Source organism: Bacillus sp. EB106-04-04-XG123, assembly GCF_058791855.1.
Genome location: NZ_JBYTDZ010000003.1, coordinates 113,689 through 229,031 on the forward strand (window position 1 = coordinate 113,689; position 115,343 = coordinate 229,031).

Sequence of the window (115,343 nt, forward strand, 5' to 3'; positions counted from 1 at the left end):
TGAATATCTCATCCCGATATGACCCATGGCAATTCCATCATCGACGCCAATCGTATTGAATTCAAATGGAACGCCGCCAGCTTCACGAATGGCTTCTTTCACAATCTTCCCGAATTCCTGAAGATGGACATGTCCTGGGACAATATCAATATAGGAATTACATACGGCAATAAATGGCTTGCCGAAATCCTCATCCTTTACCCCCGCTGCTCTTAGTAAGCTTCGGTGAGGTGCTCTGTCGATTCCTTGTTTAATCATATTACTGCGTAGTTCTGCCATCTGTTTAAAAAGCCTCCTATACTACAAGTCTTGTTGACTGCATGATTTTGAGTTAATTTTATTTTACAAATTTTCTGTTTATTTAGCCACCTATGAATGACTGATGACTAACATGGCTGCTGAAGCAAGCGCTCAGCAAGGTTCGTGTCATAAAATCTGACCTCCAATATTCTATATTGGTACTACTATATAGAGTTTTTTCGCATATTTCAACAATATTCAAAATAATTTTTCTAAAAAAATTTTTCTGTCTATCTTTTTTAGAAAAACAAGCTGCTTTTCATTGGCAGCTTGTTCATTTTTCTCCTCATTCTGATGCATTCTTTCTACTTTCTGTCATTTGCTTCCACACAGAGCCTTTCGCTTCTTCCCCATGCTCAATGCGCTCAATCGCCATTTTGACTTGAAGACTGACTTCAAACTCAGGGTCTTGCTCTGCTTCTTTTAATGCTTCTAGTGCCGTTTCGTCCCCTTCTTCATAAAGGAACATAGCTGCACGCCAGCGGACGAGCTTACTCGGGTCCTTTAATGCTGCGATCATGGCTTCGATAGCGCTAGGGTCACCAAGGTCAGAAATACAGTCGCCCGCCGTTCTGCGGACCGTCACTGTTTTGTCCTCGAGCCCCTTATATAAAATAGGCAAAATGGCAGGATCTTCAATCATGCCAGCATTCACAACGGCTTGTCTGCGAATAGACGTTTTTGGATCCTCCATTGCTTTCATTAAAACAGGTATATCCTTTTGCTCTGGCTGCATTTGCTCTAAATGGGCAAAACGTTTTTTCCAATCTTCCTCTTGCAGCATGTCTTCTGTTACATCATATGCTTTTCGGTTCACCTGTCTATCTACAGCTTCCTGCCCTTCTTTAACTGCCTCTGTTAATCGGGCTAAACGCTCATCATCATAGGCTGCTTGCAGCTCCTCTGTGACTTCCTGACCGATATCAGCAAATTCGCCAAAACGAACGCCGTGTTCTTTCCACACACGTTCAAACACGACATTGTCTGAGCTGCTTCTAAGCTTTAAAATGGCTGCTTGAAAACGTTCAGGCATGCCAAACCGCTCTTCTCTTTCACCGTCTGACAGTTTGACCTGCATCGGAATCCCATTAAACATTTGGACAAATACTTTCACTTCACCAAATGTGTCATCGCCTGACTGCGAACCTTCCTGAAGGCCTTCTGTTTCTTGTCCAAAGGCTTCTCTGACCTGCTGTAAAATACCCTGCCAGTCAAACTTTGCATTTCGCTCGACCGCTAAGAAATCTGCGACATGATAAACGCCTTTTACACCTTCAATGCTTAAAATACGCTTGATCATTTCTGGGGCTTCGTCTTTTTGATCCTTTTTGTAGTTGTTGCTTTTACCGCCGGCAAGTGCTTCTGTCAAAATAACCTTCATGGTATTCGGACTTGGCGTCGGTTCTATGGCTGTTATTTTCATTGATATATCCTCCTTACACACATAAAGACCCTACTCATCTGTAAGGCCGCATTCTTCTTTCCATTTCTTGATAAATAAACTCATCAATTCATGCCGCTCATCAGCAAGCTGCTTCCCTGCACGAGTGTTCATCAAGTCTTTTAATTTGAGCAGTTTTTCTTCCATATGATTTAGCACAGAACCCTGCTGCGTGTCCTTTGTATAATGGGGCTCACCTGTTGCGCCAGCATACGTAAACACTCTAGCGATACCGCTTGCTCCTATCGCATCCAGCCTATCAGCATCTTGAACAATAGCCCCTTCTAACGTCATCGGCCTAAACTGCTTATGCCGGTGACGAAAAGACATCGTTGTAATGATGTCCATGATATAGCGGATATCCCGCATGTCCAATTCCCACAAAAGAAGCTGGTACTCAAGCTGCTCCTTAGTGATCTTCCATTCACTTGACAGCTTTTCATCAATGACATCATGTACAATTGCCGCCATTTCGATGATAAAGAAAGAGCCGCCTTCCTGATGTGCAATACGGACGGCAAGCTGGCGAACACGAGCAACATGAGCCGCATCGTGTCCAGTTGGTTCATCCTTCAGCCTGTCTGAAACAAAGGAGGCAGCTGCCTCCAATTGTTTTCGCTGCATGACTGTCAGCATCTTATTTGTCCAACAGAGCGATGATTGAGCTTTCTAATTCTTTTGGTGGCGTTTTTGGAGAGAACCGTTCAGTGACTTCTCCGTTTTGGTCCACGATAAATTTGGTGAAATTCCATTTCACTGTTTTTGTCCCAAGCACACCTTTCGCTTCACTTGTTAAATGCTTGAACAGCGGGTGCGCCTCTTCGCCATTAACATCTACTTTCGCAAACATAGGGAAGGTCACTCCATAATTCAAAGAACAGAATTCTTGAATGGCTTCTTCTCCTTCTGGCTCTTGGTTCATAAATTGGTTACACGGAAATCCTAAAATTTCAAGGCCCTTTTCATGATATTGATCATATAGCTCTTGTAATTGTTTAAATTGAGGAGTCAGTCCACATTTGCTTGCTGTGTTTACAATAATGAGCACTTTTCCTTTGTAATCTGCCATCGATTTTTCCTGACCGTTAATGGTCTTGACCTGAATATCATAAATTGACATCTCATAGCCTCCTAGGATTCACTTTTTCCTATCGTAACATGCTTCTTTTAGAAAATCGCTTTTTATGCTCCCATTTAAAAGAGTCCTGTCACACTGCCGTCTTCTAATAAATCCATTTCGAGAGCCGCAGGTTTTTTAGGTAATCCAGGCATTGTCAAAATGCTTCCGGTTAAGGCCACAATAAATCCTGCTCCTACAGATGGTTTTAACTCGCGAATCGTAATGGTAAAGCCTTTAGGTCTGCCGATTAAAGCTGGATCATCCGAAAGAGAATATTGTGTTTTTGCCATACAAACCGGCAAATGAGCCCAGCCGTTTTCCTCAATGGCAGCCAGCTGCTTTCTTGCTTTGGATGTGAGCGTGACCCCATCTGCCCCGTAAACCACTTTGGCCACTTTAGATAACTTTTCTTCTATGGAATCGTTCTCTTCATACAAATAGGTAAAGTTGTTCTTTTTCTTTTCAATGAGTTCCGCTAGTTCCTCGGCAAGAGCTGTCCCGCCTTCGCCTCCTTCTTCCCATACATTCACGGCTTTAACTGGATGGCCATGTTTGCCGCACCAATCTTCTATCGCTTGAATTTCTTCTTTTGTATCCGTAATAAAACGGTTTACCGCGACAATATATGGAAGACCAAAAGCTTGAACGGTTTCAATATGCTTTTCTAAATTATGTATACCTTCTAATACGGCGTGTGCATTCTCTTCTTTGAGTTCGGTTTTCTTCATTCCGCCATGCATCTTTAATGCTCTCACTGTCGCCACAATGACAACTGCACCAGGTTTGAAATCACCAGCTCTTGTTTTAATGTGAAGGAACTTTTCTGCTCCAAGATCTGCTCCAAATCCAGCTTCTGTTACGACATAATCAGCTAATTTTGCTGCCATTTTGGTTGCAATTAAACTATTGCATCCATGTGCAATATTGGCAAAAGGACCGCCATGGACAAGTGCTGGGGTTCCTTCAATCGTTTGAACCAGGTTCGGCTTGAGTGCGTCTTTTAAAAGTAACGTCAGGACACCTTCATATCCAAGTGCTCCCACTGTGACTGGCTCGCCTTCTTGATTATAGGCAACAACAATAGAAGAAAGACGTTTTTTTAAGTCAGATAAGTCTTCTGCTAAACAGAGGATCGCCATCATTTCGGAAGCAACTGTAATGTCAAATCCGTCTTCTCTAGGATACCCATTTAACTGACCGCCAAGTCCGACAACAACTTGTCTTAATGCACGATCGTTTAAATCAAGCACCCGCTTCCATACAATGCGGCGCGTGTCGATGCCGAGTTCATTTCCGTGATGGATATGGTTATCAATAAAAGCAGATAAGGCGTTATGTGCAGATGTAATGGCATGAAAATCTCCTGTGAAATGAAGATTGATTTCTTCCATTGGCAGCACCTGTGAATATCCTCCGCCCGCTGCCCCGCCTTTAATCCCCATTGTAGGACCTAATGATGGCTCACGCATCGCAATGATCGCTTTTTTGCCAATTTTTTCGAAGGCTTGACCTAGGCCGACTGTTACCGTGGATTTCCCCTCACCTGCTGGCGTTGGGTTGATGGAAGTGACAAGAATCACGTGTCCTTCTTTTTGTTCCTTTAAACGGTCAAAAATAGTCAAAGATATTTTCGCTTTTGTGAAACCATAGCATTCTAATTCTTCGTCATGTAGTTGGAGCTTTGCTGCGATGTCTTGAATTGGTCTTAGCTTAGCCTTTTGGGCAATGTCAATATCTGATAAATGCTTTGTGATCATAACAAAACGGCCTCCTTTTTTTACAGAAACAGCATTCTTTTTTGCTCTATTTTTCATTGTAACATAATTGAAACATTGAAATATCGCCAGAAAGTTCCTATAATGAAGTGAAATTAGCTTTGGTTCAGGGGGTGGCGAGTTGCCTATTAACATACCAGTTCATCTGCCGGCAAAACAAATACTAGAGAGCGAAAATATTTTCGTCATGGATGAGACAAGGGCATTCAAGCAAGATATCCGTCCTTTGAATATCGTGATCTTAAATTTAATGCCAAAAAAAATACAAACTGAAACGCAGCTGCTGAGAATGCTCGGAAATTCTCCTTTACAAGTGTACTTTACGTTTTTGATTCCAAGTACACATACACCGAAGAATACGTCGAGAGAGCATCTAGATGAATTTTATACGACCTTTGAAATGATTCGCCATAAAAAATTTGATGGAATGATCATCACTGGCGCACCAATTGAGCACTTACCTTTTGAAGAAGTTTCTTATTGGAAAGAGCTGCAGGACATTTTGGACTGGAGTAAAACCAATGTGACGTCTACCCTTCATATTTGCTGGGGTGCACAGGCAGGTTTATATCACCATTACGGGATTGAAAAGATCAAGCTTCCCGAGAAAAAATTTGGTGTATTTGAGCATATTGTGAAAGAGAAAAAAGAAAGATTAGTCAGAGGTTTTGATGAAGTATACTATGTCCCACATTCTAGGCATACAGATATTAATACAGAACAATTAAAAAACACGCCGAATTTGAAAGTCTTGAGTATGTCTGAAGAAGCAGGTGTTTGTTTAATTGTTTCAGATGATGATAAACAAGTATTTTTAACTGGACATCCTGAGTATGATACAGATACATTGATGCAGGAATATGAAAGAGATTTGTTGAAACATGATACAGTCCAAAAACCTGTCCACTATTTTATAGAAGATGGTGACACATTAATCCCAGTAAATCGTTGGAAAGCCCATGCAACCTTATTGTTTATGAATTGGCTTAATTATTATGTTTATCAAGAAACACCATACGTTTGGGAATAAAATAGACTGTGGTCTGATGATAAATCGTCAAAATGTGTTAAAATACAAATGGCTCTGTCTTCCATTATCAATTGAATCTGTTTGTTTTTTAAAATTAGTTTAATTCTTTCGTAACGAATGATATGCTCTAACTGTTTATATGTTATCTTTATGTATATGTAGACCTATGAGATTAATAGTTTCGTACGAAGTTTTGTTGTTGTTGATTACATTTGAGGTGAATATTCTTGAATACCAATAAAAAAATATTAATCTTGACCGCAAATTATGGAAATGGACATATGCAGGTAGCAAAAACACTGTATGATGAATGCAAATCCCAAGGATTTGAACATGTTGTAGTTTCTAATTTGTATCAAGAATCGAATCCCATTGTGTCAGAAGTGACTCAATATTTATACTTGAAGAGCTTTTCCATTGGGAAACAATTTTATCGCTTGTTTTATTACGGTGTTGATAAAATTTACAATAAACGCAAATTTAACATTTATTTAAAGATGGGAAATAAGCGTCTCGATGAATTAATTCAGTTACACAATCCAGATATCATCATTATTACATTCCCGATGATTGTTGTACCAGAATATCGAAACAAAACAGGTAAAGTGATTCCGACTTTTAATGTCATGACCGATTTTTGTCTCCATAAGATTTGGGTACATGAAAACATCGACCGATACTATGTTGCAACCGATTATGTGAAACAAAAATTAGTGGAAATCGGCACACATCCAAGCGATGTCAAAGTGACAGGTATTCCTATTAGACCACAGTTTGAAGCCGACGTGCCAAAATCGATGATCTATAAAAAATATGGATTATCATCCGACAAAAAAGTACTTCTTATCATGGCTGGTGCTCACGGTGTACTAAAAAATGTGAAGGAATTATGTGAGGCGCTGCTTCTCGACAGTGAAGTACAAATTGTTGTTGTATGCGGAAAGAACGCCGCACTGAAACAATCGCTTAGCGTTCTTGAGCAGGCACACCCAGATCAATTGAAGGCGCTTGGATATGTGGAACAAATTGATGAATTGTTCAGAGTAACAGATTGTATGATTACAAAACCAGGCGGCATTACTTTAACAGAAGCAACTGCAATCGGTGTCCCAGTCATTCTTTACAAGCCTGTCCCTGGCCAAGAAAAAGAAAATGCTCTTTTCTTTGAGGATTATGGCGCTGCTATTGTCATTAACAGACATGAAGACATTTTAGAATCTGTGACCAACTTGCTGCAGGACGAAGAAAAATTAGAAACAATGAAACAAAACATGAAAAAACTGCACTTAAAACAATCTTCTCAAACCATTTTGGAAGATATCGTCGAGCAGTCAGATCTCATCATGAATAACAAAACATATGCTCGCGCATTATCATAAAAAGGTGTCCGTCATTGACGGACACCTTTTTCTTTACCCTTGATTTCCATTTGTTGTGTATACTTCTTCAAACGGCTGAACGACAACAAAGCCGCTTCCGCTAAACTTCATTTGAATGGACTCTCCGCTTCCCCTGCCAATAAAGGTTTTAAAGGAAACATCTGTCACAAATTCAGTTTTTAAATCACCTGACCACGCAACAGTCGCATTCGGATCTGTATAAACAGAGTCACCCGGCTGAACAATGAGCGTCAGCGGCTCATAATGACTTGTGATTGCTACTAAGCCCGGCCCTTCTAATTTGACATTAAATAATCCGCCTGCAAGCATGCCTGATACCTTTTTCATCAATTTGATATCCCAGCGGACAGATGGTTCAAATGCGAGCAGGTCGTTTCCATTCACAAAAATAGATTCCCCTTGGGCCAAACGGAGAATTGAGATTTTTTTGCCTTGATCTGCCACATATAATTTCCCATCACCTGTCGCCTTCATTAGTGAGGTGCCTTCTCCCGAGAGCATTTTTTTGAACATCTTTGAGACGCCGTGCTCAAAAACACCCTCACGTTCAAATTTGATTTTCCCTCGATAGGAAACCATGGAACCTGTTTTTGCCCAAATGGTGTCAGTCAAATTAATTTCTAGAAGCCTTGATGTTTCAAGTTCAAAGACCCCTTCTCCTTTATCTTCTTGCTGCGTATTCTGAATAAATTCTTCAAGTGTATAACGATTCATGATTGCACCTCTTTCTGTATTTTTTTTATATACGGACAAGCTGCACGTTAGGTTCCGAAAAGGACGTTTTATTTTTCATTGTTATTCACCAAAAAAACAAAAAAATCAAACATTCTGCTCAAAATTTGGCTCGCCTGCTTGACGCGTTACTTTTGATGGTGTATAGTGGAACCATCATTTAACAACTGTAAAGTCGTTAGGTGATGAAAATTTTTTTTAGTATGCCCAAAAGGTGTGCTACAGTACTAGGAGGAAAAAGCAATATGCAAAACGGTAAAGTAAAATGGTTCAATAATGAAAAAGGTTTCGGCTTCATTGAAGTTGAAGGCGGAGACGATGTATTCGTTCACTTCACAGCTATCGAAGGTGACGGCTACAAGTCTTTAGAAGAAGGACAAGAAGTTTCTTTTGAAATCGTTGAAGGTAATCGTGGACCTCAAGCTGCAAACGTAACAAAACTTTAATCAACTAAATCAATGATGAAACGACAAAATAAAGAGAGGCATATGCCTCTCTTATTTGATTTTCAGCTGAATTTCAATGGCTAAAATATTTTGCTTCAGTCGTTGTTCAATTTCAGAAATATCTTTTTCGAGAAAAGGTCTTCCCTTCTTTGCTACATCTACTAGCTGCTCTAGATCGCTGTATACCTCTTGAAATGTTCGATGTAATACCGTTTCGAAATCCTTATTATTCATGCCGGCCTTCCCCTTTTCCTCTATTATCCGTCACTTAGTCAAAAAGTAACTCAACCAAAACTTTCTATAGTTATATCGGCTCATTTTTCAGAATATGTTCTTTTTTAACACATTCTATCCGTTTTTTTTCACGAGCGGATGTTTGAGTAAGGAAAACCGGGGCAGCCGCTTACTTTTTAAGCAGCGTCTGTCCGTATTCTTTTATTTTCTCTCCTACTGTGCATTGCTGAATACAAAAGGAGTGGGCGTATTTTTTGCCATATTCTTTTCGAAAGTGCTTCTTAATCAAGCAATCTGAACAATACGTGTCTTGGAGATCCGTCAATTCTTGTACTGCTGTTTTTTTATCCACATTATTCAGCTCCGTCTGCTTCTAATTTCAATTTACTTTCAATTGGGACGTCTGCAAGTATCTGCCTTGCAAGCTGATCCGCTTCTGCATTTTGTTTACGATCGATGACTTCATATGTTGGCGTAAGCCTCAGCTCCTTTAAAGCCGCTTCAATCCGGTCGAGCCATTTGTTATGTATATCATCATAACAAGGCCATTCTCCTTTTAATTGATTCATGACAACTAATGAATCGCCTCTAATCGTGACAGAATTTCTGCTTGCCCCAAGGTCTTTCAAAGCTTTTACTGCCTCAAATAAAGCTGCATACTCCGCTTCATTATTGGTGATTCCTTGGAAGGGCTGATTTTTTCTCAAACGATAAGCATCTTCTCCGAGCTTATAGTAGACGACAACCCCAAGGCCAGAGTCGCCTGTTTCTTTGTGAAAACTTGCATCAAAATAGACCTGAAGCTGATCAGGTTCAAGCTTTAGTTCTTCATTTAGCTTTTCAAGTTCTTTAATAGACCACATCGCCCCTTTTTCATCTTCAAATGATAGGAGTGACTGTGGTTCTTTTTTATCGATATGTTTTGCTAAAAGCAAGGCCTCTTTTAGCTCCATCCAATCTTCTTGGAAAAAAGCAATGGACCCAATCGATTTCACTTTCATTGTATAGTGCGCTCTTAATTTCATTGATCACATCGCCTTCCCGTGCTTTTAAGGTAAACGTTCGTTATGCTATAATCAAAAAGTTACATTTTACAATGAGAAAGGAAGTTCATGTCACTTGTTTAATGAAGGTATTTGGATCTTATTTGCGATCATTAATTTTATCATTGTTCTTCTATTTTATAAAGGATTTGGCAAGATGGGCCTTTTCGTCTGGATTGGCTTTGCGACGGTTGCAGCAAATTTACAAGTGGTCAAAACCGTTGAATTGTTTGGCTTAACGGCAACACTTGGGAACATTTTATATGGCAGTGTGTTCTTTGCAACGGACGTATTGAATGAAAAATATGGACAAAATGAAGCGAGGAAAGCTGTCTGGATTGGCTTTGCCACCCTTTTAACACTAACCGTTGTCATGCAGGAGGCTTTGCTTTTCCATCCCGCTCCATCTGACATTTCTCAAACATCGCTCGAAACGATATTTGGCTTTATGCCAAGGGTCGCACTTGGCAGTCTTGCTGCTTATATCATCAGTCAAATGTTAGATGTTTATGTATATTCGTTTATTCGGCGGATATTTCCTTCCGATGGTGCGCTTTGGGTGCGCAACGCTGGAAGTACGATGATCAGCCAGCTGCTTGATACACTGATCTTCACAACCATTGCCTTTCTTGGCACCTATCCATTTCATGTATGGATCGAAATCTTCATCACGACTTATGTGATTAAATTTATCGTGGCCGCGATTGGGACACCATATGCGTATGCAGCGAAAAGAATGGTTCCGCTTGATGAAAGGGTGAAATAAATTGCCAGCTGAAATATACATTGATGGTGCTAGCGCAGGTAATCCAGGTCCTTCTGGCATCGGCATTTTCATTAAATATGATGGAAAGGCAGAATCTTTCTCGATTCCTCTCGGATCAATGAGCAATCACGAAGCAGAATTTTCCTCTCTCATTGAAGGGATGAAAATCTGCGTAGAAAAAGGACTGCGTTCCGTTTCATTTCGAACAGATTCACAGGTAGTTGACCGTGCGGCCAATGCAGGATTTGCTAAAAATCCAGCCTTTCAGCCTTTTATAAAAGAGATGATCGAGCTTCAACGGCAGTTTGATTTATTTTTCATTAAGTGGATTCCAAGCAAGGAAAATCAAGTAGCTGATCAGCTCGCTAGAAAAGCGATTCACCTTTCTAAAGGATGAATCGCTTTTTTTCGGTTATGCTAATGTATGAGGTGATACTGATTGGATAAAGAGAATAAAGGTCGTGTCACAAATGGGACAACCCCTCAAGGTGATGCGCAAACAAAAGATAAGCAGCCACTATCTCAGCTCGAAAATAGAGCGAAGAAAAGCAATACAAAAAGATGACCTTAGAGATCAGCTTAGCTGATCTCTAACAAAGGGCTAAAATGATTTTTATCTTTGTCTTCTTTTCAGCGTGATAGAAAACCTTTGCAGTCTAGGAAGGGCGAGTACCGGAGCGGAGCGAATTTGACATTCGTGAGCACCGGAGCGCAGACCTGACAACGAATGCGAGGGTTTGTCTATACGCTGAGAGATCGGCTTAGCTGATCTCTATTTTACTTAATCGATTCACCATCGGTTCAATTCCTTTGATTTGATGGTATCGCAGCATGGCAGCAGCCCGTTCTTGATTGATGTTCATCTTCGTCTCATCAATTGGACAGCTCAGCGGGACATCACATTTGATCTCTGCCAATAGACGGGAGAGTTTCAAATCTTCTAACCCTGCTTGCATTTTCTTTTGCTGTGCGGCCGTTAGTTCATGAACATTTTCTAATAATCCATCAATGGTTTGATATGTTTGAATAAATTTTAATGCTGTTTTTTCTCCGATTCCTTTCACGCCTGGGTAATTGTCACTTGAATCCCCCATAAGTGCTTTCATATCGATCAGCGCCTTTGGAGAGATGCCCATTTCCTCTTCAAATAAGGCTTTTGTATAATGTTTATAGTTCCCGATCCCTTTTTGCATCAAAGCAACAGTCACTTGTTCATTCAATATCTGCAGCAAATCTCTGTCGCCGGTTAGAACCGTCACACGTGCTTCATTCTGATAGACTGCTGCCAGCGTACCGATACAATCATCTGCCTCAAAGCCTTTTAAACCAACGTTTACAATTCCTAGTTCTTCTGTCGCTTCTTTTGCTAAATCGAATTGCGGAATGAGCTCGACAGGCGCCTCTCCTCGATTTGCTTTATAATCTTGAAACAATTCATTTCGGTATGTTTGGCTTCCCATATCCCAGCAGCACACAATATGAGTTGGCTCAAATGTCTGAACAGCGGTTAATAAATGCTTCAAATAGCCATTTACTCCATTCGTCGGGACGCCGTGATCATTTATCATAAAATTCCGATGGACAGCTGTTGCATAGAACGATCTGAACAGAAGCGCCATGCCATCAACAAGCAGTACGTGTTTATTCATTCTTATAAACTCCCTTTTTCAAAACAATACTCCTATTCTATCACAGAACATAGAATTCGACATAAAAAAGGCGCCCTCTTCTTTTGGAAAAGAAGTGGCACCTTTGGATTATTTTTGACCGTATTGCATTTTTTTCGATTCTGCTTCTGCGTAGGACGGCATCTCTTTTTGTTTCGGGTTACGCTCATCCTGCTTTTTTGCATGCTGCTTTTTTTCCATCATCATTCCCCTTTCTCGGTTCACTTGTTAAGATGACCAAAAAAGAGAAAGTTACTCTTTACTTCTGTTTTCGTTCGACATACTCCTTAACCATATCAATCGTGACATGCTTACGCAGCGGAACAATTCCGCCTCGTGCAAGCTCATTCATCTTCGAAGTAATCGCATTGATATCGTCAGTTGTAAATGGTTCGTTTTGTTCACACTTGAAAACAGCAGTCTCTATTGCCTGCTCTCTTTTTTGCTCAAGCGCAAGAAACGACTTGATATGAGCATTCTGTTTTTGTGAATGTGCGGAAATCTCTTCGTGTACGCTCGTCATTTTTTATCAACTGCTTTCTTTTTTCTATAGTCTATCATGAATCAAATGGTTTTCAACTGCTTCTTCCATTCATTTGTCTGCTTGTATACTTGTTCTATCATCGCCTGCTCTTTCGCATCTGTCGTCAAGCTCATGATAAATGTTTGTTTTTGTTCATTCAGCTGCTTGAGCGCTTCTGTCTCATATCTTTCAGTAAAGGTCTTCACCATCATTTCGTATCTGCTCTGTAATTCTTCTTTTTCTTTATCTGCCCATTTCGTCGTTAACTGGAAAAGAACATCTCGAATCGCTTCAATAAACGCTGCCTTCCCGTTCTGTTCAAAGAAAGCTTTCGATGATTTTTGCTTCTTTAAGAGCGGCTCAAACGGCGTTAGGTCCGCTTCCACTTCAATTTGTTTCAGCTCTGCATTTTTCTCATCTGGAGGCGACAGCCGGAGAGAAAAGTAAGGATCTTCTGCACACGCAGCCTGTAATCCTTTCTCCCACTCCTCTTTGAAATATTGAGTGATAAACGATTCCATTCGAATATCAAGCGCCTTAAGCTCCTGTACAAATTCAAATTCATAATCCTTTAGCGCCTGTTCAAGCGCTTTTTTCAGCTCCTGCCTGAAGTCCCCTTGAGATATTCCAGGATAAAAGGCTGTCTTTAACAGATCATTTGCATAAAGTGACAAGCGCTGAACAATGTGGTAAAGCTGTTCGTGCAAGTCCTTTTTCACACTTTCTGTCACTAGCTTAGATCGTTTAATATGGCTCATTTGATCAACGATCGCTTCATAGGATGTGTCTATCTTTTTCTTTTCTGCTTGCTTTTCATCTTCTGACTGATGCAGCGTCTCATGCAGCTTGTCGACTGTTCTACATAATGTACTCGCTTCAAAATACAGCAGCTCAATCGCATCTTTCGTTAATTCTTCCTCAATAAAATAGTCGAGCTGTGTTCTTAGCTGTGCATACTGGTTATAAGGCGACTGTCCCTTTCCTTCGATCTCTTCCTTGCTGGATACGTGATGAAGGTTTGGATGCCGGATGCCTTCTTTTGTGAGCTCATTTTTCACATAGTCAAAGACGGTTTCAAGCTCTGTTTGATCCTTTGCGAGGTCAGCTGCATTGATAATAAAAAACATTTTATCCATGCTAAATGAATCTTTTACAAGCCCGAGTTTTCGTAAAAATGACCGGTCTGCTTTTGAGAAAGAATGCTGGTAGTAAGTTAAATAAAGAAGGGCATCAGCATCCTTCATATATTGAAAGGCAATCTCTGTATGACGTTTATTCATACTGCTGGCGCCTGGTGTATCAACAATCGTCAGTCCTTTATCTGTTAAAGGTGTACTTAAATACACCGTCACTTCCTTCACCACACAAGAAACAGCCTCTTCTGCCACATATGGCTTTAATTCTTGAAGGGTGACATTGAGCGGCGTTTGTTTTTGAATGGAATCACGGAACTTTTCATGAGCGTTTAAAAAATGTTCAACAATGATGCGGTGATCCTGTTCAAGCTCTCTTTTTTTCAGCGTTCGTTCGAGTTTGGCTTGAAATGTATCTCCCTTTTCTTCTGTTATAGAAAAACCGAGAATTTGATCGAGCTCTTCTAATATTTCTTGCTCGGTTTTGAACACCACTTTCACACTTTCATGCGGATGGTCTTCTGTCGGCCGCGTCAGCTTATTGATCGAGGCTGTCGTTGGTGTAGGAGATGATGGCAGCACCTTTCTCCCAACTAGGGCATTGGCAAACGACGATTTCCCCGAACTAAAAGCACCGAATAAGGCGAGTGTAAATTCCTTCGCTTGCAGCCGCTTTGTTCGTTGTTCAAAGGACTTTCTTTGAGACTGCAGCGCATTTAATGGCATTAAAATTTGAGAAAGCTGCTCGAACTGGTCAATTGACTGCGCTGTCGTAATATGCTGTGATTGACGCATTTGATCAAGCTCTGTCTGCTGCTTATTTTCTTTCTCGCTTTCTTCCGCATGAATGGACGTATGATTCTGATTTAGCTCGTCATGCTGCATCCGATGTTTTTTCACATAAAACCAATCATCTGTGATCTGCTCATTTATTCCGTTTTGCCATATATCCCATACATGCTCAATATCTCTTCTGATTTGATCATTTTTTGCCATGCATTGCTCCAGCGCTTGGAGCTCCTGTGCTGCCTGGGCCCAATTATCTTGCTGCTTTCCTTTTTCATTCATGAGCTGGGTTTTCAGCGTCTCGGTCATTTGTTCAATCAATGGTATTGCTTTCTGTTTGGTCTGTCTTTTCAGTGCTTCACCAGCATCTTTTGCATATTGCAAAACGTATTCATTTGAAAATGTCGCACCATGATGAATGACGTTCTCAAGCAGTGATTCTTCCACAGGTGTTTCAAATGCCATCACTTGATTTAATAGCGCTTCACCAAGCTGATGTTTCTTGACTTCTTTTTTGAGCAGCTCAGCAATATGCCAGTCCACTTCAGCTTTCATTCTTGCTTTGACATCTGCTAAGAAATCGTTCGCCCGCTTTTCTTTTTCCTGCTCAGTTTTATTTTTAGCGAATAGCAGTCCTACCTTAAAGCCAGGTGCTTTCGATTCAATATAGTCACTTGCAAGCTCTCTCATTTTAAATGGGGTTAGGTTTGCATTTTTTAAAATATTCTCGACTTCAGAAGACACTTCGTCTTCTAACTGTTTTGCTCCATTTTCAATAAAGCTGCTTTTCGCTTCAAGTTCCTTGACTTCTCTTCTTTTTTCTTGAAGCAGTGAATCAAGATCCTCTTCTTGCAGCTCTTCTTTTAATGAGTCAATATGTTCTTTTAAAACATTCTCTATTTTCTGCTCGGTATAGGCGCGAAGTGATGCTTTCGGCAATGTTTGTAATTCTTGCAGTTTCTCGATTAAACGAATCATTTCGTTTCTTGGATGCGACTCATCGGTTACAGATGTAAAGTATAGATGTTCTTCTTCAATGCCCTCTTTAAGAAGCATATCAACTACTTGATTTTTGTAGTCTTCAAACGCTGTCTCATGCTCATCATGTCGATCGACTTGATTTACGATGAAATAAAGATTTGGCACTTTCTCTTTAATGGAGCGAATGAAACGAATGTTTTCTTCTGAATGAACATGGTTGTAGTGCACGACATAAAAAAGAGCATCTGCTTGATGAAGAATAGACGCGGCAGATAAAAAATGGGTATGATCCGTTGAATCAATTCCAGGCGTATCAATCAGTGCCACCTTTTCTTCCAATCCTCTATAGTCCCCGCTAATTTCCACCATTTCAATCTGTTCCCCGTCCTTACAAAAACGCTGAACTGCTTCTTTATCATAAGAACCGCTCATTTTTGCAAAACGGCCATCTGAGGTGTGAAGCTTTACTTCACTCTCCCCTTTCCTCACGACGACCAAGTTTGCACTTGTTGGAATCGGACTCGTTGGCAGGATGTGATCATGAAGCAGATGATTGACAAGTGATGACTTTCCAGCTGAATAGTGGCCGGTAAATGCGATATACACTTCTTCTTCTGCTTCCTTTTTGATAATCGATGCAAGTTTGGCTGCGCGTTCATGATCATCCCTTTTGAGAAGGCTTTGATATAAAGCACCTGTAGTTTGAACGAGCGAATCTCGAATAGACAAGTCTTCCATGACGATAAACCCCTTTGTTTTTAGAAAAGTCAGTTATGTATGTGATACCATTTTACACAAAATCAAGAGATTTTTCTTCTGATCTGAGGAAATAAAAAAAAGCTGCTGCCCGATCAGTCGCAATTGACTGCGATCAGGAAGCAGATTTTTTAGAAACACCTTTTAATACGAAGCCAATTAATAGGCTGTATACACAGACCGTACCGAGTAAGAAAACCATTGTCATGTGATCACCGTCCATCCTTCGTGATTGAGAATGCTTATCATTAATGAAAGTGTATCACAATTGATAATGATTTTCAATATTAATTTAACAAATACTGATTGAGCGCTTTCTCTTCTGTTTGAATTCTCACAGCCATCATCCATGCATTTAAACATGTGAACAAAATGGCGGTAAAATAGGCATTAAATAAAAGCGGGATCAGCATAAGCTCAATCGCCACCACGACATAGTTAGGATGCTTTAACCAGCGATAAGGTCCTTTTTTCACCATCATCGCATTTGGTACAACTAAAATCTTCGTATTCCAATACGTTCCAAGAGAGCATAATGCCCAATATCGAATAACCTGTGTCGCCAGCAGGAAAACGAGCAGCACAAGAAAATAGCGCGACGGCGGCCTGTTTAACCCCCATACCTCAACCATGAGTGAGAGAAAAAAGCCCGCATGCATAGCGACCATATAAGGATAATGACTTGCACCAAATTCAATGGCACCGATCGCTTTCACTTTCTTTTCATTTCTTTTAGCCACAAGCATTTCAATAAGCCGCTGACACACGAAGAAACCAATGACGAGCCAAATGATCATGATCAGACCTCCTCCCATTTCATGAGCAGCAACTCTGAGGAAAATCCCGGACCAAGCGCTCCGCAAAGACCCATATCTCCCGCTTCAGCGGATTGATGTTCAAGATAATGCTTGATCACATACAAAACTGTGGCAGAGGACATATTTCCGTGTTGTCTGAGTACTTCTTTTGATGAAAAAAGCTGATCTTCTTGTAAGGATAGACTTTTAATATAGGCATCGATCACTTTTTTCCCTCCAGGATGGGCAAGAAAAACCGATAGGTCTTCTGCCGAATACCCTTGCTGCTCTAAAAATTGATCGACTTGCTCTTTTAACCAGCCGGAAATAATGGAAGGAATGTCACGGGAGAATATAACCCGAAAGCCGTCACTTGTAAATTCCCAGCCCATCACATCCTCAGACTCTTTCATTGTGACGGATTGTGTACCAATCACTTTAGGAACTGTTTTTAGATGGGTATATTCAGATACGCCTTTTTCTCCAGTTAATAATAGAGCTGCTGTCCCGTCTCCAAACAAAGATGTACCGATTAAATTGCTTTTTGATTGATCTTGCGGCTGAAAGGTTAAACTGCACAGTTCACAGGCGACAACCAGTACCTTCGCTTCTGGAAATGCTCTTATGTATTCGTAAGCCCGGGACAACCCCGCCGCTCCGCCCCCGCATCCTAAGCCCCAAATCGGCACCCGTTTCGTATAAGGCGAAAAAGGGAGAACGTTCATCAGTTTTGCATCAAGGCTTGGTGTAGAAAGTCCGGTGCTTGAAATAAAAAACAATGCATCGATCTCTTCAAACGGAATCGGTTTTTTCAGGAATGCCTTTTCATGAAGACAGTGTATGACCGCTTCTTTTGCATGAGCCAATGCTTTTTCCAAATAGAGGTTGTTTTTCTCCTCAAAAGAGTGGTGCGTCTGATACCATTCAATTGGCTGCACAAACTGTCTGCTCTCGATTTCTCCATTTTGAAAAGCTCTGAGCAGCCGGTCGATATCTTTAAACGATCGTTTAAATTGGGATCTAGCAAAATCAGCCGCCTTTTTCTGATCCACATGATGTTGTGGCAGACTCGTTCCAACAGAAAGAATGTACGCCATCGGCTTCACCTCTTTTTTCGATTAATATCCCCTATCGAAAAAAGGATATACATGCCAAAACGTCACAATTCAGTCAAAATATTTTCCTCCGGCTAACTTTTTGTCTTGACGACAATTGATAAATATTGGATAATATAGGTGAAAACATGATGTAGTTTTCCTCCTTCACAGGTTCGTTCTAAGCCAAGCGAACCTGCTTTTTTTATGCAAAAAAACACTTCTAAAAGAGAAGTGTTCAGACCGTAGAAACTCCCCCTTTACTTTAAATAAAAGTGGGGTTTTCACTATAATTATAAAGGGTTTACGCTGGACATAGTGTTTTTCATGTCTAGTTAGCTAATTTTTTAAGATTCATGGCAGCGAGAGTAAGCATCGCTTGCATTGAAATTTTTTTAGTACACGAAGTTTCGCCCAACGCATACTATGCTTTTCTTTTGCATCCGCAAAGACGCGTTCTTTATTTCTCTCCGCTTTGCATAGTTGCTTTTATTTATTTCAGTGAGTCTTAGGTAGTTTGCTTCATCTAGTCTTGCCAAATATGCGATGAATTTGCTTGGTATGATTTTGACTTTGTGTACAGTTATCTAGAAAAGAACAAGTTTTACAAACCTCTGAACCGGACACATATTGTTTAAATCCTTCGTTGTACGGTAAGAGAGAATTTGCCGATATCTTCTTTATTTTGTAGTGGTACGAGCTTTTCTCTATGTTTTTTGAGATTAATCGCCTCTGTCTCCACTTTCCACATAAGCACCTTTTTTCAATGAAATCGTCATTATACAACACTTTCATAAGGAATCTCCCTTTCGCTTCGAATTAATGGTCACATCTGCTGCTAATTTATTTGAATTTTCTGTATAAAAAGGATTTTTTCCACTATATATAATCAATATGAGTACCAAGAAAAACAGTGAAAAAAGAAAGAATCTACAACATGGTTCGGCTCAAAATTTAATTGACTGGAGTGATTGTAATGAAAAAGGTTTCCAAAAAAAAGACACCCTACAACACGATACTTCTCTCAAAGATAATTGGTTTAGGGCTTCTTACACTGTTTCTCTTTTTTATCTGGGATATGTCTAAACCCCATTTGCAGGCGACAAATGGGCAAGCAAAAAATGTTGCCAGCAGTGACTTCCGTGACACAAGCATCAGTCTGAAAGCAAAAGATCAGTCTACAAGAACATTGGATACACATTTTAAGACCAATCCAAACCAACAGGCAACGAATAAAACGGTCTTTTTAACATTTGATGATGGTCCTTCTGCTACATCAAATCAGCTGTTAAATGTATTAAAAGCACATCACGTGAAGGCGACGTTCTTCATGCTTGGACCGCAAATCCAAGCACACCAATCAGCTGTGAAAAGACTTTATCAAGAAGGACATCAATTAGGTCTTCATGGCATGACGCATGATATAAACCTCTTTTATCAGAACAGCGAGTCTCCCGCAAATGAAATGAGAGAAGCTCAGCATATTCTTGCCTCTGTTACAGGCGTCTACAGCCGTCTTGTAAGAACCCCCTATGGCAGTGTTCCAAATTTAACATATCATCAAAAAGTACGTTTAAACCAAAATGGCTTTATTTACTGGGACTGGACGATTGATAGCCTTGACTGGAGATATAAAAACTCACAATATGTTCCAGAGGTATTGAATCAATTGCAAATGTTTGAGAAAAATAAACCATGGGAACCAAAAGTTATATTAATGCATGATCAACCCTCTACCACAAACTATTTAGACAGCCTGATTATACAGCTAAAAGCAAGGGGCTATACATTTGCAGTCATTAACGAAACAATGCCACCGGTACAACATTAATAGTGCTAATCACAAAAAGCCCGTATCCAAAAGATGCGGGCTTTCAGCTTGTAGACAAACCCTCACACGCTCCTTCCTAGGATCAAAGGTTTTTTATCAAGCTAAAAAGAAGACAAAGAGCTAAAATAAAAGGTCATTTTAGCTCTTTGTCCATAATCTGCACCCCTCTCCAAGAGAGATGTTTACATAACAGATTGCTTAGGCTCTTCCATAAGCTCCTGCTCTATTTCTTTTTTAAATGGAATCATGTGATAAATAATATGAAGCAAAATTGCGGTAAAGCTTCCGGCCACAATGCCGTTACTTGTTAATAATTTCATCGAATCTGGCAGATGCTCAAACATTTGCGGCACGACGGTAACACCTAAGCCGATTCCCACGGAGCAAGCAACGATCAATAAGTTCTCCTGCTTTGCAAAATCCACGCGCGAGAGCATTTTAATACCGTATGCAATGACCATGCCAAACATGGCAACCATTGCACCGCCAAGAACCGATTTTGGAATAATCGTTGTAAAGGCAGCGATTTTAGGAAAAAGACCAAATAACATGAGCAATGCACCTGTTACGACAATGACTTGGTTTTTCTTGACTCCTGTTAGCTGGATCAATCCAACGTTTTGCGAGTAGGCTGTGTACGGAAAAGCATTGAAGATTCCACCTAATAACACAGCAATCCCCTCTGCCCGATAGCCTTTAGCCAAATCTTTTTCTTTTAATGAACGGTTTGTTAAATCACCTAGTGCGAAATAAACGCCTGTTGATTCAACCAATGACACAATCGCTACTAACGTCATGGTCATGATCGGTGCAAATTCAAAGGTCGGCATGCCAAAATAAAATGGCTCAATCATGCGGAAAACCTGGGCGTTTGCCACCTCAGCTGTTTCCACTTTCCCCATAAACGCAGCAACTGCTGTCCCAAGGAGAATACCGATTAAAATGGCGATCGCCTTCATAAACCCTTTCGTGAATCGATAGAGCAGTACAATGATAAATAGTACAAGGAAAGCGAGCTCTAGATTTTCAAAAGAACCATAGTCCGCACTTCCTTCTCCTCCTGCCATATTGTTCATTGCTACAGGAATGAGGGTGATCCCAATAATGGTGACGACAGAGCCTGTGACAACAGGCGGGAAAAATTTCACAAGCTTCCCAAAGAAAAAAGAAAGAAGAATGACAATACACCCAGCAGCGATAATACTGCCATAGATAGACGAAATTCCATACTTAGAGCCAATCGCAATCATCGGCGAAACCGCAGTAAATGTACAGCCTAATACAACAGGCAGACCGATCCCAAAGAAGCGGTTTTTCCATACTTGAAGCAATGTAGCAGCCCCGCACATGAAAATATCCGCAGAGATGAGGTAAGTCAGCTGTGCAGGCGTGAGCCCAAGCGCATCTCCAACAATGAGCGGTACAAGAACAGCACCTGCATACATTGCAAGTACATGCTGAATGCCCAGCGAGAGCGTTTTGACTTTTTTAGCGGTACTCATGATTGTACCTCCCGTACAAACGTGACTTTCCCTTCCTCAAGTGATTCAATACGTGCGAGGGACTCGACGCGGTAGCCCATTTGCACAAGCGCATTTCTTCCAGGCTGGAATGATTTTTCAATGACAATGCCAAATCCGGCTACTTTCGCCTTTGCCTGCTTTGCAATCGCAGCAAGCCCTTTCGCAGCTTCACCATTTGCTAAAAAGTCATCGATGATTAACACACAATCGTTTTCACTCAGATGCGTATTTGAGACAGCAATCGTGCTTTCTACTTTTTTTGTAAAAGAGTACACACTGGCTGTTAACAGGTTATCCGTTAATGTGAGTGATTGACGTTTTCTTGCAAACACAACAGGGACTTGAAGAGCAAGCCCAGCCATCACAGCAGGTGCGATGCCTGAAGATTCGATTGTGATGATTTTTGTAATGCCATCATGCTTAAATAATCTAGCAAACTCTTGCCCAATCTCATGCATTAACACAGGATCAATTTGATGATTTAAAAAAGCATCTACCTTTAACACTTGATTTGACAGAACGATCCCTTCGTTCTCAATTTTTTGACGTAACAATTCCATCATTTTTCCCCCTAGCATATTGGCAAACATTCGATTTTTTGCATAAAAAAAGCATTGCTGCCCATGAGGAGCAAGCAATGCGAAAACGATCCACGGATCTTCAGCTCAAACAAGAGCTGTTTCATTTTGCTCACTCATAGTCGGACCGTATCGGTGTCCGGTAGAAACTTGCGTGCCATCATCACGCGATTATATGAGTGTTATAGTGTTCAAATTATAACAAGATTTCAGACGCTTGGAAAGCACTTTTCTAGAAAAATACCGAACTTAAATAATAGATCAGAACAAAATGTTCGTTTTTAGAATATTCAAGCATCAAAAAAGCACCCTTCTCATGAAAGGGTGCCCTTCTTTTATGATAAATACAGTTTCGTATATTTATCCGTTAAGTAGTCGATTAAATATTGAACATTTAATTCTTCACCTGTTGCATCTTGAATGATTTCAGATGGCTTTTTCCGTTTTCCATGCTGATGAACATGTTCCGTCAGCCATTCTTTTATCGGTGCAAAAGACCCATTTTGAATTAGCTCATCAAAATTTGGTAAGTCTTTGATCATTTGTTGTTTTAATTGGGCCGCATACATATAACCAAGGGCATATGAAGGGAAATAGCCAAAGCTTCCATCAGACCAGTGAACATCCTGCAAGATACCGAGTGCATCATTAGGAGGCGTAATGCCAAGATACGCTTGATATTTTTCATTCCAAAGTGCAGGTAGATCTTCCACCGCTACTTCTTCATTGAAAATCGCTTTCTCAATTTCATAGCGGATGATAATGTGAAGCGGATACGTCAGTTCATCGGCTTCAATTCGAATGTAAGTCGGCTTCGATTCATTCACTGCATGCACAAAGTCTTCTAAAGAAACATCTTTAAACTGCTCAGGAGATGCTTCTTGCAGCTTTTGATAATACGTTTTCCAGAAATCTTCGTGTCTGCCGATAAAGTTCTCAAAGAAAAGAGACTGTGATTCATGGATACCCATTGAAGTGCCATCACATAAAAGCGTTCCGCTCAGTGCTTCATCAATGTTTTGCTCATAAATCGCATGACCACATTCATGAATCGTGCCAAAGATCGCCATTCGAAAATCATGCTCATCATAACGGGTCGTCACACGCACGTCACCTCTGCTTAATGTCACTGCAAATGGATGGACGGTTGTATCAAGGCGGCCTGCGTCAAAGTCATATCCTAATTCTTTTAAGAAAAAGAGGCTCAATTCCTTTTGTTTATCGATTGGAAAGCTTTTCGATAAAAATGAAGTATCCGGCTTATTTGGTGAAGCTTCGATTTTTTTCACAAGAGGAACAATGGCGTCACGAAGTGCACCAAATTTTTGATCAAGCTGTTCAACCGTCATATCTGGCTCATAGTTATTGAGCAGCACATCATAAGGCGTTTTTTTCACGCCCCAATATTGGATGAAACGCTTGTTGAAGTTAATAAGCTGTTTTAAGTATGGTGCAAAGAGTGAAAAGTCTGATTTCTCCCTTGCTTCAACCCAAATATGCTCTGCTTTTGATTGCAAAATCGAGTATTCTTTAAATTCTTCTTTCGGAATTTTACTGTTTTCATCATACTCTTTTTGTGATAATTCGAGCGCCTTCTGTGTATCTTTTGACAGCTCATCTCGATGTTTGTTTAATTCGTGAAGAAGATCTCTCATTTCGTCAGAAGTCTTCATATTAAAAATATCACTTGATAATTGACCGATCGTTTCCGCTCTAAAATCCGCACTTTTTTTAGGCGCTTGTGTTCTAGAGTCCCAATAAAGTAAATGGAGCGCCTCTGTATAATGGGCGATTTTCCCTAGTAATTGATAAAACGCTTTCTCAGTTGCTTCAAGACTCATGCGTTTGTTCCCCCAATCAATAATATGTATGTACGTTTCAAGGCTACTTCAATGAATGTTCTTTTGTCAATGAAAAAGGAGGATACACAGCGGTATCCTCCTCCTTTACAAGTTTTCAGCTATTTAAGATGTAATGATGGGCTTCACTGGCAGAACGGATTCAATTTTACTTTGAAGCGCTGTATCTTCCTTACGATCAAAATAAATATGAATGCTTCCTGCGTCTTGGCTTGTCCGGATCAGTCTTCCAATCCCTTGGCGTAAGCGAAGCAGCATATACGGAAGGTCAACTTCAGCATGTGCATCCTTTGCTTCATTTCGTTTCGCTTCAAATACCGGATCATGCGGCGGATAAGGAAGTCCCCAGATGATCACATTCGTTAATGATTCACCTGGAATATCAAGCCCTTCCCACAGATGAACAGAGCATAACACAGACGTCTCATCAGCTTGGAACTTTTGAACAATTGTGCTGATTTCCTCGTCTCCCTCAAAATATACGTCAAACGGCAGTGATTCATTTGCTGCTTCAAGCTGTTTTCTAAAGAAATGGAGTTCATCAAATGAAGGGAATAGAATCAGAGATCGTCCTCCATTTTCTTTCAGCTGAGTGATCACTTGCTGTGCTTTTGCCTCTTGCTCAGCGATCTGCTGAATTCCATGGAAATAAATCTTCATTTGTTCATCGTAATCATACGGCGAAGCGACACTCATTGATAAGTAATCTTTAATCCCAAGACTTTCAGCTAAATAATCAAAGGATTGATTCTCAGACAATGTAGCGGAAGAGAAAATATAAGGTCTTTTTTGCGAGAAAACTTTTTCGCCAAGTACCTCTGCAACCGTCTTCGGCATCACAACAAATGTTGTATCTAATTCCTGTTTTTCCAGCCAGCTAATGGCATTTTTTTGATAAAGCGATAGAGAATACGCCATTTGTTCAATGTATTCTTCCACAACAGATAATTCGTATTGATCGATCGTATACATTTCAGATTCAAACACGAGCGCTTCTCCGATTTTTTCAAGCAAGTCACACAATTCGCTTGCAGAACGCTTCACCTCATCGACACGCCCAATTTCAAGCCGGTGCGAGCCTTTGACTTCTTTGGCATGTGTTTTTAAGAGATAAAAGAACTCATCGTTTGTTGCAAGTGCATCTTCAACAAGCTCTGCAAATTCTTCGCGTATGTCGTTTTGCAAAAGACGCTCCAAAAATGTTTCAAGCGTTGATTGCTTCACTCGGTACGTTAACGCTTTTTGAGCGGCAAACTCGAGAAGATGTCCTTCATCAAATACGACGGAGCTATGCTCAGGAAGCAGCGGAAGCTGTCCCTCACGTTTTCGGGATTCCTTCGTCCACACATGCTCCATGTAAAAATCATGTGAACAGATGATGAGGTCTGTCGCTTTTCGGTAATGATCTCTTGATAAATTCAGACCGCAGCGATGGCGCATATCGCACGTCAGGCAGTCCTGAAATGAGTCATAGCCAATTCGTGACCATTCATCATTTGATAACTCTGGATACTCTTTTCGATCGCCATATGGATAAAAGGTTTGCATACCATGTGATTCATGAACAAATGAAGGTAGTAATTCATAAATATCGAGCCACTTTTCATCATCTTCACGCTGCATCGTTTTCTCTAGCTTCTTTAAGCATAAATATTGATCATGCGATTTACTTAATCTCGCATCTATTTGAATATCAAGGTGATTGGCAATTTTATAGATATCACCTTCTTGTTTAACGAGCTGTTCAATTAACGTTTCGTCTGCACATGCAATAATCGCAGGCTTCCCTGTATACCTTGCATATGTGACGGCAAATAATAGATAGACGATGGTTTTGCCTGTGCCTACCCCAGCTTCGGCAAACATCACACTTTTTTCTTTAAAGGCTCTTTCTAGCTGAAAAGCCATGAATATTTGTTCATCTCGAAGATCAAAGCCCTTTTCTGGCAAAATGTCATAAAACACATCACCAATCCAGTTGCCCAGTTCTTCGTAAAAATTGTGTTCTTTTGATAATGAAAAAGGCAAACGAGATGCTGTCACCTGCTTCAACCCCCAACTTTTGAATCATTCAGACATTCAATAGTACCATTTACGCTGGGGAAAAACAATCTTTTTTTATGAGCGCAGGCGATGTTGATAGCTTTCCTTCATTAAAAATGCATGCTCAGAACGTTCTATGTATGCCTGAGCCAGTGCCAAATCTTCGATGGCTGCCGTAAGCTGAGCAGATTGTCCACCTTCATGCCCTTCTATTTCTTGAGCAGTCGAAGCGAGTGCTTTTTGGATTAACTGAATTTGATCATAATGAATCATGAAGACACCTCTTTTTTTAAAATCAAGTTCAGTTTATTCCGTCTCGCTTAGAGTTATACCTTTTCTGCACAAAAAAGCCGCACCTTCTTTCGGTGCGGCCATTTATTACGATTCGGTTGTTTGTTTTCTAGGCGGGCGTTTTCCCCAATATTGATAATAGTCTGTTTTGATAAAACCGTTAAACAGCTTTCTCTTTTTCGTCGCTTTTCTTCCGAAGCATTCTTCGAATTTTTCGTGTGACGTTAAGATGTATATGGACCAGGTATCTAGGTTCTTAAATGCTTCACCCATTCCTTGATACATTTTTTCAACTGCTGGTTTATCACTCAGTCGTTCACCGTAAGGAGGATTTCCGACAATCACACCATACTCGTCTTTTGTTTGAAAGTCTTTTACTTGCATTTGTTTAAACTCAATCAGTTCACTTAGTCCTGCTTCTTCTGCATTCATTTTTGCAATGTCTACCATACGATGGTCGATATCACTTGCAATAATGCGGAGCGGCTGGTCATAGTTTGCTTTTTCTTCTACTTCTACTCGCGCTTTGTTCCATACGTCTTCACCGATCCATTCCCATGATTCAGACGCAAAATCCCGGTTGAATCCCGGGGCAATGTTTTGTCCTATCATCGCTGCTTCAATGGCGATTGTTCCTGATCCGCAGAAAGGATCAACAAACGGACGGTCAGGTGTCCAGTTCGTTAATAGGACGAGCGCAGCTGCAAGCGTTTCTTTAATAGGTGCTCCGCCTTGATCCATGCGGTATCCACGTTTATGAAGACCTACACCTGATGTATCAAGAGTAAGCACAGCTTTATCTTTTAAAAGAGCGATCTCGATTTTATATTCAGGGCCCGTCTCTTCAAGCCATTCAGAATGAATGTTGTAGGAGGATTTCAGCTTTTGCGCGATGGCTTTTTTGACGATACGCTGGCAGTCCGGAACACTGGCAAGCTGAGATTTCACAGATTTCCCGATGACAGGAAACGTACTGTTTTTTGGTAAAAAAGCGGCCCAGTCAATCGCTTTCGTCCGTTCAAAAAGCTCATCAAATGTTTTTGCCGAAAATTCAGCAACTTGTACCTTGATCCGGTCTGCTGTACGCAGCCAAAGGTTTGCACGGCAAATCGCAAGAGCATCCCCCTTGAAAATCACTTTTCCATTGTCGACTGTGCACTCATAGCCAAGGTCTCTTACTTCTTTTGCAACAATTGCTTCAATCCCCATTGGAGCTGTTGCGATGAGTGTATAGGTTTTCATTGATTTATCACCTGTTTTCTCGTCCTTTTATGTATTCAAGATAAAAGCTCTCCATATGTTGAAATAGGAGAGCTTTGTTTCATCATGTTTATTATAACGGATATAACGTTCTGTAAGCCATGTTTTGTTCCATCGTACTGCAAACGGCAAATGCCTCGTACTCAGGTGGTAATCATCTATCTACAGAATTCTCTGTCCTTCTCTCCGTTTGGTTCCTTTGAGAAAGTTCCCCTACCAAGTTTGGGTTTCTCGCTCGAGGGGTTTACCGCGTTCCACTCTCACCATTTCTAGTGAGACTTCGTCACTGTGGCACTTTCAAGGATACTTTGCCATATCCTAAAAAGGACGTAGGCATTTTTCCTGCCGTCAGCCTTTCCCAGGCTGCCCTGGCTTATTTTTTCGCCAGGCACGAACACTACGGGCATCTCAGCACCGTGCGAGCATGGACTTTCCTCTGCAATACCCTAAATAGCATTACAGCGATTACCCGAACGTTAATCAATAAGCGTTATTATAAACGACAATGACATCTGACACAAGCTTTTTCAGCAAGACTCAATCATAAAGTTTGCTGCCAAAAACGTGTTTCTCAAGGTTCGATAGTCTTTTTAAAATATCAAAGTTAGTTGTATTAGACTGTGCAGGCTGTCTTTTCCCTTGTTCAACAGCTTCTTCAAGCTGTTTTGACAAGTGGAGGTTTTCTTGTTGAAGTTTTTCGATTTCTTGGTTGAAGGTCTCATAGTCTTTAATAACCATATCTAAAAATTTATCGACTTCTTCTTGTTTGTACCCTCTGACACCTGTTTTAAATTCTTTTTCTAAAATTTCTTTCGCAGAAAGCTTTACTTTATCAGCAAGCATCTTTTTCACCTCATATCGTGAATTCATAGTATATTTTTTCAGAAATACGTGACGTTGTCAAATTTTCTCTTGCTTTTAATCAAAAAACGGATCTTCCGCCTCAACCTGCGCTCTTAGATCATCCATTGTGATGTACATAATGGGGTAATCGGTATAGGCTTCTGCTTCTCTAATCATATACTTCGGCGATCCCTCATGCTCGGGATCATATAAGACGAGAAGTCCATCTGTTTTTTCAATAAAAAAGCGGTTCTTTTGTTTAAATTGTGCCGGACTTTCATACGGTCTATGCGTGACACTTTCTACAAAATCGGCCTGTGCAAGAATTCCTTCATACAATTCTTTGTTTTGCTCATTCCAGCGCTCTTCCTGTTCATAAAATGGCGTAATGACTGCAAGTTTTAACGCTGGATATTCCTCCTGAAGCTCAAACACCACTTCGGCTGTCCAGATTTCTGCCCCAAGCTGGCCTGATATGAGCACCCATTCCAAACCTTCTTCGATAAGGGCTATCAGCCTTTTTTGAAGCTCCGCTTTTATGTATTGAAGTGCAGGCTCGTCCTGCTTGAATATCCCAAGCTCAAACGGCTTGTACCCTGTGACAGCAATAATCTTCATTTTTTCACCTGCTTTTAAAAAATGGGACTTATAAAAGTCCCATTCACTTTATCTGTTACAGCAAGGTCCACCGCAGTTAAAGTGTTGATGTGTTGCCGGGTCCACCTGAGAAAACGTATGCGGGAAGTAGTGAATATGTTGGAAATTTTGATGATGAACATTTGTCACATGCTGCGGGTGAATATGCGGCACAATTGTTGTTGACTCGCTGTGTGTACAGCAATGATTCGTCGGATGAACAATTGGCTGTGTAACATTCGGATGGCAATGATGATGATGGTACATGTAGCATTCCCCTCTCCTTGATTTTCTTACATTACCAATGTATGAATCAAGAGGTGTACATGTACTAATGCATTAACCTATTTTAAAAGTTGGCAAGAAAAATATCTTTATAGTTTGAAAACACAAAAGCGACTAAAATGACTACAAGAAAAAACAAGTAGAAAAGACCCTTATACATGCTATACGCTCCTCATTCAATATCTAACGTTATTTTACAGGATTCGCGGCCTTTCTACAATAAAAGTGCTAAACATTTTTTATTTTCGGTCGAGAGCCGAACGTTGTCATTTTTTGCGCTTTCCCGGGTAATAATATTTCATTGCCCAGCTTTTCTCAATAGCCGTTTTTTGCGCCTCTCAAGCTCTTCGGTGTCTCGCTCGCTTAACGATGAGAAAGATAATAAAGATTCGGTGATGGAAAGAGCTGACCTTGCATCTTTTTGGCGATGCTCTTTACACTTCGCAAGCTCTATACCCGCTTTTAATGCTAAATGGACATCACTTGATTCAAATAATGTTTCCCAAATTCGAACCGCTTCATCCCACTCGTTTAGCCGTTTATATTGTAAGGAGAGATCATAAGCCGCCTGATTGGCATGTTCAAAATCAGCACCTGTTAATTCCCGCAAATGCTTCGTAGCTTCCTGTACATCTCGATGCGCAAGATGCCATCTAGCCAGCGCGTATTTCTCATCGTGTTCCTTTACCGCATCCATAGATAGAATTTTTTTGGATAGATGGATGTAGAGGCTGATTAACGAAAGGACGTCTAATTCATTATGAGTCAAAATTCCTTCGATGAGCTTCGGATTTTGTTCCTTTAAAAAATGAAAATAGATCATCGGTGCCAAAAAACCTGGTGTGTCGCCTTCCCGGTGAACGTGCAGCTCTTCTTTTTCAACCACAGACAGCGCCATACGTTCATATTTATGCTTCCACAATCGTCTTGACCCATGCAGAAGATCAAAGTGGCCAAACTCTGGAAGCGCAGGGATTTGATCTCGCAACAAAGTATGTCTCGTTTTCACTTGCGGCCAATCGAATGATTTTCCATTATATGTAACAAGCGATTCTACGTTCACTTCATCGAGAAAGCTTTTATAAAGAGCCGCTTCATTTCCCGGATTTGTGAGCAGGTGCTGTTTCACCACTACTTTGTCAGCAAAAACCCGCGCATGTCCAAGCAAGAAGATCATATTTCCCGTCCCGCCAGATAACCCAGTTGTTTCTGTATCAAAGAAAAACAGTTCATGCGGTTTGTAACCTTTAGCCGATAGTGAATGCTGGATGCCGCTTTTTTTCCAAGCCTCGATGATCTTTGGCAGTTCCGCAAACGAATAGAGTCCATGCTTGTCATCTAATGAATAGGTGACTTCTCGAATGAGACAAAAGGAATCCTCAAAGTGATATGGAGCTGCACCGAGTTGCTCCCATTCCTTTAAAAATGGGATGTTATCAGCCGTCACAAGCTGGGGCTTTTCTTCCACTGCTTTTTGCCGTTTTTCGTTTGGCTGGTTGTGCGATAAGTGCTTCTTCATTCTATTTAATTTCCCTTTTAGTGACATGAGTAGCTCTCTTCCTCCTTCCCCTTAAAATCCAGACATCAATTCAACAATGCTGCTTTTTCCGCTCACCTCTTTCATTTCCATGCCAATGCAGGACGGACAGCCGTTCTCACAGCGGCACCGCTCTATCAGCTGAATGGCTGCACCTGCTATTTCATCGAAACGAGCTTGGACCTCTTTGCTTAAGCCAATTCCGCCAGGGTAATGGTCATATAAAAAGACTGTCGGTTTACCGGTATGTGCCGCTTTAATTTGTGAAACAACATGAATATCTGAACGGTCACACATCACAAAGGCTGGTACAATGTGCTGAAGAACATTTGCGATGCCGAGCAGCAGCTGTTCAAGTGTTTTCTCTTCAAATCTCCGCTCTGCTTCATGTAATTCAAACCAGGCCGCACTCGTATGTATTTCTTCTTCAGGTAAGTGAATTGGACCAGAGCCGATATTTTCACCAGTGCTGAGCCGAATTTTTTTAAAAATTGTCGGCATTGCGTTGACAGTGACATCACCGTAGTGAACAGATACCGCTTCTTTCTCTGTTGTCTGATCGATTTCAAGCACCTTGAGCTGAACAGCTAAATTAGCATCTGTATAGTATTCTACATCCACTTGTTTCACATAAGCCTTCAGATGCTCGTAATCTAGCTTTTCTACTTGATACTGAACCCCTTCATGTAAATAAATCGCTTCATCATGAAGCAGTGTCATCGCACTGAATCGATCCATCTCTCCAATAATTCGGACATTCGCTACATCTGATTGATCCACAATCACTACATTTTCCTGGCTTGCAGACCTCAGGCTGATGCCATGTGCTGGGAACGATTGATCTGACCAATAATACCGGTTCCCGCTAAAATGAAGAACTCCTTCTTCATGTAAGTATTGCAAAATATCTTCTACTTCCATGTCGCCAAACTGTTCATCCGTCCGAAATGGCAGCTCGTAGGAAGCACATTTTAGATGATCCACTAAAATAATGAGATTTTCAGGATTGATTCTGGCTGCTTCAGGCGGTCTATTAAAAAAATATTCAGGGTGTCTGACAATATATTGATCAAGGGGTGAGGAGCTTGCCACCATGATAATAAGCGCCTCCTCATGACGCCTTCCAGCACGTCCTGCCTGCTGCCATGTACTCGCTACACTGCCAGGATACCCCGTCATAATGCATACCTTTAACTGACCTATATCTACCCCTAATTCTAGGGCGTTTGTACTGACGACACCTAAAATGTCTCCTTCTCTTAACCCTTTTTCAATCACGCGCCGCTCTTTTGGCAAATACCCTCCACGATACCCGCGAATCGATTTTGGACCGATTTCTTTTTTCACAAGCTCTTGAATGTGACTTAAAATCACTTCTACTCGTACTCTGCTTCTAGCAAAAACGATCGTTTGAATTTTTTCTTTTAAAAATGTTTTAGCCAACTGGTTGACGACAGTGGCAGCGCTTTGTCTAATATTTAATGGTTTATTCACCACTGGCGGGTTATAAAACACAAAATTCTTTTTACCGCTAGGCGCTCCGTTTCGTTCAATAAGATGTACTTTGCTCCCTGTGAGCTGCTGCGCCAGCTCTTTTGGATTCGCAATCGTTGCTGAAGTGCAAATAAACACCGGATCACTTCCGTAAAATGCACAAATTCGCTTTAGCCTGCGAATCACATTAGCCACATGACTGCCAAACACACCTCGATATGTATGAAGCTCATCAATGACAATATACTTCAAATTCTCAAACAAGCTGACCCATTTCGTATGATGAGGCAAAATGGCTGAATGCAGCATATCTGGGTTTGTGATGACAATATGTCCTGCTTGTCTCACTCGCTGCCGAATGGCTGGTGAGGTGTCCCCGTCATATGTTTCACTATGAATCGGAACATCCATCTCGTGGATGATCTCGTTAAGTTCACTCTTTTGATCCTGCGCGAGCGCTTTTGTTGGGAATAAATAAAGAGAGCGGTTTGTCTGGTCTTCTGCAATCGACTGAAGAACAGGCAGATTGTAGCAAAGCGTTTTACCAGAAGCTGTTGGTGTAACCGTTACTACATGTTCACCATCCATTACTCGTTCAAAGGCTTCTTTTTGATGAATATACAGTTCTTTCACGCCTCGTTTTTCAAGCGCCTTTTTTAGCCTGTCGTCCACTCTTTCAGGAACGGGAGAGGTCTGTGCAGGCTTTGCTTCAATTTCATGCCAATGCTCTACCTGTTCGTCTTTCTTTAATTCTTCTATCAGTTCGTTCATTGTTTTCTTTTTCATATTGCGTCCACCTCTCATTCTAGTGTACCGAATATTTGTTTGCATGACTAGGCGGCAATTTTTTGATGCTGGAGTTATGAGCAAATACTTTGAACTGTTGTAACAGTATCCATTACACTTCTATAGTGAAATGATTTTATCAAGGAAGAAGATGATCAGAGTGAAAAACGAATTTAAGCCTTTATTTGAACCATTTACGTTTCCTGGTGGCGCCTCTATTGATGGTAGGTTAGTGGTTGCTCCAATGACACACTTTGGTTCTCATGACGATGGCACCATTTCAAAAGACGAAATTGATTTCATTACAGCTAGATCAAGTGAAATGGGTATGGTGATTACAGCATGTGCGAACGTGACTCCAGATGGGAAGGCATTTGAAGGACAGCCTTCTATCGCAAGAGATGAAGATATCCCAGGCCTGAAAAAACTGGCTTCAGCAATCCAGGCAAAAGGAACAAAAGCCATTATCCAAATTCATCACGGCGGCTCTCAGGCTCTCCCTCATTTAGTTCCAAACGGTGATGTGGTTGCGCCAAGTGATGTGTTCAAAGATGGAAAACAAATTGCACGCGCTTTAAAAGAAGAGGAAATTACTCATATTATCGACTCCTTTAAAGAAGCGGCAAGACGAGCGGTTCAAGCAGGGTTTGACGGCGTGGAAATTCACGGAGCAAACGGTTATTTATTACAGCAATTTTACTCACCGCATAGCAATCAGCGTAAAGATCAATGGGGAGGAAATGAAGAAAAACGTCTAGCTTTCCCTATTGCTGTTGTAGATGCAGTCAAAGAGGCCATCAAAGAACATGCGGCTAAACCGTTTATCTTTGGATACCGGTTATCTCCTGAAGAACCTGAAACACCTGGTTTAACAATGACAGAGACGTTTACATTAGTGGATGTTCTCAAAACAAAAAACCTCGATTATTTGCATATCTCTTTAATGGAGATTGGCTCTAAAGCAAGACGAGGCGCAGATTCTAATAAAACACGTATGGAACTGCTAAAAGAACGCTGCGGCGATACTCTTCCGCTTATTGGAGTAGGCAGCGTCATTACAGCTGAAGATGCTCTCCATGCTTACAATCAAGGGATTCCTTTGATTGCTGTCGCACGAGAGCTGATCGTCGACCCAGATTGGGCTAAAAAGATTAAAGAAGGCAGAGAACAAGAGATTGAAACCGTCATTAAACGCAGCCAAAAAGACAAGTATCTCATTCCAGAAGGATTGTGGTCTGTCATGGAAGCGAGTCAAGGCTGGGTTCCAATGGAGGATTAATATCCTCAATAAAAAAACTACCCTATTAACGGGTAGTTTTTTCTATTCATGAATTATTTCATTTTCACTGTAAAGAGCTTGGACATCTGCTTTTCTACAGAGCCTTTTGGTTCTTTATCAAGTCGTTCGACCAGGTCACCATTCATAATCACAATCGGTGTCACTGTACTTGATGCTTTCTCTTCAATCAGTTCTAAATCACACGTAATGAGAGGGTCACCGATTTTCACTTTATCCCCTTCTTTAATGTGCGCTTCAAATCCTTCACCATTTAACCCAACTGTTTCTAGTCCGATATGAATCAGAAGCTCAAGCCCCGAGAGTGTTCGAATGCCAATTGCATGTTTTGTATGGAAGAGCTGAATGATTTCACCCTCTACTGGTGACACAATCGTCCCACTTTTTGGTTTTACTGCTACGCCGTCTCCCATCATCTTTTGAGAAAAGACGGGATCTGGTACATCAGTCATATCCATTAACTCTCCATCAACCGGAGAATAAATGACTTCTTCCTTTACATCATCTTGGTTTTTTCCGAAACCGAATAATTTTTTCAGCAATGTCAATTTGCTCCCTTCAAGCTTTGCTTCCTAAATCTATTTAGTGTATGAAACTTTACGCCTATACACCTTGCTTCATTCAACACTATTTAATCATAATTTTTTCCTCTCATCAATTGATAACCGCCTGAGCCCTTTCTGCATAGGCTGTAGATGAGAGGTGATTCGAATGAAACAAGATAACGAAAACAAACATGAATTGCTGGCAAATGAAGATATCCTATATGAAGCGATTGAACAATTTTTTGCATCCTCCCCGTTTCACGAGATATTAAATAGTGCGGAGGCACTCATGACCACATCGCAATCACTTGCATCAATTACGACTGATGTGACAGAGGATGAACAGAATGTGTATATCGAGATTCAATTTCCAGACCATTTTGTCGAAGGAGACATTGCGCTAGAAGTAAAAGCTCAATATTTACACTTATCAGTGCAGGAAAAAATCAAAACGGATACGACTTCCTCGTATTCAAGCTTTACAAAAACCATTTTAATGCCGGCAAAAATAGATGAAACGAAAATGAAAAGTGTGTGGAAAGATCAATCGCTTCGTGTATCTGCGCCAAAGCAAACAACCCAATAGATCGATCTATTGGGTTTTAACTATGCTTTAAAAATGCTTGTAAATCCTTTCGCCAATGAGCCTACTTGATTCATTGTACTCATCATTTGGCCAGCTGTATCAAACATTTTGTTAAAATCGTATTGCCCATTCGTCTTTTTGAATTGCGACAGCACACTTTTAAACTGAGAAGGCTGCTGTTTTTGCGGTCTTGGCAAAGGATATGGGTTCATAGGCTGCTGCATAGGCATCATGCCTGGCGGCTGCATTTGCGGTGGATTCATCGCTTCAGGCTGCTGCATAAGCGGCACGTTTTCTTGGTATCCATAAGGTTGCTGATAAACAGTAGATGGTGCCTGGTTCATTCCACCTTGATATGGCGGCATGAAATAGTCTGGAGGCTGCGGAGGCTGCTGCTGCATCTCTGAATACGGAAAAGGCCTTTGCTTGAATTGATTGAATTCATAAGGCTGCTGGTTTGGATAAGGGAACATCTATCTCGCTCCTCTCGCTCTCATCACATATTGATGTCACTCATATATTATGATCAAAAGCAGAAGATGTGCCTAAAGAAGTCATAAGAAAAACGCAGCATTATGTCTTTAGCTGCGCTGTTTGATTTCTTCTATTAAAAGGTTCAGTGTGTAAACCACTGACTCAACTAAATTTTTTACACGGGGTGCGTGCTGTTTGCCAAAATAAGATTGCAGGACAACCTCTTTACCATTTTCTTTTACGGCTTCAAGCTGTTCTTGGTGTAAATATCTAGGTTTGACCTGTTGAACAAAGGAGATAGCAGCGGTGAGCCACTCTTCCATTTTCTGATCAAATGTATCAACGGCTGGCTGAATATCCGTATAAAAATCATACGATGGGTACTCCTCTTCAGCCTTTCCCTTTTGGTACTGCTCATACGCTTTTTCGATCCATATTCTCAAGTTTTGTGTATGTTCAAGTAATGTTTGATTATCCAAAGTGTTCACCTCTATGAACCATCCTATCAAACGTTTACCTATTGCTCAAATAGAAAAGCTATCCGGCGTGATATGTCGGTCTTGCCGCCAGTTTATACTCGGCTGCATGAAGCTTCACTTCACAGTCCTTTACTTCTGATTCAAGCCGGTCAATGATTTGTTCTTGCTCTTCTATTGCTGCACGTTTTGTCTGATTCACAGCAAGAGACAGCTCTGCTTCCACCGCATCAATTTTTCGCTCGATTTCCTCTAACAACTGCATAATGGATTCTTTTGATACAAATTCGCTCATCATCAGATTCCTCCTTTATCGTCTCTCGTTACATTCTCTTTTCTTTCTCACCCTCCTTCACACATGACAAAACTAGAAGCAAATCGCCAATCTAAGTGTAGATAAGCGCTATTTCTTCCTTTTCGACAGATGCTTGTCCTTCTTTGTATGATTGCGTCCGATTGTGTAAATTCTAAGGACAAAAGGAGGTAGATTTCATGAAAAAGAAGCCAGCACCAAAAGAGCAAAATCCAAAAGGGAAAGAAAACAGTACAGATCAGCTTGATAAAAAGCTCGGCGGTCCTAATCGTCCATCTACGTAAAAAAAAAGCAGGTCCCCCCCTGCTTTTTATTTATGCAAAAAATAGTGCTCTAATGAGAAAAGAAAACGAAGCTGTCTTTTTTTATGAAAATACCAGTCAGTCAGCTCAATCTGCTTTGGCAGCGCCTCTGCCTCAAATAAAGTTGGACTCAATTTCTTTTGAAACCAATCTTCCCTTTGATCGTCTAATGAATGTGTCATCACCGGATAAACCGTTCGAAGAAAAGGTGTTGACCTTCTAGCGATCCCTAAAAACGGCTCAAAATCAAACCGAGACCCAGTATGCGGAACGGTGTGCAAAAAATGATAAAAATCCGAAAACAAATCGGCTCGAAATAATAGTTTCGCTAGTTTTTTACCTAATGTAATGCGTTCCTTTACATTGGAAAACTTCCGTATGGTTAAGCCGTACAAATGCCCGTCCACCGTTGGAAAAACAACGGTTTGGAAATGTCCCCACTCGCTGAAAAGATATTGAATCGAGTGAAAAACATTCTTTTTCAGAAGAGGATTTTGTATAATAGGAGATTGTATAGTATATTGTTCATTTATGATGAGTGCATAAAGCAGACGCTCTGTGTCACGCTTTAGCCAAAAACGTTCCCACTCAGCGCTCATAAAACGAGACACGGAGAAATAAGGCAGCAGATGAAACAAAGGTTGACTGCATCTCTTAGACCATTCATACAAAAGAAGCTGAGGATAAGCATCCGAAAAGATCAGCCAATTCGCTCTTTCATATGCTGTGAAAAAAAGATGCCCCTGCTGATCCGTTAAACCTGGATGGAAGAGTTCGCCCTTTAAATCTGTCATGGACCACCCTGCATTTCTCGAGACAAAGGAAGCGAGCAGCGACCATTTCATCTCTGGATGCCGGTCATAAAACCGCTTGTAAGCATTTGTCCTCGTCAGGTTGTCTTTATTTTTTGCTTTCGTTTCACGCAAAATTTGCTGAGTGATGATGTGCTCTTCTTGGGACAACATGGTGATCTCTCCAATACAAAATGCATTAAAAGGAGGCTGAAACTTGATGATTCGGTATCCAAACGGAAAATCGTATCAGCCCATTCAACAAATTGGGACAAAAAAAAGAATCAGCGGCGAATCCTCTTATAGTAACCGCGGGATGACGCTTGAGGCTGATTTAAATGAAACGAACCAATATTATTTGGTCAACGGGATCGCAGTCATTCATAAAAAGCCTACCCCAGTTCAAATTGTGAATGTGGATTATCCAAAAAGAAGTGCTGCTGTCATTAAAGAAGCCTATTTTAAACAATCCTCCACAACAGACTATAACGGGGTGTACAAAGGCCGCTATATCGATTTTGAAGCAAAGGAAACCAAAAGCACTACCTCGTTTCCGCTCAAAAATTTCCACGACCATCAAATTGAGCATATGAAACAGGTTGAAAAGCAAGGCGGCATTTGTTTCGTTATTATATCCGCTTTTGGCTCCGTTTATTATTTGCCCGCTTCAGATCTCTTTTTCTTCTGGGAGCGGCAGAAGCAAAACGGCCGTAAATCCATTAGCAAAGACGAATTAATGGAAGCTGGCCACATAATGACACTTGGATATTCGCCAAGAATTGATTATATTAAAGTAGTGGAGACACTTCATTTTTCGGATGAAAGCAAGCAGCAATTACGTTCGAAAAAGGTTTAACACGAAAGGTTGAGATGTAATGTCTGATCAATTTACAAGTCGTGAACAGCGACGTAAAGCAAGTCAAGAAAACAATAAGAAGCAAAAGAACAAAAAAGGCAAAAAGAAAGCAGGTCTATTTAAAAAAATATTTTTATCTTTACTCGTGATCGGTCTACTTTGTTTAGTTGCCGGAATCACAACTTTTGCCGTTTTTGCATCAAGCGCTCCTTCTATTGATGATAGTAAGCTTAAAACACCATACTCTTCAAAACTTTATGATAAAGACAAGAAAGTGTTTGCAGAAGTTGGTGCAGAAAAAAGAACGTATGTCTCGATAAAAGATATACCCGATGTGGTAAAAGACGCTTTTATTGCGACTGAAGATGCACGTTTTTATAAGCACCACGGGATTGACCCAATCCGTATTGGCGGTGCCCTTGTCGCAAACGTTGAGGACGGCTTTGGCGCTGAAGGCGGAAGTACAATTACACAGCAGGTTGTGAAAAACTCCCTCCTGAGCAATCAAAAGACGTTAAAACGGAAAGTACAGGAAGTATGGCTCTCGATTCAGCTTGAGCAAAAATACTCTAAAGATGAAATTTTAGAAATGTATTTAAACCGTATTTTCTTCTCCCCTTATGCTTATGGTGTGGGGAAAGCAGCTGAACAATTTTTCGGAGTCACAGATTTAAATAAACTAACCGTTGCACAGGCTGCCACTCTTGCAGGTATGCCGCAGAGTCCTTCTGCCTATAACCCAGTGAAACACCCAGAGGCAGCGGAAAAACGCCGTAATATCGTTTTAAGCCTTATGAAAAAACAAGGCTATATTTCTGAAAAAGATTATGACGTTGCAAAAGCAACCCCTGTCAACAAGACAGTTGTTTCAGCTAGTAAATATAAGAGCCAAAACTCTAGTAAGTACTCTGCCTACATTGAAGAAGTGATGGAAGAAGTACAGAAAAAAGCTAAAGTGGATGCATCAACTGATGGATTAAAAATCTATACATCACTTGATCGAAAAGCACAGGATCACCTAGATGATATCATCAATGGAGATTCAGTTGGATTTACGAAAGGTATGCAGGCGGGTGTCACCCTGCTTGATACGAAAAATGGTGAAATACGCGCCATTGGCGGTGGACGTGATGTACCAGCCGGCGGCTTTAACTATGCGACAGATGCAAAACGCCAGCCAGGGTCCACAATCAAACCAATCTTAGATTACGGCCCAGTCATTGAAAACAAGAAATGGTCAACATATCAGCAAATTGATGATGCACCATATACGTACTCAAACGGGACGCCGATTAATAACTTTGACAGAAGACATTTAGGGAAAATGTCGATGAGAAGTGCTTTGGCACAATCACGTAACATTCCTGCCCTAAAAGCTTTCCAAGAAGCTGGCATGGACAATGCCGTTCAATTCGCTAATAACTTAGGTATGGATTTACCTTCTGACATTCCAGAGTCCTACTCAATCGGTGGATTTGACGATGGTGTCTCCTCTCTGAAGATGGCTGGAGCATTTAGTGCATTCGGTAATAACGGATACTATAACGAACCGCACGCTGTCACATCTGTTGAATTTAATGACGGGACAAAGCTTGACCTTACGCCGGACTCGAAAGCAGCGATGAGTGATTACACAGCATTTATGATCACAGACATGCTGAAAACTGCTGTCCAATCTGGAACTGGTACACTTGCACAAGTACCGAACGTTCAAGTAGCTGGTAAAACCGGGACAACGAACTTTACACAAGATGATATTAATAAATACAATATCCCTTCCGGCGGTGCGAAAGATTCGTGGTTTGTCGGTTATACGCCGCAATATACAGCAGCCGTTTGGACTGGAATCGGTAATTCAAAAGATGCAGACGGTAAAATGTGGCTGACTGATTATGAGCAGCGTGTTGCCAAAATCGTCTTCCAGCGATTAATTTCTCAAATTGATGATGGAAGCGGCTCATTTGAAAAACCAGACAGTGTCGTCGAAGCTACTGTTGAAAAAGGTTCAGATCCAGCAAAATTAGCCGGACCGAATACACCAAGTGACAAAAAGACAACAGAATACTTTGTTAAAGGAACAGTTCCAACAAAAGTGTCTGACACATATGAGAAAAAAGAAGCCGATAAGCCTTCTGACTTAAAAGCGGTGTATGATGAAGAGAAAAAATCCATCACACTGACTTGGGGCTATTCTGACGACGCTGATGCTACATTTAATGTCAAGCAAGCGGTTGATAATGGCGGCTATAAAGAGATTCAAAACAGCTCTGCTAAAGAAGCGGTCATCTCTGATGTGAAGCCTGGCTCCACATATAAATTCCAAGTGACAGCCACTGTAGAGGATGTCACAAGTAAAGCGGCTTCTACCTTCCTCACCATTAAGGATGACGCTGATGAAGAAGAAAAAGCGGATGATGAGAATAAAGAAGAAGAAGAACCGCAGCAGCCTGACGACGAGCAGACAGACCAAACAGACGATAACAAAAATCAGCCACCTGGCACTGATGAGCAAAAGCCTGATGACAAAAAAGATCAAGATAAAGATAAGGATCAGGACCAAGGCGGAAATACAGAAAACGGAAATAATGGTTCTACTGATAATGGCTCAGACAGTACAAATGGGAACAGCAACTCACAAACTGATCATAAAGATAAAAAGAAAGATGATGCGAAAGCCAACTCTCAAAGTTCCAATTCGCCATCAAATTCTACTTCTCGTAAAGAAGATGAATAATGAAAAAGCACTTGCCAAGGAGGCAAGTGCTTTTTTTAACGCTGCTGTCTGATTTTCTTAAGTGCTTCATATTTTCCATACTGCTTTTTTAATTCCGTGTATAGCTCGTCCAATTGAATAAAGCAGTGATATTGAGTAGGTTTTAACAAAATGAACTCTAAACGTTCCGTCCAATTAATCGGAGCAACAGGAAATGTCTCTTGCTTGATAAGTTCCCATTCAAACGTTTGGACTCTCTCCCCTTTAATCCAGTAAAACATCGCAATCATACTGATGATTCCTTGCAGCATATCATCTTCATCACAGCGGGATTTCCTTGTTTGGAAACGAGGAAGCATTTTTTCTTTTAATTCGTTCCACAGTTCGAACATGACTGGAACAAATTCTTCTGTTTCCTGCCATGGAAGCTCGTCTGTTAAAGGTTCCGAAGATAGATCATATGCGAGCGGGTTGGCTCTCAGTATATCTACTCGATCACCTTTAATCTCTACCTTTTTCTCTTTTAGCTTTTCGACATATGAGGTGAAAACAGCTGCCCCGCTCATGCGAGCTTCACCAGTCCTTTTTTCAGCCTCTTCTGCCCTTCCCTGCACATATCAAGAAGCGGACACGATTCGCACTGCGGCCGCTGCGCCTTACAATGATATCTCCCAAAAAAGATCAGGCGGTGATGCGTCACAGACCAATCTTCTTTTGGCACCTTTTTCATCAAGGTTTGCTCTACTTCAAGCACAGAATCCTTCCAGCGGCAGATGCCTAGACGCTTGCTGACTCGTTCTACATGTGTATCTACTGCTATTGCCGGTACTCCAAAAGCGACTGAAACGACGACATTTGCTGTTTTCCGGCCAACCCCAGGAAGCTTGACAAGCTCATCCCTGTCCTTTGGTACTTCACCGCCATATTCTTCAATCAGCATTTTGCTCAACTTTTGAATGTTTTTAGCCTTATTTCGATAAAGACCAATCGAGCGAATATCTTGCTGCAGTTCTTCAAGCGGTACACTTAAATAGTCTTCTGGTGTTTTATATTTTTGAAATAACGTTTTGGTGACTTTGTTTACAAGCACGTCTGTACACTGAGCGGAGAGCGCAACAGCAATCACAAGCTCAAATGGATTGGCATGAACAAGCTCACACTCCGCCTCTGGAAACATATCTCCTATAATATCTAAACACTCATTGATTTGTTTTTTTGATAACATGCCTTCTCCTTTATTGGTTATTGTTCCAGCCAATTATAAAAAGGAACTTGTCGTTTATAAGTACCCGTCTCTTCTTTTGAAGGTGGCGTTTTCTGCTGAGAACGGAAATGCTGGCTATGCTCTTTTGCTTCTTCCGCTGTTTTCAGCCCTTTCTTTTTCCACTCAAATAAAATTCGATCAATATAACGGAAATTTAATTTCCCTGATAAAACGGCTTCTCTTAGCGCTAGCCGAATCATTTCAGCATCATGATGGTCTTGATCCATCCAGATCGAAAGTGTTTCTCCTTCAAGAGGAGACAGCGGTCTGCCGAATTCATCTTCAAATAAAGCATATAAAGATTTTTCTGCCTGCACATGTTGTTTTTGAGCTTCTTTCGCCTGTTTTGTTTCTAAAAAGTCATACAGCACGCCCCATAAAGGTTCTACTGAGTAACGGTCATGCTGAATACCAGACCTGTCTTCAAATGGCTGAATTGAGATAAATCCTTTTTGAATCAGATGCTGCACCATATACGCGCACTCTTCCGCTGATATGGTCATTCCATGAGAAAGCTCTTCAAATGTTTGAAAGAAAACACCTTGTTCTTCATTCATTTTAATCTTGAGCATGACCATCATCTGTGATTCATTCAGTCCTAACTGCTCATAATGAGCAATCAGCAAATTAGGCAAACTTGTCGCCCCCATTTGCTGCATATTAATAAATTGCTGCCTATTCATCGGATACACCTCTTCATTTTAAGTATATCACGTTTTATTTCACGTGCCTCCCTAAAAAGACGTTTGAAAAAGCCTCCATTTGTTGGAGGCTTTCACGTCTTAAGGGTATAAACGGTTTAATAATCTTGGGAAAGGAATGGTTTCACGCACATGCGGCGCTCCACTAATCCAAGCAACTGTACGTTCAAGTCCAAGACCAAAACCTGAATGCGGTACAGAACCGTATTGTCTTAATTCTGTATACCATTTGTAAGTTTCCTGATCAAGCCCATGTTCTTTCAATCTTGCTTCAAGAAGCTCTAAATCATGAACACGCTCAGAACCGCCAATAATCTCTCCGTAGCCTTCTGGTGCAATCAAGTCTGCACAAAGGACAACATCTTCACGATCTGGTGCTGGCTGCATATAGAACGGTTTTAATGATGTTGGGTAATGAGTGATAAACACTGGTTTATCATAGCTTTCGGCAATCGCTGTTTCGTGAGGCGCTCCGAAATCATCTCCCCATTCGATATCATCAAAGCCTTTTTCCTGCAAGAATTTAATCGCTTCATCGTAAGTGATGCGCGGGAATGGTGCTTTGATGTTTTCTAATTTCGCTGTATCACGACCTAGTGTATGCAGCTCCACTTTACAGTTTTCAAGTACACTTTGAACAACATGAGACACATAATTTTCTTGATACTCAAGGTTTTCATTGAATTCGACAAAAGCCATCTCAGGCTCGATCATCCAAAACTCAATTAAATGACGTTTTGTTTTAGATTTTTCTGCTCTAAATGTTGGGCCAAATGAGAATACTTTTCCGAGTGCCATTGCTGCAGCTTCCATGTAAAGCTGACCACTTTGAGAAAGGTACGCATCTTCATCAAAATATTTCGTAGCAAACAGTTCCGTTGTGCCCTCAGGTGCACTTCCAGTTAAAATTGGCGGATCTACTTTCACGAAACCTTCTTGATGGAAGTATTCATATGTAGCACGAATAATTTCGTTACGGATTTTCATAATGGCATGCTGTTTTTTAGAACGAAGCCATAAATGACGGTGATCCATTAAGAATTCTGTTCCATGCTCTTTCGGTGTAATTGGGTAATCTGTCGCTTCATGAATCACTTCAATGGATTTCACTTGTAATTCAAAACCTAGTGGTGAACGCTCATCTTTTGTCACTTGACCTGTCACATAGACAGATGTTTCTTGTGTGACTGATTTCGCAAGCTTAAAGACTTCCTCTTCCACTTCTGCTTTTACTACGACTCCTTGAATAAAGCCTGTCCCGTCACGCAACTGCAAAAATGCAATTTTTCCGCTTGAACGTTTATTGGCAATCCATGCGCCGATGGTTACTTCTTGATCGACGTGTTTGAACACTTGATTAATCGTTGTTTTCAACATAATTCCCTCCAAAGCCAGAAAGAAACTCACCTATTTGTCAGGTGTGAATCTTTTTTCATACATTTTATTATAACCGTTCTAAATCAGCATGGTCAACGCAAGACAGGAGAAACTACGGTGTTAAATTTTTTTCCACACGTCCTGTCGAAAAGTCGACATAGCTGAAGCTATATTGATTGTTCTCATTTAAGTACGTCACTTCCCAAAGGAGTACGTCACCTTCTCTCGCTAATTTGACTTCTTTTAGCTTAGAGACCGTGTTCTCCTTTTGAACGGCTTGTACTGCTTGATTCGAGGTAATGCCTTCTTTTGCTTTTTTTGCGATCACTTTTTCTTTTTTGCTGGCAGGAACCCAAACGTAGGTCGTTTCATTCTGTTTGTTTTTCCCTTCAACAATAAATTGCTTTTCTTTCCCGACAAAGGTTTCCACTTGCTCCACTTGTACGATGTTTGCTTGTTCTTTTGCTCGTTCGATCGCTGCTTCATGCCCTTGTTCTCTTTGTCCCATGGCAATTTGATAAATCCACGTAAAGCTGATGATGCCAATGAGCAGAACGAGAGCCACTACAGATGAAATAATCCAGACTATTTTTTTCATGTCAAGCTTCCCCTATGTGCGATATATCGTAAATACCGCTTGATTTTGGTCTTCTTGATCTAATGCTAATCCAAACATGAGATCTTCTCTTTTAAGCGTTCTGTTCAATACATCAACGATTTTGTACAGGTCTTCTGAATGCTTAATTTGAACAGTTGAAAGTACCTCTATTTTACTTTCCACTTCTAATTCCTCCTCGGTACGTAAATATTGTTAGTCATACTTTTCTGCACGGGAACCGATACTATTTTTACAACGGAACACAAAAAACCGTTACGATAAATTAACTCCAAACCCACACCAGCTAAAGGCCGCTTATGACAGCGGCTTTTCGTTGTTAAGGTTTTCTATATACGCCTCAAGTGACTCTTTTGACATCTCGTGAACTGGCGCATGAGGGAGTGATTCTAAAAATAGTTTTCCATATGAAGCGGTTTTCACTCGGCGGTCTAAAATCAGCAATGTGCCAATGTCTTTTTCAGAGCGCAGCAAGCGTCCAGCTCCTTGCTTAAAGGTTAACACAGCTTCTGGTAAAGCGACGGCTTTAAATGGATTCTTCCCTTGTTTTTTAGCTGCATCACATTTTGCTTCAATGAGCGGAGAATCAGGCGGCCGGAACGGAAGACGTGCCATGATGACTGTAGTCAGCTCTGAGCCTGGAAAATCAACACCTTCCCAAAAGCTACCCGTACCAAGTAAAATAGCTTGTTTTGCTAATTTGAACATTTTCGTTAATTTTACGGGGCTTCCGCCTGTCAGACCTTGAGCAAAAAGGGCGGACTGCATCCCTTCTGTTTTTAGCTCTTCATAGACTGCTTTTAACATCTCATGTGAATTAAACAAAACCAATATTTTTGCATGCTGCTGCTTTTCCATAATCTTAATATATTGCGCAGCTTGCTTTACATAATCTCGTTCATCACGATTTGTAATCGGCGGCATGTCTGCCGGAACAATGACCTTGAGCTGTTTTTCAAGTTCGAAAGGTGAATCAATTTGCACAAGATGAGGGTAAAAATCTTGCAGGCCAAACCGTTCCAAGCAATAATCAAAGCGGTGATTGATCGTAAGCGTCCCTGATGTAAGGACGACACTCTTTTTGTTCATAAAGAAACGATCAGCCAAAAGCTCCCCAGTATCTAACGGCTGTGCATGCATAAAGACAGCGTTTTTGGCGCCCTTTGCATCAATTTCAATCCAAACCGTTTCATCGTTTTTCGGTTCAAAGATAAACCGGTAAAGCGTACTGCAAAAAGTATGCATAAACGACATGACTTGGTCGTATTCCTCTGCTTCAAAGGCAAAGTGTTCTGTCAGCTGTTCACTTTTTTGAAGAAGCTCGTTTTTTTGCTGCTCATACAGCTTCTCACAAGCAATTAACAAGGAACAAAGTTTACTTGCCGTTTCTTTAATCCGTTTCCACTGAGCATGCTTTGAATGATGACGTACTCTATGAATGAGACGATTGATGTCGGCTTTTGGTTTTGTCCTTTTCACAAATGAATGAACGGTGCTAAAGAAAGCATCACTTTCCATTTGAAGCTGATTCAGATACTCATCCATTTCAATAAATGTGTCCGTCTGTAACCCTGCATGATGAAATCTCTTTTTCAGTTTCTTTAACAGTCCGCCTTGCAAGGAGCCAAGCTGCGTTAATTTCGCATGAAGCTGGATATAAGACGCACTATCCCCTAGTGTTTCATTGGCTGTTTTCTCAAATTGATGGGCTTCGTCTATCACATATACGTCAGCATGCTGAAAGATAGACGATGCCTCCGTTTGTGATAAAAGCAGACGATGATTCGTTAAAATTAAATCAGCTGTTTTTGCTCTTTTTTTGGCGCGCTCATAAAAGCAATACTCTTTAAAACGGCGCTTTTTTGATGTAAACGGCATATGTACACAGGAAATGCGATCTTTTATATTGGCGGCTCCTGACGGTAAATTCAGTTCAGATAAATCACCTGTTTCCGTTACAAGGAGCCACATTAAAATTTGCGCCTTCGTTAAGACCACATCATAGTTATCATCTTCCTCATGAAGCACATGCTCAAACTTATCTAAACAAATATAATGCGCGCGGCCTTTAAAGACACAGGCAGCAGGCTCAAACGGGAGCAGTTGATTCAAGATCGGCACATCGCGCTGAAGCATTTGCTGCTGCAACAGGATGGAATATGTACTAATAATGACAGGTTTTCCCGATTTCCTCGCTTCTAAAGCAGCTGGGATGAGGTAAGCGAGCGTTTTCCCAATACCCGGTGCCGCTTCAATTAATGCATAGGCTCGTTCATGAAACACGTCTCTCACTTTATTCATCATCGTAAGCTGGCCTTCTCTTACCTCATAGCCTTCTACCGTTTGCGGAAGCTTCTTTTTAATTTCCTCAAACAGCTTTTCATCCTCTTCACCTACTGAATGTGTCGCCCTACTGATAGGATTGGTGACATCTTTTACAGCAAAAGAGCCGACTTCCACCAAAGAATCTTCCAGGCTGGCTTGGCTCGTTTCAAGCTGCTTAATTAAGAGCCCTATATCACTTAGGAGATAAGAAGATAATCTGCGCAGCTGCTTCAGCACATTTTGCGGTGTATGTTTTAATTGATGTAATAAAGTTAAAAATAACATGGCAGTAACTTCCGCATCACTATCCGCCCTATGCGGGTGGTCATGTGGAAGCATGAGCTCTTCACTTAATTCAGTGAGCTTATAACCTTCAAGCTCAGGATAAAGAATTCTAGAAATCTCAACTGTATCAATTGCTAGCACATCCAGCTCATTTTTCCCGCATGCTTTTAGTTCATCATTTAAAAAATTCAAATCAAAATGAACATTGTGCGCAACAAAATAAGCACCCTGTATGAGATCATACACCTCTTGGGCAATGTCCTCAAAAAACACCGCATCGTCAACCATGTGCTGCTGAATGCCTGTCAGCTGTTCAATAAATCCAGGGATTGCTTTTCCCGGGTTCACATATTTTGAATACCGTTCGACAATTTGTCCATTTTCAATGACCACCGCAGCTATTTGAATGATTTTATCACCTTTTTTAGGTGAATTCCCGGTGGTTTCAATATCAACGACAACAAACCTTTGATCGGTCATAAAATGGACACCTCAATTCCTCGTTTCACCCTGAAGTGAAACACGCTCTGGACAAAATAGATGAAACAGAACAGCTTCTCTTCCTGAAACTGTTCTGTTTCTACGGAACTTGCGTTATAAAATCGTTCTAGCAGGCTCTTGCCCAATCATTTGTTCAATTTGATTTTGTTTATTTAACACGACCACTTTTGGTGTATGTGTCTTTGCTTCTTCTTCTGACAGCATCCCATAAGCGATAATAATGACTTCATCCCCTGGCTGAACCAATCTCGCCGCCGCCCCATTTAGACAAATGACACCGCTCTTTCTTTCGCCAGGAATAATATATGTTTCAAGTCTCGCGCCATTATGATTATTGACAATTTGTACTTTCTCATTTGCCATCATACCTGCCGCATCAAGTAAATCTTCGTCAATTGTAATACTTCCTACATAATGTAAGTTTGCTTCTGTTACCGTCGCTTTATGAAGCTTAGATGTCATAAAGGTTCTATACATGTTTTTCACCGCTTTCAGGAACATGGAAAATCACATTATCAATCAGTCTTGCCCGTGAAAATTTCACCGCAATCGCCATAATGACTTGACCTGCTAACTGTTCAAGCGGCTCAAGTTCTGGATATGAGTAGATCTCAATATAATCAATTTCCCCGCTCGTCTGAACAAGTTCCTCTTCAATCAGCTGATACACACGGCTGACATCACGTTCACCTTTTTCAACAGCTGACCGTCCTTTTGTTAAAGCGCGGTATAAAGCAGGTGCTTCTTGTCTTTCTTTTTCTGACAAGTACACATTCCTTGAGCTTTTCGCTAAACCGTCTTCTTCTCTGACTGTTGGTACAGATACAAGGTGAAGATCAAAGAAGAAATCCTTGATCATCGCGTCAATCACAGCGACTTGCTGTGCATCCTTTAGACCAAAGTAGACATTTGTTGGTGACACAAGATGAAACAGCTTTGTAAGCACAGTGACAACGCCGTCAAAATGTCCTGGACGTTTTTTTCCGCATAACACATCCGTCCGCTTTTGAACCGTCATCGTAATAGATGGTTCGTTTTGGTACATTTCCTTCACATCAGGTGTAAATAAAATGTCCACTCCTGCTGCTTCTGCAAGACGCTGGTCTCTTTCCATATCCCTTGGATAGGATTCAAAGTCTTCATTTGGTCCAAATTGCAAAGGATTGACAAAAATACTCATCACGACAATGTCATTTTGTCCTCTTGCCTCCTTCGCAAGCGTCAGATGTCCTTCATGAAGAAAGCCCATCGTCGGAACAAAACCGATGGAATGCTGCTTATCTTGATGCTGCTTGATTAATTCTTTTAGCTCGTGAATATGGGTGACAACGTTCATTTTTTGATTCCCCCATATAAGCCATCAAGGACTTCTTCTTTGATATGAAACGTGTGCATGTCCTCTGGAAATGTGCGTGCTTTTACTTCTTTTGTATATTGAATGAGCGCTTCTTCTAAAACAGTATCAATTTGCGCGTATTGTTTCACAAACTTAGGTGTTCTAGACACCCCGTATCCAACCACATCATGGTAAACGAGAACTTGTCCGTCTGCCTCAGCTCCTGCACCAATTCCGATCACAGGAATCTTCAGCATGTCGGTAATTCGTTTTGTCAGTTCGCCAGGTACGCATTCCAGCACAAGTGCGATTGCACCAGCTTCCTCACATTTCAAGCTGTCTTCAATCAATTTTTGAGCACTTTCGTGGTCTTTTCCTTGCACCTTATACCCGCCAAGTACACCAACAGATTGAGGTGTGAGGCCTAAATGACTGACGACAGGAATGCCGCCTCTTGTTAGAGCTTGAATGGATTCAAATACTCCATCTCCGCCTTCTAGCTTTAAGGCATCGGCACCGCTTTCTTGCATGATGCGTGCTGCATTTTTCATTGTTTCTTCTAACGAATAATGGTAAGACATAAATGGCATATCAGTCACAACAAATGTGTCTTTTGCGCCTCTTTTCACTGCTTTGGTGTGATGGATCATATCATCCATCGTGACTTGAACTGTGGAATCTAGTCCAAGTACAACCATCCCAAGTGAATCACCAACTAAGATCATGTCGACTTCCGCTTTTTCCGCTTGCTTTGCAGCTGGATAGTCGTATGCAGTCAGCATCACAATAGGTTCATTTTGTTCTTTCATTTTGAAAAAATCTAGCTTTGTCTTCATTTGTTCCTCCTCATTCTGGAGAGGAAATGGCTTGCCTCACATCACATGCTTTGATTTCTCATGTGCGGCGAATCATCCCTCTGTCCAAGTCCCTTAGGATCAAGGCAGAAATTTATCAAATTTTTCTTCCTAACAGGTACAGTTCTTTGCAGATACTGCCCACACGAAGTATATCAAAAATGCGCCGGGTGTTCCACTCAAGTTGACTTGATCTCAATGTCTGCGGAGTAGATTTTTTGGATACCGTCCTCCGTTTCAAGCAATAAAACACCTTCTTCATTGATTCCAAGCGCCTTCCCCGAATATTGCCCATTGACGGTGCGGGCAACAATATGTTGACCGATCGTCATCGCAAACGATTCCCATAATTGTTTAATCGGCACAAATCCTTGCTTCATATAATCATCATACCTTTTTTCAAAGGTGGACATGATCTGTTGTATAAGTGCAGCCCGATCCACTTTTTCATTCAGTTCCATTCGCAGACTTGTGGCGACATCCTTTAGTTCATCTGGGAAGTCATCAGCTGTTTGGTTCACATTAATGCCCGGTCCAATAATGACTGCATGAACCTGGTCAGCTTCTGCTTTTAATTCAGTCAAAATGCCAACGACCTTTTTCCCATTCAACAAAATATCGTTTGGCCATTTTATAGATGGAGCGAGTCCTGTTTGCTGCGCAATCGCTTCTGCGATGGCTACAGATGCCAAAAGCGTCATTTGCGGCGCTTTATAGAGCGGGATCTCAGGCCGGAGAATGAGACTCATCCAAATGCCTGTCCCATTTGGTGAATGCCACGTTCTTTGAAGGCGTCCTTTTCCGTCTGTCTGGTGATCGCTGACAACGATCGTGCCGTGGGGCGCACCTTCATTTACAAGATCATGGGCAATCAGCTGAGTTGAAGCGACTTCTTTCTGAAAGTAAATATGCCTGCCGAAACTCTCTGTTTCAAGACCAAACAGAATTTCGTCCTCACTAATTTTGTCCGGTTTACGAAGCAGACGGTATCCTTTTCTTCTGACCGCTTCTACCTCATACCCCTCTTTTCGCAAATCCTCCATATGCTTCCATACAGCCGTTCGGGAGCAGCCAAGCTCATCACAAATTTGCTGACTTGAGACAAAATCCTGGCTGGATGCTGTAAATAGTTCTATTAATCGTTTTCTAATTGCGGATCGCATGCTTTAAGCCACTCCTCTATGGCTTCTTTTCGGTTTTCTAAACGGTTTTGCAAAACAGCTTTTTTCACAAAATGAAGCTCTTCTGCAATCCATTTCCCAGACGTCTTTTGCCGAAAGGCCATTAAATCTTTTCCTGAAACAGCGAGGTCTTGGAGCTTTTTAATCGGCAGTGCATCATAAGAACGCTTCGCTGCCTCCAGCTCATCAAAGAAAATACGGCGTTCATGTTTTAACTGCGTGATTTTCAAACTAGATAAGAGCACGTGTTCACCAGCTTCAAACATGTTTTCCGCATCCCAGTCACAATCAACGTATTTACTAATAGCTATTGCGTCTTTCAAAAGCTTCGTTGACAGCTTCCATTCTTTTAAGAAGACCGCAGCCTCCGCTTCATCTAGGCCAAGCAAATGGATACAAGCCCCCCATACCTCTTCTAGTCCATCCAGTAAGTAATATGGAAAGGATTGAAAGGATTCGTGAAGACGATCCTCTTTGAGACCTGGTAATTCTTCATATAACTTAGTTGAGATGAGCACTTGAATGGCCTGCTCACAATGACGGCCTTTTAAAAGCTTCTCCATTTCAATCTTTTTGCGCTCAACCGATATGTTGGCAAGCAGATGTTTATCTTTTTTCATAGCTTCAGCCGTCTCATCAGCGAGCTCAAAGCCAAGCTGGCTTAAAAAACGGACAGCTCTCATCATACGAAGCGCATCTTCTTGAAAGCGGCACGCAGGATCTCCTACGGTTTGAATTCGTTTCCGCTTAATATCCTGTTTACCACCTACATGATCAATGATTTCCCCGTTTATATCCATGGCCATCGCATTAATCGTTAAATCTCTTCTTAAAAGATCTTCCTTAAGCGACTTGATAAACGCCACTTCTTTCGGTCTGCGAAAATCTTCATATTCTGATTCCGTTCGAAATGTCGTGACCTCATAGCTGACACCCTCATGTAACACAATGACAGTGCCATGCTCCTTACCGACATCTACTGTTTTTTCAAATAAGGACTCAACCTTATCAGGTGTTGCATCTGTCGCAATATCGATATCGCCGATTTCCCGTCCTAATAGAACATCTCTCACCGCTCCGCCGACAAAGTAAGCCTGATGCCCATGTTCGTGCAGTGTATGTAATATAGGGATCGCATGTGTGAATGGTTCATTCATCTTCAACATCACCTTCGATCAATTCTAGGTAAAGCTTTTCATATTCACTCACAATCTTTTCAGAGGAGAAATGAGCCTGAACACTAGACTGAGCTGCCGCTGACACTTTTTCATGAAGCGCTTCGTCTTTTAGCAGAGACACTGCGTGGTTTGCTGCTCCGTCTATATCGCCGAGCGGGACAAGAAACCCTGTTTCTCCATGTGTAATGACCTCTGGAATACCTCCGACATCCGTTCCGATACAAGGGACACCGCACGCCATTGCTTCAAGAAGCACAAGCCCAAAGCTCTCCTTCTCTGAAAGAAGCAGCTTCAAATCACTTATTGAATAAAGCTCCTCAACCTTCTCTTGCTTGCCTAAAAACAACACGCGGTCTGTCAGTCCCAGTTTTTTCACAAGTTCGCATACGACCGATTTTTCAGGACCATCACCAATGAGCAACAGCTTAGCCTGCACCTGTTCAGAAATCTTTTGAAACACATGAATCACATCATGCACCCGTTTCACTTTTCGAAAGTTTGATACATGGATGATAACCTTTTCGTTCGGTAAAAGACCATAATGTGTCTTTAGCAAATCGTGATCTTCACGCAAATACACCCGTTCATCAACAAAATTATGAATCGTATCAATCTTTTTATCTGGTTTGATGAGATCGTACGTCTGCGCAGCTAATGAATGCGACACCGCCGTCACACGATCCGATGATTCGATGGCGAACCGAATGACTTCCTTTAATGATGGATCATAGCCTAAAACCGTAATATCCGTTCCGTGAAGCGTCGTAACGACTTTCACAGAGTGTCCAGTCATTTGTTTGGCTAGAAACGCACAGACAGCGTGCGGGACTGCATAATGCGCATGAATAATATCAAGCTTTTCTCGTTTTGCGACTTCTGCCAATTTACTTGCCAGCGCAAGGTCATAAGGTGGATATTGAAAAACAGCATATTGATTCACATCCACCTCATGAAAATAAATATTCGGATATACTTTATTAAGCCTAAACGGAATGCTAGAGGTAATGAAATGAACATCGTGCCCTTTTTCAGCTAAACGTTTTCCAAGCTCCGTGGCTATAATGCCCGATCCGCCGACACTTGGATAACATGTAATTCCGACCTTCAGTTTTTTCATAATTACCCCCCAAGTAAGTCATCGTCCATCAAAAGTGGTTTCTTTGTGATAAACCCTTCTGCATAAGCTTTGTTGACTTCTCTTCCATACATAGACTCTCTCATTTTGACAAAATCAATATAACCGTTCACAAGAGGTGTTTCTACTGAATTTGCCGATTTAACAAATTGACTTTTATACGCATGCAAACTATCAATTTTTTGGTGCATTTCCTCAGAAATATCGATCACAAAATCTGGACGATGGTGCCCATTAATCATGTAATAATACATTTGGCTTATTTTATGCGCTGGCTGCTTGTATGAATCTTCAAATTTATGTATGCCTGCAGAAAAAGCGGCCTCTTCTACAAGTGAGCCCGCATGGCCATGATCTGGATGCCGATCTTGGTGGTACGGAGCGAAAATCAGTTTCGGTTTGTAAGTTCGAATCACGCCCGCAATTTCCTTCATCGCTTCGTCATTTAGATACAGCCCTCTATCTGGCAGTGTAAGCTGGATTCTCGCTCTGACACCTAAAATAGCGGCGGCGGCTTTTGCTTCTTCTTTGCGGCTCTCTACCGATCCATTTGAAGATAATTCGGCCTGGGTCAAGTCGCAAATTCCGACGCGCGCCCCTTTTTTCACGTATTTTGCAATCGTTCCGCCCATTCCGATCTCTACATCATCGCTATGGGCACCGAATGCAAGGATATCAAGTCGTTTCATTTGTTCCTCCGTTTTTTGCTACATCTCGAAAATCAAACGTACCTTTATTTAAATTCCTGACTAAAATTTCAGCGGTTCCCATATTGGTGGCTAATGGAATGGTATACACATCGCAAAGCCGGATGAGTGCAGATACATCCGGTTCATGCGGCTGCGCAGTTAGTGGGTCTCTAAAAAAGAGCACAAGATCCATTGCATTATCAGCAATTAAAGCACCGATCTGCTGATCTCCCCCAAGTGGTCCTGACTGGAAACGATGAATGGGAAGCCCCGTCGCTTCTTTCACTCTCAAACCTGTTGTCCCTGTTGCGTAAAGTGTATGATCTGCCAAAATATCACGGTACGCGGTGGCAAACTGTATCATGTCACTTTTTTTCTTATCGTGAGCGATTAAAGCAATGTTCATCAGGAATCCACTCCTTATTAGTCGATGATATTTTCTAAACCATAGACGAGCTGATCAATGTGCATGACTTGTTCCACTGAAAGCTTCACGCCTGACATAAAGGATGCACGGTTATAAGAATCATGACGAATGGTGAGCGTCTGTCCGTCCATTCCAAACAGCACTTCTTGATGTGCAATCATACCAGGAAGTCTCACGCTGTGAAGACGGATACCATCATAATCTGCTCCTCGTGCCCCTTCGATCAATTCTTTCTCTTCTGGATGTCCCTGCTTTTTGCTTTCTCTTACTTCTGCAATCATTTCAGCCGTTTTTAAGCCCGTACCGCTTGGGGCATCTAGTTTTTTATCATGGTGAAGCTCAATGATTTCAACGTCAGGAAAATAATTCGCGGCCATTTTGGCAAATTTCATCATTAAGACTGCACCGACAGCAAAGTTTGGCGCAATAATACAGCCTATGCCCTTTTCTTCTGTTAATTGCTGAAGCTCTTTTAGGTCATCTTCTGAAAATCCAGTTGTGCCTACGACTGGACGCACGCCATGTTCAAGTGCTTTTTTTGTATGTACTTTCCCGATTTCTGGTGTCGTCAGATCAATTAATACATCTGGTGCTGTTTCTGAAAGACACACATCAATATCCGTATAAATTGGCGCATGAGAGGTCGTATGGATCACATCAGATAATTTTTTTCCTTCATGCACGTGATCAAGTGCGGCCACCAGCTGAAAATGGCCTGTTTCTTCCGCCAGCTTCACAGCTTCTATCCCCATTCTTCCTCTTGCTCCAGCGATTACTACTTTGATGGTTTCGTTCGTCATCGTCTCTACTTCCCTTCTTTTTTCGTCCAGCGGTCTTTATCTCTTGTGTTGAATTTATGCATCACACGGTCATGTGCTTCTTCTAGTGAAATATCAAGTGAATTAGCGAGGCATGTTAACACAAACAATACATCGCCTATTTCTTCTTCCATGCTTTTTTCTGTTTCCGTTGTTTTTTTCGGCTTTTCTCCATAGTAATGGTTAACCTCTCTTGCCAGCTCTCCCAATTCTTCTGTCAGACGGGCCATCATCGCAAGCGGGCTGAAATAGCCTTCTTTAAATTGTCCTATGTAATCATCTACTTCTTGCTGCACGTGACGCAGCGTTTTTTCTTTCGTCATGAAGCTCATCCTCCTATCCATCTCTTACATGTTAGCGAAATCATAAATATTTGACAAATGTTTAAGACTCAGTTTGCTTGTTTCTCTCCCATACCATATAATATTATCGCTGTCTAAGCAAAAAAAGGAGTGATCTCTTGCTAAAAGAAATTCGTCTTAAAAATATCGTATTTATTTTAATAGGATCTGCGATTTTTTCTTTCGGTCTTGTTCATTTTAATATGCAGAACAATTTGGCGGAAGGCGGATTTACAGGTATTACACTGCTTTTATATTTTCTATTTCACATTGACCCATCTATTTCAAACCTTGTCTTAAACATTCCGATCTTTTTTATTGGCTGGAAAATGCTCGGCAGAACGATGTTTACTTATACAATTGTAGGCACAGTCAGTCTTTCTGTCTTTCTTGCCATCTTCCAGCGCTTTCAAATACATATGCCTCTCCAGCACGATTTAGCCTTAGCCGCCCTCTTTGCAGGTGTGTTTATCGGAACAGGCCTCGGGATCATCTTTAAATTCGGCGGTACAACAGGCGGTGTGGACATCATTGCAAGACTGATCAACAAGCATTATCAGGTGGCCATGGGACGAACAATGTTCATCTTCGACGCATGCGTCATTACCATTTCTCTTACCTACTTAAACTATAAAGAAGCGATGTATACACTTGTCGCAGTATTTGTTGCTGCGAAGGTCATTGACTTCATGCAAGAAGGCGCTTACGCTGCCAAAGGCGCCATGATTATCTCTGAAAAAGATGACATCATTCAAAAGAAAATCACGGATGAAATGGAGCGCGGTGTCACCATCTTAAAAGGGGTCGGTTCCTATACGAAGCAGGAGCGCAACGTCCTTTATTGCGTCGTTCCGAAAAACGAGCTTGTCCACCTCAAAAGCGTCGTAACCTCAGTCGATCCTCATGCGTTCGTATCTGTCAGTGACGTGCATGATGTACTCGGTGAAGGCTTTACATTAGATGAACACAAAAAGCCGCTCAATCCACATTAAAAAAGAAGCACCAGTTTTGGGCTTCTTTTTTTATGATTTAGGATAATCAGCCTGACGTTTTTGCTTCTTTTCTTTTTCAGCACGATATTTCCGAAATCCAACATACGTTAACGTTAGTAAAATGATACTCCCAGTTGTTAAGATGACCCATAAAAGGGATGGATCAGCTTCATCTTCATCGACGTGAGCAAACACACTCGTTAAATCCTCTTCCAGCTTCGTGAGACGTTCAAGCTTTGTCCCACTTGATGCTTTTAAAAATTCACCTTGCTCAATCACTTCCATGTGCTGCTTAATCGTCTGGAGCTTTTCAGGCGAAATATCAATGGTTAAGCTCGGATAGATCATATCGTATAAAGAAACCAGCTCATTCCAAGTTTCATAAAATGTCGTCGATTCTGGATCTTTCACTTCTTTTTTCAAAGTAGGAAAAGACCCCATAATGGGCTTCTCGAGCGAACCCCAAAGAGGCTCAGAATCCGACTGGATCGCATCAAGCAGCATTCTAAATTGAGAAGCATAACGAAGCTTTTCGCGCTCATTCAATTCTTCCTGCGGCAGCCCTTTTATCATATCTTGATAGCCAAGTGTAATTTGCCGAATCTGCGTATTCGTCAAAGTTCCACGCCAATTCTCAGCTTTAAATGTCTTTTCAACATACAATGCGACTTGTAATGCCTCATCATATTTAGCTTGTCTCGTTAATTGAAAGATGGAATCTGATAGTTCCGTTAATTCTTGCAGCGTGTTAGCAGCTGTTTCCTCACCTTTGGCAACAGCAGGATGTAATACGAGAAAAAATAATAGAATCATCGCGATTGGCTTTCGTTTCATGCAAGTCCCTCCTAGCCCTTCTCCATACAGCGTATGAAGAAAAGGACAAGGTTAGACCAACATTGTTAAGGGAGTTCCAGCTTGACCGATTTTTTCGATAGAACGAGATAATACGAAACAAGAAGAACCGCGATACTTAACCAAAACGTCGCATAGCCGATCTCGTTTGAATAGGCAGACAGCATAGAATAACGCGGCATCATACCAAATACATAATCAATCACATCGTTATGTAAAATCCAAATTCCCGCTACCACGAGATGACGCATTTGAAAACGATAATACGGCGCAAACAATACAGCCTGAACCGCCATCGCAAAGTGAGACCCAATCAGCATGTAGCCTTCCCACGGAAAATCATCAACAGATAAAAGCACAAAGATATTCATTCCTACCGCCCATAGCCCATATTTAATCAAGGTCACAAGAGCAAGTGCTTCAAAATAAGGAGCATTTCGTTTCATCAAAAACGCAAGTAATACAAATAAAAAGAAAAAGCTGGCCGTTGGACTGTCTGGTACAAAAGCTAAAAAGACAGCCGGCGTCTCTATGAGCTGCGGAATATACCAATAGTATCCGTACACAGTGCCAAGGAAATTGATCATAAGCACCAGCACAAGCAGGTAGCGCGTCGCTAGCAAATATTGAATCCATCTCATATGTCTCTTCACTCACGATCTGTTAAAATCAGAAAAAAGCTGACAGCGCCAGCTTTTTCTCTTTTGAGTATATCCTTGTACTTGCATTTAAACAACTGAATTATTTTGATTTGACCTCAGATAAATATTTAGAGAGCTTCTCGAGTTCTTCATCACTGCCTTTAAAGACACCCTTAGGCATGTTGCCTTTTCCTTCTACAGCGATTTTAGCGATCTCCTCAGGCGAAAGACCGTTGTCAACGAGTGACGGTCCGGCTGCTCCGCCCTGCATGTTATCCCCGTGACAGGAGATACATGTCTGCTCTTGATAAATTTTATACTCTTCAGCTGAAGTATCAATCTCTGCTTCTTTCTTAATCTCACCTTGTTTTGCCGCTGCTTCCCAATCATGGGTTGCAACAGACTCCCACGTTAAATATGTTGCTGCGCCGACTGCAAGGATCATCATCCCTACAGCAATTGGTCTTCTATACGGTCTGCGTTCTGGACCTGAATCAAGAAATGGTGCGAGCAAAAGTGCACCAAACGCGATTCCAGGCATAATCATCGCGCCGACGACAGTAAAGCTACCTGCAGCAAATTCATATTTTAATAACTGGTACAAAAATAGGAAATACCAGTCTGGCAGCGGAATATAGCCAGTATCTGTCGGATCAGCCATCCGCTCAAGCGGAGGCGCATGAACAACAGTTAGGACAAGAAACCCAATTAAAAAAACGGCACCTACAAGCCATTCCTTTAAAAGAAAGTTCGGCCAAAAGGCTTCTGTTTTTCCCGGATATTCGGAATAGTCTTTAGGTATGTTAGGTTTTCTTTCTGCCGGTATTCTGGAATCTCCGACAAACTTCATCCCTTTTCCCCTATGCAAAGTCATCCCCTCCTCATTGAACATTCATCAAACGCAACATTTTATAGCGGTCCAGAAATTCCTTGCTTACGAATCATAATAAAGTGGGCAGCCATCAGCCCAAATAATGCCGCTGGCAAGAAAAAGACGTGGATAGCGAAGAATCTCGTCAGCGTTTGTGCCCCTACAATGTCAGGATGACCTGCAAGCAGCGTTTTGATCTCTTTACCAATGAAAGGTGTTGCTTCTGCTATTTGAAGACCAACCTTCGTCGCAAACAGCGCCTTCATATCCCATGGTAAAAGATAACCTGTAAAACCAAGTCCAAGCATCACAAAGAAAATGAGCACACCAACAATCCAGTTCAGCTCTCTAGGCTTTTTATACGCCCCTTGGAAAAAGACCCTTAGCGTATGTAAAAACATCATCACAATGACTAAACTCGCACCCCAGTGGTGCATCCCTCTGACAATCTGGCCAAATGCCACTTCATTTTGCAAATAATAGACAGATTCCCAGGCATTTTTAATATCCGGCACGTAATACATCGTTAAAAACATGCCCGACAGGACTTGAATGACTGTCACAAAAAACGTTAAACCGCCAAAACAATACACAAAAGCGGAGAAATGATGTGCTGGATTGACGTGCTCTGGCACCTCGTGATCCGCAATATCTCTCCATATCGGTGTAATGTCTAGCCGCTCATCTACCCAATCGTAAATCTTGTTAAGCATCGTTACCCTTCCCCTTTCGGCACAGCTTTTCCAAGATAGAGGTATCCGTCCTTCACTTGCTGCTTATAATGGTCAAGCGGTGCAAGCGGTGGAGTTCCGGGTACGTTTGTACCATCCTTGTCGTACAGCCCATAATGGCACGGGCAGAAAAATTTGTTTGGATTTTTCGGATCACTGTTCCAGTTCACTGTACATCCTAAATGTTTACAGATTGGCGATAAAGCGACAATTTCATCCCCTTCTTTGTACACCCATGCTGACCTAGATTCCTTTGACTCATACCATGCATCTACTTGATCAATTTTAAAGTCAAAGCGCTTCGGTTCCTTTGTCAGTTCATCTACACTGACAACTTGAACCATATCCTGATCCTCTGTTCCTTTTAGCACAGGGTCAAGCGCAAAGCGAACCATAGGCATGAGCATTCCAGCGGCCATAAATCCCCCCACGCCGGTCAACGTGTAATTCAAAAATTGACGCCTGGACACTCCATGTCTCTTCTCGCTCATTTTTTTCTCCCCCCCTCAGGTCGTCAGCTACTTTATAACTGAATTAGAAAAAATTTCATAAAACTAGGACACCCTCATAATATATCAATCTATTCACAAGGTCAACATCCTAAAAAGCTATGTACAATGCAAATGTAAGGGTTTTTATGAAGGGTTCCATTTTTGTAACAAAAAGTTCAAAATTTGTTCTACACTGTCTTGAATGACTTTTTGCTTTAATTCAACCTTCAAATGCTCCAGCGGAACCGGCTTGAGCAAAAATAGCGATTCGCTGATCTCAGCATGCTCTTTCCACTGGTGATCAGATGTGATCAGTGCGACATGCTGAAAATGATCTTTGAGCGACTGCTTCATTGTGAATATGTCTTCTTGTTTCCGGTCACTCACTTCTAAATATGTATGTGGTGGAAAAAGAAAAACCCGCCCTTTTAATTGTCTTTCAAGTTCCTCTGCTACAAGAATAGTAAACTCTCCTAAAGACACGGTTTGTTTCATTTGATCCGCGTTAATCCCAACTAATGGAATGATAGCGGTATCAATGTAAGCTTTAGATTGCAAAAAGCGATCCGCGTCCTCTGCTTGAAACTTCATCAATTTCCCCTCTTTCATGACATAAGCCCTGCCTGTATAGGGCAAGGCTTATTCGTTCAGTTTATGACAATAGGCTTAATTCTTTTGCCAGCTTATTAAATGTTTCTTGATCATGACGGTCAAGTGCTTCATCTATCTCTTTCATGAGCCGTTCTTTTTGGAAAGTTGCGATTGAGTGCTCAAGCACTTTCTCAGCAAGATCCTTATCTTTTTCATTCTCATAAAGATCCTTTGGAATATGGGGATTTGTTTCAAGAACAGCTGCATATTCCGGCGAACGATAAGCAGAACGGAAATTCAATTGAATAAACAAATCCTGCTGTTTATTCAAACGAATATCATGAAATGACTTTTCAGCATCTGTCGTCATGATGTTTTCTTTATAAAATCTAAAGGGAACTTCATCCACACAGTGTGTTGACATGATGATTCCCCTTGGGCAAAATTCTGCTTGCTCTACAAAATGAACCTTTTCCATCAAAGAGTCGTGACTCATTAAATAATTTAATATCCAAACACACTCTCTTCGCTTTAGCTGATAATGGTTTAAGAACCACCGGATAAATTCCTTTTTTTCATTGACAGAAACAGGGGTCTGCATGTTATTCCCTCCTCTATCGTAAATTAAATTGCTATACATGAATTATTCAACAAACCAGTTCTTCATTCCTGCAAACTATAAGGAAATTTCGTCTTCAATTCTTAAAATCGTTTCTTCAATTTCTTCATTCGTGCCATCTTTCTCTAGAACTTTGCGTAATAACGGCAGTGCTTCTTTTTGTCTGCCCTCTTCTAAAAGGAACGAAGCGTATTCATATAAAAAATCACGTTCCTCATCAAAATCAGGCAGGGCAAGCTTGAAATACTCGGCAGCTTCTTTGTATTCTTCTCGCCCGACAGAAGCAGATGCAGCATACCAATTCCATTTTGGATCATCTTCCCCAAAGCTTTTAACCTCTTTAATAACATCTAGAATTTCATCAAACAGCTCTTCATTTAAATAGATCGCCAGCAATGTTTGAACTGCTTCAATATAACCCGGATCGAGAGCAAGTGCTTCTTGAAGCAGTTTTTTCGCATCTTCTGAATCCCCATTTTTCAAATCAATCTTGGCACCATATAAATATAATTCTTTGTTATACTCATCAACTTTAATACCCTCTTTTACTACCTCTAAAGCCTCGTGATATAGTCCTTCTTCCTCATAACTTTTCGCTAAAGGCATATAAAGTGACGAATAGGATGGATCAATATCTTTCAGTTCTGTAAGCTGCTGAATGGCTGTTTTTGTTCTGCCAGCCCTCATCGCTGTAAATCCGTAGCCAAAAAGAGTGTTCGGGTCTGCTTGATCTTTTACTGCCTTTTCGTACCATTCAAGTGCATCCTCAAATTCTCCAGCTGTACTGAGTGATTCAGCAAGCCGCTGATACACATTGACCCCGCCAACCTCATGCTGTTGATCTGCCACTTTGTAGAAAAAATTAGCCGCTTTCTTTGAAAGACCTTGAGAAAAATACAACTCACCTAATGCAAAATCGATGATAGCTTCATTCGGAAGTAGTTCTTTCGCTTTTAAAAGCTTTTGTTCACTGACTTCAAATAGTCCTTGCATCTGATACAAATCTGCCATTAACAATAAACTCTCTGGGTACGCATCATCATCTTCAGGAATCGTTTCTAATACTGCAATCGCCTTCTCTTCTTCATCAGAGTCAATCAGCAGCTCTGCATAAAAACACGTTAAACCTGTTTCCTCTGGATATAAATCATGTAAATCACTGATGAGATTCCGTGCTTTATCGATATCTCCCCAATCATAATATAATTGAGCCGCTTGCGCCTTTTCTTCATCATGCAAATGCTTCTCTGCTTGAGCAAGTGTTTGGAGTCCTTTTTCAGTCTCACCCGCCTCAACTAATTTTATGGCTTCTTGTAATGAACTATTCAAATCAAACCGTTCCTTTCTGTTTCCAAAAACCTAAACTATTGTTACTTCATATCATAATCGACAGGTGCACATCCAGCAAATATGTTGCTCTTTTAAAATGAACCCATTTTTGTGTTTTAAAGACTGTTTTTCATTTCATCCTATACGAAACTGATGATTTGTAAACTGCAGACACTATTTTTATCGGACAAAATGTTTTTTTTCAAGGTTTCACCTTGAGACAAGCTATGCTATATTTCTGACAAATATGCAGAAGGAAAGAAAAAGCCTGAGGACATCCTCAGACTGTTTTCGTTAAATATTCAATGTGTTCAAAGAAATTTGGGTATGAGACACGAACAGCTTCCGTATCTTCAATCTCAATTGCTTGCTTTGTCACACATGCGGCAATTCCCAGCATCATACCGATACGGTGATCTCCGTAGCTTGAAACGACTGCGCCGCCTTGAAGCGTAGTTTTACCATGAATCTTCATACCATCATCTGTCGCTTCAATATCAGCACCGAGTTTTTTAAGTTCTGATACGACTGTATCAATTCGATTGGTTTCTTTTACTTTTAACTCAGCGGCATCTTTAATGATTGTTGTTCCTTCTGCTTGGGTCGCAAGAAGCGCAATAATCGGAATTTCATCAATGAGTCTTGAAATCATGTCACCAGAAATTTCAATCCCTTTTAATGATGAAGTAGAAATGGTTAAATCACCGTACGGTTCTCCGCCTTTGGCATCTACTTCATTGATCTCAAGATTTGCCCCCATAAGTTTCAGTACATCAATAATACCTGTTCTTGTTTTGTTTAGCCCGACATTTTTTAAGACAATCTGGCTATTCGGAACGATTGATCCAGCTACAAGGAAAAATGCAGCTGAAGAGATGTCCCCAGGAACAAATATATCTGTTGCTGTTAATGTTTGGCCGCCTTCAATGGAAACACTTTGTTCATCTTCATCTAGTTTTACACCAAACATTGAGAGCATTCTTTCTGTATGATCTCTTGATTTGTGTGGTTCGGTTAATGTCGTTGTTCCCTCTGCTTGCAGCCCTGCTAAAAGGACAGCTGACTTAATTTGTGCACTTGCCACTGGAGACTCATAAGTTATGCCTTTTAAATGACCGCCACGAATAGACAGTGGTGTATACTCGCCATTTGCTCTCCCGTCTATTTTGGCTCCTAGTTGTTTAAGCGGACCCGTCACACGTTTCATTGGTCTTTTGGCAATACTCTCATCACCGATTAGTGTACTGTGAAACTCACAACCAGCTAATATCCCCATCATTAATCGAATGGTTGTACCAGAATTGCCAACATCGAGAATGTCAGACGGCTCTTTGAGCTCTTTAAGTCCCTTACCATGAATGACAACATCTGTCCCTTTTTGTTCAATTTCAACGCCCATCTTTCTAAAGCAATCAATCGTACTTAAACAATCAGCTCCAGGAAGAAAGTTTTTCACTACTGTGGTTCCATCAGCAATTGCACCAAACATCACTGATCGATGTGAAATAGATTTATCACCTGGGATATGAATTTCTCCATTCATAGGAGCATTTTTATGAATTTTCATGTTTGTCACCTCAGTCAGCATAAAATGTATCGTAATTCGCTCTATTTTTTATACAGATTTCTGCACGCTTCCGGTCGTCATCTGTTTGAAAACTAATGCGTAAAATCCCATTAATGTCTTCCCGCGTCTCAATAATACGGATATTTGTAATACTAATGTTTTCACTTGCTAGATGCCCTGTAATCTCCGAAATGACCCCAGGGTGATCCGGAACATCGACATACAGATCATAAAAAGCAGGAATGGCTCCTTTTTTCCTTAGAGGAAGTCCATCGCGATATTCCTTTGCATCTTGAAAATAAGAGAACAATCCTTCAGCATCTTCATGCTGTACGAAGGTCTCAATGCGGTTAATCTCTTTTTTCCATTCATGAAAACGGTCTAAAATCTTGTGTTTATTGTGCAGCAGGATATCCCGCCACATTGCAGGATTACTTGAAGCAATTCGTGTGATATCACGAAAGCCTCCAGCAGCAAACCGTTTAACAAGTGGGAATTGTTCTTCAAAATGATGGGCTTGATGCACAAGGCTGGCTGCAACAATATGAGGAAAATGGCTAATGACACTTGTCACAGCATCATGTTCTTCTGGTGTCATCTCGATGAAATGAGCTTTTGTCCCCTTTAACAAATCCATCAACCGATCAACAGCTTGACGGTTTGTTTCCTTTGCAGGCGTTAAAATGTAGAACGCATTTTCAAATAAAAAGTCTTTTGCTGCAATAACACCTGACTTATGAGAGCCTGCCATTGGATGGCCACCAATAAATTGGTAATGCTCAGGCAGCGCTTTTTCAGCAAAATGGACGACCTTTTGCTTTGTGCTGCCGACATCAGTGATTGTGAGCTCTCTTTCAATTCCAGAGTCTGCAATATCACTAAGCATCTTTACTGTTTGCTGGACAGGTGTTGCCAAAATAATGGTCGAAGATTCTTCTAAACCCGCTAGAAACGAATCAGCTGTTGCATCAATAATTCCCAGCTTTGTTGCAGCAACCATTTGCTCTTTGGAAACATCAAACCCTACAATTTTTTTATGAGGATACTCTTTTTTAATCGAGAGTGCAATGGACCCTCCAATTAAACCGAGTCCAGCGATTAATATTGTTTCGTTTGCATCGTTCATATTCATCACCTGATTTTTCGCGAAAATTAAACAACCTATTTCAACAGCTTATATGTATATGAGGTTGGTACAATGAAAGCCATATCCTGCATTAGGATATGACTTTATGGTTATGCTACGCACGAATGCCTTGCAGTAAATCGGCAAGTGTACTTAGAATTTCTTCATTTTGCTCTTTTGTTCCGACGGTAATACGTAAAGAAGTCGGAAAACCAAGTGCTTTACCGGAACGAACAATGTAACCTTTTTTCAATAATGCATTGAACAATTCATCTGCATCTCGTTTAAAATCAATCAGCACAAAGTTTGTTTGAGATGGATAGATATATAGTCCAAAACGGTCAGCAAAATCTTGATATTGCTTAAGGCCTGCTTCATTTTTCTGTCTGCATGATTGAATGAAGTCTTGATCTTTTATCGCTGCACGCGCAGCTGCCTGAGCGATACGACTAGTATTAAACGGTTCTCTCGCTGGTTCAATGGCAGTAATCAGCTCTTCTGACGCAATCCCGTAGCCTACTCGAAGTGCTGCAAGTCCATACGCTTTAGAAAACGTTCGAAGTACAATGACATTTTGATAGGATTGTAATAAAGATAAACTGTCTGGAAAATCTTCTGCACGAACGTATTCAACATACGCTTCATCTAGTACAACAAGCACGTGAGCCGGCACTTCGTCTAAAAACGCCACAAGCTCAGATTCTGACAAATGATTTCCCGTCGGGTTATTTGGATTACATACCCAGACAACCTTCGTGTTTTCATCGATCGCATCCAGCATGCCCTTCAGATCGTGAGCTCCTCCGTCTAAAAGAGGCACTTCTCGAATTTCAGCATGTTCAATCACTGCATTGTGACGGTATTGCGGAAAAGATGGAGATGGGATGACGGTATTTGTATGTTGATCAAGGAATGCTCTCGCAATAATTTGCACAAGTTCATCTGAGCCATTCCCGAAAATTAATTGTTTTTCACTTACTTGAAGAAATTCAGCCAGCTCTGTTCTTAAACTTGCGCTGTATCCATCTGGATAAATCGCTAAATGTTCGAGCTCGGCCTGTATCGCCTCTCTTGCATGTACGGAACATCCAAAAGGGTTTTCATTTGAAGCCAATTTCACAATTTTGTCTAATTGATATTCTTTTTTGACCTCTTCAATTGGTTTCCCAGGTTGATACGGTTTTAGCTGTTTTAATTGATCTTTGATTTGCAAAATGTTTCACCTCATTTGAATGAATAGAGGGGACTAAATGTTTTTGCATATGTTTCAAATTCTCTTAAAGCCTCTTGACGTGTATCACTTGCCAGCAATTGTTCTTGAAGCTCTTCAATTTTCTTCACAAGTGCACTGCCGACAACGACGCCGTCACTCAGTTTATTCATTGAGTCTACCTGCTCTCTTGTTGAGATGCCAAAACCGACCGCAACCGGTATGTGACTCAGCTGTTTCACTTGTTGAATAAAATCTGTAATTGACGCGTCAAAGGATTGTCTGACACCAGTTACACCAAGAGATGAAACACAATACACAAAACCTTCTGCCTGCTCTACAATGTTTACTAATCGTTCCTTGCTTGTTGGTGCAACGAGTGAAATATATGAAATGTCATGGGTTTGACAGTTCTTTTGCAGCTCGCTGCTCTCTTCAAACGGCAAGTCGGGTGTTAAGAGTCCCGAAATATGATTTTTGCGCAGTAAAGCGAAAAAGTATTCTGTGTCTAATTGTAACACAGGATTATAATACGTAAATAGAATTACAGGAATTTTTACACCGTTTTTTTTCATCTTCCCTGCTAATTCTATCGCTTTTACGATATTCATGCCATGATTTAGAGCTCTTTTGGAGGCTCTTTGAATGACAGGACCGTCCGCTAATGGATCCGAATAAGGAACACCGAGTTCAATCGCATGTGCACCGGCTGCTTGAAGGGAGATAGCTAAATCAATCGTGATGTCTTCTGACGGATCTCCTGCTGTGATAAATGGGATGAATAATTTTTCATCTTGCTCTAATTGAAATCTAATCATTTTGTTTCCCCTCACTTTCAAGCACGTTCATTAATGTATGCACATCCTTATCGCCTCTTCCTGACAGGCAGACAAGAACGATTTCATCTTCATTCATCGTCTTGCTTACCTCAAACGCCTTGGCTAGCGCATGTGCAGATTCAATTGCTGGAAGTATTCCTTCTTTTTCAGTCAGCAGTTTTAGGGCATCTAGTGCTTCTTGATCTGTCGCGCTCACATATTGAACCCGTCCGCTCGCATGTAAATAGGCGTGCTCTGGTCCAATTCCCGGATAATCTAAACCAGCGGAAATAGAATATGGCTCAATAATCTGGCCAAATTCGTCTTGGATTAAATAGGTCAAAGACCCGTGGATCACACCTTTGGTTCCTTTCGTGATGGTTGCAGCATGGAGCGGCGTATCGATTCCTTTTCCAGCAGCTTCTACCCCAATGATATCTACCTCTTCATCTAAGAATGCCCGGTACATTCCAATGGCATTACTTCCGCCGCCAACACAAGCAATGACTTTATGAGGAAGTCTTCCTTCTTTTTCAAGCAGCTGCTCTTTTGCTTCATCACCAATCATGCGCTGGAACTCGCTGACAATTTGAGGATACGGATGAGGGCCAACAACGGAGCCGATCATATAAAAATGATCACTGCAGTGCTGAACCCAATAGCGAATGGCTTCGTTTGTTGCATCTTTTAAAGTACCATTTCCGCTTGTGACAGGTATGACTTCAGCGCCAAGCAGTTTCATTCGGAAGACATTGAGTGATTGTCTTTCCACATCTTCTTTTCCCATAAAGACCGTGCAGGATAACCCGAACTTTGCGGCCACCGTTGCAGCAGCTACTCCGTGCTGACCTGCGCCTGTTTCCGCGATGATGTTTGATTTCCCCATTTTTTTCGCAAGCAGGGCCTGCCCAAGCGCATTGTTAATTTTATGAGCACCTGTGTGGTTTAAATCTTCTCTTTTTAAATAGATCTTTGCGCCGCCGAGGTATGCTGATATTTGATCAGCATATGTAAGCGCAGTTGGTCTGCCTGAATAGTTTTGAAGTAGTGATACATATTCTGCTTGAAAAGCAGGATCTTCTTTTAATTCACGAAATGCCTGTTCGATTTCTGCAAGTGGCTGCATGAGCGTTTCTGGGACAAATTTCCCTCCGAATTCTCCGTATCTGCCAATTTCATTTGGATATGCGTACATCATTTAACATCCTTTCTTCGAGCGCTTCGATCTTAGCGCTGCTTTTCTTTCCGTTTTCTTCTATTCCGCTTGAAAGATCGATCGCTTCTGGACCATAGGCGAGCAGATCTGCTATCGTTTCTGGTGTGATGCCGCCTGCAATTACGCAAGTCTTCCCCAGCCGTTTTGCATGTTTAACGTATAGAGGCACTGCCTCCCAAGCAAAAGCTGTTCCAGAGCCGCCTCTCATCCCTTTTACTTTTGCATCAATAAGGAAGCCATCGACAACAGGCGCAAATGACGTCATTTTTTCAAGCGTTCTTGTTACATCGGGCTCGTGATGGAACACTTTCCAAACGACAGCCCCTGTTTGTTGTTTGATTTCTTTTGCGTCATCCTGCGCTTCATCTCCATGAAGCTGTACGATATCTAAAGGTATATGTTTTGTGATCTCGCGCACTTTTTGAATCTTTTCATTTACAAATACACCGGCAATCTTTTTCTTACACTTTGTTTGGGTGAGCCATTGTTTCACTTGATCTGGCTGGACTTGTCTTTTACTTGGAGCAAAAATAAATCCGATGGCATCTGCGTGAGATTGCGCAATACATTCCACATCTTCTTGTGATACTGCCCCGCAATATTTTACATAAGGCTTCATCCTGCTCATTCTCCAAACAATGTCTGAACGGCTTTTTCTTGTGATTGTTCTCTCATTAATGATTCTCCTACAAGGACTGCACCCGCTCCATGATTCTTCACAAAGGTTAGATCATCAAATGTTTGAATCCCGCTCTCACTCACTAGTAAGACCTCTTTTGGAACGAGGGGGGCAATCTCTTTTGTTTGTTCAACTGTTGTTGTAAATGTATTTAAATTCCGGTTGTTCACTCCAATGATTTCAGGAGTGAACAACTTTAAAATATTTTCCAGTGTATCTGCTGCATGTACTTCGACAAGGACATCAAGTCCATTCTCTTTCGCTTCAGCATAGAGCTCGTGCAGCTTTTGCGGCTCAAGTACTTCTCCAATTAATAAAATGGCATCTGCTCCTATACGTCTTGACTCTTCTACCTGTATGGAGTCAATGATGAAATCTTTTCTTAAAATTGGACGATCTACGTGTTTTTTAATGAGGGATAAGTATTCATTTTTTCCTTGAAAGAATGGTTCATCCGTTAAAACAGATAAGCAATCAGCGTTGGATTTTTCGTAAGCTTTTGCTGTTTGTAAAGGATCAAAATTTGGTTGAATGATTCCTTTGGAAGGAGACGCCTTTTTCACCTCAGCAATTAGACCAATTGAGCGATGAGGATTCATGAGTGCTTCTTTAAATGATCGTCTTTCAAAGTGTTCATCTACTGGTAACTGCAATGTTTGGATATGTTCTTTTTTGCGGGCAATGATTTGATTAAGCATAGATCTCTTCCTCTCTCGTTTTTTGTTTTAAACGAGCCAATTGTTCTTTGGCTGCGCCGTTTTTAATCGTTTCAATCGCTTTTAATGTTCCGGCCATGAGGTTTTCTGACTTCCCTGCGACATATAAAGCCGCTCCAGCATTCAGGGCAGTAATATGAAGCGGCGCCCCTACTGTTTGATGATTCAATATATTCTGAATCAATTTGGCGCTCTCTCCCGGTGATTGGACCTGAATATCTGATAAATATCCTTTTTGCAGCCCAAAGTCTTCTGGATTGAGTGTATATTCTGTCATGACATCTTTTTTGAGTTCAATCACATATGAATTTGCTGTAATCGTTAATTCATCCAGCCCATCTTCTCCACAAACAAACAGCACATGTTCTGGCTCTAATGGCGCAAGGGCTTTTGCCATTAATTTTGCCTTTTCCTTTGAGTAGACGCCGATGATTTGCTTTTTGGCTTGCATTGGATGGCAAAGCGGACCTAACAGATTAAATACCGTCCGGAAGCCGAGCTGCTTGCGGACTGTGGCTACTTGTTTCATAGATGAATGATACAATGGTGCAAATAAAAAGCCCATGTTTTTCTCTTGTATTTGTCTTCTTGTTTCTTCCGGTGTGGATTGAATGTGAATCCCAAGACACTCTAGTACATCGGCACTCCCGCTTTTAGAAGAAACTGATCGATTTCCGTGTTTGGCGATTTTGGCTCCAGCGGCGGAAGCGACAATGGCAGCGGCAGTTGATATATTAAAGGTGGAAAGTCCATCGCCTCCTGTGCCGCAAGTATCAACAACATCAAGCGATCGTTCCATTGGCGCCGCATTTTGCCGCATGGCTTTCACAAAACCCGTCATTTCTTCAGCGGTTTCTCCTCTATGCGCTAAAATGGAAAGACTTGCAGCGACTTCAGCATCTGTTAAAAAGCCGCTCATCATATCTTGCATGAGTTTATTTGCTTCATTTTCTGATAGAAAGCCTCCATTAACAAGAGCTGATAGTCGGTGATTCATCCTGCACACTCTCCTTTTCTGAGAAAATATGTTCCGCAAGCTGAATGGCTTTCAGAAGTGCTCCTGCCTTGTTACAAGTCTCTTCCCACTCGTTTTCTGGGACAGAATCAGCCACAATGCCAGCGCCTGCTTGTATAGAAGCGGTCTGATTTTTGACGCTCATCGTACGAATGGTAATACAGGAGTCGATATTACCGTCGAATCCAATATAGGCAATACAGCCGCCATACGTTTCCCTTGGCTCAGGCTCCATTTCATTTAATAATTGCATCGCCCTTATTTTCGGGGCACCTGTTAATGTGCCTGCTGGGAAAGCGGACATGAGCGCATCGACTGGATGTGTATCCCGCTTTAGCTTTCCTGTCACAATGGAGATAATGTGCATGACATGTGAAAAATTCACTACTTTTGTAAAGGTCGGTACGGACACACTGCCGTATTCTGCCACACGGCCTACATCATTTCTGGCAAGATCCACTAACATGTAATGCTCCGCTTTTTCCTTTTCATCTTCAAGCAGCTCTTTTGCTAATGCGGCATCCTCTTCTCTTGTTCTTCCTCTTTTTCTTGTGCCTGCAATAGGATGGATTTCTAGATGCCCGTTTTTGGCATGGATTAATCGTTCTGGCGAGCTGCCGACTAAATCACGGTCTTTTAATTTCATAAAATACATATAAGGAGATGGATTCACAATCCGAAGCACGCGGTATAACTCAAATGAACTCACTGATACAGGGATATCAAATCGCTGCGAGAGGACGCCTTGGAAAATGTCACCCGCTCGAATGTATTCTTTGATTTTTTCTACGTCCTTTAAAAATTGCGCTTTTTCATAGGTTGACGTCACATGTTCAAAGGATGGCGGCTCATTCATATTCCCTGATAATATCAGTTCTTTCATATCAGTCTTTGAATGGAGCTTGTGAATCATCTGTTCAAGCTGTTTTTGATTTTCTTTGTAAGCGCGTATTTTTTCGTCTTCTGCTTCATGTCCGGTTAGCTGGGTATACTGGATAAAATGAACATGATTCGTTTCATGATCAAAGGCGATCATCGTTTGGCAGACAAATAATGTGCAATTATCTGCCAGCGATGCGTTTCGATGAGGCCTGACAGAAGGTTCAATGTTTGGAATCAGATCGTAGCTTAAGTACCCAACAGCCCCACCTGTAAATGGGATATCAATATCTGGCGCTTTGATTTGATATTGCTCTTTCATCCAATCCAGCAGTTCTTTCAGCTCTTGCTTTTGCATGACTTCCTGCCCCGCAGCGTCACGTGCAATGTATTTGTTTTGGTCATCATGTAAGGTTAAAAACGGATGCAATCCAATGAAGGAATATCTCGACCAGTTGGAAGACTCATCTTTGCTTTCTAGCAAATACACAATATCTTGTTTGAGTTTTTCAACAATTTGAATCGGTGAGAGCGTATCGACTGTAATGGTTTCAACAATTGGGATCGTTTTGTAGGACTCACTGTCCTTTAAAAATTGGGTCAGGTTTGATTGGGAATTCATAAGCACACTCCTTAAATGGGATTAAGGAGAATGAGGGGACATATAGAGGGTTTGTATGAGTATACGAAATAAGCCTAAAAGAGGGTTTCTCTTTTAGGCAGTATGATTAAATAGAAGTATCGTATCTCTGCTCAACTCTACTCATCTCAACTACCCTAGTCTCATTCTCATCTTCTCTAAGCTTGCAATGCCGTTTACACCTGTGTGTAAACTTCGGCTGTTCATATCGTATTATAATTCCTTGTTTTTTGTCAACTGTAAATCAGGGCGAAGCGTCACAGCTTCTTCCAAGTACACATGCTGTATGTCTTCCTGCTTTGTATCTGTCTGGACAGTCATTAAGACACGAATACATTGCTTTAAACCGCCATCAATGTCTAGTTCCTGCATGCAAGTAACCGGTACATATGTCCATCCTTCAAACTGACGAAGTGCTTTTGCCGGAAAAACGGAGTGAATATCTTGTGTAGCTGAAATCAAGATCTGCACGACACGTTCTGGATCTACTTGGTTTCTTGAAATAATCGCTTTTAACAGCTGTTTCGTTTTGTTTAACACTTCAGTTTCTGTATCTTCTATCACAGTTGTAGCCCCACGTATCCCGCGAAACATCATAGACATCCCTCCTCCCGTTTCCATTCTTCGAGCCAGTAGTGCAGCTCATCTTTTGTGAAAGACTGTAAAGTGACGTCTCCAACCTGTTTTAATAAAACAAATTGAACACTGCCGCCTCTTGCTTTTTTATCACCAATCATCCGGTCAACAAATGTTATCGTTGAAATATCTGGTGTGACTTGTACAGGGAATCCAAGCTCTTGCATCCACTCTTTTAGTTCCAAACGATTAAGGCTGAGCCCCAGCTGCTTTTCGCTCACATACAGCGCAAACTGCATGCCGATTGCAATGGCATCTCCATGCGTGATGACGCCGTATCCGTATTCTGCTTCAATGGCATGCCCCAGTGTATGGCCTAAATTCAAAAATGCACGCACACCTTGTTCTTTTTCATCTTCTTGAACAATTGACGCTTTGACTTGAATGCCTTGATACAGCATATGTGCCAGCTCACTCTTTGATAAATCCGACAAAGAACGAATGGACATTAGTTCTGATAAAAAGTCTTCACTAGAAATCAATGCATGTTTGATGACTTCTGCAAAGCCTGATCTTCGTTCAATTTGAGATAAAGTCTCAAGCATACTAGTATCATAGATCACAGCTTTTGGCTGATGAAACGCACCGATTAAATTTTTACCGAGCGGATGGTTAATCCCTGTTTTCCCGCCAACTGCACTGTCATGTGCCAGCAGCGTCGTCGGAACTTGGATAAAGTCAATGCCCCTCATATAAGTGGCAGCAGCAAATCCAGCCAAATCTCCAATCACACCGCCTCCCAGCGCAATAATGCAGGAGGAACGATCAAGCTGAAATTGAATGGCTTTCGTATGAATATGCTCAAATTCGGCAAAGGATTTTGACTGCTCTCCGCTTGGCACAACCACTTTGTTCACAGGCCACTTCTCTTGAAGTAAGCGAACCATTTCATCACCATAAATGGCATCAACAGCTGTATCTGTGACGATTAAGAGCTTCGTATAGGAATGCCCAGTGGAAGTTATCAAGTCGACGATATTGCGTTTAATCCCATCACCGATAAATACAGGATAAGTGGCTGAAGACGTCTTAACTTCCAGTGTTTTCATTAAAATTCCCTCTGAAGCTGGCGCATTTTTTCAACATTTTCTTTAATACGGTCGATTTGGTCAAGGCCAAACTGCTCCACAACTGCATTGGCAATTTCCCATGCCACGACTGCTTCTGCAACAACACTTGCGGCAGGAACAGCACAGCTGTCAGAACGTTCAATACTTGCAGAGAAAGGTTCTTTTGTTTCAATGTCAACGCTTTGAAGCGGCTTATAAAGCGTTGGGATTGGTTTCATAACCCCTCTTACGACAATTGGCATACCAGTTGACATTCCGCCTTCAAGACCACCTAGGCGGTTTGTTTTTCTCGTATAGCCCTTTTCTTCATCCCAGATGATTTCATCATGGACCTCACTGCCATTTTTAGAGGCTGCCTCGAAGCCAATACCGAATTCAACCCCTTTAAAAGCGTTGATACTAAGTACAGCGCCTGCAAGCTTGCTGTCCAATTTACGGTCGTAATGAACATAGCTGCCAACCCCAACCGGCATTCCTTCAACGATGACTTCAACAATTCCGCCAATTGAATCGCCGTTTTTCTTCGCTTCATCAATTGCATCCATCATTTGCTGACCTGCTTCACTGTCATAGCAGCGAACAGGTGATTCTTCTGTTACCTTTTGCAAATCTTCAATAGACTCGTATGCTGTATGAGCTGCTTTCACTCCGCCAATTTCAAGAACGTGGCCAGCTACTTTAATCCCTAGATGCGCCAAGATTTGTTTGGCAACTGCGCCTGCTGCTACGCGAACAGTTGTCTCGCGGGCTGATGAGCGCTCTAATACGTTTCTCATATCACGATGTCCGTATTTAATCGCACCATTTAAATCCGCATGTCCTGGTCTTGGACGAGAGATTTGACGCTTCATTTCACTTTCTTCTTCTTCTGTAATCGGCTCTGCCCCCATCACCTTTGTCCAGTGCTTCCAGTCGTTATTTTCAACAACAAGAGCGATTGGCGAACCTAATGTTCTCCCGTGGCGAACGCCACTTAACACTTTTGCCTGGTCTTTTTCGATCTGCATTCTTCTTCCTCGGCCATGACCTTTTTGTCTTCTAGCCAATTCATAATTGATGTCATCCTGCTCTATGTAAAGTCCTGCTGGAACTCCTTCAATAATTGTGGTCAATTGTGGACCATGTGATTCACCTGCTGTTAAGTACCTCATTGACTTAATCTCCCTTCATCGCATTAACGCTTTTAAGTAAAAATATAATAACACACTTACTACTAAAAAGTCAGCTACATACCCTTCTTTTGATAAAAGAAAGTATCAGCAGATGTCAGTCCAAACTTTTCTGGGTGAAAAATTTGCTCTGTAGAACCAACAAATAATACGCCATTTTGTTTTAAACTACTGCTCATTTTCAAGTAAATTTCTTCTTTCGCCTCTTCAGTAAAATAAATCAGTACATTTCGGCAAACGATAAGGTCAAGCTGTTTTTCATATGGATCAGCTAAAAGATTGTGCTTCTTAAATTGAATATGCTTTCGAACCTCATTTTTCACAGTGTAAAATGAGGAATCTTCTTTTGTGAAATACTTTTGCTTGATATGATCTGGTACCTCTTGCAGAGAGCGTTCATGATATCTGCCTTTTTGAGCTGACTGCAGAACTTTATCATCAATGTCAGTTGCAATAATTTGAAAATCTTTCACAAGAGGATGGCTTGACAGCAGCATGGAGAGTGTATATGGCTCTTCTCCAGTCGAACATGCTGCGCTCCAAATCTTTAAAGTGCCGCCATTTTTCGAAAGCAGCGGCAGGATTTTTTGATCAAGTACTTCCCAGCGCTGATAGTTTCGGTAAAATTCTGACACATTAATTGTCATGCGGTCCATCGTCTCATCTAATAGTGCTCTGTCCTTTTCAAGCGCGGCCGCGAATGCTTCGAAATCTTTAAATCCTTTTTTATCATAAAGTGATGTTAATCTTCGTTTCATTTGTGCTTCTTTATATAAATTCAGATCAACCCCGGTTAGTTTTTTCCATTTTCCAACAAATACTTGATATGGATCCATCAATGTCCTCTCCTGTCTCATCTATCTTTGTCCTAGTATAGCTGTTTTTATCGAAAATTTGTATCTTCTCATACGAAATTTCGTGTAGAAAGTTCAATATAAAAAAAGCCAAAGTGCTCATTGAATGAACACCTTGGCTTGAACCTTAATAAATCCAGCTTGAGATGGTTTGATCCCAGCTTGTGAGTTCTTCTTGTTTGAAGAATAAGTTAATTTCTCTTTCAGCACTTTCTGGTGAGTCTGACCCATGAATAATGTTTTTCCCAACAGTCAATCCATAGTCTCCTCTTATTGTGCCTGGAAGCGCTTCCTTTGGATTTGTTTTGCCGATAATTTGTCTTGTTACGTCTACAACCTGTTCGCCTTGCCATACCATTGCAAATACAGGTCCTGACGTAATAAAGTCAACCAATTCCCCGAAAAATGGTTTTTCTTTATGCTCTCCGTAATGTGTTTCTGCTACTTCCTTTGGTATACTCATTAGTTTTGCACCAACAAGCTGAAGCCCCTTTTTTTCGAATCTTGACACAATGTCACCGATTAATTGTCTTTCCACACCATCAGGTTTGACCATAAGAAATGTTTTGTCCATATACGTTTTCCACCCCGTCGTTATGTATGTATAGGCTTACATTGTTACAAAGTGATCGTATCATTTTTTTTTATAATAATCAATTTTTGACAAAAAATTTCACAAAAAAACCAATCAACGTAACGTTGATTAGAATTTTCGTTTCCCAATATATTTTGCAATGGAGGCGAGTGACGTTCTCGCTCGTCCTCGAGGAAGTTTGTCGAGCTGTTCAAAAGCTTTTTTCAAATACATTTCACTCACTCGAATCGAGCGGTCGATCGCATCTGTTTGTTTGAGGCTTTCAATGACAGGCTTCAGCTGCTTCTCCGTCGTTTCACTATTGATCAGCTTCAATTGACCTTCTAGTGTCGGATTTTTCAGTGCATATAAAACTGGGAGTGTGACATTTCCTTGTAAAAGGTCTCCTCCAACAGGCTTGCCCAGCTCTTCTTCTGTTGATGTGAAATCAAGGACATCATCAATGATCTGATAAGACATGCCGACATAGTATCCAAACCAATAGAGGGCTTTATGTGTTTTTTCATCTGTACCTGCTGCAATAGCGCCTAATTGACAGCTGCCAGCAATAAGCAAGGCTGTTTTTCGTTTGATTCTTCTTAAATATGTACGCAGGTTCTGTTCCATATTGTATTTATCTTTCACTTGCTCTATTTCACCAAGACAGAGCTCAACGACCATTTTTGACAAAATTTCATGTGCCATTGGGTGATTGATTTTTGTCATGTATTCAAGTGATCTCGCAAACATATAATCCCCTGTGTACATGGCAATTCTGTTATCCCATTTTGCCTTTATCGTTGGTTTACCTCTTCTCAGCTCTGCATCATCAATCACATCATCGTGAACGAGTGATGCCATATGAATCAGCTCGAGGGCAACGGCAACATATTTTATTTTATTAATGTCATAGTCACCAAACATGCCTGAAAGGAGAACAAAAACGGGGCGGATTCGTTTTCCGCCCGCTTGCAGCAAATGAAGACCTGCTTCACTTAATAATGCATAATCAGAGCGAACTGTTTGTTCAAGCTCTTTTTCAATTATATCGATATCATGATTTAAAAAAGAGATCATTGCTTTTAGTTTCATTATCTTCACCCAAATATCGTTTATTCAAAGCTTTTTTCCGATATGTGTTGCTGCTACACCGCCTGTAAATGGATGATACGAGACATCAGACAACCCGGCCTCTTCAAACAGAGCCGCCAGCTCTTTCATGCCAGGGAATGTTTTGGCTGATTCTTGAAGCCATGAATACTCCTGATAGCTTTTGGCAAACAGTTTACCAAAGAGCGGCATAATGTATTTGAAGTAGATGTAGTAGCCCTGCTTAAAGCCGATCATCTCAGGCTGTGATGTCTCAAGACAAACAACCATTCCTCCGGGCCTCACTACTCTTGTCATTTCCTTTAGCACCGTTAAATAATCAGGTACGTTTCGAAGACCAAAACCGATGGTGACATAATCAAATGAGTTGTCCTCAAAAGGGAGCTCCATCGCATTGCCGTGAAGTAATTCAATCTGTCTGTAGCCCCCAGTCTTCACCTTCGTTTCTCCAACACTCAGCATGTTTTTACTGAAATCAAGGCCTTTGACCTCGCCTTTTTCTCCAACAGCATCTGCAAGCGCAATTGTCCAATCGGCTGTCCCGCAGCATACATCTAATGCTTTAGAGCCTTTTTGCACATTCATGAGCTTCATTGTTTTATCACGCCATTTTTTATGCTGTTTAAAGCTGATGACAGAGTTCATTTGATCATAGTTTTTATAAATTTTTTCAAATACACCGTGTACTCGCTGTTCTTTTGATTGCTGCATGACTTACCCTTCTTCCACTTTCTGATGGTACGCAGGCTCATTTTTCATATGATCCAAGCGATTTAATAGCTCTTTTTGAACGACCGGAGATGAAACAAGATGCTCCTTGATCGGCCGTTTGGCCTTTTCATAGCCTTCATTCTCGAAGTTGTCAAAACATGAATAGGCGTCCGTATAACTATCGTTCAAAAAAAGTTTTAAATGTTTGTCATTTTCTGCTTGTTTCATGAAACGTTTATAAACAAGAAAACGACTTGCAATCTCATTCCAATGCGTTAATTGAAAATGCTCAGAAATCCTTTGGAAAAGCGCAGATTCAACTGTAGCTACACTTTTGTAAAAGTGCGCTGCATCTTGTATGGACCGGTCATACAGTCTAATTTTATGTTCATTGATCTCTTTGATCGCCGTAGCGAGCGTGCGGATCATATAAATGTCTTTCATGTCAGAGAGAAGAGAATAATAGAGACCGCTGAAATAGTCTCCTGCCAGGATGGTCAGCTGACGATTTTTGAATTCGTCTTGCTTGATGGCTGCAGCAGTTGTGACTTCGTCATGGGTATCAAGGGCAATTTGCACAAGCATCGCCGTTAAAATATAATTTTCTTTTTTCTCTGCATCAATTTGAGCTTCATCAAACATTGCATGAAAAAGAAGGAGCTTATCTTCATCGATGAGTGGCGCGCGTAAATGCTTCGCCAAATAAGGATGAGAAAGCTTTTTATTTAATTTTATATTTAGATTAGATAAAATTCCGTAGATGTCTTGCAAAGATATCACCCTTGTCCCAAAAATTACAGTTTCATATGTAGACCTGCACATTGTATAGAGATTTATTATACCATATCAGCTCTCACTTTTATGCTATCAAGTGCATACAAGTTCTTTATTTCTTTGCTTCGCTTTGAATTTCACCGAAGCTTGTTTGAATGACAGCATCGCCTCTTACTTTGATCGCTGACGTATGCTCAGTAAATTGTGCAATGATCACTTCACCTTTATCGAGCTTCTCGGAATGGTGAAATCTTGTATCAGAGCCTCTTGTTAGGCCGATGACGTTTACACCATTATCAATGGCTTTAATTACCACAAAATCAGATGCTTTATTTTCACTCATTTTGTTCACCGTCCATCTATTGAATTAGTCGTTTTTAATAAAGGAAAGCACTTCTGCTCTTGCGGCTGCATCATTTGCAAATGTGCCGCGTACTGCTGAGGTCACTGTTTTAGCGCCTGGCTTTTTCACTCCGCGCATCGTCATACACATATGCTCTGCTTCAACGACAATCATCACGCCATGCGGATTAAGTGTTTCCACCATACTATCTGCAATAGTTGATGTAATGCGTTCCTGAAGCTGCGGGCGTTTTGCCACGGCTTCGACAGCTCTTGCCAGCTTGCTAAGTCCCGTTACTTTTCCGCCGCGCGGAATATAAGCAACGTGGGCTTTCCCGTAGAAAGGCACGAGGTGGTGTTCACACATTGAATGGAAAGCAATATCTTTTACAAGGACGAGTTCTTCGTGGTCTTCGCCAAAAATGGTTTTAAAATGTTCTTTTGGATCTTCATTTAATCCTGAAAACACTTCTTCATACATTTTTGCGACTCGTTTTGGGGTATCGAGAAGTCCTTCACGATCTGGATCTTCTCCGATTGCTTTTAATATATCGCGTACTGCGTGTTCGATTAATTCTTTATTTATTTCACTCATGTATTATATCCTCCAAAGGCGATTACATTTCATTCAGATTCTAGCACACTTCAGATCCTAAAAGCAAAGGAGAGCGTTCTAAACGAACCTTTTGATTCAAAAGGAAAAGCCCCTTATGAAAGGGGCTTTTCTAGACCAGTGTGAAACTGTATATGTATAACTCCTTCAACAGGATCATTACACATAACGATTATTTACCTGCCACCGCGTCTTTAAGTGCTTTACCTGGTTTGAAAGCAGGTACTTTGCTTGCAGGGATTTCGATCTCTGCACCAGTTTGTGGGTTACGTCCTTTACGAGCTGAACGCTCACGTACTTCAAAGTTACCAAAACCAATAAGTTGGATTTTGTCACCATTTTTAAGTGCATCTAAAATTGTATCAAAAACAGAATCAACTGCTTTTGTCGCGTCTTTTTTAGATAACTCGCTTGCTTCAGCAACCGCGTTAATAAGTTCTGTCTTGTTCATGCCTTTCACCTCCTCCCAAAAATATGCATTCAATAGATTGTTATCATTTCTTCACAATTCATCTTCTTTCTATACCCTTTTTTAGAAAAAAAGAGCGTCCTAGAAAGCGTTATACATGGCTTTTCATTAGAAAACATCTCTTTGAAGGAATGTTTGTCCAACAAAGTGAAGATTTTCTGTAAGTAGATTAACACATATGAAATACCATATCAAGCATTTTAAAGGGTAGAATCCTTATTCGTCAAGGATTAAGGGCACTTTTGCGAACGAATATTCCTAATTTCAACCTGAATCTGACTAATCTTTATACAATTGTCTTTTTATGACTCATTCAATAAGCAAAAAAAGACCCCTATCAATGAGAGGTCTCACTTGCTATAAAATAATCGCAATCAAACCGCCTGAACCTTCGTTGATGATTCTTTCAAGTGTTTCCTTCAGCTTATATCTTGCGTTTTCCGGCATGAGAGACAGCTTTGCTTGAATGCCTTCTCTGACAAGGGAGCTGAGGGAGCGGCCAAATATATCTGAATTCCAGATCGAAAGCGGATCATCTTCAAAGTCTTGCATTAAGTAGCGGACAAGCTCTTCACTTTGTTTTTCTGTTCCGATAATCGGTGCAAATTCGCTCTCTACATCTACTTTGATCATGTGAATAGATGGCGCTACCGCTTTTAACCTTACGCCGAATCTTGATCCCTGCCTAATGATTTCTGGCTCATCTAAACTCATATCTGACAACGCTGGCGCTGCAATCCCATAACCAGTCTGCTTCACCATTTTTAATGCGTCTGATACTTGATCATATTCTGTCTTAGCATGAGCAAAATCTTGCATGAGCTCAAGCAGATGGTCTTTCCCTCTAATTTCTACACCAACGACTTCTTTTAAAATATGATCATATAGATCATCTGGCGCATATAGGTCAATCTCCGCAATCCCCTGACCCATTTCAATTCCTGCTAACCCCGCTCTTTCAATAAAATCAAATTCACTGAATTGACCAACGACACGGTCGACATCTCTTAATCTTTTAATATCCTTTACGGTTTCCTTCACTGAATCCTGATAGCTCTCTCTCAGCCAGTGATCTTCTTTCAGCACCATCACCCAGCTTGGCAGGTTCACATTCACCTCTAGAACTGGGAATTCATATAATGCTTCACGAAGTACACTGAGTACGTCTTGCTCTCTCATACTTTCTACGCTCATGGCGAGTACTGGAATATCATACTTTTGGCTAAGTTCCTGCCGGAGCGCTTCTGTTTCAGGATGATATGGCCTCACTGAGTTGATAACCATAATAAATGGCTTTCCAACCTCTTTGAGTTCATCAATCACACGTTCTTCAGATTCAATATAATCATGTCTTGGGATTTCTCCAATGGAACCATCTGTTGTAATCACTACACCTATTGTTGAATGCTCTTGAATGACCTTGCGTGTACCAATTTCCGCTGCTTCATGAAACGGGATTGGCTCTTCATACCACGGCGTATTAATCATTCTTGGGCCATTTTCATCTTCATACCCGCGCGCACCAGGGACAGTGTATCCCACACAATCGACAAGCCTGATGTTGACATCAAGACCGTCACTCACGTGAATAGATGCTGCTTGATTCGGTACAAATTTTGGCTCTGTGGTCATAATGGTTTTTCCTGCTGCGCTTTGCGGCAATTCATCCTGTGCTCTTGCACGATCTGCCTCATTATTGATATTCGGGAGCACCACGAGCTCCATAAACTTTTTAATAAACGTAGATTTCCCTGTACGAACAGCGCCAACGACTCCTAAATATATATCGCCTCCTGTTCGTTCAGCGATATCCTTGAAAATATCGACTTTTTCCAAGTGATCCCCTCCCGGACTTGCTATCCTCGTTTTCAAATTAAATACTCTATTCTTCAATCAAACTGTGCTTGAAAGGTGTCTGGACAATATATGTGTATGACGTTGTCCTATTTGAATATGACACCTTTTTGTTTTGAGAGTATGTTTAGCCATAAAAAAACCTTTCTCCTCATTTATATGCAGAGGAAAAAGGTTCATTCTTGTTTATGACGTCTTTTTTTCTAAAAAGGCAGGCTCACCTTTTTTGTTGATGGTATATGGGACAGAAAACGCGGGTACAAACGGAGTTTCCTGCCAATATACATCTTGAATGTTTTCACCTGGTTTCAGCTTTTGCTTCGTATTCTTCAAAATATGAGCAAAATCACTGCGATAGTCCACATAGATGTCACCGTTTGATGAAATCAGTAATGGGAGGGAATTCCCTGTCACAGGACTCATGACCGCAGGCGGCGATTTTAATCCTAATTTTTTTTCATTTAACGTATATAAATTGGCTGATACGACTTTGCCGTATGGCGGATATGTATGTTCATCTTGATACATCTTGATCCTAAGACGTAATTCATTGATGGTCTGCGTCATTTTGACATCAAGCAGTTTCACAGTTGGTTTCTTTTCGACGTCTGTGAGGACATAAATATATTCGCCCCCGCCTTCATAAGATGTAGACGGTACATCGTGTAAATATCTTGGTGACAAGCGCTTAAAGTCGATGACATATTTCTGATAAACCGGCGTGTCTGCTTCTTTCGTTTCTATAGGCAGAAGACCATTTGTTGCTTTTTGAAATTCCTCAATCGCTGTCTGGACACTTTGCAGCTGCTCTTCGTATGGCACCCGGTTCTCAGCTTTGCGATTTTCTGGATACAGACATCCTGTTAATAACATAAGTGCTAACAGCGTGACACTGACTTTTGCTTTGATCATCACATTCTTCCTTTTCTTTATTCATTGACCGGCCCGCTAAAGACAACTAAAAACACAATGATACCTGATATCAGCATCAAGCTGTATGCGACGGTTGAGGCCGTTATTTTAAGAAATTTGCTTTTCAGCTTAAACCTGCTGAAATAAATGGTTACTACGGCTAAAAACATGAGCCCCATTGAACCAAGCGCAAACCACATCTTGATTAAAGCAAAACTCATCGTGCCTGTCCCCCTTTAAAACGAACGAATTGTAAGCGTTTATATTTCATTTTAAACCAAAAATAAGGTAAATATCAATCATTTTTCCAATCATTCAGAAAAAAGCGCATAAAAAAACTGAAGCAAAGAGGGGGACTCTGCTTCAGTCATTGGATCGACTATTTTCCTCATTCTGTAGAGGCAAAGCTCTATTCAAACTTCATTGCTATGTTATGCAAGTCTTCCCCTTCTTGCATCCTCTACATGCCTAAGTTCAGTCTTTCCATTTATTTTGTTTGGTTTTCAAACATGTTCACAAGGTCTTCCATCTCATGTGTTTTCACACGTGCCATTAAAGATTCTACAGCATCGTCAACCTTTTTCCCTTCAAACAGGACGCCGTAAAGAGCCTCTGTAATCGGCATGCTGACCTTGTATTCTTTAGAAAGCTGATAAGCGCCTTTTGTTGTGCGGACGCCTTCGACAACCATCCCCATTTTTTCAAGCACTTCTTCGAGCTTATATCCTTTACCGAGTAAATTCCCGCAGCGCCAGTTACGCGAATGAACACTTGTACATGTCACGATCAAATCGCCAACACCTGTTAATCCGGCAAATGTAAGGGGATTCCCTCCCATTTTTGTGCCAAGACGTGCGATTTCAGCAAGTCCCCTAGTGATAAGCGCCGCTTTTGCATTGTCACCATATCCAAGTCCGTCTGTGATACCAGCCGCAAGAGCAATGATATTTTTCAATGCGCCGCCAATTTCTACCCCAATCACATCAGGGTTGGTGTACACTCTAAAATGATTGTTCATGAACAAATCTTGAACAAATTGAGCTGCTTCAATATTTTCTGATGAGACAGTAACAGTTGTCGGATGACGCAGACCTACTTCTTCTGCATGACTTGGCCCTGATAGGACAACGACAGCTTCTCTTTTCTCAGATGGGACTTCTTGTTCAATCATTTGAGAAATTCTAAGAAGTGTATCTGGTTCGATTCCCTTACTGACATGGACAAACGGCACCTTCGATGAAATCAGCTCATTTGCCTGCTTCAATACCTCACGAATGGCCTTTGTTGGCACAGCGACAATAATCGCCTCTGTCCCCTCTAAAGCCTGCTTCATATCAGTTGTCGCCTGAATAGACGCTGGCAGTTCTACATTTGGCAAGTAATCATGATTTTCATGTTTCTCATTGATTTGATCAATGAGCTCTTGTCTATGTCCCCACATGTGTACATCATGATGATTATCAGCTAATACAAGCGCAAGAGCTGTTCCCCAGCTGCCTGCTCCAAGTACGGAAATTTTCTTCATCCTACTCACCCTTTTTATTTTCTCGCTCTCGCAAATATTTTAATCGGTGTTCCTTCAAAACCAAATGCATCTCGAATGCGGTTTTCTAGGAAACGCTCATAAGAAAAGTGCATAAGCTCTGGATCGTTTACAAACACAACGAAGGACGGAGGCTTAATGGCCACCTGTGTTGCATAGTAAATTTTGAGGCGCTGTCCGTTATGGGTCGGCGTTGGATTCATCGCCACCGCATCCATGATGATATCATTTAAAATATTGGTTTGAACGCGCATTGCATGGTTTTCGCTCGCTGTAATAATCGACGGCATTAATGTATGAATTCTCTTTTTCGTAAGAGCAGACATAAACAAGACAGGTGCATAATCAAGGAATTGAAAATGCTCGCGGATGTTTTGCTCAAATTCCTTCATCGTACGCTCATCTTTTTCAACAGCGTCCCATTTGTTCACAATGATGACAACCGCTTTACCAGCTTCGTGTGCATAGCCCGCAATTCGTTTATCCTGCTCAATAATGCCTTCCTCACCGTCAAGTACAACAGCGACAACATCAGAGCGATCAATGGCTTTTAATGCACGAAGCACACTGTATTTCTCTGTTGTTTCATATACTTTCCCTTTTTTCCTCATACCTGCTGTATCAACAATGACAAAGTCACGCTGATTGTACGTAAACATCGTATCGACAGCATCTCTTGTTGTACCAGCGATGTTGCTGACAATGACGCGGTCTTCTCCCAGCATGGCATTCACTAAAGAAGATTTCCCTACATTCGGGCGGCCAATTAAGCAGAACTGGACAACTTCTTCATCATATTGCGTATCCGGTAAATTTTTAAAATGTTCTGCAACTGCATCAAGCAGATCACCAAGACCTAATCCGTGCGTTCCAGAAATCGGAAACGGCTCGCCAAATCCGAGTGCATAAAAGTCATACACGTCGCTTCTCATTTCAGGGTTGTCCAATTTATTGACAGCAAGTACAACTGGCTTTTTCGTGCGATATAAAATTTTTGCGACTTCTTCATCCGCAGATGTTACGCCATCTCGGCCATTCACCATAAAGATAATGACATCCGCTTCGTCCATGGCGATTTCTGCCTGATGGCGAATTTGCGCCAAGAATGGCTCATCTCCAATATCAATTCCACCAGTATCTATTAAATTAAAGTCATAATTTAACCATTCAGCAGAGCTATAGATTCGATCTCTTGTTACACCAGGTGTGTCTTCTACAATCGATATTCTTTCGCCTGCGATTCGATTAAAAATTGTAGATTTTCCAACGTTGGGCCTTCCAACAATGGCTACGACAGGTTTACCCATAGTACCCTTCCTTTCAATCCAGCCGCGATTCAATATGTTCATCATCATGTTTCAACCGGGATTTATAATTTTCATTCAGTTTTATGAAATAAACCCTTCAAACATGAAGGGTTCAACTTATATATTATATCAATTTTTAATCAGACCACAATGAATAACTTAAAAATGTTTGACAATCAAGTAAAGATCTTCTCCAATGCCGTGTGCAATTCCATCTAAAATGGCCTCTAAATTCATGGCATACATGTCGAGTTCTTCTTTATTTTCACAGAAAAAAACGGCTGTTCCGCCAATGACCCGCTCTTTATTTGTTGTCGCCACAGCCAATATAAATTGTTCAATGGTGTTCGCCATACCCTATTACCTCACTTTCTTTTTTATGAAATCTGTCGGCATTCGAATGGCATTTTCTAAAATAGGCACCTCTTCTAATACACGGACAGCCAAATCTTCACGATACCATTGCGGTAAAATGAACACGCCAAGTGTGCCGTTATTCAGATCACGTTTTGCGAGCGGACAGAGCGATGGTTCCCCAGAATCGCGATACACGCCAAGCACGTTCGATAAATCAAATAAAATGGCTTGCCGCTGTCCAAGGTTGGCAATCGTTGTAGCAGAGTTGAAATTTTTCGGCGTCAAAATAAAGCCCATCCCATGCTCTAAAATGAGCTTTTGCTTTTCAGGCAGCCCGATATTCATAATGTATATATCATTCACATAAAGCCCTGCCCCATCAAAGCGAAGTTCCCCTTTTTGAATATTGACGATATCCTTTAATTGACTGCCTGACATTAATAGCTTTGCCATGAAAAAACAAAGAATACCGACCACTGTTCCAACAACAAGCGAGAAGAAAATACAGGCTGTCGTTGTAATAAGTGCAGTGAGAATCGCAATATAATTTCGACTTTCAAAGGCAATGGCAATGCCTTCTATATATGTACTGCCTCGTGAGACAAGCTCGTACGAATCCATTTGGGTTAACGTATTTCTTTCCATATTTCTGACATCGCGAAATTGCGTGGCTGCCAAAGTGAGAAAGGTAATCGCCGTAAATTCCTCCTGAATCAGTGCAGGCATAATGATCGCACCTAATCCTGACGCAATAAAACCAAGCGCAATGTGAATCACTTGTCCATGAATATACGTAGGGTATTGCCGGTAATCGGTTCTTAACATGTAAAGTCTGGCCGCCATCCCAAAGATGACACCAATAATCACAGGAAACGTATAGTCTGTCATGTTGATTTTGCAGCCCCTTTTACTGATTTTCTTGATGAACGGGCGTTGAAGAGCTTTTCAAGCTGATCGACACCTAATAGGAAGACCGCTCCTTGCACAACGAAGGAAAGAAAAGAGAGATCCCCTATGACAATTGATGATGTGAGGCGGTGAATCGTCAGCGCATAAAGGGCTTCGCCGAGACATACTGACATCATCCAAAGGGTGATTCTTTCCGTTAACGGCTGTCCATATGTCATACACATTAAGATCAGCAAGGCAAATACGACCCAATCCACCTTTATTATCGTGAACCAAACAGGGTCATATAATGCAAACATCATAAAAAAGGCATACGCGCTCACCATCGAGCCCAATTGCATAATCCTCATGAATCGATAACCAGGCCTGAATATGACGAAAGCGGCACATGCATATAAAAAAGTCATCAAGAATCCCGCATTCATGCTCATATCTAAAACGAATATCATGAAATGACTTGATATAATATGGACAAGTACACAAATGCCCAGCACGCTGCGCCATAAACTTTTTTCCATGATAAATGTCACCATAATCCAAACGAACCATATAGACCAATAATAGTACAAAGCCTCCAACGCCTCATCACCTCAATTACATTATGGGAAAATCTCCAATTTTTAAACATGCGGATCGTTACCGGCTCTGTATGAAATAAACAAGAGGTGACACCCTAATGATTGAGGAGGGATGAGTGATGGGAAAAGATAGACAGGAAAAGCGTTTAAAGGCGTCAAAAAGAGTGGAATCTGACCGTGATCAATCCATTCATCATAAAGGTGCAACAGCATTAGAAGGTCCAGAAAGCGCTCGAAAAAGAAATCAATAAAAAAAGGCATGTGATATCACATGCCTCTCTTACTATAGTACGTTGTGTCAACGCCTCTTTCTTTGAGCCAATGACTTGTTTCCCCTGAGATCACAACTGGAGCTTGTCTCAGTTCTTCAATCGTCTTCACACCAAGCACTGTCATCATCATCTTGATATCTTCTTGAAGATCCATGATATCTGCGATGAGGCCGCTTTCTCCTCCACTGGTCAATGATTTTAAGAAAAATCCAGCAAGACCAGCAGCAGATGCGCCAAGAGCTAATGATTTGGTTACATCAAGAGCATCTTTGATACCTCCGGAGGCTAAAATCGTTTGATTCTGAAAGGCTGTATGTACTTCAGCAAGACTCGCTGCAGTTGGAATCCCCCATTGATCAAAATAACGAAGGGCTTTTTGGCGGCGGAGATTTTCAATCTTAGAAAAGTTCGTCCCACCAAATCCGCCTACATCAACGGCTGCAACCCCAGCATGGAATAACTTTCTTGCCGTCTCCTTGCTCATGCCAAATCCGACTTCCTTCACGACAACAGGCACACCAACAGATTGAGCGATAGCTGCAATCCGCTCAAGCGCCCCCCTGAAATCGCGATCCCCTTCAGGCATGACAATCTCTTGGATGACATTCAGGTGAATCTGGAGCATATTTGCCTCGAGCATGCTGACTGCTTCTTGAGCATGCTTAATCGTCGCTTCACTGCCTAAATTCGCAAATACAATTCCATCCGGATTGACTTTACGAACGATTTCATATGTTCGTCTTTCTTCTTTATCTTTCAGTGCAGCCATTTGTGATCCAACTGCTACTGGGATATTGGTCTCCTTCGCTGCGATCGATAAAGAGCGGTTGATCTCATAGGTAGATTCTCCGCCCCCGCCAGTCATTGCATTGATAAAAATTGGCGAACCGAAAGTCAGTCCGCCAATTGTCGTATGTGTATCAATTTGTGATGTTGCAAGATCTGGTAAACTGGCGTGAACGAAGGAAACATCTTCTAAACCTGTTGCTGCATGCTGACCAGTGGACAACGCATGCTCAATATGCTGTTTCTTTCTTTCTGCTCGCGTCAATTTTGATCACCAAATTATTTTAGTTTATTGAGTTTATCGCCGATCAGGTCACCAAGCTGGAATCCACTTGTGTTTTCTTCTTTCGCCTGATATTGACGATAATCCTCTTCGATTTGTTTTTCAGGATTTTCTTCTAAATCACGAATACTTAGTGAGATGCGCTCTTCGTCTTCATTCACATCAAGCACTTTCACTTTGACAGTCTGCCCTTCTTCAAGGACTTCTTGCGGCGTGCCGATATGTTTATGAGAGATTTGGGAAATATGCACAAGCCCTTCTACACCTGGCAGAATTTCAACAAATGCACCAAAGCTCACAAGACGTTGAACAGTTCCTTCAAGCACATCACCTTGTTTTACCTTTTCACCAATTTGGCTCCAAGGTCCTGGTAATGTTTCTTTAATAGATAGTGAGATACGTTCGTTATCACGATCAACAGCAAGTACTTTGACCTGGACTTCCTGTCCTTCTTCTACTACGTCAGATGGCTTTTCAACATGCGCATGGGATAGTTGAGAAATGTGAACTAATCCATCAATGCCGCCAATGTCAACAAATGCACCAAAATCAGTAAGCCTCTGCACTTTACCATCAATCACACTGCCTACTTCAAGCTTTTGCAGGAAGTCTTGCTTTTTGTCTAACTGCTCTTGCTCAACGACTGCACGGTGCGAAAGAATCACGCGATTTTTTTCGCGGTCAAGTTCTACCACGACAAGTGAGAGTGTTTTCCCTTTGTAATCTGTGAAGTCTTCTACATAGTGTGCTTCTACTAGAGATGCAGGAATAAATCCACGCACACCAATGTCAACGACAAGACCACCTTTTACAACGTCTTTTACTTCAGCTTCAAATACTTCTTTTGTTTCAAACTTTTTCTCTAGGTCTTCCCAAGCGCGGTCTGCATCAACAGCACGTTTAGATAAAATCAAAGCATCGTCTTCGACCTTTGTTACTTTAAGCTCTAACTCGTCGCCATCTTTCACGACATCTGATGCTTTTTCAACGTGAAGACTTGATAATTCACTGATTGGGATGATACCAGGTTGTTTCACATTGACGATATCTACATTGACATGCTTGTCCTCAACTTTAGAAACAATCCCTTTCACTACATCTCCAACCTCTGGTACCTGAACATCGATTTGATTCATTTCCTCTGTCATTTCGATAACCTCCTTGGTCCAAACCTACACAGCTTAGTTAAAACGACTGGGCGAATATGTGTCTTAAGCATGATGAATGCCAGCCGAATATGTATTATAGAAACATTCAAATCAATATAATTGCTTGAATGATCAATAAAAATAGTATTAGTATAAACTTCTAATAAAAGACCTTGTTTGTCAAGAGATAAACCTCTAACTTATTAAAGTTTTCTAAAATTTCTTACTGTTTCTCTACGCGGTCTGCCGCATCTAAAATTTTCCCTGCCACCTCTTGAATAGAAAGGGAGGTTGTGTCAATTTCAATGGCGTCGTCCGCTTTCTTTAAAGGTGAAACTTCGCGCTCAGAATCAAGCTTGTCACGTCTTGCAATCTCTTCAATCAGCTGATCGTAATTGACATCGTAGCCTTTTTTCTGATTCTCTTCAAAGCGGCGTTTTGCTCTTTCTTCTACTGATGCAAGCAAGAAAATTTTCACTTCGGCATCCGGAAGTACGTGAGTGCCTATGTCTCTTCCATCCATAACGACACCGCCTCGTTTGCCAAGCTCTTGCTGCCTGCGGACCATTTCTTCCCGAACAGCTCTGTGCTTTGCAACAACCGATACTTGGTTGCTTACGCGGTCTGTGCGAATATCCTCTGTGACATCCGTATTGTTTAGATGGACTTTTTGACCCTCGCCTGTTGTTACTAGTTCAATGACTGTTTTTTTCAGTAATGAATCAAGTGCCTGTTCGTCTTCAAGGTCTACACCTTGATTAAGTGCCGCAAGTGTAATCGCGCGGTACATGGCACCTGTATCAATATAAATATATGATTTTTTGGCTGCGACTATTTTTGCCACAGTGCTTTTGCCTGCTGCTGCAGGACCATCAATTGCAATAGATAATTTCTTTTTCATAATACCTCTCCTTGATTGAATCTCCCTTATGAATTGTAACACGATCACCGCTCAAACGGGGGAATTTTCTATCAATCCTTCTGCTTAAACGTCTCAATCCATTCTTCAATACTCATGTTATTCACACCCTCATACTGCACGACTTTTGACAAAAAAAGTTCTCCTTTCGTCAAATGAAGTGTGATCTGAACAGTTAGCAATAAAATAAGCTGAATGAACACCACTTTCAATAACCATCTTTCCATTGTCTTCATACAAAAAGCCTCCACGCTAGATTCTTTCCTCTCTAGTATGGAAGCTTTTTACACCCTTTATTCTTATGCTTTTTTCACACGTGTTAAAAGCTGCTGCTGGAAGCAGTATTTCATAATGTGCTGTTGGTGGTCATTTGTGATCTCTGAAAACTCCATGATCGCTCTTGTTTTGCCAGACTGTTCATCTTGATATACTCGATTCATCTCTGCAACCGCTTTAATTTTCACGGGCTCTTTTAAGGGAAGTTCAAACTCTGTGGCCACTTCTCCATAATCTTTCAATGACACGCCCTCAGGAACAGCAATCGCCACGCCGCCAGCACTTATATTCACAATAAACGTGTCAAAGGGCTCTTCGTCCGTTTGCATGATGGTGGCTTTGATCATCGTATCCACTCTCAAATATTCTCTTCGCTGAAGCCGGATCATTTTTTCTTTTGGCGGAATGGAAATAACAATCATCGGAATATCTTCTTTTCTTTTTCCAATGACTTCGCTTGTACATTTGTATGGAATTTGATTTTCGTCAAAAAAGAAGACGGTGATTTCTGTTTGCTGGTTTAAGTAGATGGTGCGGCCCGTTTCTTTATCTGCTGGATAATTAATGCAAATATCATCGTTATTATTTTCCAAAACCTTCGATTTTGCTGTTTTCACTTCTTTGTTCTCATTGACATATTCAATTGTGATTGCATCCCCTATTTGTAACATTCCTCATCACTCTTTTCATCTGTGAAATCGTATCCTCTCCTATATTAAACCATGTCTAAAACAAAAGGAAAAGACTTATTAGCCTTTTCCTCGCTTCCTTTTCTATAGGTCTTTATATATAGGTTCTGCGTTTTTCAGTTTATCTACCCGTTCTTCTTTTCCAGTATCTGCATTAATGAACATGCGGTACGTATCGTTTTTTATCGTTCCGAGGAACTCATAGCACAGAACTTCCTCTGACATATCATTTTGCACAATCGCCAAATGAGTATCTTCGATCTTTACATGCTGATTCAATGTTTTCTGCGCTTCTTTTTGAGAGATTTTCGGTGCTTTGATGTCTCGAGTTTTATGATTCGTTAAGTAGTCCTTCGCTGAAAACCCAACAACCTCGCCATCATCCAATGCGACTTTCATGCGTATACTATCTGGATAAAGCAATACATTTTTTTGAAGAGGCACATAGGTAAATACACTGATATTATCAAATTGTGCACTTTCATCTAAATGGAACGATTCTGTGTCAAATCCGTGCTTCTTTAAAAAGCTGAGTGCTTTTTCTGATGCAGCATTCAAACTGATTTTTTGTTTTTTCACGTCACGATTCTGAAGAAGGTAGACTGGGTGCCCTCCTTTTTCAGTTAAGTCTAAGTAAAAGTTAGCATGGCTGTCTGGATCAGACATCGATAAGCTATACACGTCACGATTGGTTTTGCTGCCGCTTTTTCTCACTTTAAAATGTTGATTATGGTCAGGTGTGAATTGCTGTGCAATGCGGATCGCTTCTTTTTTTGAAATCTTATCGCCTTTTAGATGATTGTAGCCTTGTGTTTCTTTTTCTGTCGACACATTTGTAGGCCCAAGATCGACATCTGCAAACGCATCTGCATTTCTCTCGACTGTTTTCAGCCCGTCAATGATGGTGTTGTCGTTCTTTCGATCGCCGTCAGCCAGCGCCATTTCAACATCCATCCATTTTAAGTTTTTATTAAGGACGAGGTGCTGCACTTGTCTAAGTTCGTTTTGGATATCTGATGCTTGATTATAAAGGGCTGTAATGGTTTTGTGTGTATCTTTATTTAATGGTTCGTCTGATAAAGTTTTGACTGATGATTTGTAGCTAAAGTCTCCGACATTCGCCAGAAATTCTTCCGTTTTATTAAAAGGCATCAATGTGAGCGGGAGCTGGCTGACATTGTTATGCGCTTCTGATGACATTCTCCATACATCTGCAAGTGCTGGTGAGATGGATGTTTGGCTGTTCATCGCAAGTGTTGCGCCCAGTTTGTCATGCAGCTGATCCACCTGATACGTTAAATCGTGGAAGGCTCTTTGGTAGTTGTTCTCAGCATGAAGCAGCACGGCGTCTTTTTCTTGATGTTCTTTATAGCCCCAGTAACCTGTTGAGATGACAGCAATTCCTAAAATAGCAATCAATATTCCTCTGATCATTTATTTACACCTCTTTTTATTCGCAGAATATATGTTTCCCGATTCGTTTAATTTGTGGTCTTCCCCAAATCCATGGACTTGTTGCTGTATCAGGATTAAAGTAATAAATGGCGCTCTCAGATGGGTCCCAGCCATTGATTGCATCAAACACAGCCTTTTTTGCCGTTTCATCTGGCGTCATATAAAATTGCCCATCTGCTACAGCGGTAAACGCAAGCGGTTCAAAAATAACTCCTGCGATCGTATTTGGAAAGGTCGGATTGTTCAAACGGTTTAAGATGACGGCCGCGATGGCCACCTGTCCTTCATATGGCTCACCTCTTGCTTCACTGTAAACAGCTTGCGACAAGAGCTGAATGTCATTACTAGAAAAACCACCAGGCATGTTGGCTGCTGTTTGTTTCGGTGTTTGATTTCCCTGCTGGCTGCCTGACTGATTGCCAGACTTCGCAGATGATCCACTTTGACTTTTTTGATTTTCTTTTGTACCTTGAGCTGTCTTTTTTTGCGAGCTTCTTTTCGGAGCCTTTGTTTGCTGATCAAGAGGCTTTCCGCCATAATGGGTAAACTGGTTCCCTTGCTGCAGCTGCTTTTGAACAAATTCTTTGTAGTATTTCGTCTTTTGAACTAATAAGCTTTTTGTTTTCTCGCCTACAAGTCCATCGACCTTCTTGATGCCAAATTGGCTTTGAAAGTTACGAACGGCCCAGTACGTCCCCCAGCCATAGACGCCATCAATTTTGCCATTGTAAAAACCATTGTATTGGAGACGCGCTTGCAGTTCGACTACATCTTCTCCTGTTGCGCCCCGCTGGATGACTTGGCTGGTGAAGGCTTCACTTTTACTCTCTGTCAAAAGAGAAGACGCAAGAAGAACGATTGAGAAGATAAGAACGATTTGTTTTATGAAACGAGCTTTATCCATATTTGATCCTCCTGTACTTTTGATGTTTGAATATATGTTTCTTCCGATCCCTATTTTTATACATTCAACACAGGAGAGAATTGGATGGAAAAGACAAAAAACGCCCTATCAACAAATAGGACGTTTTCAAAAATTAAATTTGCACCATTTTTACCGCACGGGCTTTTTTTGCTTTCCTTAAACCAAACCACCATAAAAAAATCATGAACGGCACCATGATATATCCCCAGTTTTTCATCCCTAATAGAATGAAATCATACAGGCCGTGAAACAGCACAGGGAGCGTTAAAGAAAGGATCAGCCATTTGCGCTGTTCTTTTTTATCAGAGAAGCGGGCTTTTCCGATATAAAATCCCATCACAACACCAAATAATGCGTGACTTGATACAGGTAATAAAGCACGGGTAAACGCATATTCGACCCCATGACCGACTAAGTAAAGAATATTTTCAAGTGTTGCAAAACCAAGTGAGACACTCGTTCCATACACAATCCCGTCATAATGTTCGTCAAACTGAGCATGCGCATAAACGCTGACCATTAAAATAAACCATTTTAATGATTCCTCTAAAAAGCCCGACGTCACAAATGAAATCAAGATAGGGTTTGTTGCGATATTTTCCTCTTGAAGGACATATTGAATAAACATGGTTGGAAACACAAGTATGACACCTAGCATAAAAGATCTGATGACCATATGAACCGGCTCATTGTCGTACTGATCTTTCAAATAAAAATAACTTAAAAGTGCGATGCCGGGAGCTAAACCTGCTGAGATGATTGCGATCATAACCAGACCTCTTTCCCTACATTATCCTTCATTATCGTACCATGATTTACCCTTTTTTTATATGACTCGGGCCCATTTTTCTAAAAATAACTTTCTATATAATCCCAATTTATATAAAAAAGAACCGAACCCCTTTTGAAGGATCCAGTTCTTTTTTTATCCGTTGATTCTTTTGTTGATTTCTTCTGCAATGAGTCCGCCATGAAATCTTCCATTTTCGATGAAAATTTCATTTGCATTATTTCCAGCAGCAATGACTCCTGCAATGAAAATACCTTCAACATTCGTTTCCATCGTTTGTTCATCAAATGCTGGACGGCCTGATTCTTGATCTATCGTGACACCCATTTTTTCTAAGAAAGAATGATCTGGATGATAACCAGTCATGGCAAATACATAGTCACTTTTCACTCGATCCGTTTGATTTTGCTGGTTTGTAAAGATCACATCTTCTTCTGTGATTTCTTTCACCTGCGCGCCAAACTCCATGCGAATCGTTCCATTACGGACAAGCGCTTCAAACTCTGGTAAAATCCAAGGTTTGATGCTGGATGAATATTCTGTTCCTCTATAAAGCACAGTGACTCTGCTTCCGCATTTCACAAGTTCTAGTGCAGCATCCACGCTGGAGTTCTTCCCGCCGATCACCGTCACATCTTTATCAAAATATGGATGTCCTTCTTTAAAGTAGTGATACACGTGGGGAAGGTCTTCTCCTTTGACGTTCATATAGTTTGGATGATCATAGTAGCCAGTCGCAATGACGACGTAATCACATGAATAGTCGTCTTTTGATGTACTCACTGTAAAACGGCCATCTTGTTTCGTCACGGCGTTCACTTTTTCAAAAGCATGCACACGCAGGTTTTTTCGTCTGACGACCTCTCGGTAATAGGAAAGTGCCTGAATACGAACGGGCTTACGATTTTCAGTAATAAAAGCGACATCACCGATTTCAAGCTTTTCACTTGTACTAAAAAAGGTTTGATGTGTTGGGTAATGATAAATACTGTTCACGACATTCCCCTTTTCAATCACAAGTGCATCAATCCCAATTTGCTTGAATGCGATGGCAGCTGATAGCCCGCATGGGCCGCCTCCTATTATGATCGCTTTTTCTTGTTTCATTTGTTCCACTCCTGTCATTTCACTGCAATAACAATTGCTGGGCTGTTTGATTCTTTGTTCCATTCCATAAAAAAATCTCCTATTTAAGGATAGGAGATTTTAAGGCGCGATGCAAATCAGCCGCTTAAATCCAGCCTCTGAATCGAGAAGCTTCAGCCATTTTACGTACACCGACCATATATGCAGCAAGACGCATATCAATCCGGCGGTTTTGCGCCATTTCATAAATATTATTAAATGATTTCACCATCATATCTTCTAAACGAGTTTCAACTTCTTCTTCAGTCCAGTAGAACCCTTGGTTATTCTGAACCCATTCAAAGTAAGAAACAGTTACACCACCCGCACTCGCAAGTACGTCTGGAACAAGTAGTACACCACGATCTGAAAGAATTTTGGTTCCTTCCAGTGTCGTTGGACCATTTGCTGCTTCAACGACAATTTTGGCTTTAATGTTTGCCGCATTATCTTCTGTGATTTGGTTTTCAATGGCTGCAGGTACTAGGATATCACAATCTAGCTCAAGCAGCTCTTGGTTTGTAATTGTATCGTTAAATAATTTAGTGACGGTTCCAAAGCTGTCACGTCGGTCAAGCAAGTAGTCAATATCTAGACCATCTTCATCGTATAATCCGCCGTACGCATCTGAAATCCCTACGATTTTCGCTCCAGCATCATACATGAATTTAGCTAAGTAGCTTCCTGCATTTCCGAATCCCTGTACGACAACACGAGCCCCGTTAATGTCAATTCCTTTTTTCTTCGCCGCTTCTTTGATGCAGATCGTCACACCTTTTGCTGTTGCAGTATCACGTCCGTGTGATCCTCCAAGAACAATTGGTTTTCCTGTAATAAATCCTGGCGAGTTAAACTCATCAATTCTAGAATATTCATCCATCATCCATGCCATAATTTGAGAGTTCGTAAACACGTCTGGTGCTGGAACATCTTTTGTTGGTCCAACAATTTGACTGATGGCACGAACATAGCCGCGGCTAAGTTTTTCAAGCTCTCTGAATGACATTTCTCTTGGATCACAGATAATACCGCCTTTTCCTCCGCCATAAGGAAGATCCACAATTCCACATTTTAAACTCATCCAAATTGAAAGCGCTTTTACTTCTTTTTCCGTAACGTTCGGGTGGAAACGAATTCCGCCTTTTGTTGGACCGACAGCATCATTGTGCTGTGCGCGGTAACCAGTGAAGATTTTCACAGATCCATCATCCATACGTACTGGAATTTTGACCGTTAATAGACGAATTGGCTCCTTCAGCAATTCATACACTTCCTGCGGATACCCTAATTTGTCTAGCGCTTTATGTATGACGGTTTGAGTTGACTTTAAAACATCTAGCTTATCTTCTGCGTTATGAGCGGCGTTTTGATCGGCTGCCATTAAAATAAACCCCCTAGAAATCTTTCATGATCTACTGCTCCCTTTCAAGCAATAGTATACACCTTCGTACTGGTAAAGCAAAGGTAAAAAGCGTTTTTTATCAAAATAAAATATCAGCGTTTATAAATATAAAAAAGGATATAAAAAAATACTGTTGTTTCATCACAACAGTATTAAATATAATAGAAAAAAGTGATTAAAAATACATTTGAATCGTTTTCACAGCATCTTCTTGCATGATCACTTTTCCATACTCTTTTAGCCGGTGAATGGTGAGTGTCGTAGGTGAACCAAACTCTGCTAAAATCGAAATGACTGTATCAGCAGATAGTTCTCCAACATCATCTAGGCTGAGATAATATTGACCTTCATAATGGTAAACTGTACCCCCTAAAAGTCCAATACGACTTAAACTATGGGACAGTTGAATCACATCTTCAAACGAGGCAAATTGATAGAGCACATGCTTGCTCTCGTCGAGCTTGACTTGCATCTCAATGTAATCTTCATCAAACTCATCATCAGCATCTTCCTGCTGACTCTTTGTGACAATGACGACCATCCCCTGCGCCTGAAGAGAAAATACTTCAACAGCAATCGGTCCATTCGCTTCAAAACCGAGCTCCTGATTCGCCTCGTTCATCATGTCTTTAAACAGCTGATGGACTTTGAACGAATCTTTCCAAAGGTCTTCTTTCGTAAGACCTCGGTCTGTCAGGTCATCTAGTGTGAGAAAAATTTTGATTTTATTATAATTCAGACGCTCCAGTCGCATAACGTTCCCTCCTGCCTCTTCTAAACACACATCATACTGTAGTATATGAGATGATGAGTCATAGGTTCTTAATTTTGTATTCAGTTTACACTGTGTCAAGACGGAAGACAAGCATGAAGCTATGCTTACGGTGACTTTTATGGAAAATATTGAGGGTTCCGCAAGTTAACGCGTTTTTAGAGGCATTAAATAGATCAGATGGGTTTCTGGTTCTGCTCCGAGACGCAAAGGAAGTTTTGTTGTACCGTAGCCATTACTAATGAGAAAGAACGCACCTTTGACCTGGCCTGTTCTTCCTTTTTCATACGGTCCAAATTTCCCAATTCGGATCTGTCCCCCATGCGTATGACCGCTCAGGACAAGATCAATTCCTTCCTCTTCACTCATCAAATGATGTACATCTGGATTGTGTGATAAGAGAATATTGACATCTTCTTTCACAAACTCTGGCCGTATCGCTTCATAATCTGCTTTTTCAAGCCGAATATCATCAATTCCTCCGATTTTAATTCGCTGGCCTTCGAAATTCCATACAGCCGTTTCATTTTGCAAAGTCGTGACATCGTATGCATGAAGAATCTCTTTCAACCTTTGCTGGTGCAGCTCATGATCATTATTTCCCCAAACAAAATAAACAGGCGCAATTCTTGATAAACGTTTCACATTTTCTTCAATCCTTGCGTAGGGCACCCCTTTTTCTGCTAAATCTCCGCCAATCATAATCACATCTGGCTCTTCCTGTCTGATTTCTGCTAATAAAGTGTCACTGATGAGACGTCTGTGTGTATCAGAAATAAAGAAAATAACAGCAGGCCGGTCTGATTGAAGTGCTTCTATTGTAAAGTAATGCTTTTTGATGTTGTTTTGTTTTGCCGTTTTCACCATTTTGGCCGTTACACACACACCTGTTGTAACAGCCGCAATGGCGGCAGTAAATCCGATGGCATATTTCATCACAAATGGCTCCCTTACATATCTTTCTTTCATAAGACGCTTGAATGAAAAAAGACGTTTCAACTGTTAAACGTCTTTTTTTCTCATTTATTTACTTTCATAATAAAGATTAATGTCATATTGCTTCTGCATATAGTGAAAAACCGTCTCGCGCTCTTTCCACTGATTTGATTGCGGCCATAAGTCTGTGCTCTTTTGTATAATTTCACATCGAAGCCGATGATATTCATCTTCAGCCTTTTCTTCTTTTTTCTTATAGTAATAAGAGGCATAAAAAGCAAAGACCTCAGCCATGATCCAAAACAGAAAAACTTCATGACCAAGCAGTGTGGCAATCATCGCTTCTGGCTGAAGCGAGCCGCCTCCCGCATTTGCCGTGATCACAAAATAAAACAAAAGAATGGCCAGCGATAGAAGGGCTGTCCATTGCCACCTTTTGCACTGCTTGGCAAACCCCTCATATTTATGCTTTCTTTTGATCAATGTTTCCATCATCTTCTGTGTTGGCTGATCCATATATCGGCTGATTGCGTGCAATGTCATCACATACACCCTGTCCCTTTTTTCTACATATGTATGTGCGTGCTTCTTCATTCATGTCAGATGATTAGTTTTCTAGTGGAATATTCAGCACTTGACCACTGTACACGCTGTTACCTTTCAAATGATTATAGGCTCTAATTTTCTCTTCACCCGAACGGTTTTTGTAATACTTCATTGAAATTCGATACAGGTTTTCCTCTGGACCAACAGTGTGCTGCACGACACGAACTGGCTTTTCTTCCTGCTTCTTTTTCTCTTCAGCTTCTTTTCGTTTTTTCTCTTCCTGTTGCTTTTGCAGGGCTAGCTGCTGCTGTTCACGCTTTTTGGCAGCTTCAGCTCGCTCCCGCTCTTTTTCTTTCGCTGCTTGTTCACGCTCTTCTTTCTCTTTAGCAGCTTTTTCTTTTTTCTTCTGTTCAGCTTTTTCTTTCGATCGCTGTTTTTCTTCATCTTTCTTTTGCTTCTCATCATCAGACGCATCCGCTTTATCAGCGCTTGAGTCATTTTTCGTTTCGGCAAGTGCTGACGGGACTGGGTCTGTGTCAGCACTTGATGTAGAATCAATATTATATACATCTTGATTATTATTATGGTTGATTTCCTTTGACGTGTAGTAGATCAAAAGGAAGAACACCGTGACGACGATAATAGGAAAGATAATAGCCAGTGTTGTAAACAAAGGATTGCGAACCTTTTTCGTGCGCTGCTTTTTATATTCATGAAAATCTTCTCGTGTAGGAAAGTGAGAGTCATCTGAAGGCTGTACTTCTTCTTCTTCAAAAATCTTCTCAACATCATCGTCATGGATGTTTGTCAGCTGCTCCTTCTTTCTCTTCATTCTCGACATTTCTTCCATGTTCATCCCTCCCCCTATATTTCAAACGAATTTGACAAGCAAAGACTAAGTCAATGACAAAATGGGTCATGACAGGAACAAATAAATTCCCCGTCCACTCGTATAAAAGTCCTAAAAAAATACTAATGGAAACCACAAGGATAAACAAGAGTATTTTTGATAAGTAGCGAAAGTGAAGGAGCGCAAACACGATACTAGCAATCTCCAATCCAAATTGCTGCTGGACGATCCCTCGGAATAGAATTTCCTCTGAAAAGGCGATGAGCAGTGTTAACCAAACAATATGCGGGATGCTGCGGTTTTTGAACATTTTTTCATTTAATCCGCCATCATCATACATATGAGCAGGAAACACCTTCATGACAATTGCATCCACAATGATTACAAGCACAGCGCCGCCAATTCCATAAGTCAGTATCCGCGCATCTTGAATCTCCCAAAGGGATGTGAAATCTGTCCAATGATCGAACATAAATATCCCTAGTAAAAAAGAAATAACCAGCATCAGCAGCTGCGTAAAATACAGCTGTTCTACGACTTGTCGATCGGTTAATTTTTCAATGATTCGGCGATGTTGTTCGATCAATGCTGCGCCTCTTTTGTCAGATGAAACATACGATCCAGCACGGTCTTCCAGTGTTTCATTTCATTCAGCTCCAATGGTTGTTCTTTTTTTTCATAATCAGACAGGTCAAGTCCGCAAGAAGAGCAGCAATTGCCAGAGGATGCGGTCTCCGTTTGATCAAGCTGTTCGTAAAAGTATGATAACAGAGATTGTCTAAAGCAGCGATGATCTGTGATCCGCTCCTTAAATTGCCACACTTTTCTCAGTTTTTCTGTTTGTCTGTCCTGCAATTTCTCTTTCAGTTTCATCAGGAGCTCACGAGGCTGTTCAAACTGATACATCCTGTAATAATGGATCAGCATTCTTGCCCGTGTCTCCTGAAGCCCTGATTCCATCAATTGTTCACGTAATTTTTTTTCATCATTTGTCTGCATTTGTGTCAATCTAGCTAAGAAAAAATCAATTTCTGGATCATCAAAGCCCTCGGCTTGTATTAAATGCTGTTGAATGTCCGCATCCTCTTCTGTATATAAAAGAATGCTCACACTGTTTTTCCCGTCCCGTCCTGCTCTGCCAATTTCCTGCATAAATGCTTCAATTGACTGCGGCGGGCTCATATGAATAACAAATCGTATATCTGCTTTGTCAATTCCCATTCCAAAAGCACTTGTACAACAAATGAGATCAAGCTGTCCGCTGATAAATTGCTGCTGAATAAGCATGCGGTCTCCTGCATCCATTCCGCCATGGTAATACTCTACACGCTGATGGTTTTTTTGTTTCATAAAAAGCGCCATTTCTTCTGTCATTTGCCGAGTCGGGCAATAAATCAGACCGGGGCCTTGCAGGAATTCCACAAGCTCAATGGCCCGTTTCTCTTTTGCTTCTTTCGTTTCGTGCGCTTCTTTAACTAAAGCGATGTTTGGCCGGTTGACAGAATGAATATGAAAGTCTGGATGCTGCAATCTTAACGTTTGCACGGTATCTTTTAGCGTTTGTTTTGTTGCTGTTGCCGTCAGTGCTAAGGCAACAGGATGACCTAACGCTTCTCTCCATTCTCCCAGCTTGGAATATTCCGGACGGAAATCATGCCCCCATTCCGATATACAATGGGCTTCATCGACGACGAACAGACCAATATGCATCGATTTGAGCTGTTCTAGCAGCACCTCTGACATTAATGCCTCAGGCGCGACAAATAAAAACTTATATGATGGCAAATGCCGAATGATATGCCGTCTCTCCTGAAAAGACAATGTGCTGTTCAGCGCCGCCACTCGTTTTTCTCCGCGCATTTTCATTCGTTCGACTTGATCCTCCATAAGCGATAACAGCGGCGAAATAATGAGAACTAACCCATCTGACATATAGCCGGGAATTTGATAGCAGATGGATTTCCCGCCGCCAGTAGGCAGCATGGCAACCGTATCCTTTTGATTTAGTACACTTTGAATAATGTCCTCTTGACCTGTTTTAAATGAGTCGTAACCAAAATATCGCATGAGCGTCTGATGAAGCTTATCCATTTGCTTTCACCATCCTTGTCAGAGCCAATCGTATTTGAAAATAAGTAAATGAATGTTCGAGTTTTTCTTTAATCAGCTTCATTTTATTTGTTTGAAGCTCCCTGGCTACTGTATGAATGGCCTGCTGCGCTTCTACGCTCACATACGGCTCTATTGAGAAGTTCGGTTCATGTATGGAAAGCTCGACAATATGGTCTTCGATCGTTGCCTTTTTTAATGAACGAATATGCGCAATCTGATCAATATCAAAGCCTTTTTGCACAAGTTCGAGCGTTTTGTGAGTAGAGGTTGTTAGCACGCGTTTGAATTCAAGGTCACCTACGAGCTTTTGCATGAGCTGCGTCTCACCTTTTTGGGCAGCATGAATAAAATAATGGAGGACATTCCAAAAAAGCAGGTACACATACCACACATCTTCTTTTAGCCACTCTGCCATTTGCTGATACGTACGCCCGATTCTTTCATTTGACGTCAATGAATAAACAAAAATCAGCGCCTCTTGATTACTTATACGGCTAAGGAGCGTTTCTAGTTCATGATGCAGCTCTTCTGAAAGTTTATTCTTCTCGTGATGCTGTTTTAAGAAGGATTTCGTCCAGCTTTGTACGGATACATCTCTTTGTATTGGGACATATTGATACGATCCAGCCATATGGTGAGAAAGCACTTGCACAAGTAACGAGAGCCTCATCCATAGCACCTTTGCTTTATCATGATATTTTGCACCATGAAAATAAACGGGCATCGGTTTTTCTAAAAAGTACTGGTTTAGCATACGCTGTCCTGCATCTGTAACAGTGAATGTCTCCCCCGTTTTTTTGATGTAGTGCTCTTCGTCAAGTTTTATAGTAGAGCGATTCAGCTGCTCCCTCGTAAACCCCGGGTAACAGCCGAAGTACTTTGAAAGCTGAAATAAACTTGCATCCTGTATGGTTTGTGATGATTTTTTTCCTTTAAAAAGATGGTAGACAGCACTTATGGAGCGTTCGCCGTTCAATTTATATACGCTGTCCATTAACATGACATCCAAATAATGAAGAGTCATTCGCCAAAGCACCTGTCTTCCTGACAAAATTCGAATATTTTCTCCCTTTATTTTAACAGATTTCATAGAAGAAGAAATGTTTAAACTCAATTTGTGGGGGAAAGTTATGAACAAACCCTTATGTGATAAGCATTCTCAATCACTTTACAGTTGAAATGTGAAATTAAAATCATTACAATAAGGTTTGAGGAAATTGTTTTTTATCGGTGAAACTAAAAAGGTTAGACCATTTGTTCCATCGAACAATCTGGGAGGTATTTTTTTAACATGGCAAAATATACAATTGTAGACAAAGACACATGTATTGCTTGCGGCGCATGCGGTGCAGCTGCTCCAGACATTTATGATTATGATGATGAAGGCATTGCATTTGTTACGCTTGATGACAACCAAGGAACTGTAGAGGTTCCAGAAGTACTTGAAGAAGATATGCTTGATGCATTTGAAGGATGTCCAACGGATTCAATCAAAGTTGCGGACGAATCTTTCGAGGGTGACCCACTTAAGCATGAATAGTATAAAAGCCCCTTATGCAGGGGCTTTTTTTATATTAACTATTTTGAAGTCGACGTTTATTTTCAAACCATGGACGCATTTTCACAAAAATGAGGCTGAACACGATGGTAATGATGATGCCTTTAATAAAGTTAAATGGTAAGATCCCTGCTGTAATGGTCGTCTTGAGCGCATGATCGGATAGTTCTGGCGCGTTTAAGAACCATGTGTAAGCTGGCAGGAATAAGAAGTAATTTAAAATGCTCATCATCACAGTCATAAGCAATGTACCCGCGATCATAGACCATGCCATCCCTTTTGCTGATTTGATTTTTTTGAACATAAAGGCGACTGGCAAGATAAATAATGTACCTGCAATGAAGTTCGCGACTTGCCCAACTGGAACGCCGGACATACTGCCTTGAATGAGGTAATGCAGTACATTTTTTAATGCCTCAACAGCAATTCCTGCACCCGGTCCATAAATTAAAATTGCGATAATCGCCGGGATATCACTGAAATCAATTTTCAAATACGCTGGAAGACCCGGGAAAGGGAAATCCAATAAAATTAATACAAACGAAATACTGCTGAGCATACTGGTAACGACTAAACGCTTTACTTTACTTTGATTCAATATTCTCTCTCCTTTTCGATCAAATCTTTCGAAAAGAGGATTGTTCCATTTTAGCCACAAAAAAACCGCCCTTGAAAACAGGAGCGGGGAAATTGGGCTAGACAAATAAACGTGTAAACATCAATGTTTTCAACGTTTATGAACCTCCATCTTCTCCCATCCAGACTATACTGTCGGCTTCGGAATCACACCGAATCCTGCCAAAAAGGCTCGCGGGCTTAGAGACTATGCTCATCACCGCCGGTAGGGAATTACACCCTGCCCCGAAGATTGATCATTATTCAATTCGACATCATTATATATGATATATGAGCATTTGTACAGATAAAAATCCTGAGCAAATTCATCAGTTTTAAGAAATCGTAAAAAACACAAAAATTCTAATGACAAATGCGCAAAAATTGGTTATCTTTTGTTTAAAGGTGTTCATTCTTTATAAAGACACAAAGAAATGTTCGTGTTTTCTTTTTCACTTTACTGCTTTAATTTGATTGACACAGTGAAAAGGAATATGGTAAATTATCAGATATTTATGACGTTTATTTTAGGAGGAAATCTTACGATGTTTCGAGTATTAGTCTCAGATAAGATGAGCAATGATGGTCTTCTACCACTTTTAGAGTCAGATTTTGTTGAAATTGTCCAAAAAAATGTAGCAGAAGCAGAAGATGAATTACACACGTTTGATGCCTTACTTGTCAGAAGTGCCACGAAAGTAACGAAAGAGCTTTATGAAAAAATGACTTCATTAAAAATTGTCGGCCGTGCCGGTGTGGGAGTAGACAATATTGACATTGATGAAGCAACCAAGCATGGCGTCATTGTGATCAATGCACCAAACGGTAATACGATCTCGACAGCTGAGCATACGTTCGCCATGATTTCATCACTTATGCGTCATATTCCGCAAGCCAATATTTCTGTCAAATCAAAAGAATGGAACAGAGGTGCATATGTTGGTGCTGAGCTTTACGGAAAATCTCTTGGGATTGTCGGCTTAGGCAGAATCGGAAGTGAAATCGCCCAGCGTGCAAGAGCGTTTGGCATGACAGTCAACGTGTTTGATCCATTTCTCACAAAGGAACGTGCAGAAAAAATTGGCGTCAATGCGAAATCACTCGATGAAGTACTCGAAGTATCAGATATTATTACTGTACATACGCCATTAACAAAAGAAACAAGAGGACTTCTCAATAAAGAAACGATTGCAAAAACGAAAAAAGGTGTTCGCCTTGTAAACTGTGCACGCGGCGGCATTATTGACGAAGCTGACCTTCTTGAGGCACTTGAAAGCGGCCATGTCGCAGGAGCTGCACTCGATGTATTCGAGGTAGAACCTCCAACTGATAATCCGCTTGTGGATCATCCACACGTCATTGCAACTCCGCATCTTGGTGCCTCTACAAAAGAAGCACAATTAAATGTAGCAGCGCAAGTATCTGAAGAAGTCCTTCAATTTGCCAAAGGCCTTCCTGTCATGTCATCTATTAATCTACCAGCGATGACAAAAGACGAATTTAAAAAGATTCAGCCTTATCATCAGTTTGCAGGAAAACTTGGACGTCTTGTCTCTCAATCAATGAGAGAACCTGTAAAAGAAGTAGGCATTTCTTATGAAGGCTCTATTTCAAAACTCGAAACATCCTTTATCACAAAAAGTCTCCTCTCAGGCTTTTTAAAAGAGCGCGTTGATTCGACTGTGAATGAAGTAAATGCCGGAATGGTCGCAAAAGAACGCGGCATTAGCTTTAGTGAGAAAATTTCTTCCAGCGAATCTGGTTACGAAAACAGTATTTCTATTGAAGTCAAAGGTGACCTTTCAACCTTTACTCTAAAAGCGACTTACATCCCGCATCTAGGGGAACGCGTTGTTTCTATTAATGGATTTAATATTGATTTTTATCCAGATGGACACCTTGTCTACATCCAGCATACAGATGCACCTGGTGTGATTGGAAAGGTTGGACAGATTTTAGGCGACCACGATGTCAACATCGCAACAATGCAGGTAGGACGTAAAGAAAAAGGCGGCGAAGCCATTATGATGCTTTCATTCGATAAGCATCTAGAAGATGAAATTGTGAAAAAATTAACGGAAGTACAGGATATTCTTTCTGTCCGCCTGATTGACCTTTAAAAAACAGTGATAAAGGGCTAAATGATCTTGATTTTAGCCCTTTGTCTTCTTTTCAGCGTGATAGAAAACCTTTGCAGCCCTAGGAAGGGTGAGCACCGGAACGGAGCGAATTTGACATTCGTGAGTACCGGCGCGCAGACCTGCGGGCGAATGCGAGGGTTTGTCTACACGCTGAAACCTCATGCTTTTGCATGAGGTTTATTTTTTTGAAACCATTAAACGGTCTCCTGTTCGAATGAGGTGAGTGGTCAGCTCATTGATCTTTTTCAATTGTTCCACAGTCATTTCATGCGCCTTTGCTATTGACCAAAGAGTGTCCCCTTTTTGAATGACATATGTATTTTTTTCATGTCCATTTACATGAAGAGCGGGCTCTTTGAAACGTTCCACTGCAATCATTTTGAGCGGATCTATCGCATCCTCTTTGCTGACTGACCAATTGCCACGATGTACCTCAAAATGCAAATGAGTGCCTCTAGAGGCTCCTGTGTTGCCAATGATGCCAATCGGCTGCCCTGCTTGTACATGGTCACCCTTTTTCACAAAACGCTCGTGTAAATGAGCATAGACGGTTTCGTATCCGTTTGGATGCTGAATAAACACAACCTCTCCATATGTAGCCGATACATACGAACGCGTAACCACACCTTCACTTGCAGCAAAAATGGATTCTCCTTCTGGCGCAGCTATATCTAATCCCTTATGCGAGCCGCCCCTTGTCCCAAACAAGTCAGTGACTTCTCCTTTCACTGGCTCCACCCATTCGTTTGTCTGCTGCGCATGGGCAAATGGTTCTAAGATGAAGAACAAAAAACAGCTTGCACCTATGAAATACCTTTTCATCAGTGACTCCCCTTCTTTGAGGTTCTTTTCATGACAGCTTAGTATACAGCAAGAAGGCCATTTTCTATACATTAAAAAAGAACGCAATGACTTACTTGCGTCCTTTAACGATCTTTGATGACAACTGGATTCGGCAGAGCCGGTACCTCTATTGGTTCGTTTAATTCATAAGGTCCTACTTGATCTGTTCCTGCATATTGAATGGTGACATCTGTAAAACCAAAATCTTTCGCTGTGAGCAGCAGACCTTCAATGAGTAGAATATGATCAATTGAGTCCGATAATTTCGCTGATGCTCCAAACGTGATCGTCACATGCTTACCTTTTGATGTCACTTCTTTAACGGATTCTTCTTTAATTAATGGTTCGAGCCCAGAATCACTCGACCGTTTCATGGCCTCTACCGCCTCTTCATAAGAAGAATAATGCGTTTTTGAGGGCACCAAAAAAGTCCCGCTCTTATTTTCTAGTACGTAATAAGCTTGCTTTGTTTTTTTATCAATCGATACCCTGCCGATGCTTCCACTTGCCCCTAATTGAAGCTGAGAGCCTTTGACAGATTTGACTTCCACTTGCTTATACCTGCTCCATTTCAGCGTTTCTTTTACCATATCTTTAAACCGATTGGCTTCCTTTATCGTATCAAGGGACAAATCATTTTTTAACTGAAAGACAAGTGTATTCCCTTTTTCACGAAGGTCCACCATCTCAAGATAAGATTGAAGCGGCTTTGTCATTTCAGGCAGCTGCACCTGTTCATATGTGTTCATCATTTCCTGCAAATGGTCATGTTCATTTTCTTTTTCAATACTAATGGGAACCACTTGAGATGTTGATTCATCTATGTATGCAACCGTCATATACTTTTGCTTGTCTTCATGAGAAACAACATGCGCGGTACCATTTGCCTGTTTGACCGGCTCTAATGTGGCATTCGCCTGTCCTTTGTCAGCACTTGAGTCCATTTTCATCTGTTGATGCTGTTCTTGAGCAGCCCGCTGAAATAAATGAGGAGAAATTAAAAACGCCATAAATAAAACCACAACGGTTGCCACCGCTGGACCGATCCATCTGACACTTTTCTTTTTCTTCCCGCTTGCCATCAGCATCTGCTGGTATATCCGCTTAGATGAACGGTTGTCCTCCACTTTTGGAAGCTGACTTAGTAACACCTTGATTCGTTCTTCGCTCCAATCGGACCTGTTCGTTTTCATTCACTAGCTCCTCCTTCAAAAGCTCCATATGTTTTCGGAGCACTTTCAGGCCTCGGTGCTGCGTTGTTTTGACTTTGCTTTCCGAGAACTTTAGCGCCTTTGCCGTCTCCATGATTGAGTAGCCCTGGATAAACCTTAAAATGATGACAGCTCTTTGATCAATCGTACAGTGATCAAGTGCGGCATAAATTTCTTTTGTATTTTCATCCTGTACAGCTAGTTCGTCTGGGAGTAAGTCTGGATCTTTTACATCCTGCTTATCCCAATCAAACGTGCCGAGCACCCGTTGTCTAATGGTTTGCTGTTTGCGAAACCAGTCAATCGCCACATGCCTTGCAATTGAAAACAGCCATGTTTTCTCGCTGCTTCTTCCTTCAAAAGTTTTATATGAGTGAAGTACCCGAATGTAAACCTCCTGCACGAGATCCTCTGCCTGATTTTTATCTTTAACCATATAAAATAAAAACTGGTACAAATCTTGATGGTACGAATCATATATTTTTTGAAAGGTTTCATGCATAGGAAACCCCTCCGTTCACTTATTTTTGTCGAGTGACTCTTATAAAACGTTACATTACAACTTTATGACAAATATATTACAAGTTAGACAATTTGGAAAGGGCTTTTTGTTTAACTTCTCCTTAAAAATTTCAAAATAGAAAAAACACTTCATTTTCTTTCGAAAAGAAGTGTTTCTCATGTAACAAGATTCTTCGTCAAGATTAGACGAGTTCCTGCTTTTTTCTCGGAATATAGAAGGTGAAGTGTGTACCTGCACCCGTTTTGCTGTGAGCATGTATAGAGCCTTGATGCGCTTCGACGATGTTCTTCACAATCGCAAGGCCAAGCCCAGTACCAGAACGTCCTCTTGTTCTTGCTTTATCAGCTTTATAGAAGCGCTCGAAAATAAAGGGCAGGTCCTCTTCTGGAATTCCGCTTCCCGAATCTTTCACATCCATTTTCAGCCCGTTTTCCACCGATTGAACCGAAAAGTGAACCTCTCCGCCCTCTGGTGTATGACGAATGGCATTATCAATGAGATTCGTAAACACTTGCTCAATCTTATCTGGATCGAATACAAAGTACGGTTCATCCACTTGAATATTATACGTAAGATCGATTTGTTTTTCTTTCGCAATCCCTAGAAACTTGCGGTAGATCTTCTCAGTCAGCTCTTCCGTATCTGTTGATTCAAGATTCAGTGTAATATGACCTGCTTCCATTCTCGCTAGATCTAGAAGATCATTTACAAGTCGTCCCATTCGAAGTGATTCATCGTAGATAATTTGCGCAATCTCTTTCTTTTCCTCTTCTGATCCCGCAATGTCATCTACAATCGCCTCACTGTACCCTTGCAGCATGGCAATTGGTGTACGAAGTTCATGACTGACATTGGCAATGAAGTCTTTTCTCAGTTTATCAAGTCTTCGTTCCTCCGTCATATCACGAAGGACTGCAACTGCTCCTCTGACATCCTGCTGATTATAAAGCGGAGACATGAGAAGAACCCACGTACGCCCTTGCAGCGTAACTTCGATCATTTGCTCCTTTTCTGTGCTGACAGCTGTATGAAATAGCTCGCGCGCTTCTGGCGGCAGTTCATCTCCATCTTTGATCTTCATATTTTGCTCATAATACCACGCCTGCAAAAATCGTTCTGCAGGAGGATTGGTCATCAAGATCGTTCCATCAATATTGATCGTGATGACGCCATCAGCCATACTGCTTAAAATATTAGACAAATGTTCTTTTTCTTGATTTAAGGCGGTGATATGGAATTTAAGCTGCTTCCCCATTTGATTAAAGGCGATCGCCAGTTCTCCAATCTCATCTTGCGTTAAAATAGGAATCTTTGTATCAAATTTCCCCTTCGCCAAATCTTGTGCACCCTCTCTCATCTTTCTAAGAGGATAGGTGACACGTGTTGACAAGAAGAAAGCGAATATAGTGGTCAGTACAATCGCAATTCCAGCGGCTAAGAAGATGTATCGCGTCGTATGTTTTGTTGTTTGTTCTACAGCGAGGAGTGACTGAGAAAGAAAGACCATGCCTTTTTTTCCGTTCGCCTCATATGGAACACCGACTACAATTCGTTCATCTTTTTGATTGCCTGCATCAGGTTCTGCACGTTTACTGATTTTTTTACGATCTTTCAGTGCTTGGTTTAAATCTCTGTCCGCTTCGATTTGTTTCTTTGTAATCGCAGGAAGCTTCCCGCCTTTTTCAGACGAATACCACTCTAGCCCGTCCTCTTGGATGATCGCAATACTCGTCAATTTGTCAGCGAGTTCTGATGTGATCGATCTTGCAAGCGATTGATCCTCATGGCTTTCTAAAATGACCGCTACTTTGTTCGCCATTTGTGTTAAATCAGATTTTGCTTCTTCTACATGATAATTCTCAATGAACTCTAAAAGAAGCACAGTTAAAATAGATAAAACGATCAGGACGAGGAAAAGAATGGTTAACCATAGCTTTCCTACAACACTTTTCCACAGTTTCATTCAGCGCCGACCTCAAATTTGTACCCGACACCCCATACAGTTACGATTTTTTTCGCAGCTTCTGGTGACACTTTATTCAATTTTTCACGAAGTCGTTTGACATGGGTATCAACTGTTCGTAAGTCTCCAAAGAACTCATATTGCCATACTTCTTTTAACAGCTTTTCTCTGTCATAAACCTTATCCGGTGTTTTAGCAAGGAAATATAAAAGCTCATATTCCTTCGGCGTGAGGCTGACTTCTTTGCCATCAGCCGTCACTCTATGTGCATCATGGTCAATAGAAAGATGAGAAAACACAAGAACATCTTTTGTTGTTGTCCCAGTATTCAGATAAGACGTTTGAGACGATCTTCTGAGCAATGCCTTCACACGTAAAACAACTTCACGCGGACTGAAAGGTTTGACGATGTAGTCATCCGTTCCTGCCTCAAATCCTTGAACGCGGTTGGCTTCTTCTCCTTTTGCCGTCAGCATAATGATTGGAGTCGCTTTTTTGTCTCGAATTTGATTACACACTTCGATTCCATCTGTACCAGGCATCATTAAATCGAGCAAAATAAGGTCATAATCGGTTTGAAGCCCTTTTTGAATCGCCTCATCTCCATTTTCAGCTTCATCGATTTCATAATTTTCACGTTCTAAATACATTTTTAAAAGGCGGCGAATTCTTGCCTCATCATCTACGACTAATATTTTCGTTTGAGTTGTGTGTTCCATTAGACAGTCCTCCTGCTTTCTCCGTTGTTACATTCATTTTAACAAAAAGCCGAATTGAATCATAAAAGTTGGCCTTTTCCTTGTGGTTATGCGTAGGAATGAAGCCCCGCAATGACAAGATTGACAAAGATGAGATTAAACATAATAATGGCGAAGCCGATCACAGCAAGCCAAGCGGACTTTTCACCATGCCAGCCTCGCGACAAGCGAAGATGAAGATAGGCTGCATAAAAGAGAAACGTAATCAATGCCCATACTTCCTTCGGGTCCCAGCCCCAAAACCTAGTCCATGCTATTTGCGCCCAGATCATGGCAAAGATCAGCCCGCCTAATGCAAATACAGGGAAACCAATCGAAACAGCCCGATACCCAATTTCATCGACTAAATCTAGGTTCACCTGTTTCACTAGCGGTTGAAGCAGTGCGCTCAGTCGTTTGCGAATGATCAATCGAATGAGTCCGTATATAATCAGCCCTACGCTAAATGACCATAACACTGTATTGACCTTTCTGCCTGAAAAAACAGGCGGCAACTCAACAAACGGCTCCAAACGATCTTCCGTCACAAGCTCCCCTTTATGAGGTCCGACAAGAGCTGGCAGCTCATAGACCATCTCACTTTTTTCTTTATTTTTATCGATCCAATTAAATGTCGCTTCATATCCTGTCATTCTAAAGATAGATGTGACAGCGATAAATGCAAGTGTGACCACAATCATAAACATGACAAGCTCTAAACCAAACGTCTTCTTCCCTGGCTTTGTTTGATCCACATGCTTTAATAGAAAGATGACACCTGCCACAAAGCTGATGGCTAAAATGGCTTGGCCAAGTGCTGCTGTTGTCACATGAATATAAAGCCAATTACTTTGAAGTGAAGGAATCAGCGGTGAAATATCCGATGGGAACATACTCGCATAGGCAATAATCAATAAAGCGATTGGAAGTGTGAATAAACCAAGTACAGACACTTGATACACAAAATATAAAATGATGAATGCGAGCACCAGCATCATCCCAAAAGCCGTAGTGAACTCAAACAAATTACTCACTGGTGCATGACCAGATGCGATCCATCTTGAAATAAAATAGCCCAGCTGGCTCAAAAAACCGATGATGGTAAGCGTAATGCCAATGAGTGCCGCCTTATTCCTGCGCGGTCCTTCTTCTTTCTTTTTTCCCTTAATGGCACCACCAAAAAAAGGAACTGCCGCTAAATAAAATAGAAAAGCTGCAAATAACAGATTTTCACTGACTGCCGCCATCTAATCCTTCCCCCTTGCTTTTGCTGATACTTGTTGTATCAGGCAGCTCTTTTTGATCAACTGGCTGTTTGATGCCACTGCCG

The 115,343-nt window shown here is 41.2% G+C and carries 125 protein-coding genes, 1 other RNA gene, 1 pseudogene and 2 riboswitches (2 of these 129 only partly in view); of the genes and pseudogenes, 16 read left to right on the plus strand and 111 right to left on the minus strand.

Annotation, left to right across the window (positions count from 1 at the left end; genetic code table 11):
* The 5 genes from ilvD to AC3WTB_RS11005 all read right to left on the minus strand — a co-directional run.
* Positions 1-279: the beginning of a dihydroxy-acid dehydratase gene (gene ilvD / locus AC3WTB_RS10985; RefSeq protein ID WP_024422739.1), read on the minus strand. 1,398 nt of this gene lie to the left of the window's left edge; only the first 279 of its 1,677 coding nucleotides appear in the window; it begins with the start codon at positions 277-279; the stop codon falls past the left edge of the window.
* 307 nt (positions 280-586) lie between these two features.
* Positions 587-1,723: a conserved virulence factor C family protein gene (locus AC3WTB_RS10990; protein WP_047203259.1), complete on the minus strand. Its 1,137-nt coding sequence runs from the start codon at positions 1,721-1,723 to the stop codon at positions 587-589.
* A 30-nt stretch (positions 1,724-1,753) separates the two neighbouring features.
* Positions 1,754-2,365, minus strand: coding sequence for an HD domain-containing protein (locus AC3WTB_RS10995; protein ID WP_372556098.1), 612 nt, complete (start codon positions 2,363-2,365; stop codon positions 1,754-1,756).
* Between the two features lie 13 nt (positions 2,366-2,378).
* Positions 2,379-2,861 carry a glutathione peroxidase gene (locus AC3WTB_RS11000; RefSeq protein ID WP_041085791.1) on the minus strand — a complete coding sequence of 161 codons (483 nt, stop codon included), beginning with the start codon at positions 2,859-2,861 and terminating at the stop codon, positions 2,379-2,381.
* A gap of 74 nt (positions 2,862-2,935) precedes the next feature.
* Positions 2,936-4,618 (minus strand): formate--tetrahydrofolate ligase, encoded by a 1,683-nt coding sequence (locus AC3WTB_RS11005; RefSeq protein ID WP_047203256.1) that lies wholly within the window; start codon positions 4,616-4,618, stop codon positions 2,936-2,938.
* A 139-nt stretch (positions 4,619-4,757) separates the two neighbouring features.
* Between AC3WTB_RS11005 and metA the strand changes: the two genes are divergently transcribed.
* Both metA and AC3WTB_RS11015 read left to right on the plus strand, forming a co-directional pair.
* Positions 4,758-5,666, plus strand: coding sequence for a homoserine O-acetyltransferase MetA (metA, locus tag AC3WTB_RS11010; RefSeq protein WP_058838889.1), 909 nt, complete (start codon positions 4,758-4,760; stop codon positions 5,664-5,666).
* Positions 5,667-5,893: 227 nt separating this feature from the next.
* Positions 5,894-7,045 carry a diglucosyl diacylglycerol synthase gene (locus AC3WTB_RS11015; RefSeq protein WP_024422744.1) on the plus strand — a complete coding sequence of 384 codons (1,152 nt, stop codon included), beginning with the start codon at positions 5,894-5,896 and terminating at the stop codon, positions 7,043-7,045.
* 33 nt (positions 7,046-7,078) lie between these two features.
* Here AC3WTB_RS11015 and AC3WTB_RS11020 read toward each other — a convergent pair whose 3' ends face one another.
* Complete coding sequence (locus AC3WTB_RS11020; protein WP_144464542.1) at positions 7,079-7,780, minus strand: AIM24 family protein; 702 nt, start codon at positions 7,778-7,780, stop codon at positions 7,079-7,081.
* A gap of 263 nt (positions 7,781-8,043) precedes the next feature.
* Between AC3WTB_RS11020 and cspD the strand changes: the two genes are divergently transcribed.
* Entirely contained in the window at positions 8,044-8,244 is a 201-nt protein-coding gene (gene cspD, locus AC3WTB_RS11025) for a cold-shock protein CspD (protein WP_024422747.1), read from the plus strand.
* Between the two features lie 51 nt (positions 8,245-8,295).
* Here cspD and AC3WTB_RS11030 read toward each other — a convergent pair whose 3' ends face one another.
* The 3 genes from AC3WTB_RS11030 to AC3WTB_RS11040 all read right to left on the minus strand — a co-directional run bounded on the left by AC3WTB_RS11030 (position 8,296) and on the right by AC3WTB_RS11040 (position 9,503).
* Positions 8,296-8,478, minus strand: coding sequence for a hypothetical protein (locus AC3WTB_RS11030; RefSeq protein WP_039179402.1), 183 nt, complete (start codon positions 8,476-8,478; stop codon positions 8,296-8,298).
* Between the two features lie 169 nt (positions 8,479-8,647).
* Positions 8,648-8,830, minus strand: coding sequence for a zinc-finger domain-containing protein (locus tag AC3WTB_RS11035; protein ID WP_024422748.1), 183 nt, complete (start codon positions 8,828-8,830; stop codon positions 8,648-8,650).
* A 1-nt stretch (position 8,831) separates the two neighbouring features.
* Entirely contained in the window at positions 8,832-9,503 is a 672-nt protein-coding gene (locus AC3WTB_RS11040; RefSeq protein WP_041085800.1) for a ribonuclease H family protein, read from the minus strand.
* Between the two features lie 94 nt (positions 9,504-9,597).
* Here AC3WTB_RS11040 and AC3WTB_RS11045 point away from each other — a divergent pair, with 94 nt between their 5' ends.
* From AC3WTB_RS11045 to AC3WTB_RS11055, 3 genes are read left to right on the plus strand one after another with little or no spacing between them, the layout of a single operon-like run.
* Positions 9,598-10,287, plus strand: a complete 690-nt coding sequence (locus tag AC3WTB_RS11045; protein WP_041085802.1) for a queuosine precursor transporter — start codon at positions 9,598-9,600, stop codon at positions 10,285-10,287.
* Position 10,288: 1 nt separating this feature from the next.
* Entirely contained in the window at positions 10,289-10,684 is a 396-nt protein-coding gene (locus tag AC3WTB_RS11050; RefSeq protein WP_492333728.1) for a reverse transcriptase-like protein, read from the plus strand.
* Between the two features lie 42 nt (positions 10,685-10,726).
* Positions 10,727-10,852 (plus strand): hypothetical protein, encoded by a 126-nt coding sequence (locus tag AC3WTB_RS11055; RefSeq protein WP_003215584.1) that lies wholly within the window; start codon positions 10,727-10,729, stop codon positions 10,850-10,852.
* A 196-nt stretch (positions 10,853-11,048) separates the two neighbouring features.
* Here AC3WTB_RS11055 and AC3WTB_RS11060 read toward each other — a convergent pair whose 3' ends face one another.
* The 7 genes and pseudogenes from AC3WTB_RS11060 to AC3WTB_RS11090 all read right to left on the minus strand — a co-directional run.
* Entirely contained in the window at positions 11,049-11,936 is an 888-nt protein-coding gene (locus AC3WTB_RS11060; RefSeq protein WP_058837920.1) for a 5'-3' exonuclease, read from the minus strand.
* A 277-nt stretch (positions 11,937-12,213) separates the two neighbouring features.
* Positions 12,214-12,477 carry a YpbS family protein gene (locus AC3WTB_RS11065; protein ID WP_039179417.1) on the minus strand — a complete coding sequence of 88 codons (264 nt, stop codon included), beginning with the start codon at positions 12,475-12,477 and terminating at the stop codon, positions 12,214-12,216.
* Positions 12,478-12,518: 41 nt separating this feature from the next.
* Positions 12,519-16,115 (minus strand): dynamin GTPase, encoded by a 3,597-nt coding sequence (dynA, locus tag AC3WTB_RS11070; RefSeq protein WP_492333729.1) that lies wholly within the window; start codon positions 16,113-16,115, stop codon positions 12,519-12,521.
* 133 nt (positions 16,116-16,248) lie between these two features.
* Positions 16,249-16,356: a Fur-regulated basic protein FbpC gene (gene fbpC / locus AC3WTB_RS11075; protein WP_306299200.1), complete on the minus strand. Its 108-nt coding sequence runs from the start codon at positions 16,354-16,356 to the stop codon at positions 16,249-16,251.
* A gap of 64 nt (positions 16,357-16,420) precedes the next feature.
* Positions 16,421-16,930, minus strand: a complete 510-nt coding sequence (locus AC3WTB_RS11080; RefSeq protein ID WP_034623498.1) for an isoprenylcysteine carboxyl methyltransferase family protein — start codon at positions 16,928-16,930, stop codon at positions 16,421-16,423.
* A gap of 2 nt (positions 16,931-16,932) precedes the next feature.
* The gene (locus AC3WTB_RS11085) at positions 16,933-18,027 is read right to left on the minus strand and encodes a type III polyketide synthase (RefSeq protein ID WP_492333730.1); all 1,095 of its coding nucleotides are present in this window, start codon (positions 18,025-18,027) and stop codon (positions 16,933-16,935) included.
* Positions 18,028-18,355: 328 nt separating this feature from the next.
* Positions 18,356-18,669 (minus strand): annotated as a pseudogene (locus AC3WTB_RS11090) (transposase); the annotation flags it as partial.
* Positions 18,670-19,000: 331 nt separating this feature from the next.
* On the opposite strand from AC3WTB_RS11090, the gene AC3WTB_RS11095 reads away from it, so the two are divergent.
* The gene (locus tag AC3WTB_RS11095; protein WP_492333731.1) at positions 19,001-19,855 is read left to right on the plus strand and encodes a polysaccharide deacetylase family protein; all 855 of its coding nucleotides are present in this window, start codon (positions 19,001-19,003) and stop codon (positions 19,853-19,855) included.
* Positions 19,856-20,037: 182 nt separating this feature from the next.
* Here the strand turns inward: AC3WTB_RS11095 and pbuX are convergent, their stop codons facing one another.
* The 12 genes from pbuX to AC3WTB_RS11155 all read right to left on the minus strand — a co-directional run bounded on the left by pbuX (position 20,038) and on the right by AC3WTB_RS11155 (position 32,990).
* Complete coding sequence (gene pbuX, locus AC3WTB_RS11100) at positions 20,038-21,357, minus strand: xanthine permease PbuX (protein ID WP_492333732.1); 1,320 nt, start codon at positions 21,355-21,357, stop codon at positions 20,038-20,040.
* Complete coding sequence (gene xpt / locus AC3WTB_RS11105) at positions 21,354-21,938, minus strand: xanthine phosphoribosyltransferase (protein ID WP_024422759.1); 585 nt, start codon at positions 21,936-21,938, stop codon at positions 21,354-21,356. The genes pbuX and xpt overlap by 4 nt, the downstream gene beginning before the upstream one ends.
* 117 nt (positions 21,939-22,055) lie before the next feature.
* A riboswitch (purine riboswitch) is annotated at positions 22,056-22,155 on the minus strand.
* A gap of 136 nt (positions 22,156-22,291) precedes the next feature.
* Positions 22,292-23,797 (minus strand): carboxypeptidase M32, encoded by a 1,506-nt coding sequence (locus tag AC3WTB_RS11110; protein WP_492333733.1) that lies wholly within the window; start codon positions 23,795-23,797, stop codon positions 22,292-22,294.
* Between the two features lie 123 nt (positions 23,798-23,920).
* Entirely contained in the window at positions 23,921-25,858 is a 1,938-nt protein-coding gene (locus tag AC3WTB_RS11115; RefSeq protein WP_492333734.1) for an ATP-dependent DNA helicase, read from the minus strand.
* Between the two features lie 75 nt (positions 25,859-25,933).
* Entirely contained in the window at positions 25,934-26,131 is a 198-nt protein-coding gene (locus AC3WTB_RS11120) for a hypothetical protein (protein ID WP_024422762.1), read from the minus strand.
* A 105-nt stretch (positions 26,132-26,236) separates the two neighbouring features.
* Positions 26,237-27,391, minus strand: coding sequence for a THUMP domain-containing class I SAM-dependent RNA methyltransferase (locus AC3WTB_RS11125; protein ID WP_492333735.1), 1,155 nt, complete (start codon positions 27,389-27,391; stop codon positions 26,237-26,239).
* Positions 27,392-27,499: 108 nt separating this feature from the next.
* Positions 27,500-27,886: RNase P RNA component class B (gene rnpB / locus AC3WTB_RS11130), an RNA gene on the minus strand.
* 60 nt (positions 27,887-27,946) lie between these two features.
* Entirely contained in the window at positions 27,947-28,252 is a 306-nt protein-coding gene (gpsB, locus tag AC3WTB_RS11135; RefSeq protein WP_012010336.1) for a cell division regulator GpsB, read from the minus strand.
* 75 nt (positions 28,253-28,327) lie between these two features.
* Positions 28,328-28,870, minus strand: coding sequence for an SLOG family protein (locus AC3WTB_RS11140; protein WP_185847115.1), 543 nt, complete (start codon positions 28,868-28,870; stop codon positions 28,328-28,330).
* A gap of 48 nt (positions 28,871-28,918) precedes the next feature.
* A complete protein-coding gene (gene cotD / locus AC3WTB_RS11145; protein ID WP_492333736.1) occupies positions 28,919-29,155 on the minus strand; it encodes a spore coat protein CotD in 237 nt (78 codons plus the stop codon).
* A 316-nt stretch (positions 29,156-29,471) separates the two neighbouring features.
* Positions 29,472-30,719 (minus strand): ribonuclease H-like domain-containing protein, encoded by a 1,248-nt coding sequence (locus AC3WTB_RS11150; RefSeq protein WP_492333737.1) that lies wholly within the window; start codon positions 30,717-30,719, stop codon positions 29,472-29,474.
* A 24-nt stretch (positions 30,720-30,743) separates the two neighbouring features.
* Positions 30,744-32,990 carry a DEAD/DEAH box helicase gene (locus AC3WTB_RS11155; RefSeq protein ID WP_039179453.1) on the minus strand — a complete coding sequence of 749 codons (2,247 nt, stop codon included), beginning with the start codon at positions 32,988-32,990 and terminating at the stop codon, positions 30,744-30,746.
* A 160-nt stretch (positions 32,991-33,150) separates the two neighbouring features.
* Between AC3WTB_RS11155 and AC3WTB_RS11160 the strand changes: the two genes are divergently transcribed.
* Positions 33,151-34,269 carry an NADH-dependent flavin oxidoreductase gene (locus AC3WTB_RS11160; RefSeq protein WP_406846186.1) on the plus strand — a complete coding sequence of 373 codons (1,119 nt, stop codon included), beginning with the start codon at positions 33,151-33,153 and terminating at the stop codon, positions 34,267-34,269.
* Between the two features lie 53 nt (positions 34,270-34,322).
* Here the strand turns inward: AC3WTB_RS11160 and AC3WTB_RS11165 are convergent, their stop codons facing one another.
* Positions 34,323-34,829: a PTS sugar transporter subunit IIA gene (locus AC3WTB_RS11165; RefSeq protein ID WP_039183169.1), complete on the minus strand. Its 507-nt coding sequence runs from the start codon at positions 34,827-34,829 to the stop codon at positions 34,323-34,325.
* A gap of 169 nt (positions 34,830-34,998) precedes the next feature.
* Between AC3WTB_RS11165 and AC3WTB_RS11170 the strand changes: the two genes are divergently transcribed.
* Complete coding sequence (locus AC3WTB_RS11170) at positions 34,999-35,418, plus strand: Hsp20/alpha crystallin family protein (protein WP_106025047.1); 420 nt, start codon at positions 34,999-35,001, stop codon at positions 35,416-35,418.
* A 20-nt stretch (positions 35,419-35,438) separates the two neighbouring features.
* On the opposite strand, the gene AC3WTB_RS11175 is transcribed toward AC3WTB_RS11170, so the two are convergent.
* The 3 genes from AC3WTB_RS11175 to AC3WTB_RS11185 all read right to left on the minus strand — a co-directional run bounded on the left by AC3WTB_RS11175 (position 35,439) and on the right by AC3WTB_RS11185 (position 36,663).
* Positions 35,439-35,891: a YppG family protein gene (locus AC3WTB_RS11175; RefSeq protein ID WP_268502822.1), complete on the minus strand. Its 453-nt coding sequence runs from the start codon at positions 35,889-35,891 to the stop codon at positions 35,439-35,441.
* A gap of 108 nt (positions 35,892-35,999) precedes the next feature.
* Complete coding sequence (locus tag AC3WTB_RS11180; RefSeq protein WP_228280239.1) at positions 36,000-36,380, minus strand: YppE family protein; 381 nt, start codon at positions 36,378-36,380, stop codon at positions 36,000-36,002.
* Between the two features lie 49 nt (positions 36,381-36,429).
* Complete coding sequence (locus tag AC3WTB_RS11185; RefSeq protein ID WP_492333738.1) at positions 36,430-36,663, minus strand: DUF5446 family protein; 234 nt, start codon at positions 36,661-36,663, stop codon at positions 36,430-36,432.
* Between the two features lie 197 nt (positions 36,664-36,860).
* On the opposite strand from AC3WTB_RS11185, the gene sspM reads away from it, so the two are divergent.
* Positions 36,861-36,965 carry an acid-soluble spore protein SspM gene (sspM, locus tag AC3WTB_RS11190; protein ID WP_039179471.1) on the plus strand — a complete coding sequence of 35 codons (105 nt, stop codon included), beginning with the start codon at positions 36,861-36,863 and terminating at the stop codon, positions 36,963-36,965.
* A 26-nt stretch (positions 36,966-36,991) separates the two neighbouring features.
* On the opposite strand, the gene AC3WTB_RS11195 is transcribed toward sspM, so the two are convergent.
* Complete coding sequence (locus tag AC3WTB_RS11195) at positions 36,992-37,948, minus strand: DUF2515 domain-containing protein (RefSeq protein WP_492333739.1); 957 nt, start codon at positions 37,946-37,948, stop codon at positions 36,992-36,994.
* A gap of 46 nt (positions 37,949-37,994) precedes the next feature.
* On the opposite strand from AC3WTB_RS11195, the gene recU reads away from it, so the two are divergent.
* Both recU and AC3WTB_RS11205 read left to right on the plus strand, forming a co-directional pair.
* The gene (gene recU / locus AC3WTB_RS11200; RefSeq protein ID WP_058837936.1) at positions 37,995-38,630 is read left to right on the plus strand and encodes a Holliday junction resolvase RecU; all 636 of its coding nucleotides are present in this window, start codon (positions 37,995-37,997) and stop codon (positions 38,628-38,630) included.
* A gap of 19 nt (positions 38,631-38,649) precedes the next feature.
* Positions 38,650-41,364: a PBP1A family penicillin-binding protein gene (locus AC3WTB_RS11205; protein WP_126681653.1), complete on the plus strand. Its 2,715-nt coding sequence runs from the start codon at positions 38,650-38,652 to the stop codon at positions 41,362-41,364.
* Positions 41,365-41,399: 35 nt separating this feature from the next.
* Here AC3WTB_RS11205 and AC3WTB_RS11210 read toward each other — a convergent pair whose 3' ends face one another.
* From AC3WTB_RS11210 to AC3WTB_RS11290, 17 genes are all read right to left on the minus strand, one after another.
* The gene (locus tag AC3WTB_RS11210; RefSeq protein ID WP_126681652.1) at positions 41,400-41,909 is read right to left on the minus strand and encodes a YpoC family protein; all 510 of its coding nucleotides are present in this window, start codon (positions 41,907-41,909) and stop codon (positions 41,400-41,402) included.
* Positions 41,906-42,568, minus strand: coding sequence for an endonuclease III (gene nth / locus AC3WTB_RS11215; RefSeq protein WP_024422776.1), 663 nt, complete (start codon positions 42,566-42,568; stop codon positions 41,906-41,908). Before nth ends, AC3WTB_RS11210 begins: the two co-directional genes overlap by 4 nt.
* 17 nt (positions 42,569-42,585) lie before the next feature.
* Positions 42,586-43,290 (minus strand): DnaD domain-containing protein, encoded by a 705-nt coding sequence (locus AC3WTB_RS11220; protein WP_041085852.1) that lies wholly within the window; start codon positions 43,288-43,290, stop codon positions 42,586-42,588.
* A 99-nt stretch (positions 43,291-43,389) separates the two neighbouring features.
* Positions 43,390-44,682 (minus strand): asparagine--tRNA ligase, encoded by a 1,293-nt coding sequence (gene asnS, locus AC3WTB_RS11225; RefSeq protein WP_087975939.1) that lies wholly within the window; start codon positions 44,680-44,682, stop codon positions 43,390-43,392.
* Positions 44,683-44,797: 115 nt separating this feature from the next.
* Positions 44,798-45,283 carry a cell wall elongation/penicillin-binding protein regulator TseB gene (gene tseB / locus AC3WTB_RS11230; RefSeq protein ID WP_039179489.1) on the minus strand — a complete coding sequence of 162 codons (486 nt, stop codon included), beginning with the start codon at positions 45,281-45,283 and terminating at the stop codon, positions 44,798-44,800.
* 12 nt (positions 45,284-45,295) lie between these two features.
* Entirely contained in the window at positions 45,296-45,466 is a 171-nt protein-coding gene (locus AC3WTB_RS11235; RefSeq protein WP_064497519.1) for a YpmA family protein, read from the minus strand.
* Positions 45,467-45,598: 132 nt separating this feature from the next.
* On the minus strand, positions 45,599-48,391 hold the full coding sequence (gene dinG, locus AC3WTB_RS11240) for an ATP-dependent DNA helicase DinG (protein WP_492333740.1): 2,793 nt from the start codon (positions 48,389-48,391) through the stop codon (positions 45,599-45,601).
* 114 nt (positions 48,392-48,505) lie between these two features.
* The gene (gene panD, locus AC3WTB_RS11245; RefSeq protein ID WP_024422780.1) at positions 48,506-48,889 is read right to left on the minus strand and encodes an aspartate 1-decarboxylase; all 384 of its coding nucleotides are present in this window, start codon (positions 48,887-48,889) and stop codon (positions 48,506-48,508) included.
* Positions 48,882-49,748, minus strand: coding sequence for a pantoate--beta-alanine ligase (gene panC, locus AC3WTB_RS11250; protein WP_492333741.1), 867 nt, complete (start codon positions 49,746-49,748; stop codon positions 48,882-48,884). Before panC ends, panD begins: the two co-directional genes overlap by 8 nt.
* A complete protein-coding gene (gene panB, locus AC3WTB_RS11255; RefSeq protein WP_024422781.1) occupies positions 49,745-50,584 on the minus strand; it encodes a 3-methyl-2-oxobutanoate hydroxymethyltransferase in 840 nt (279 codons plus the stop codon). Before panB ends, panC begins: the two co-directional genes overlap by 4 nt.
* 197 nt (positions 50,585-50,781) lie before the next feature.
* Positions 50,782-51,765, minus strand: a complete 984-nt coding sequence (locus tag AC3WTB_RS11260; protein WP_144464525.1) for a biotin--[acetyl-CoA-carboxylase] ligase — start codon at positions 51,763-51,765, stop codon at positions 50,782-50,784.
* Entirely contained in the window at positions 51,738-52,940 is a 1,203-nt protein-coding gene (locus AC3WTB_RS11265; protein WP_458208482.1) for a CCA tRNA nucleotidyltransferase, read from the minus strand. Before AC3WTB_RS11265 ends, AC3WTB_RS11260 begins: the two co-directional genes overlap by 28 nt.
* Positions 52,933-54,078 carry an N-acetyl-alpha-D-glucosaminyl L-malate synthase BshA gene (gene bshA, locus AC3WTB_RS11270; RefSeq protein WP_212043074.1) on the minus strand — a complete coding sequence of 382 codons (1,146 nt, stop codon included), beginning with the start codon at positions 54,076-54,078 and terminating at the stop codon, positions 52,933-52,935. Before bshA ends, AC3WTB_RS11265 begins: the two co-directional genes overlap by 8 nt.
* Positions 54,079-54,080: 2 nt before the next feature.
* Entirely contained in the window at positions 54,081-54,785 is a 705-nt protein-coding gene (gene bshB1, locus AC3WTB_RS11275; RefSeq protein WP_039179509.1) for a bacillithiol biosynthesis deacetylase BshB1, read from the minus strand.
* A complete protein-coding gene (mgsA, locus tag AC3WTB_RS11280) occupies positions 54,772-55,191 on the minus strand; it encodes a methylglyoxal synthase (RefSeq protein ID WP_034280445.1) in 420 nt (139 codons plus the stop codon). Before mgsA ends, bshB1 begins: the two co-directional genes overlap by 14 nt.
* A gap of 17 nt (positions 55,192-55,208) precedes the next feature.
* A complete protein-coding gene (dapB, locus tag AC3WTB_RS11285) occupies positions 55,209-56,012 on the minus strand; it encodes a 4-hydroxy-tetrahydrodipicolinate reductase (RefSeq protein WP_039179514.1) in 804 nt (267 codons plus the stop codon).
* A gap of 5 nt (positions 56,013-56,017) precedes the next feature.
* Positions 56,018-56,353: a nucleotide pyrophosphohydrolase gene (locus AC3WTB_RS11290; protein WP_024422788.1), complete on the minus strand. Its 336-nt coding sequence runs from the start codon at positions 56,351-56,353 to the stop codon at positions 56,018-56,020.
* Positions 56,354-56,490: 137 nt separating this feature from the next.
* Between AC3WTB_RS11290 and AC3WTB_RS11295 the strand changes: the two genes are divergently transcribed.
* The gene (locus tag AC3WTB_RS11295) at positions 56,491-57,363 is read left to right on the plus strand and encodes a YitT family protein (protein WP_024422789.1); all 873 of its coding nucleotides are present in this window, start codon (positions 56,491-56,493) and stop codon (positions 57,361-57,363) included.
* A 30-nt stretch (positions 57,364-57,393) separates the two neighbouring features.
* Here AC3WTB_RS11295 and ypjB read toward each other — a convergent pair whose 3' ends face one another.
* The 36 genes from ypjB to AC3WTB_RS11475 all read right to left on the minus strand — a co-directional run bounded on the left by ypjB (position 57,394) and on the right by AC3WTB_RS11475 (position 89,136).
* Positions 57,394-58,197 (minus strand): sporulation protein YpjB, encoded by an 804-nt coding sequence (gene ypjB, locus AC3WTB_RS11300; protein WP_492333742.1) that lies wholly within the window; start codon positions 58,195-58,197, stop codon positions 57,394-57,396.
* Positions 58,198-58,262: 65 nt separating this feature from the next.
* Positions 58,263-58,856 (minus strand): lipoprotein heptaprenylglyceryl N-acetyltransferase LhaT, encoded by a 594-nt coding sequence (gene lhaT / locus AC3WTB_RS11305; RefSeq protein WP_492333743.1) that lies wholly within the window; start codon positions 58,854-58,856, stop codon positions 58,263-58,265.
* Positions 58,857-58,956: 100 nt separating this feature from the next.
* Positions 58,957-59,724, minus strand: a complete 768-nt coding sequence (locus AC3WTB_RS11310) for a menaquinol-cytochrome c reductase cytochrome b/c subunit (protein ID WP_039179522.1) — start codon at positions 59,722-59,724, stop codon at positions 58,957-58,959.
* Between the two features lie 41 nt (positions 59,725-59,765).
* Positions 59,766-60,440, minus strand: a complete 675-nt coding sequence (gene qcrB / locus AC3WTB_RS11315) for a menaquinol-cytochrome c reductase cytochrome b subunit (protein WP_003215804.1) — start codon at positions 60,438-60,440, stop codon at positions 59,766-59,768.
* Positions 60,441-60,442: 2 nt separating this feature from the next.
* Positions 60,443-60,949 carry a ubiquinol-cytochrome c reductase iron-sulfur subunit gene (locus AC3WTB_RS11320; protein WP_007500911.1) on the minus strand — a complete coding sequence of 169 codons (507 nt, stop codon included), beginning with the start codon at positions 60,947-60,949 and terminating at the stop codon, positions 60,443-60,445.
* Positions 60,950-61,093: 144 nt separating this feature from the next.
* Entirely contained in the window at positions 61,094-61,540 is a 447-nt protein-coding gene (locus AC3WTB_RS11325; protein ID WP_059377977.1) for a YpiF family protein, read from the minus strand.
* 61 nt (positions 61,541-61,601) lie between these two features.
* The gene (locus AC3WTB_RS11330; protein ID WP_008344562.1) at positions 61,602-62,141 is read right to left on the minus strand and encodes a ReoY family proteolytic degradation factor; all 540 of its coding nucleotides are present in this window, start codon (positions 62,139-62,141) and stop codon (positions 61,602-61,604) included.
* A gap of 75 nt (positions 62,142-62,216) precedes the next feature.
* A complete protein-coding gene (locus AC3WTB_RS11335; protein WP_492333744.1) occupies positions 62,217-63,488 on the minus strand; it encodes a tetratricopeptide repeat protein in 1,272 nt (423 codons plus the stop codon).
* 280 nt (positions 63,489-63,768) lie between these two features.
* Positions 63,769-65,055 (minus strand): 3-phosphoshikimate 1-carboxyvinyltransferase, encoded by a 1,287-nt coding sequence (aroA, locus tag AC3WTB_RS11340; RefSeq protein WP_059377975.1) that lies wholly within the window; start codon positions 65,053-65,055, stop codon positions 63,769-63,771.
* A gap of 10 nt (positions 65,056-65,065) precedes the next feature.
* Complete coding sequence (locus AC3WTB_RS11345; protein WP_474892365.1) at positions 65,066-66,181, minus strand: prephenate dehydrogenase; 1,116 nt, start codon at positions 66,179-66,181, stop codon at positions 65,066-65,068.
* 115 nt (positions 66,182-66,296) lie between these two features.
* Positions 66,297-67,394 (minus strand): histidinol-phosphate transaminase, encoded by a 1,098-nt coding sequence (gene hisC, locus AC3WTB_RS11350; protein WP_338527482.1) that lies wholly within the window; start codon positions 67,392-67,394, stop codon positions 66,297-66,299.
* 11 nt (positions 67,395-67,405) lie between these two features.
* Positions 67,406-68,209: a tryptophan synthase subunit alpha gene (gene trpA / locus AC3WTB_RS11355; protein ID WP_047203219.1), complete on the minus strand. Its 804-nt coding sequence runs from the start codon at positions 68,207-68,209 to the stop codon at positions 67,406-67,408.
* Entirely contained in the window at positions 68,202-69,404 is a 1,203-nt protein-coding gene (gene trpB, locus AC3WTB_RS11360; protein WP_041085889.1) for a tryptophan synthase subunit beta, read from the minus strand. The genes trpA and trpB overlap by 8 nt, the downstream gene beginning before the upstream one ends.
* Positions 69,385-70,053: a phosphoribosylanthranilate isomerase gene (locus tag AC3WTB_RS11365; RefSeq protein ID WP_492333745.1), complete on the minus strand. Its 669-nt coding sequence runs from the start codon at positions 70,051-70,053 to the stop codon at positions 69,385-69,387. The genes trpB and AC3WTB_RS11365 overlap by 20 nt, the downstream gene beginning before the upstream one ends.
* Positions 70,050-70,802, minus strand: a complete 753-nt coding sequence (gene trpC, locus AC3WTB_RS11370; protein ID WP_073979673.1) for an indole-3-glycerol phosphate synthase TrpC — start codon at positions 70,800-70,802, stop codon at positions 70,050-70,052. Before trpC ends, AC3WTB_RS11365 begins: the two co-directional genes overlap by 4 nt.
* Positions 70,795-71,817 (minus strand): anthranilate phosphoribosyltransferase, encoded by a 1,023-nt coding sequence (gene trpD, locus AC3WTB_RS11375; protein WP_440601642.1) that lies wholly within the window; start codon positions 71,815-71,817, stop codon positions 70,795-70,797. Before trpD ends, trpC begins: the two co-directional genes overlap by 8 nt.
* Entirely contained in the window at positions 71,789-73,336 is a 1,548-nt protein-coding gene (gene trpE / locus AC3WTB_RS11380) for an anthranilate synthase component I (RefSeq protein WP_492333746.1), read from the minus strand. Before trpE ends, trpD begins: the two co-directional genes overlap by 29 nt.
* Before the next feature lie 231 nt (positions 73,337-73,567).
* Positions 73,568-73,951, minus strand: coding sequence for a chorismate mutase (gene aroH / locus AC3WTB_RS11385; RefSeq protein ID WP_492333747.1), 384 nt, complete (start codon positions 73,949-73,951; stop codon positions 73,568-73,570).
* Positions 73,948-75,039, minus strand: a complete 1,092-nt coding sequence (gene aroB / locus AC3WTB_RS11390) for a 3-dehydroquinate synthase (protein ID WP_268502831.1) — start codon at positions 75,037-75,039, stop codon at positions 73,948-73,950. Before aroB ends, aroH begins: the two co-directional genes overlap by 4 nt.
* The gene (gene aroC, locus AC3WTB_RS11395; protein WP_039179560.1) at positions 75,039-76,211 is read right to left on the minus strand and encodes a chorismate synthase; all 1,173 of its coding nucleotides are present in this window, start codon (positions 76,209-76,211) and stop codon (positions 75,039-75,041) included. The genes aroB and aroC overlap by 1 nt, the downstream gene beginning before the upstream one ends.
* Before the next feature lie 74 nt (positions 76,212-76,285).
* Entirely contained in the window at positions 76,286-77,065 is a 780-nt protein-coding gene (locus AC3WTB_RS11400) for a CheR family methyltransferase (protein WP_039179563.1), read from the minus strand.
* A 145-nt stretch (positions 77,066-77,210) separates the two neighbouring features.
* A complete protein-coding gene (gene ndk, locus AC3WTB_RS11405) occupies positions 77,211-77,657 on the minus strand; it encodes a nucleoside-diphosphate kinase (protein ID WP_024422808.1) in 447 nt (148 codons plus the stop codon).
* Between the two features lie 129 nt (positions 77,658-77,786).
* A complete protein-coding gene (gene hepT / locus AC3WTB_RS11410; protein WP_041085904.1) occupies positions 77,787-78,749 on the minus strand; it encodes a heptaprenyl diphosphate synthase component II in 963 nt (320 codons plus the stop codon).
* A gap of 24 nt (positions 78,750-78,773) precedes the next feature.
* Complete coding sequence (locus AC3WTB_RS11415; RefSeq protein WP_251180429.1) at positions 78,774-79,478, minus strand: demethylmenaquinone methyltransferase; 705 nt, start codon at positions 79,476-79,478, stop codon at positions 78,774-78,776.
* 3 nt (positions 79,479-79,481) lie between these two features.
* Entirely contained in the window at positions 79,482-80,249 is a 768-nt protein-coding gene (locus tag AC3WTB_RS11420) for a heptaprenyl diphosphate synthase component 1 (protein WP_041085908.1), read from the minus strand.
* Between the two features lie 115 nt (positions 80,250-80,364).
* On the minus strand, positions 80,365-80,595 hold the full coding sequence (gene mtrB / locus AC3WTB_RS11425; RefSeq protein WP_008344541.1) for a trp RNA-binding attenuation protein MtrB: 231 nt from the start codon (positions 80,593-80,595) through the stop codon (positions 80,365-80,367).
* 24 nt (positions 80,596-80,619) lie between these two features.
* Positions 80,620-81,189, minus strand: coding sequence for a GTP cyclohydrolase I FolE (gene folE, locus AC3WTB_RS11430; protein ID WP_003215789.1), 570 nt, complete (start codon positions 81,187-81,189; stop codon positions 80,620-80,622).
* A gap of 190 nt (positions 81,190-81,379) precedes the next feature.
* On the minus strand, positions 81,380-81,658 hold the full coding sequence (gene hbs / locus AC3WTB_RS11435; protein WP_003215863.1) for a non-specific DNA-binding protein Hbs: 279 nt from the start codon (positions 81,656-81,658) through the stop codon (positions 81,380-81,382).
* Between the two features lie 375 nt (positions 81,659-82,033).
* Positions 82,034-83,512 carry a stage IV sporulation protein A gene (gene spoIVA / locus AC3WTB_RS11440; RefSeq protein WP_008344534.1) on the minus strand — a complete coding sequence of 493 codons (1,479 nt, stop codon included), beginning with the start codon at positions 83,510-83,512 and terminating at the stop codon, positions 82,034-82,036.
* 204 nt (positions 83,513-83,716) lie between these two features.
* Positions 83,717-84,442 (minus strand): YphF family lipoprotein, encoded by a 726-nt coding sequence (locus AC3WTB_RS11445; protein WP_106025039.1) that lies wholly within the window; start codon positions 84,440-84,442, stop codon positions 83,717-83,719.
* A gap of 17 nt (positions 84,443-84,459) precedes the next feature.
* Entirely contained in the window at positions 84,460-84,663 is a 204-nt protein-coding gene (locus AC3WTB_RS11450; RefSeq protein ID WP_034280421.1) for a DUF2768 domain-containing protein, read from the minus strand.
* A gap of 266 nt (positions 84,664-84,929) precedes the next feature.
* Positions 84,930-85,967 (minus strand): NAD(P)H-dependent glycerol-3-phosphate dehydrogenase, encoded by a 1,038-nt coding sequence (locus tag AC3WTB_RS11455; RefSeq protein ID WP_041085916.1) that lies wholly within the window; start codon positions 85,965-85,967, stop codon positions 84,930-84,932.
* 14 nt (positions 85,968-85,981) lie between these two features.
* On the minus strand, positions 85,982-87,292 hold the full coding sequence (der, locus tag AC3WTB_RS11460; protein WP_041085918.1) for a ribosome biogenesis GTPase Der: 1,311 nt from the start codon (positions 87,290-87,292) through the stop codon (positions 85,982-85,984).
* Positions 87,293-87,451: 159 nt separating this feature from the next.
* Positions 87,452-87,646, minus strand: a complete 195-nt coding sequence (locus tag AC3WTB_RS11465) for a capping complex subunit for YIEGIA (protein ID WP_008344527.1) — start codon at positions 87,644-87,646, stop codon at positions 87,452-87,454.
* A gap of 6 nt (positions 87,647-87,652) precedes the next feature.
* The gene (locus AC3WTB_RS11470; RefSeq protein WP_039179575.1) at positions 87,653-88,537 is read right to left on the minus strand and encodes a YIEGIA family protein; all 885 of its coding nucleotides are present in this window, start codon (positions 88,535-88,537) and stop codon (positions 87,653-87,655) included.
* On the minus strand, positions 88,534-89,136 hold the full coding sequence (locus AC3WTB_RS11475; RefSeq protein ID WP_445285744.1) for a YphA family membrane protein: 603 nt from the start codon (positions 89,134-89,136) through the stop codon (positions 88,534-88,536). The genes AC3WTB_RS11470 and AC3WTB_RS11475 overlap by 4 nt, the downstream gene beginning before the upstream one ends.
* A 119-nt stretch (positions 89,137-89,255) precedes the next feature.
* Between AC3WTB_RS11475 and AC3WTB_RS11480 the strand changes: the two genes are divergently transcribed.
* Positions 89,256-89,387 carry a YpzI family protein gene (locus AC3WTB_RS11480; RefSeq protein WP_064497540.1) on the plus strand — a complete coding sequence of 44 codons (132 nt, stop codon included), beginning with the start codon at positions 89,256-89,258 and terminating at the stop codon, positions 89,385-89,387.
* A 16-nt stretch (positions 89,388-89,403) separates the two neighbouring features.
* On the opposite strand, the gene fni is transcribed toward AC3WTB_RS11480, so the two are convergent.
* The 17 genes from fni to AC3WTB_RS11565 form a co-directional block, all read right to left on the minus strand.
* Entirely contained in the window at positions 89,404-90,459 is a 1,056-nt protein-coding gene (gene fni, locus AC3WTB_RS11485) for a type 2 isopentenyl-diphosphate Delta-isomerase (RefSeq protein ID WP_144490283.1), read from the minus strand.
* 14 nt (positions 90,460-90,473) lie between these two features.
* On the minus strand, positions 90,474-91,625 hold the full coding sequence (gene rpsA, locus AC3WTB_RS11490; protein WP_041085926.1) for a 30S ribosomal protein S1: 1,152 nt from the start codon (positions 91,623-91,625) through the stop codon (positions 90,474-90,476).
* A 223-nt stretch (positions 91,626-91,848) separates the two neighbouring features.
* Positions 91,849-92,526, minus strand: a complete 678-nt coding sequence (cmk, locus tag AC3WTB_RS11495) for a (d)CMP kinase (RefSeq protein WP_039179588.1) — start codon at positions 92,524-92,526, stop codon at positions 91,849-91,851.
* Positions 92,527-92,597: 71 nt separating this feature from the next.
* Complete coding sequence (locus AC3WTB_RS11500) at positions 92,598-92,780, minus strand: YpfB family protein (RefSeq protein ID WP_099663365.1); 183 nt, start codon at positions 92,778-92,780, stop codon at positions 92,598-92,600.
* Positions 92,781-92,843: 63 nt separating this feature from the next.
* Positions 92,844-93,491 (minus strand): flagellar brake protein, encoded by a 648-nt coding sequence (locus tag AC3WTB_RS11505; protein ID WP_058837963.1) that lies wholly within the window; start codon positions 93,489-93,491, stop codon positions 92,844-92,846.
* A gap of 102 nt (positions 93,492-93,593) precedes the next feature.
* Positions 93,594-94,943 carry a germination protein YpeB gene (gene ypeB, locus AC3WTB_RS11510; protein ID WP_492333748.1) on the minus strand — a complete coding sequence of 450 codons (1,350 nt, stop codon included), beginning with the start codon at positions 94,941-94,943 and terminating at the stop codon, positions 93,594-93,596.
* Positions 94,944-94,959: 16 nt separating this feature from the next.
* Positions 94,960-95,868 carry a spore cortex-lytic enzyme gene (gene sleB, locus AC3WTB_RS11515; RefSeq protein ID WP_039179596.1) on the minus strand — a complete coding sequence of 303 codons (909 nt, stop codon included), beginning with the start codon at positions 95,866-95,868 and terminating at the stop codon, positions 94,960-94,962.
* 133 nt (positions 95,869-96,001) lie between these two features.
* Entirely contained in the window at positions 96,002-96,658 is a 657-nt protein-coding gene (gene prsW / locus AC3WTB_RS11520) for a glutamic-type intramembrane protease PrsW (RefSeq protein ID WP_024422824.1), read from the minus strand.
* Between the two features lie 156 nt (positions 96,659-96,814).
* Complete coding sequence (locus AC3WTB_RS11525) at positions 96,815-97,786, minus strand: YpdA family putative bacillithiol disulfide reductase (protein ID WP_039179598.1); 972 nt, start codon at positions 97,784-97,786, stop codon at positions 96,815-96,817.
* A gap of 124 nt (positions 97,787-97,910) precedes the next feature.
* Entirely contained in the window at positions 97,911-99,185 is a 1,275-nt protein-coding gene (locus tag AC3WTB_RS11530; RefSeq protein WP_007500982.1) for a Glu/Leu/Phe/Val family dehydrogenase, read from the minus strand.
* Positions 99,186-99,381: 196 nt separating this feature from the next.
* On the minus strand, positions 99,382-99,960 hold the full coding sequence (locus AC3WTB_RS11535) for a genetic competence negative regulator (protein WP_024428080.1): 579 nt from the start codon (positions 99,958-99,960) through the stop codon (positions 99,382-99,384).
* A 165-nt stretch (positions 99,961-100,125) separates the two neighbouring features.
* Positions 100,126-100,914, minus strand: a complete 789-nt coding sequence (locus AC3WTB_RS11540; RefSeq protein ID WP_492333749.1) for a metallophosphoesterase — start codon at positions 100,912-100,914, stop codon at positions 100,126-100,128.
* A gap of 87 nt (positions 100,915-101,001) precedes the next feature.
* Positions 101,002-101,457, minus strand: coding sequence for a DUF2663 family protein (locus AC3WTB_RS11545; protein WP_025093048.1), 456 nt, complete (start codon positions 101,455-101,457; stop codon positions 101,002-101,004).
* A 64-nt stretch (positions 101,458-101,521) separates the two neighbouring features.
* Positions 101,522-102,310, minus strand: a complete 789-nt coding sequence (locus tag AC3WTB_RS11550) for a LysM peptidoglycan-binding domain-containing protein (protein ID WP_059375550.1) — start codon at positions 102,308-102,310, stop codon at positions 101,522-101,524.
* Entirely contained in the window at positions 102,255-102,896 is a 642-nt protein-coding gene (locus AC3WTB_RS11555) for a CPBP family intramembrane glutamic endopeptidase (protein ID WP_041109653.1), read from the minus strand. Before AC3WTB_RS11555 ends, AC3WTB_RS11550 begins: the two co-directional genes overlap by 56 nt.
* On the minus strand, positions 102,893-104,401 hold the full coding sequence (locus AC3WTB_RS11560; protein WP_492333750.1) for a RecQ family ATP-dependent DNA helicase: 1,509 nt from the start codon (positions 104,399-104,401) through the stop codon (positions 102,893-102,895). Before AC3WTB_RS11560 ends, AC3WTB_RS11555 begins: the two co-directional genes overlap by 4 nt.
* Positions 104,394-105,446 (minus strand): YpbB family protein, encoded by a 1,053-nt coding sequence (locus AC3WTB_RS11565; RefSeq protein ID WP_099663360.1) that lies wholly within the window; start codon positions 105,444-105,446, stop codon positions 104,394-104,396. The genes AC3WTB_RS11560 and AC3WTB_RS11565 overlap by 8 nt, the downstream gene beginning before the upstream one ends.
* A 267-nt stretch (positions 105,447-105,713) precedes the next feature.
* Between AC3WTB_RS11565 and AC3WTB_RS11570 the strand changes: the two genes are divergently transcribed.
* Positions 105,714-105,962: a ferredoxin gene (locus AC3WTB_RS11570; protein WP_003215700.1), complete on the plus strand. Its 249-nt coding sequence runs from the start codon at positions 105,714-105,716 to the stop codon at positions 105,960-105,962.
* A 34-nt stretch (positions 105,963-105,996) separates the two neighbouring features.
* On the opposite strand, the gene fmnP is transcribed toward AC3WTB_RS11570, so the two are convergent.
* Positions 105,997-106,578, minus strand: coding sequence for a riboflavin transporter FmnP (gene fmnP / locus AC3WTB_RS11575; RefSeq protein ID WP_041109656.1), 582 nt, complete (start codon positions 106,576-106,578; stop codon positions 105,997-105,999).
* A gap of 144 nt (positions 106,579-106,722) precedes the next feature.
* A riboswitch (FMN riboswitch) is annotated at positions 106,723-106,853 on the minus strand.
* A gap of 287 nt (positions 106,854-107,140) precedes the next feature.
* Here fmnP and serA point away from each other — a divergent pair.
* A complete protein-coding gene (gene serA / locus AC3WTB_RS11580) occupies positions 107,141-108,715 on the plus strand; it encodes a phosphoglycerate dehydrogenase (RefSeq protein WP_024422834.1) in 1,575 nt (524 codons plus the stop codon).
* 198 nt (positions 108,716-108,913) lie between these two features.
* Here serA and AC3WTB_RS11585 read toward each other — a convergent pair whose 3' ends face one another.
* The 7 genes from AC3WTB_RS11585 to resB all read right to left on the minus strand — a co-directional run.
* Positions 108,914-109,558 carry a peptidoglycan DD-metalloendopeptidase family protein gene (locus AC3WTB_RS11585; protein WP_492333751.1) on the minus strand — a complete coding sequence of 215 codons (645 nt, stop codon included), beginning with the start codon at positions 109,556-109,558 and terminating at the stop codon, positions 108,914-108,916.
* Between the two features lie 104 nt (positions 109,559-109,662).
* The gene (locus tag AC3WTB_RS11590; protein ID WP_492333752.1) at positions 109,663-110,772 is read right to left on the minus strand and encodes an RsiX family anti-sigma factor; all 1,110 of its coding nucleotides are present in this window, start codon (positions 110,770-110,772) and stop codon (positions 109,663-109,665) included.
* On the minus strand, positions 110,684-111,292 hold the full coding sequence (sigX, locus tag AC3WTB_RS11595; RefSeq protein WP_039179611.1) for an RNA polymerase sigma factor SigX: 609 nt from the start codon (positions 111,290-111,292) through the stop codon (positions 110,684-110,686). Before sigX ends, AC3WTB_RS11590 begins: the two co-directional genes overlap by 89 nt.
* Positions 111,293-111,494: 202 nt before the next feature.
* The gene (locus AC3WTB_RS11600) at positions 111,495-113,276 is read right to left on the minus strand and encodes an ATP-binding protein (protein ID WP_039179612.1); all 1,782 of its coding nucleotides are present in this window, start codon (positions 113,274-113,276) and stop codon (positions 111,495-111,497) included.
* Positions 113,273-113,995 (minus strand): response regulator transcription factor, encoded by a 723-nt coding sequence (locus tag AC3WTB_RS11605; protein ID WP_003215596.1) that lies wholly within the window; start codon positions 113,993-113,995, stop codon positions 113,273-113,275. Before AC3WTB_RS11605 ends, AC3WTB_RS11600 begins: the two co-directional genes overlap by 4 nt.
* An 86-nt stretch (positions 113,996-114,081) precedes the next feature.
* Positions 114,082-115,260, minus strand: a complete 1,179-nt coding sequence (ccsB, locus tag AC3WTB_RS11610) for a c-type cytochrome biogenesis protein CcsB (RefSeq protein ID WP_410558821.1) — start codon at positions 115,258-115,260, stop codon at positions 114,082-114,084.
* On the minus strand, positions 115,244-115,343 hold the end of the coding sequence (gene resB, locus AC3WTB_RS11615) for a cytochrome c biogenesis protein ResB (protein ID WP_410558822.1). Its footprint extends 1,580 nt past the window's final position; only the last 100 of its 1,680 coding nucleotides appear in the window; its start codon lies off the right edge, out of view; it ends in the stop codon at positions 115,244-115,246. Before resB ends, ccsB begins: the two co-directional genes overlap by 17 nt.

Bases quoted from the DNA above. Each gene is read 5' to 3' on its own strand.
- AC3WTB_RS11085 (WP_492333730.1), bottom strand. From the start codon at position 18,027: ATGGCGTACATTCTTTCTGTTGGAACGAGTCTGCCACAACATCATGTG.
- AC3WTB_RS11020 (WP_144464542.1), bottom strand. From the start codon at position 7,780: ATGAATCGTTATACACTTGAAGAATTTATTCAGAATACGCAGCAAGAA.
- AC3WTB_RS11040 (WP_041085800.1), bottom strand. From the start codon at position 9,503: ATGAAATTAAGAGCGCACTATACAATGAAAGTGAAATCGATTGGGTCC.
- AC3WTB_RS10990 (WP_047203259.1), bottom strand. From the start codon at position 1,723: ATGAAAATAACAGCCATAGAACCGACGCCAAGTCCGAATACCATGAAG.
- AC3WTB_RS11195 (WP_492333739.1), bottom strand. From the start codon at position 37,948: ATGTTGTCCCAAGAAGAGCACATCATCACTCAGCAAATTTTGCGTGAA.
- AC3WTB_RS11450 (WP_034280421.1), bottom strand. From the start codon at position 84,663: ATGAGTTTTGCTTTAATCAAGATGTGGTTTGCGCTTGGTTCAATGGGG.
- AC3WTB_RS11220 (WP_041085852.1), bottom strand. From the start codon at position 43,290: ATGAATAGGCAGCAATTTATTAATATGCAGCAAATGGGGGCGACAAGT.
- AC3WTB_RS11500 (WP_099663365.1), bottom strand. From the start codon at position 92,780: ATGAAGACAATGGAAAGATGGTTATTGAAAGTGGTGTTCATTCAGCTT.
- AC3WTB_RS11290 (WP_024422788.1), bottom strand. From the start codon at position 56,353: ATGACGAAAGAAAAAACGCTGCGTCACGTGCAGCAAGAAGTAGATGAT.
- AC3WTB_RS11330 (WP_008344562.1), bottom strand. From the start codon at position 62,141: ATGCAGACCCCTGTTTCTGTCAATGAAAAAAAGGAATTTATCCGGTGG.
- AC3WTB_RS11550 (WP_059375550.1), bottom strand. From the start codon at position 102,310: ATGGAAGAAATGTCGAGAATGAAGAGAAAGAAGGAGCAGCTGACAAAC.
- AC3WTB_RS11325 (WP_059377977.1), bottom strand. From the start codon at position 61,540: ATGAAGTTTCAAGCAGAGGACGCGGATCGCTTTTTGCAATCTAAAGCT.
- AC3WTB_RS11120 (WP_024422762.1), bottom strand. From the start codon at position 26,131: ATGATTCATTATGATCAAATTCAGTTAATCCAAAAAGCACTCGCTTCG.
- ccsB (WP_410558821.1), bottom strand. From the start codon at position 115,260: ATGGCGGCAGTCAGTGAAAATCTGTTATTTGCAGCTTTTCTATTTTAT.
- aroH (WP_492333747.1), bottom strand. From the start codon at position 73,951: ATGATGTTTCGCGGGATACGTGGGGCTACAACTGTGATAGAAGATACA.
- hbs (WP_003215863.1), bottom strand. From the start codon at position 81,658: ATGAACAAGACAGAACTTATTAACGCGGTTGCTGAAGCAAGCGAGTTA.
- dinG (WP_492333740.1), bottom strand. From the start codon at position 48,391: ATGACCGATCAAAGGTTTGTTGTCGTTGATATTGAAACCACCGGGAAT.
- AC3WTB_RS11185 (WP_492333738.1), bottom strand. From the start codon at position 36,663: ATGAGCGAATTTGTATCAAAAGAATCCATTATGCAGTTGTTAGAGGAA.
- AC3WTB_RS11175 (WP_268502822.1), bottom strand. From the start codon at position 35,891: ATGTTCCCTTATCCAAACCAGCAGCCTTATGAATTCAATCAATTCAAG.
- der (WP_041085918.1), bottom strand. From the start codon at position 87,292: ATGGGTAAACCTGTCGTAGCCATTGTTGGAAGGCCCAACGTTGGAAAA.
- AC3WTB_RS11505 (WP_058837963.1), bottom strand. From the start codon at position 93,491: ATGTTACAAATAGGGGATGCAATCACAATTGAATATGTCAATGAGAAC.
- AC3WTB_RS11585 (WP_492333751.1), bottom strand. From the start codon at position 109,558: ATGAAAAGGTATTTCATAGGTGCAAGCTGTTTTTTGTTCTTCATCTTA.
- AC3WTB_RS11125 (WP_492333735.1), bottom strand. From the start codon at position 27,391: ATGAAAACCTATACACTCATCGCAACAGCTCCAATGGGGATTGAAGCA.
- folE (WP_003215789.1), bottom strand. From the start codon at position 81,189: ATGAGTGAAATAAATAAAGAATTAATCGAACACGCAGTACGCGATATA.
- AC3WTB_RS11095 (WP_492333731.1), top strand. From the start codon at position 19,001: ATGAAAAAGGTTTCCAAAAAAAAGACACCCTACAACACGATACTTCTC.
- AC3WTB_RS11480 (WP_064497540.1), top strand. From the start codon at position 89,256: ATGGGAAAAGATAGACAGGAAAAGCGTTTAAAGGCGTCAAAAAGAGTG.
- serA (WP_024422834.1), top strand. From the start codon at position 107,141: ATGTTTCGAGTATTAGTCTCAGATAAGATGAGCAATGATGGTCTTCTA.
- AC3WTB_RS11535 (WP_024428080.1), bottom strand. From the start codon at position 99,960: ATGCGACTGGAGCGTCTGAATTATAATAAAATCAAAATTTTTCTCACA.
- AC3WTB_RS11170 (WP_106025047.1), top strand. From the start codon at position 34,999: ATGAAACAAGATAACGAAAACAAACATGAATTGCTGGCAAATGAAGAT.
- trpA (WP_047203219.1), bottom strand. From the start codon at position 68,209: ATGATTAGATTTCAATTAGAGCAAGATGAAAAATTATTCATCCCATTT.
- mgsA (WP_034280445.1), bottom strand. From the start codon at position 55,191: ATGAACATTGCTTTAATCGCTCACGATAAGAAAAAAAGTGACATGATA.
- AC3WTB_RS11590 (WP_492333752.1), bottom strand. From the start codon at position 110,772: ATGAAAACGAACAGGTCCGATTGGAGCGAAGAACGAATCAAGGTGTTA.
- recU (WP_058837936.1), top strand. From the start codon at position 37,995: ATGATTCGGTATCCAAACGGAAAATCGTATCAGCCCATTCAACAAATT.
- AC3WTB_RS11530 (WP_007500982.1), bottom strand. From the start codon at position 99,185: ATGGCAGCCGATCAAAACGCCGCTCATAACGCAGAAGATAAGCTAGAT.
- gpsB (WP_012010336.1), bottom strand. From the start codon at position 28,252: ATGCTTGCTGATAAAGTAAAGCTTTCTGCGAAAGAAATTTTAGAAAAA.
- aroC (WP_039179560.1), bottom strand. From the start codon at position 76,211: ATGAGGTACTTAACAGCAGGTGAATCACATGGTCCACAATTGACCACA.
- AC3WTB_RS11470 (WP_039179575.1), bottom strand. From the start codon at position 88,537: ATGACAGACTATACGTTTCCTGTGATTATTGGTGTCATCTTTGGGATG.
- lhaT (WP_492333743.1), bottom strand. From the start codon at position 58,856: ATGAGATGGATTCAATATTTGCTAGCGACGCGCTACCTGCTTGTGCTG.
- trpD (WP_440601642.1), bottom strand. From the start codon at position 71,817: ATGAATCACCGACTATCAGCTCTTGTTAATGGAGGCTTTCTATCAGAA.
- fbpC (WP_306299200.1), bottom strand. From the start codon at position 16,356: ATGGACGGTGATCACATGACAATGGTTTTCTTACTCGGTACGGTCTGT.
- AC3WTB_RS11605 (WP_003215596.1), bottom strand. From the start codon at position 113,995: ATGGAACACACAACTCAAACGAAAATATTAGTCGTAGATGATGAGGCA.
- trpC (WP_073979673.1), bottom strand. From the start codon at position 70,802: ATGCTTAATCAAATCATTGCCCGCAAAAAAGAACATATCCAAACATTG.
- AC3WTB_RS11565 (WP_099663360.1), bottom strand. From the start codon at position 105,446: ATGACTCTTCATTATTTGGATGTCATGTTAATGGACAGCGTATATAAA.
- AC3WTB_RS11465 (WP_008344527.1), bottom strand. From the start codon at position 87,646: ATGGCGAACACCATTGAACAATTTATATTGGCTGTGGCGACAACAAAT.
- AC3WTB_RS11525 (WP_039179598.1), bottom strand. From the start codon at position 97,786: ATGAAACAAGAAAAAGCGATCATAATAGGAGGCGGCCCATGCGGGCTA.
- AC3WTB_RS11345 (WP_474892365.1), bottom strand. From the start codon at position 66,181: ATGAACGATGCAAACGAAACAATATTAATCGCTGGACTCGGTTTAATT.
- cspD (WP_024422747.1), top strand. From the start codon at position 8,044: ATGCAAAACGGTAAAGTAAAATGGTTCAATAATGAAAAAGGTTTCGGC.
- AC3WTB_RS11140 (WP_185847115.1), bottom strand. From the start codon at position 28,870: ATGAAGATTATTGCTGTCACAGGGTACAAGCCGTTTGAGCTTGGGATA.
- trpB (WP_041085889.1), bottom strand. From the start codon at position 69,404: ATGTACGCATATCCAAATGAAATTGGCAGATACGGAGAATTCGGAGGG.
- rpsA (WP_041085926.1), bottom strand. From the start codon at position 91,625: ATGACAGAGGAAATGAATCAAATCGATGTTCAGGTACCAGAGGTTGGA.
- sspM (WP_039179471.1), top strand. From the start codon at position 36,861: ATGAAAAAGAAGCCAGCACCAAAAGAGCAAAATCCAAAAGGGAAAGAA.
- AC3WTB_RS11005 (WP_047203256.1), bottom strand. From the start codon at position 4,618: ATGATCACAAAGCATTTATCAGATATTGACATTGCCCAAAAGGCTAAG.
- xpt (WP_024422759.1), bottom strand. From the start codon at position 21,938: ATGGAATTGTTACGTCAAAAAATTGAGAACGAAGGGATCGTTCTGTCA.
- AC3WTB_RS11030 (WP_039179402.1), bottom strand. From the start codon at position 8,478: ATGAATAATAAGGATTTCGAAACGGTATTACATCGAACATTTCAAGAG.
- sleB (WP_039179596.1), bottom strand. From the start codon at position 95,868: ATGGATAAAGCTCGTTTCATAAAACAAATCGTTCTTATCTTCTCAATC.
- AC3WTB_RS10995 (WP_372556098.1), bottom strand. From the start codon at position 2,365: ATGCAGCGAAAACAATTGGAGGCAGCTGCCTCCTTTGTTTCAGACAGG.
- AC3WTB_RS11560 (WP_492333750.1), bottom strand. From the start codon at position 104,401: ATGGATAAGCTTCATCAGACGCTCATGCGATATTTTGGTTACGACTCA.
- panB (WP_024422781.1), bottom strand. From the start codon at position 50,584: ATGAAGACAAAGCTAGATTTTTTCAAAATGAAAGAACAAAATGAACCT.
- bshB1 (WP_039179509.1), bottom strand. From the start codon at position 54,785: ATGAAACGACTTGATATCCTTGCATTCGGTGCCCATAGCGATGATGTA.
- AC3WTB_RS11205 (WP_126681653.1), top strand. From the start codon at position 38,650: ATGTCTGATCAATTTACAAGTCGTGAACAGCGACGTAAAGCAAGTCAA.
- AC3WTB_RS11545 (WP_025093048.1), bottom strand. From the start codon at position 101,457: ATGACATTGCACGCAATCAGCCGATATATGGATCAGCCAACACAGAAG.
- AC3WTB_RS11065 (WP_039179417.1), bottom strand. From the start codon at position 12,477: ATGACGAGCGTACACGAAGAGATTTCCGCACATTCACAAAAACAGAAT.
- ndk (WP_024422808.1), bottom strand. From the start codon at position 77,657: ATGGACAAAACATTTCTTATGGTCAAACCTGATGGTGTGGAAAGACAA.
- trpE (WP_492333746.1), bottom strand. From the start codon at position 73,336: ATGAATTCCCAATCAAACCTGACCCAATTTTTAAAGGACAGTGAGTCC.
- AC3WTB_RS11155 (WP_039179453.1), bottom strand. From the start codon at position 32,990: ATGAAAAAGAAAACAATGAACGAACTGATAGAAGAATTAAAGAAAGAC.
- ypjB (WP_492333742.1), bottom strand. From the start codon at position 58,197: ATGAAACGAAAGCCAATCGCGATGATTCTATTATTTTTTCTCGTATTA.
- AC3WTB_RS11260 (WP_144464525.1), bottom strand. From the start codon at position 51,765: ATGCGATCCGCAATTAGAAAACGATTAATAGAACTATTTACAGCATCC.
- cmk (WP_039179588.1), bottom strand. From the start codon at position 92,526: ATGAAAAAGAAATTATCTATTGCAATTGATGGTCCTGCAGCAGCAGGC.
- cotD (WP_492333736.1), bottom strand. From the start codon at position 29,155: ATGTACCATCATCATCATTGCCATCCGAATGTTACACAGCCAATTGTT.
- AC3WTB_RS11210 (WP_126681652.1), bottom strand. From the start codon at position 41,909: ATGAGCGGGGCAGCTGTTTTCACCTCATATGTCGAAAAGCTAAAAGAG.
- AC3WTB_RS11365 (WP_492333745.1), bottom strand. From the start codon at position 70,053: ATGAGCAGGATGAAGCCTTATGTAAAATATTGCGGGGCAGTATCACAA.
- prsW (WP_024422824.1), bottom strand. From the start codon at position 96,658: ATGATCGCAATCATCTCAGCAGGTTTAGCTCCCGGCATCGCACTTTTA.
- dapB (WP_039179514.1), bottom strand. From the start codon at position 56,012: ATGACGAACGAAACCATCAAAGTAGTAATCGCTGGAGCAAGAGGAAGA.
- AC3WTB_RS11110 (WP_492333733.1), bottom strand. From the start codon at position 23,797: ATGAGTCTTGAAGCAACTGAGAAAGCGTTTTATCAATTACTAGGGAAA.
- dynA (WP_492333729.1), bottom strand. From the start codon at position 16,115: ATGGAAGACTTGTCTATTCGAGATTCGCTCGTTCAAACTACAGGTGCT.
- AC3WTB_RS11445 (WP_106025039.1), bottom strand. From the start codon at position 84,442: ATGATCAAAGCAAAAGTCAGTGTCACGCTGTTAGCACTTATGTTATTA.
- AC3WTB_RS11415 (WP_251180429.1), bottom strand. From the start codon at position 79,478: ATGCAGCAATCAAAAGAACAGCGAGTACACGGTGTATTTGAAAAAATT.
- hepT (WP_041085904.1), bottom strand. From the start codon at position 78,749: ATGAAACTAAAAGCAATGATCTCTTTTTTAAATCATGATATCGATATA.
- AC3WTB_RS11150 (WP_492333737.1), bottom strand. From the start codon at position 30,719: ATGTCACTAAAAGGGAAATTAAATAGAATGAAGAAGCACTTATCGCAC.
- bshA (WP_212043074.1), bottom strand. From the start codon at position 54,078: ATGAAAAAACTGAAGGTCGGAATTACATGTTATCCAAGTGTCGGCGGA.
- tseB (WP_039179489.1), bottom strand. From the start codon at position 45,283: ATGAAAAAAATAGTCTGGATTATTTCATCTGTAGTGGCTCTCGTTCTG.
- AC3WTB_RS11600 (WP_039179612.1), bottom strand. From the start codon at position 113,276: ATGAAACTGTGGAAAAGTGTTGTAGGAAAGCTATGGTTAACCATTCTT.
- qcrB (WP_003215804.1), bottom strand. From the start codon at position 60,440: ATGCTTAACAAGATTTACGATTGGGTAGATGAGCGGCTAGACATTACA.
- AC3WTB_RS11265 (WP_458208482.1), bottom strand. From the start codon at position 52,940: ATGAATGAACCATTCACACATGCGATCCCTATATTACATACACTGCAC.
- AC3WTB_RS11060 (WP_058837920.1), bottom strand. From the start codon at position 11,936: ATGAATAAACACGTACTGCTTGTTGATGGCATGGCGCTTCTGTTCAGA.
- panD (WP_024422780.1), bottom strand. From the start codon at position 48,889: ATGTATAGAACCTTTATGACATCTAAGCTTCATAAAGCGACGGTAACA.
- pbuX (WP_492333732.1), bottom strand. From the start codon at position 21,357: ATGAGTACCGCTAAAAAAGTCAAAACGCTCTCGCTGGGCATTCAGCAT.
- AC3WTB_RS11320 (WP_007500911.1), bottom strand. From the start codon at position 60,949: ATGAGCGAGAAGAGACATGGAGTGTCCAGGCGTCAATTTTTGAATTAC.
- AC3WTB_RS11080 (WP_034623498.1), bottom strand. From the start codon at position 16,930: ATGATCATTTGGCTCGTCATTGGTTTCTTCGTGTGTCAGCGGCTTATT.
- panC (WP_492333741.1), bottom strand. From the start codon at position 49,748: ATGAACGTTGTCACCCATATTCACGAGCTAAAAGAATTAATCAAGCAG.
- AC3WTB_RS11400 (WP_039179563.1), bottom strand. From the start codon at position 77,065: ATGGATCCATATCAAGTATTTGTTGGAAAATGGAAAAAACTAACCGGG.
- mtrB (WP_008344541.1), bottom strand. From the start codon at position 80,595: ATGAGTGAAAATAAAGCATCTGATTTTGTGGTAATTAAAGCCATTGAT.
- AC3WTB_RS11540 (WP_492333749.1), bottom strand. From the start codon at position 100,914: ATGAAATATGCCATCGGATTTACTGCCGCCATTGCGGCTGTTACAACA.
- aroB (WP_268502831.1), bottom strand. From the start codon at position 75,039: ATGAAAACACTGGAAGTTAAGACGTCTTCAGCCACTTATCCTGTATTT.
- nth (WP_024422776.1), bottom strand. From the start codon at position 42,568: ATGTTATCAAAAAAACAAATCAATGAGTGTTTAGATATTATAGGAGAT.
- sigX (WP_039179611.1), bottom strand. From the start codon at position 111,292: ATGCATGAAACCTTTCAAAAAATATATGATTCGTACCATCAAGATTTG.
- AC3WTB_RS11570 (WP_003215700.1), top strand. From the start codon at position 105,714: ATGGCAAAATATACAATTGTAGACAAAGACACATGTATTGCTTGCGGC.
- ypeB (WP_492333748.1), bottom strand. From the start codon at position 94,943: ATGATCAGAGGAATATTGATTGCTATTTTAGGAATTGCTGTCATCTCA.
- AC3WTB_RS11455 (WP_041085916.1), bottom strand. From the start codon at position 85,967: ATGAAGAAAATTTCCGTACTTGGAGCAGGCAGCTGGGGAACAGCTCTT.
- AC3WTB_RS11000 (WP_041085791.1), bottom strand. From the start codon at position 2,861: ATGTCAATTTATGATATTCAGGTCAAGACCATTAACGGTCAGGAAAAA.
- aroA (WP_059377975.1), bottom strand. From the start codon at position 65,055: ATGAAAATTCATAAAAATGCTCCTATGAATGGAGAAATTCATATCCCA.